This window comes from Rhodanobacter sp. OR87 (assembly GCF_000473345.1).
GTDB lineage: Bacteria > Pseudomonadota > Gammaproteobacteria > Xanthomonadales > Rhodanobacteraceae > Rhodanobacter > Rhodanobacter denitrificans.
The window spans coordinates 112,905-220,721 of record NZ_AXBJ01000003.1 but is presented as its reverse complement, the minus strand read 5'-3'; the positions used below and the strand labels follow the sequence as shown (position 1 = coordinate 220,721).

Annotated in this window: 111 protein-coding genes (2 of these 111 running past the window's edge); 49 read left to right on the top strand and 62 right to left on the bottom strand. The window is 68.5% G+C overall.

Annotation, left to right across the window (positions count from 1 at the left end; genetic code table 11):
* From ispD to RHOOR87_RS0104165, 5 genes are all read right to left on the bottom strand, one after another.
* A protein-coding gene (gene ispD, locus RHOOR87_RS0104185; RefSeq protein ID WP_007511172.1) for a 2-C-methyl-D-erythritol 4-phosphate cytidylyltransferase crosses the window boundary here: on the bottom strand, positions 1–540 show its 5' portion. The gene continues 159 nt to the left of window position 1, outside the view; only the first 540 of its 699 coding nucleotides appear in the window; it begins with the start codon at positions 538–540; its stop codon lies beyond the left edge, outside the window.
* Positions 537–872, bottom strand: coding sequence for a cell division protein FtsB (gene ftsB / locus RHOOR87_RS0104180; protein ID WP_007511170.1), 336 nt, complete (start codon positions 870–872; stop codon positions 537–539). Before ftsB ends, ispD begins: the two co-directional genes overlap by 4 nt.
* Positions 873–882: 10 nt before the next feature.
* The gene (gene eno, locus RHOOR87_RS0104175; protein ID WP_007511168.1) at positions 883–2,181 is read right to left on the bottom strand and encodes a phosphopyruvate hydratase; all 1,299 of its coding nucleotides are present in this window, start codon (positions 2,179–2,181) and stop codon (positions 883–885) included.
* 62 nt (positions 2,182–2,243) lie between these two features.
* Complete coding sequence (gene kdsA, locus RHOOR87_RS0104170; RefSeq protein ID WP_015448017.1) at positions 2,244–3,080, bottom strand: 3-deoxy-8-phosphooctulonate synthase; 837 nt, start codon at positions 3,078–3,080, stop codon at positions 2,244–2,246.
* Positions 3,077–4,747 carry a CTP synthase gene (locus RHOOR87_RS0104165; RefSeq protein ID WP_015448018.1) on the bottom strand — a complete coding sequence of 557 codons (1,671 nt, stop codon included), beginning with the start codon at positions 4,745–4,747 and terminating at the stop codon, positions 3,077–3,079. The genes kdsA and RHOOR87_RS0104165 overlap by 4 nt, the downstream gene beginning before the upstream one ends.
* 144 nt (positions 4,748–4,891) lie before the next feature.
* Here RHOOR87_RS0104165 and RHOOR87_RS0104160 point away from each other — a divergent pair, with 144 nt between their 5' ends.
* Entirely contained in the window at positions 4,892–6,691 is a 1,800-nt protein-coding gene (locus tag RHOOR87_RS0104160) for an aminopeptidase P family protein (RefSeq protein ID WP_027484336.1), read from the top strand.
* Positions 6,692–6,759: 68 nt separating this feature from the next.
* Here RHOOR87_RS0104160 and RHOOR87_RS0104155 read toward each other — a convergent pair whose 3' ends face one another.
* The 6 genes from RHOOR87_RS0104155 to RHOOR87_RS0104130 all read right to left on the bottom strand — a co-directional run bounded on the left by RHOOR87_RS0104155 (position 6,760) and on the right by RHOOR87_RS0104130 (position 13,039).
* Complete coding sequence (locus RHOOR87_RS0104155; RefSeq protein ID WP_027484335.1) at positions 6,760–7,710, bottom strand: cysteine synthase family protein; 951 nt, start codon at positions 7,708–7,710, stop codon at positions 6,760–6,762.
* A 1-nt stretch (position 7,711) separates the two neighbouring features.
* Positions 7,712–8,053, bottom strand: a complete 342-nt coding sequence (locus RHOOR87_RS0104150; RefSeq protein WP_007511159.1) for a carboxymuconolactone decarboxylase family protein — start codon at positions 8,051–8,053, stop codon at positions 7,712–7,714.
* 32 nt (positions 8,054–8,085) lie between these two features.
* Positions 8,086–8,301 (bottom strand): hypothetical protein, encoded by a 216-nt coding sequence (locus RHOOR87_RS0104145; RefSeq protein WP_007511158.1) that lies wholly within the window; start codon positions 8,299–8,301, stop codon positions 8,086–8,088.
* Positions 8,302–8,361: 60 nt separating this feature from the next.
* Positions 8,362–9,339, bottom strand: coding sequence for a lipoyl synthase (gene lipA, locus RHOOR87_RS0104140; RefSeq protein ID WP_027484334.1), 978 nt, complete (start codon positions 9,337–9,339; stop codon positions 8,362–8,364).
* A 105-nt stretch (positions 9,340–9,444) separates the two neighbouring features.
* Entirely contained in the window at positions 9,445–12,183 is a 2,739-nt protein-coding gene (locus tag RHOOR87_RS0104135; RefSeq protein ID WP_027484333.1) for an EAL domain-containing protein, read from the bottom strand.
* Between the two features lie 79 nt (positions 12,184–12,262).
* Positions 12,263–13,039 carry an iron-containing redox enzyme family protein gene (locus RHOOR87_RS0104130; RefSeq protein WP_027484332.1) on the bottom strand — a complete coding sequence of 259 codons (777 nt, stop codon included), beginning with the start codon at positions 13,037–13,039 and terminating at the stop codon, positions 12,263–12,265.
* Between the two features lie 404 nt (positions 13,040–13,443).
* Between RHOOR87_RS0104130 and RHOOR87_RS0104125 the strand changes: the two genes are divergently transcribed.
* Positions 13,444–15,741: a cbb3-type cytochrome c oxidase subunit I gene (locus tag RHOOR87_RS0104125; RefSeq protein WP_027484331.1), complete on the top strand. Its 2,298-nt coding sequence runs from the start codon at positions 13,444–13,446 to the stop codon at positions 15,739–15,741.
* 46 nt (positions 15,742–15,787) lie between these two features.
* On the opposite strand, the gene RHOOR87_RS0104120 is transcribed toward RHOOR87_RS0104125, so the two are convergent.
* The 4 genes from RHOOR87_RS0104120 to RHOOR87_RS0104105 form a co-directional block, all read right to left on the bottom strand.
* Positions 15,788–17,620, bottom strand: coding sequence for an FAD-binding oxidoreductase (locus RHOOR87_RS0104120; protein WP_027484330.1), 1,833 nt, complete (start codon positions 17,618–17,620; stop codon positions 15,788–15,790).
* 153 nt (positions 17,621–17,773) lie between these two features.
* Positions 17,774–18,658 (bottom strand): patatin-like phospholipase family protein, encoded by an 885-nt coding sequence (locus tag RHOOR87_RS0104115; protein WP_043795350.1) that lies wholly within the window; start codon positions 18,656–18,658, stop codon positions 17,774–17,776.
* A 151-nt stretch (positions 18,659–18,809) separates the two neighbouring features.
* Entirely contained in the window at positions 18,810–19,238 is a 429-nt protein-coding gene (locus RHOOR87_RS0104110; RefSeq protein WP_007511151.1) for a VOC family protein, read from the bottom strand.
* Between the two features lie 288 nt (positions 19,239–19,526).
* Entirely contained in the window at positions 19,527–21,035 is a 1,509-nt protein-coding gene (locus tag RHOOR87_RS0104105) for an acetyl-CoA hydrolase/transferase family protein (protein WP_027484328.1), read from the bottom strand.
* Positions 21,036–21,266: 231 nt separating this feature from the next.
* On the opposite strand from RHOOR87_RS0104105, the gene RHOOR87_RS0104100 reads away from it, so the two are divergent.
* A complete protein-coding gene (locus RHOOR87_RS0104100) occupies positions 21,267–23,498 on the top strand; it encodes a penicillin acylase family protein (RefSeq protein WP_027484327.1) in 2,232 nt (743 codons plus the stop codon).
* 9 nt (positions 23,499–23,507) lie between these two features.
* On the opposite strand, the gene RHOOR87_RS0104095 is transcribed toward RHOOR87_RS0104100, so the two are convergent.
* From RHOOR87_RS0104095 to RHOOR87_RS0104070, 6 genes are all read right to left on the bottom strand, one after another.
* Positions 23,508–24,203, bottom strand: a complete 696-nt coding sequence (locus tag RHOOR87_RS0104095; RefSeq protein WP_015448025.1) for a VIT family protein — start codon at positions 24,201–24,203, stop codon at positions 23,508–23,510.
* A gap of 95 nt (positions 24,204–24,298) precedes the next feature.
* Positions 24,299–25,345, bottom strand: a complete 1,047-nt coding sequence (locus RHOOR87_RS0104090) for an aldehyde reductase (protein WP_027484326.1) — start codon at positions 25,343–25,345, stop codon at positions 24,299–24,301.
* A 44-nt stretch (positions 25,346–25,389) separates the two neighbouring features.
* Positions 25,390–26,094: a glutathione S-transferase N-terminal domain-containing protein gene (locus RHOOR87_RS0104085; RefSeq protein ID WP_027484325.1), complete on the bottom strand. Its 705-nt coding sequence runs from the start codon at positions 26,092–26,094 to the stop codon at positions 25,390–25,392.
* A gap of 96 nt (positions 26,095–26,190) precedes the next feature.
* Complete coding sequence (locus RHOOR87_RS20695; protein WP_231381720.1) at positions 26,191–26,814, bottom strand: host attachment family protein; 624 nt, start codon at positions 26,812–26,814, stop codon at positions 26,191–26,193.
* Positions 26,811–27,494, bottom strand: a complete 684-nt coding sequence (locus RHOOR87_RS0104075; RefSeq protein WP_027484323.1) for a GNAT family N-acetyltransferase — start codon at positions 27,492–27,494, stop codon at positions 26,811–26,813. Before RHOOR87_RS0104075 ends, RHOOR87_RS20695 begins: the two co-directional genes overlap by 4 nt.
* A gap of 15 nt (positions 27,495–27,509) precedes the next feature.
* Complete coding sequence (locus RHOOR87_RS0104070) at positions 27,510–29,006, bottom strand: amidohydrolase family protein (RefSeq protein ID WP_043795349.1); 1,497 nt, start codon at positions 29,004–29,006, stop codon at positions 27,510–27,512.
* Positions 29,007–29,151: 145 nt separating this feature from the next.
* Here RHOOR87_RS0104070 and RHOOR87_RS0104065 point away from each other — a divergent pair, with 145 nt between their 5' ends.
* The 3 genes from RHOOR87_RS0104065 to RHOOR87_RS0104055 all read left to right on the top strand — a co-directional run bounded on the left by RHOOR87_RS0104065 (position 29,152) and on the right by RHOOR87_RS0104055 (position 30,917).
* On the top strand, positions 29,152–29,985 hold the full coding sequence (locus RHOOR87_RS0104065) for an NAD-dependent protein deacetylase (protein ID WP_027484321.1): 834 nt from the start codon (positions 29,152–29,154) through the stop codon (positions 29,983–29,985).
* A gap of 121 nt (positions 29,986–30,106) precedes the next feature.
* A complete protein-coding gene (locus tag RHOOR87_RS0104060) occupies positions 30,107–30,580 on the top strand; it encodes an SRPBCC family protein (RefSeq protein ID WP_027484320.1) in 474 nt (157 codons plus the stop codon).
* Positions 30,570–30,917: a metalloregulator ArsR/SmtB family transcription factor gene (locus tag RHOOR87_RS0104055; RefSeq protein ID WP_027484319.1), complete on the top strand. Its 348-nt coding sequence runs from the start codon at positions 30,570–30,572 to the stop codon at positions 30,915–30,917. Before RHOOR87_RS0104060 ends, RHOOR87_RS0104055 begins: the two co-directional genes overlap by 11 nt.
* A gap of 7 nt (positions 30,918–30,924) precedes the next feature.
* On the opposite strand, the gene RHOOR87_RS0104050 is transcribed toward RHOOR87_RS0104055, so the two are convergent.
* Positions 30,925–31,395 (bottom strand): nuclear transport factor 2 family protein, encoded by a 471-nt coding sequence (locus RHOOR87_RS0104050; protein WP_231381719.1) that lies wholly within the window; start codon positions 31,393–31,395, stop codon positions 30,925–30,927.
* Positions 31,396–31,477: 82 nt separating this feature from the next.
* Positions 31,478–31,675, bottom strand: coding sequence for a hypothetical protein (locus RHOOR87_RS0104045; RefSeq protein ID WP_015448034.1), 198 nt, complete (start codon positions 31,673–31,675; stop codon positions 31,478–31,480).
* A 200-nt stretch (positions 31,676–31,875) separates the two neighbouring features.
* On the opposite strand from RHOOR87_RS0104045, the gene RHOOR87_RS0104040 reads away from it, so the two are divergent.
* The 3 genes from RHOOR87_RS0104040 to RHOOR87_RS0104030 all read left to right on the top strand — a co-directional run bounded on the left by RHOOR87_RS0104040 (position 31,876) and on the right by RHOOR87_RS0104030 (position 34,668).
* Positions 31,876–33,681: a DUF885 domain-containing protein gene (locus tag RHOOR87_RS0104040; RefSeq protein WP_027484317.1), complete on the top strand. Its 1,806-nt coding sequence runs from the start codon at positions 31,876–31,878 to the stop codon at positions 33,679–33,681.
* Positions 33,682–33,755: 74 nt separating this feature from the next.
* Positions 33,756–34,202, top strand: a complete 447-nt coding sequence (locus RHOOR87_RS0104035) for an SRPBCC family protein (RefSeq protein ID WP_027484316.1) — start codon at positions 33,756–33,758, stop codon at positions 34,200–34,202.
* Positions 34,203–34,311: 109 nt separating this feature from the next.
* Positions 34,312–34,668, top strand: a complete 357-nt coding sequence (locus RHOOR87_RS0104030; RefSeq protein WP_027484315.1) for a DUF1428 domain-containing protein — start codon at positions 34,312–34,314, stop codon at positions 34,666–34,668.
* Positions 34,669–34,680: 12 nt separating this feature from the next.
* Here RHOOR87_RS0104030 and RHOOR87_RS0104025 read toward each other — a convergent pair whose 3' ends face one another.
* Both RHOOR87_RS0104025 and RHOOR87_RS0104020 read right to left on the bottom strand, forming a co-directional pair.
* Positions 34,681–34,974, bottom strand: coding sequence for a hypothetical protein (locus RHOOR87_RS0104025; RefSeq protein ID WP_007511108.1), 294 nt, complete (start codon positions 34,972–34,974; stop codon positions 34,681–34,683).
* A gap of 99 nt (positions 34,975–35,073) precedes the next feature.
* Positions 35,074–35,496 (bottom strand): helix-turn-helix domain-containing protein, encoded by a 423-nt coding sequence (locus RHOOR87_RS0104020; protein ID WP_043795348.1) that lies wholly within the window; start codon positions 35,494–35,496, stop codon positions 35,074–35,076.
* 44 nt (positions 35,497–35,540) lie between these two features.
* On the opposite strand from RHOOR87_RS0104020, the gene RHOOR87_RS0104015 reads away from it, so the two are divergent.
* Positions 35,541–36,128 (top strand): hypothetical protein, encoded by a 588-nt coding sequence (locus RHOOR87_RS0104015; protein WP_027484313.1) that lies wholly within the window; start codon positions 35,541–35,543, stop codon positions 36,126–36,128.
* 77 nt (positions 36,129–36,205) lie between these two features.
* On the opposite strand, the gene RHOOR87_RS20885 is transcribed toward RHOOR87_RS0104015, so the two are convergent.
* Positions 36,206–36,331, bottom strand: a complete 126-nt coding sequence (locus RHOOR87_RS20885; RefSeq protein ID WP_015448039.1) for a hypothetical protein — start codon at positions 36,329–36,331, stop codon at positions 36,206–36,208.
* Positions 36,324–36,503, bottom strand: a complete 180-nt coding sequence (locus RHOOR87_RS0104005; RefSeq protein ID WP_015448040.1) for a hypothetical protein — start codon at positions 36,501–36,503, stop codon at positions 36,324–36,326. Before RHOOR87_RS0104005 ends, RHOOR87_RS20885 begins: the two co-directional genes overlap by 8 nt.
* Positions 36,504–36,714: 211 nt before the next feature.
* Between RHOOR87_RS0104005 and RHOOR87_RS0104000 the strand changes: the two genes are divergently transcribed.
* The 6 genes from RHOOR87_RS0104000 to RHOOR87_RS0103975 all read left to right on the top strand — a co-directional run bounded on the left by RHOOR87_RS0104000 (position 36,715) and on the right by RHOOR87_RS0103975 (position 41,969).
* Positions 36,715–37,179: a GFA family protein gene (locus tag RHOOR87_RS0104000; protein WP_007511099.1), complete on the top strand. Its 465-nt coding sequence runs from the start codon at positions 36,715–36,717 to the stop codon at positions 37,177–37,179.
* A 60-nt stretch (positions 37,180–37,239) separates the two neighbouring features.
* A complete protein-coding gene (locus tag RHOOR87_RS0103995; RefSeq protein WP_015448041.1) occupies positions 37,240–38,001 on the top strand; it encodes a metallophosphoesterase family protein in 762 nt (253 codons plus the stop codon).
* 184 nt (positions 38,002–38,185) lie between these two features.
* Positions 38,186–39,100, top strand: a complete 915-nt coding sequence (locus RHOOR87_RS0103990) for a hypothetical protein (RefSeq protein ID WP_015448042.1) — start codon at positions 38,186–38,188, stop codon at positions 39,098–39,100.
* 134 nt (positions 39,101–39,234) lie between these two features.
* Complete coding sequence (locus RHOOR87_RS0103985; RefSeq protein ID WP_015448043.1) at positions 39,235–39,714, top strand: VOC family protein; 480 nt, start codon at positions 39,235–39,237, stop codon at positions 39,712–39,714.
* 84 nt (positions 39,715–39,798) lie between these two features.
* Positions 39,799–40,443 carry a glutathione S-transferase family protein gene (locus RHOOR87_RS0103980; protein WP_027484312.1) on the top strand — a complete coding sequence of 215 codons (645 nt, stop codon included), beginning with the start codon at positions 39,799–39,801 and terminating at the stop codon, positions 40,441–40,443.
* Positions 40,444–40,580: 137 nt separating this feature from the next.
* Positions 40,581–41,969 (top strand): chloride channel protein, encoded by a 1,389-nt coding sequence (locus tag RHOOR87_RS0103975; RefSeq protein WP_027484311.1) that lies wholly within the window; start codon positions 40,581–40,583, stop codon positions 41,967–41,969.
* Between the two features lie 47 nt (positions 41,970–42,016).
* Here RHOOR87_RS0103975 and RHOOR87_RS0103970 read toward each other — a convergent pair whose 3' ends face one another.
* Entirely contained in the window at positions 42,017–42,553 is a 537-nt protein-coding gene (locus RHOOR87_RS0103970; RefSeq protein ID WP_027484310.1) for a GNAT family N-acetyltransferase, read from the bottom strand.
* 90 nt (positions 42,554–42,643) lie between these two features.
* Here RHOOR87_RS0103970 and RHOOR87_RS20690 point away from each other — a divergent pair, with 90 nt between their 5' ends.
* Together RHOOR87_RS20690 and RHOOR87_RS0103955 are read left to right on the top strand one after the other, a co-directional pair.
* Positions 42,644–43,882, top strand: a complete 1,239-nt coding sequence (locus tag RHOOR87_RS20690; RefSeq protein ID WP_231381718.1) for a hypothetical protein — start codon at positions 42,644–42,646, stop codon at positions 43,880–43,882.
* Positions 43,883–44,117: 235 nt separating this feature from the next.
* Positions 44,118–45,158, top strand: a complete 1,041-nt coding sequence (locus RHOOR87_RS0103955; protein ID WP_027484308.1) for a cytochrome-c peroxidase — start codon at positions 44,118–44,120, stop codon at positions 45,156–45,158.
* 374 nt (positions 45,159–45,532) lie between these two features.
* Here RHOOR87_RS0103955 and RHOOR87_RS0103945 read toward each other — a convergent pair whose 3' ends face one another.
* The gene (locus RHOOR87_RS0103945) at positions 45,533–47,062 is read right to left on the bottom strand and encodes a hypothetical protein (RefSeq protein WP_155950914.1); all 1,530 of its coding nucleotides are present in this window, start codon (positions 47,060–47,062) and stop codon (positions 45,533–45,535) included.
* Positions 47,063–47,658: 596 nt separating this feature from the next.
* Entirely contained in the window at positions 47,659–48,762 is a 1,104-nt protein-coding gene (locus tag RHOOR87_RS0103935) for a HEAT repeat domain-containing protein (RefSeq protein WP_027484306.1), read from the bottom strand.
* Positions 48,763–48,946: 184 nt separating this feature from the next.
* Here RHOOR87_RS0103935 and RHOOR87_RS0103930 point away from each other — a divergent pair, with 184 nt between their 5' ends.
* Positions 48,947–49,990: a hypothetical protein gene (locus RHOOR87_RS0103930; protein WP_155950913.1), complete on the top strand. Its 1,044-nt coding sequence runs from the start codon at positions 48,947–48,949 to the stop codon at positions 49,988–49,990.
* 200 nt (positions 49,991–50,190) lie between these two features.
* On the opposite strand, the gene RHOOR87_RS0103925 is transcribed toward RHOOR87_RS0103930, so the two are convergent.
* The gene (locus tag RHOOR87_RS0103925) at positions 50,191–51,162 is read right to left on the bottom strand and encodes a cation diffusion facilitator family transporter (RefSeq protein WP_231381717.1); all 972 of its coding nucleotides are present in this window, start codon (positions 51,160–51,162) and stop codon (positions 50,191–50,193) included.
* A gap of 94 nt (positions 51,163–51,256) precedes the next feature.
* Positions 51,257–51,397 carry a hypothetical protein gene (locus tag RHOOR87_RS20250; RefSeq protein ID WP_155950912.1) on the bottom strand — a complete coding sequence of 47 codons (141 nt, stop codon included), beginning with the start codon at positions 51,395–51,397 and terminating at the stop codon, positions 51,257–51,259.
* Positions 51,398–51,554: 157 nt separating this feature from the next.
* Here RHOOR87_RS20250 and RHOOR87_RS0103915 point away from each other — a divergent pair, with 157 nt between their 5' ends.
* Genes RHOOR87_RS0103915 through RHOOR87_RS0103905 form a run of 3 tightly spaced genes read left to right on the top strand, consistent with a single transcriptional unit; the run spans position 51,555 to position 53,226 of the window.
* Positions 51,555–51,974 carry a DUF1924 domain-containing protein gene (locus tag RHOOR87_RS0103915; RefSeq protein ID WP_051357925.1) on the top strand — a complete coding sequence of 140 codons (420 nt, stop codon included), beginning with the start codon at positions 51,555–51,557 and terminating at the stop codon, positions 51,972–51,974.
* Between the two features lie 36 nt (positions 51,975–52,010).
* On the top strand, positions 52,011–52,502 hold the full coding sequence (locus RHOOR87_RS0103910; protein ID WP_043795346.1) for a diheme cytochrome c: 492 nt from the start codon (positions 52,011–52,013) through the stop codon (positions 52,500–52,502).
* 7 nt (positions 52,503–52,509) lie between these two features.
* On the top strand, positions 52,510–53,226 hold the full coding sequence (locus tag RHOOR87_RS0103905; RefSeq protein ID WP_231381716.1) for a cytochrome b/b6 domain-containing protein: 717 nt from the start codon (positions 52,510–52,512) through the stop codon (positions 53,224–53,226).
* Between the two features lie 229 nt (positions 53,227–53,455).
* Here RHOOR87_RS0103905 and RHOOR87_RS0103900 read toward each other — a convergent pair whose 3' ends face one another.
* Positions 53,456–54,127, bottom strand: a complete 672-nt coding sequence (locus RHOOR87_RS0103900; RefSeq protein WP_027484300.1) for a hypothetical protein — start codon at positions 54,125–54,127, stop codon at positions 53,456–53,458.
* Positions 54,128–54,391: 264 nt separating this feature from the next.
* Between RHOOR87_RS0103900 and RHOOR87_RS0103895 the strand changes: the two genes are divergently transcribed.
* Positions 54,392–54,751, top strand: a complete 360-nt coding sequence (locus RHOOR87_RS0103895; protein WP_007511070.1) for a helix-turn-helix domain-containing protein — start codon at positions 54,392–54,394, stop codon at positions 54,749–54,751.
* Between the two features lie 149 nt (positions 54,752–54,900).
* Here the strand turns inward: RHOOR87_RS0103895 and RHOOR87_RS0103890 are convergent, their stop codons facing one another.
* The 4 genes from RHOOR87_RS0103890 to RHOOR87_RS0103875 form a co-directional block, all read right to left on the bottom strand.
* On the bottom strand, positions 54,901–55,218 hold the full coding sequence (locus tag RHOOR87_RS0103890) for a helix-turn-helix domain-containing protein (protein WP_231381715.1): 318 nt from the start codon (positions 55,216–55,218) through the stop codon (positions 54,901–54,903).
* Positions 55,202–55,525: a transcriptional regulator gene (locus RHOOR87_RS0103885; protein ID WP_027484364.1), complete on the bottom strand. Its 324-nt coding sequence runs from the start codon at positions 55,523–55,525 to the stop codon at positions 55,202–55,204. Before RHOOR87_RS0103885 ends, RHOOR87_RS0103890 begins: the two co-directional genes overlap by 17 nt.
* A 70-nt stretch (positions 55,526–55,595) precedes the next feature.
* Positions 55,596–57,266, bottom strand: coding sequence for a urocanate hydratase (gene hutU, locus RHOOR87_RS0103880; protein ID WP_027484298.1), 1,671 nt, complete (start codon positions 57,264–57,266; stop codon positions 55,596–55,598).
* Between the two features lie 67 nt (positions 57,267–57,333).
* The gene (locus tag RHOOR87_RS0103875; RefSeq protein ID WP_027484297.1) at positions 57,334–58,950 is read right to left on the bottom strand and encodes a DUF4034 domain-containing protein; all 1,617 of its coding nucleotides are present in this window, start codon (positions 58,948–58,950) and stop codon (positions 57,334–57,336) included.
* Between the two features lie 162 nt (positions 58,951–59,112).
* Between RHOOR87_RS0103875 and RHOOR87_RS0103870 the strand changes: the two genes are divergently transcribed.
* The 4 genes from RHOOR87_RS0103870 to RHOOR87_RS0103855 all read left to right on the top strand — a co-directional run bounded on the left by RHOOR87_RS0103870 (position 59,113) and on the right by RHOOR87_RS0103855 (position 62,558).
* A complete protein-coding gene (locus RHOOR87_RS0103870; protein WP_027484296.1) occupies positions 59,113–59,661 on the top strand; it encodes a nuclear transport factor 2 family protein in 549 nt (182 codons plus the stop codon).
* 144 nt (positions 59,662–59,805) lie between these two features.
* Positions 59,806–60,384: a hypothetical protein gene (locus RHOOR87_RS0103865; protein ID WP_027484295.1), complete on the top strand. Its 579-nt coding sequence runs from the start codon at positions 59,806–59,808 to the stop codon at positions 60,382–60,384.
* Positions 60,385–60,543: 159 nt separating this feature from the next.
* Positions 60,544–62,049, top strand: a complete 1,506-nt coding sequence (locus RHOOR87_RS0103860; protein ID WP_027484294.1) for a DNA-3-methyladenine glycosylase 2 — start codon at positions 60,544–60,546, stop codon at positions 62,047–62,049.
* Positions 62,046–62,558 carry a methylated-DNA--[protein]-cysteine S-methyltransferase gene (locus RHOOR87_RS0103855; protein WP_027484293.1) on the top strand — a complete coding sequence of 171 codons (513 nt, stop codon included), beginning with the start codon at positions 62,046–62,048 and terminating at the stop codon, positions 62,556–62,558. Before RHOOR87_RS0103860 ends, RHOOR87_RS0103855 begins: the two co-directional genes overlap by 4 nt.
* Positions 62,559–62,584: 26 nt before the next feature.
* Here the strand turns inward: RHOOR87_RS0103855 and RHOOR87_RS0103850 are convergent, their stop codons facing one another.
* A complete protein-coding gene (locus RHOOR87_RS0103850) occupies positions 62,585–63,001 on the bottom strand; it encodes a hypothetical protein (protein WP_027484292.1) in 417 nt (138 codons plus the stop codon).
* A 49-nt stretch (positions 63,002–63,050) separates the two neighbouring features.
* Between RHOOR87_RS0103850 and RHOOR87_RS0103845 the strand changes: the two genes are divergently transcribed.
* On the top strand, positions 63,051–64,337 hold the full coding sequence (locus RHOOR87_RS0103845) for an ectonucleotide pyrophosphatase/phosphodiesterase (RefSeq protein WP_027484291.1): 1,287 nt from the start codon (positions 63,051–63,053) through the stop codon (positions 64,335–64,337).
* A gap of 79 nt (positions 64,338–64,416) precedes the next feature.
* Here RHOOR87_RS0103845 and RHOOR87_RS0103840 read toward each other — a convergent pair whose 3' ends face one another.
* The 8 genes from RHOOR87_RS0103840 to RHOOR87_RS0103805 form a co-directional block, all read right to left on the bottom strand.
* Positions 64,417–65,664 (bottom strand): MFS transporter, encoded by a 1,248-nt coding sequence (locus tag RHOOR87_RS0103840; protein ID WP_027484290.1) that lies wholly within the window; start codon positions 65,662–65,664, stop codon positions 64,417–64,419.
* Positions 65,665–65,755: 91 nt separating this feature from the next.
* Positions 65,756–66,241, bottom strand: a complete 486-nt coding sequence (locus tag RHOOR87_RS0103835; RefSeq protein ID WP_027484289.1) for a hypothetical protein — start codon at positions 66,239–66,241, stop codon at positions 65,756–65,758.
* A gap of 79 nt (positions 66,242–66,320) precedes the next feature.
* Positions 66,321–67,307: a multidrug resistance efflux transporter family protein gene (locus RHOOR87_RS0103830; protein ID WP_027484288.1), complete on the bottom strand. Its 987-nt coding sequence runs from the start codon at positions 67,305–67,307 to the stop codon at positions 66,321–66,323.
* A gap of 143 nt (positions 67,308–67,450) precedes the next feature.
* Complete coding sequence (locus RHOOR87_RS0103825; RefSeq protein WP_007511037.1) at positions 67,451–67,855, bottom strand: DoxX family protein; 405 nt, start codon at positions 67,853–67,855, stop codon at positions 67,451–67,453.
* A 118-nt stretch (positions 67,856–67,973) separates the two neighbouring features.
* A complete protein-coding gene (locus tag RHOOR87_RS0103820; RefSeq protein ID WP_027484287.1) occupies positions 67,974–69,173 on the bottom strand; it encodes an efflux RND transporter periplasmic adaptor subunit in 1,200 nt (399 codons plus the stop codon).
* Between the two features lie 10 nt (positions 69,174–69,183).
* Positions 69,184–71,550 (bottom strand): ABC transporter permease, encoded by a 2,367-nt coding sequence (locus RHOOR87_RS0103815; protein ID WP_027484286.1) that lies wholly within the window; start codon positions 71,548–71,550, stop codon positions 69,184–69,186.
* Positions 71,547–72,278 carry an ABC transporter ATP-binding protein gene (locus RHOOR87_RS0103810; protein WP_043795343.1) on the bottom strand — a complete coding sequence of 244 codons (732 nt, stop codon included), beginning with the start codon at positions 72,276–72,278 and terminating at the stop codon, positions 71,547–71,549. Before RHOOR87_RS0103810 ends, RHOOR87_RS0103815 begins: the two co-directional genes overlap by 4 nt.
* A gap of 79 nt (positions 72,279–72,357) precedes the next feature.
* Positions 72,358–73,728, bottom strand: a complete 1,371-nt coding sequence (locus tag RHOOR87_RS0103805; protein WP_027484284.1) for a formimidoylglutamate deiminase — start codon at positions 73,726–73,728, stop codon at positions 72,358–72,360.
* A 93-nt stretch (positions 73,729–73,821) separates the two neighbouring features.
* On the opposite strand from RHOOR87_RS0103805, the gene RHOOR87_RS0103800 reads away from it, so the two are divergent.
* Positions 73,822–75,381 carry a bifunctional GNAT family N-acetyltransferase/carbon-nitrogen hydrolase family protein gene (locus tag RHOOR87_RS0103800; protein WP_007514892.1) on the top strand — a complete coding sequence of 520 codons (1,560 nt, stop codon included), beginning with the start codon at positions 73,822–73,824 and terminating at the stop codon, positions 75,379–75,381.
* A gap of 315 nt (positions 75,382–75,696) precedes the next feature.
* Entirely contained in the window at positions 75,697–76,959 is a 1,263-nt protein-coding gene (gene hutI, locus RHOOR87_RS0103795; protein WP_027484283.1) for an imidazolonepropionase, read from the top strand.
* Here hutI and lpxK read toward each other — a convergent pair.
* From lpxK to RHOOR87_RS20685, 14 genes are all read right to left on the bottom strand, one after another.
* Positions 76,896–77,897, bottom strand: coding sequence for a tetraacyldisaccharide 4'-kinase (lpxK, locus tag RHOOR87_RS0103790; RefSeq protein ID WP_027484282.1), 1,002 nt, complete (start codon positions 77,895–77,897; stop codon positions 76,896–76,898). The genes hutI and lpxK overlap by 64 nt on opposite strands.
* 8 nt (positions 77,898–77,905) lie before the next feature.
* The gene (msbA, locus tag RHOOR87_RS0103785; protein ID WP_027484281.1) at positions 77,906–79,690 is read right to left on the bottom strand and encodes a lipid A export permease/ATP-binding protein MsbA; all 1,785 of its coding nucleotides are present in this window, start codon (positions 79,688–79,690) and stop codon (positions 77,906–77,908) included.
* Positions 79,687–80,118, bottom strand: a complete 432-nt coding sequence (locus RHOOR87_RS0103780) for a biopolymer transporter ExbD (protein ID WP_007508927.1) — start codon at positions 80,116–80,118, stop codon at positions 79,687–79,689. The genes msbA and RHOOR87_RS0103780 overlap by 4 nt, the downstream gene beginning before the upstream one ends.
* Positions 80,119–80,127: 9 nt before the next feature.
* Positions 80,128–80,778: a MotA/TolQ/ExbB proton channel family protein gene (locus tag RHOOR87_RS0103775; protein ID WP_027484280.1), complete on the bottom strand. Its 651-nt coding sequence runs from the start codon at positions 80,776–80,778 to the stop codon at positions 80,128–80,130.
* A 110-nt stretch (positions 80,779–80,888) separates the two neighbouring features.
* A complete protein-coding gene (locus tag RHOOR87_RS0103770; protein WP_027484279.1) occupies positions 80,889–83,189 on the bottom strand; it encodes a DNA internalization-related competence protein ComEC/Rec2 in 2,301 nt (766 codons plus the stop codon).
* Between the two features lie 140 nt (positions 83,190–83,329).
* Positions 83,330–84,028, bottom strand: coding sequence for a lipoprotein-releasing ABC transporter ATP-binding protein LolD (gene lolD / locus RHOOR87_RS0103765; protein WP_027484278.1), 699 nt, complete (start codon positions 84,026–84,028; stop codon positions 83,330–83,332).
* Positions 84,029–84,035: 7 nt separating this feature from the next.
* A complete protein-coding gene (locus RHOOR87_RS0103760; RefSeq protein ID WP_007508934.1) occupies positions 84,036–85,277 on the bottom strand; it encodes a lipoprotein-releasing ABC transporter permease subunit in 1,242 nt (413 codons plus the stop codon).
* A gap of 98 nt (positions 85,278–85,375) precedes the next feature.
* Positions 85,376–85,813 carry a protein YgfX gene (locus RHOOR87_RS0103755; RefSeq protein ID WP_007508937.1) on the bottom strand — a complete coding sequence of 146 codons (438 nt, stop codon included), beginning with the start codon at positions 85,811–85,813 and terminating at the stop codon, positions 85,376–85,378.
* Positions 85,785–86,033 (bottom strand): succinate dehydrogenase assembly factor 2, encoded by a 249-nt coding sequence (locus RHOOR87_RS0103750; RefSeq protein ID WP_007508938.1) that lies wholly within the window; start codon positions 86,031–86,033, stop codon positions 85,785–85,787. The genes RHOOR87_RS0103755 and RHOOR87_RS0103750 overlap by 29 nt, the downstream gene beginning before the upstream one ends.
* A 103-nt stretch (positions 86,034–86,136) precedes the next feature.
* On the bottom strand, positions 86,137–86,919 hold the full coding sequence (locus RHOOR87_RS0103745; protein ID WP_007508940.1) for a succinate dehydrogenase iron-sulfur subunit: 783 nt from the start codon (positions 86,917–86,919) through the stop codon (positions 86,137–86,139).
* Positions 86,920–87,009: 90 nt separating this feature from the next.
* Positions 87,010–88,797 (bottom strand): succinate dehydrogenase flavoprotein subunit, encoded by a 1,788-nt coding sequence (sdhA, locus tag RHOOR87_RS0103740; protein ID WP_007508942.1) that lies wholly within the window; start codon positions 88,795–88,797, stop codon positions 87,010–87,012.
* Between the two features lie 4 nt (positions 88,798–88,801).
* Positions 88,802–89,215: a succinate dehydrogenase, hydrophobic membrane anchor protein gene (gene sdhD, locus RHOOR87_RS0103735; RefSeq protein ID WP_007508944.1), complete on the bottom strand. Its 414-nt coding sequence runs from the start codon at positions 89,213–89,215 to the stop codon at positions 88,802–88,804.
* Positions 89,212–89,607: a succinate dehydrogenase, cytochrome b556 subunit gene (gene sdhC / locus RHOOR87_RS0103730; protein WP_007508947.1), complete on the bottom strand. Its 396-nt coding sequence runs from the start codon at positions 89,605–89,607 to the stop codon at positions 89,212–89,214. Before sdhC ends, sdhD begins: the two co-directional genes overlap by 4 nt.
* An 87-nt stretch (positions 89,608–89,694) precedes the next feature.
* Positions 89,695–89,781 (bottom strand): DUF1674 domain-containing protein, encoded by an 87-nt coding sequence (locus tag RHOOR87_RS20685; protein ID WP_231378305.1) that lies wholly within the window; start codon positions 89,779–89,781, stop codon positions 89,695–89,697.
* Here RHOOR87_RS20685 and RHOOR87_RS0103725 point away from each other — a divergent pair.
* Entirely contained in the window at positions 89,774–90,796 is a 1,023-nt protein-coding gene (locus RHOOR87_RS0103725) for a folate-binding protein (protein ID WP_231381714.1), read from the top strand. The genes RHOOR87_RS20685 and RHOOR87_RS0103725 overlap by 8 nt on opposite strands.
* Positions 90,797–91,271: 475 nt before the next feature.
* Positions 91,272–91,706, top strand: a complete 435-nt coding sequence (locus RHOOR87_RS0103720; protein WP_015448071.1) for a cell wall hydrolase — start codon at positions 91,272–91,274, stop codon at positions 91,704–91,706.
* A gap of 82 nt (positions 91,707–91,788) precedes the next feature.
* Here RHOOR87_RS0103720 and RHOOR87_RS0103715 read toward each other — a convergent pair whose 3' ends face one another.
* Positions 91,789–92,283 carry a glycine zipper 2TM domain-containing protein gene (locus RHOOR87_RS0103715; protein WP_007508954.1) on the bottom strand — a complete coding sequence of 165 codons (495 nt, stop codon included), beginning with the start codon at positions 92,281–92,283 and terminating at the stop codon, positions 91,789–91,791.
* Positions 92,284–92,309: 26 nt separating this feature from the next.
* Positions 92,310–92,891: a glycine zipper 2TM domain-containing protein gene (locus RHOOR87_RS0103710; protein WP_007508956.1), complete on the bottom strand. Its 582-nt coding sequence runs from the start codon at positions 92,889–92,891 to the stop codon at positions 92,310–92,312.
* A gap of 157 nt (positions 92,892–93,048) precedes the next feature.
* Between RHOOR87_RS0103710 and RHOOR87_RS0103705 the strand changes: the two genes are divergently transcribed.
* The 17 genes from RHOOR87_RS0103705 to RHOOR87_RS0103625 all read left to right on the top strand — a co-directional run.
* A complete protein-coding gene (locus RHOOR87_RS0103705) occupies positions 93,049–93,834 on the top strand; it encodes a TatD family hydrolase (protein WP_015448072.1) in 786 nt (261 codons plus the stop codon).
* 80 nt (positions 93,835–93,914) lie between these two features.
* The gene (locus RHOOR87_RS0103700; protein WP_007508962.1) at positions 93,915–94,439 is read left to right on the top strand and encodes a MarR family transcriptional regulator; all 525 of its coding nucleotides are present in this window, start codon (positions 93,915–93,917) and stop codon (positions 94,437–94,439) included.
* 11 nt (positions 94,440–94,450) lie between these two features.
* Entirely contained in the window at positions 94,451–95,929 is a 1,479-nt protein-coding gene (locus tag RHOOR87_RS0103695; RefSeq protein ID WP_015448073.1) for an efflux transporter outer membrane subunit, read from the top strand.
* Entirely contained in the window at positions 95,916–97,124 is a 1,209-nt protein-coding gene (locus RHOOR87_RS0103690) for an HlyD family efflux transporter periplasmic adaptor subunit (protein WP_007508966.1), read from the top strand. Before RHOOR87_RS0103695 ends, RHOOR87_RS0103690 begins: the two co-directional genes overlap by 14 nt.
* Positions 97,125–97,135: 11 nt before the next feature.
* Positions 97,136–98,698, top strand: coding sequence for a DHA2 family efflux MFS transporter permease subunit (locus tag RHOOR87_RS0103685; RefSeq protein WP_007508967.1), 1,563 nt, complete (start codon positions 97,136–97,138; stop codon positions 98,696–98,698).
* 76 nt (positions 98,699–98,774) lie between these two features.
* The gene (gene phaR, locus RHOOR87_RS0103680; RefSeq protein WP_007508969.1) at positions 98,775–99,272 is read left to right on the top strand and encodes a polyhydroxyalkanoate synthesis repressor PhaR; all 498 of its coding nucleotides are present in this window, start codon (positions 98,775–98,777) and stop codon (positions 99,270–99,272) included.
* 115 nt (positions 99,273–99,387) lie between these two features.
* The gene (gene phbB / locus RHOOR87_RS0103675) at positions 99,388–100,149 is read left to right on the top strand and encodes an acetoacetyl-CoA reductase (RefSeq protein WP_007508971.1); all 762 of its coding nucleotides are present in this window, start codon (positions 99,388–99,390) and stop codon (positions 100,147–100,149) included.
* Positions 100,150–100,227: 78 nt separating this feature from the next.
* Positions 100,228–101,631, top strand: coding sequence for an NAD(P)/FAD-dependent oxidoreductase (locus RHOOR87_RS0103670; protein WP_007508973.1), 1,404 nt, complete (start codon positions 100,228–100,230; stop codon positions 101,629–101,631).
* The gene (locus RHOOR87_RS0103665; RefSeq protein WP_007508975.1) at positions 101,624–102,031 is read left to right on the top strand and encodes a DUF3293 domain-containing protein; all 408 of its coding nucleotides are present in this window, start codon (positions 101,624–101,626) and stop codon (positions 102,029–102,031) included. The genes RHOOR87_RS0103670 and RHOOR87_RS0103665 overlap by 8 nt, the downstream gene beginning before the upstream one ends.
* Positions 102,032–102,092: 61 nt before the next feature.
* Positions 102,093–102,728 (top strand): cytochrome c biogenesis heme-transporting ATPase CcmA, encoded by a 636-nt coding sequence (gene ccmA, locus RHOOR87_RS0103660; protein WP_007508977.1) that lies wholly within the window; start codon positions 102,093–102,095, stop codon positions 102,726–102,728.
* Positions 102,721–103,407: a heme exporter protein CcmB gene (gene ccmB / locus RHOOR87_RS0103655; RefSeq protein WP_015448074.1), complete on the top strand. Its 687-nt coding sequence runs from the start codon at positions 102,721–102,723 to the stop codon at positions 103,405–103,407. The genes ccmA and ccmB overlap by 8 nt, the downstream gene beginning before the upstream one ends.
* Positions 103,408–103,413: 6 nt before the next feature.
* Positions 103,414–104,172, top strand: a complete 759-nt coding sequence (locus RHOOR87_RS0103650; protein WP_007508981.1) for a heme ABC transporter permease — start codon at positions 103,414–103,416, stop codon at positions 104,170–104,172.
* Complete coding sequence (gene ccmD / locus RHOOR87_RS0103645; RefSeq protein ID WP_007508983.1) at positions 104,169–104,405, top strand: heme exporter protein CcmD; 237 nt, start codon at positions 104,169–104,171, stop codon at positions 104,403–104,405. The genes RHOOR87_RS0103650 and ccmD overlap by 4 nt, the downstream gene beginning before the upstream one ends.
* A gap of 24 nt (positions 104,406–104,429) precedes the next feature.
* Positions 104,430–104,879, top strand: coding sequence for a cytochrome c maturation protein CcmE (ccmE, locus tag RHOOR87_RS0103640; RefSeq protein ID WP_007508984.1), 450 nt, complete (start codon positions 104,430–104,432; stop codon positions 104,877–104,879).
* 108 nt (positions 104,880–104,987) lie between these two features.
* Positions 104,988–106,967: a heme lyase CcmF/NrfE family subunit gene (locus tag RHOOR87_RS0103635; RefSeq protein WP_027484276.1), complete on the top strand. Its 1,980-nt coding sequence runs from the start codon at positions 104,988–104,990 to the stop codon at positions 106,965–106,967.
* Positions 106,964–107,506, top strand: coding sequence for a DsbE family thiol:disulfide interchange protein (locus RHOOR87_RS0103630; RefSeq protein ID WP_027484275.1), 543 nt, complete (start codon positions 106,964–106,966; stop codon positions 107,504–107,506). The genes RHOOR87_RS0103635 and RHOOR87_RS0103630 overlap by 4 nt, the downstream gene beginning before the upstream one ends.
* Before the next feature lie 140 nt (positions 107,507–107,646).
* Positions 107,647–107,817, top strand: partial view of a cytochrome c-type biogenesis protein gene (locus RHOOR87_RS0103625; protein ID WP_027484274.1) — the beginning only. It continues 270 nt past the right edge of the window; 171 of the gene's 441 nt are visible here — the first part of the coding sequence; the start codon lies at positions 107,647–107,649; its stop codon lies off the right edge, out of view.

The window sequence follows — 107,817 nt, the reverse complement described above, 5'->3', positions numbered from 1 at the left end:
GTCGCGCAGCGCCGCCGCCAGTTGACCACGCCGGAACATCTGTGGCGTGAAGGCACGCCAACGCAGGTCGCGCGGCTCGGTCTGCACACTGCGGCCGGCCGCATCGGCGCGCTTCAGCGTATCGCGCAGCGGCGCGCCGAGCAGGCCGCCGTCGGCCGCCCCGGCCAGCTCGATCAGCCTGCCGATGTCGGCCAGCCGCACGCAGGGCCGCGCGGCGTCGTGCACCAGCACGAAATCGTCCGCACCCACCGACGCCGGCAAGGCGTCGATTCCGGCCAGCACCGAATCGCTGCGCTCGGCCCCACCGACCGCGGTCAGCACCGGCTTGCCGCTGAGCGTGTCGATCCTGGACCAGTGCGCATCGCCAGCGGCCAGCGTCACCAGCAGGCCGCCGATCCGCGGATGCGCAGCGAGCCGCTCCAGCGTGTGCGCGATCAGCGGCCGCCCGGCCAGCGGCAGGTATTGCTTCGGGCAGTCGCCGCCAACCCGGGTGCCGCGCCCCGCGGCCGGCACCACGCACCACAGCGCCGGCGCGCTCATGGCGACCCGGCGGGCGTGGCGGGTGGCGGCGGCGGCAGGCTGCTGGACGCCGAGGCCGGCGTTTCCACCACCTGGTAGAACACCTCACCTGGCTTGATCAGGCCCAACTCGGTGCGCGCACGCGCCTCGACTGCCTGGTCGCCATGCTTCAAGTCCAGCACATCGGCGCCGACCGCCTGGTTGCGCTGCAGCAGCTTCGCGTTCTCGTCGGCCTGTTTCTTCACCGCCACGCGCAGGCTGTCCACCTCGTGCATGCTGCCGCTGCCGGTCCACAGCTTCAGCTGCAGGCCGATCAGCAGCAGGATCAGAACCAGGGCGATCCAGCGCAGCATGGGCGGCCGTTCAGCCCGGCAGGCGGGTCAGGTTCGGAAACGCCCCGCGGCCGGCATAGCGTGCGGCCGAACCCAGCGCCTCCTCGATGCGCAGCAGCTGGTTGTACTTCGCCACGCGATCGCTGCGGCACAGCGAGCCGGTCTTGATCTGGGTCGCCGTGGTAGCCACCGCGATGTCGGCAATGGTGGTGTCCTCGGTCTCGCCGGAGCGATGCGAGATCACCGCCGAATACTTCGCCGCGTCGGCCATCGCGATCGCTTCCAGGGTCTCGGACAGCGTGCCGATCTGGTTCACCTTGATCAGGATCGAATTGGCGATGTGCTTCTCGATGCCCTCGCGGAAGATCGCCGGATTGGTCACGAACAGGTCGTCGCCGACCACCTGCACGCGCTCGCCGATCGCATCGGTGAGCAGCTTCCAGCCGTCCCAGTCGCCTTCGGCCATGCCGTCCTCGATGGTGACAATCGGGTACTGCCTGGCCCAGCCGGCGAGCAGGTCGACGAACTGCGCCGAGCTGTACTGCTTGCCTTCGCCGGCGAGGTCGTACTTGCCGTTCTTGTAGAACTCGGAACTGGCCGCGTCGAGGCCGAGCAGGATCTCGCTGCCGACCTTGTAGCCGGTCTTGTGGACGGCTTCGAGAATGGTGTCGATCGCCTCGACGTTGGAGCGCAGGTTTGGCGCAAAGCCCCCCTCGTCGCCCACCGCGGTGCTGAGGCCGCGGCCGTGCAGCACGCTCTTCAGCGCATGGAAGATCTCCGCACCGGCGCGCAGCGCCTCAGCGAACGTCGGCAGGCCCACCGGCAGTATCATGAACTCCTGCACGTCCACGTTGTTGTCGGCGTGCGCGCCGCCGTTGATGATGTTCATCATCGGCACCGGCAGCACGCCGGGCTTGCCGTGCGACAGGTACTGCCACAGCGGCTCGCCGCGCGACGCGGCCACCGCGTGCGCCGCCGCCATCGACACGCCGAGCAGCGCATTCGCGCCCAGCTTGCCCTTGTTCGGCGTGCCGTCCAGCGCGATCAGTTTCGCATCCAGGCCTTTCTGGTCAGCCGCATCGAAACCCTTCAGCGCCGCGGCAATCGTGGTGTTGACGTTCGCCACCGCGTTCTTCACGCCCTTGCCGCCGTAGCGTGACTTGTCGCCGTCGCGCAGCTCGACCGCCTCGCGCGAACCGGTGGATGCGCCGCTGGGCACGGCGGCGCGGCCGAAGCCGCCGCCGGCCAGGGTGACTTCGGCTTCCAGCGTGGGGTTGCCGCGCGAGTCGAGGATTTCACGGGCGTGGATGCGGGTGATCTGGGTGCTCATGCGGTGTCCGTCTGCCTGGGTGGTGAATGAGTTGGAACGGGCGCATCGCTGCGCCCGGTGTTTCAGGAAACATCCTGCTCCAGGAAGCGGTGCCGCTTGGTTACGGCATCCAGCTCCAGCAGGGTTTCCAGCAGCGCCTCCATCTTGCCCAGCGGCCACGCGTTGGGGCCATCGCTGAGCGCCTTGCTGGGGTCGGGATGCGTCTCGGCGAACAGGCCGGCCACGCCCACCGCCACCGCGGCGCGCGCCAGCACCGGCACGAACTCGCGCTGGCCGCCCGAGGTGGCGCCCTGGCCGCCCGGCAACTGCACCGAATGGGTGGCGTCGAACACGACCGGGCAGTTCGTATCGCGCATCACGCTCAGCGAGCGCATGTCCGACACCAGGTTGTTGTAGCCGAAGCTGGCGCCGCGCTCGCACACCATGATGGCATCGTTGCCGACGGCTTTCGCCTTGGCCACCACGTGCTTCATGTCCCACGGCGCGAGGAACTGGCCCTTCTTGATGTTCACCGGCTTGCCGGCACGCGCCACCTTCTGGATGAAGTCGGTCTGCCGGCACAGGAAGGCCGGCGTCTGCAGCACGTCGACTACCGCGGCGACCTCGTCCATCGGCGTGTACTCGTGCACGTCGGTGAGCACCGGCACACCGATCTGCCGCCTCACCTCGCCCAGGATGCGCAGGCCTTCCTCCAGCCCCGGCCCGCGGAAGCTCTCGCCGGAGGAACGGTTCGCCTTGTCGAAGCTGGACTTGAAGATGAAGTTCACGCCGAGCCGCGAGGTGATCTCCTTCAGCGTGCCGGCGGTGTCCAGCTGCAGTTGCTCGGACTCCACCACGCACGGACCGGCGATCAGGAACAGCGGCCGGTCCAGGCCGACGTCGAAGCCGCACAACTTCATGCCACGCGCTCCCGGGCCAGCTTCTCGCCGTCGCGCACGGCCTTGAACTCGCGCGCCGCGCGCACGAAGCCGATGAACAGCGGGTGGCCGTCGCGCGGGGTCGAGGTGAACTCCGGGTGCGCCTGGCAGCCGAGGAACCACGGATGCCGCTGTTGCGGCAGCTCCACGATTTCCACCAGCAGGTCGTCCATCGACTTGCCGGAGATCACCAGGCCCAGGTCCTCGAACGGCTGGCGGTAGCGGTTGTTGAACTCGTAGCGGTGGCGATGGCGTTCGCGCACCACGTCCTGGCCGTACAGCTCGCGTGCCAGCGTGCCGGCCTTGAGGCGGCATTCCTGCGCGCCCAGGCGCATGGTGCCGCCGAGGTCGGAGCGGTCGCTGCGCTGCTCGACCTCGCCTGCCGCGGTGGTCCATTCGGTGATCAGCGCGATCACCGGGTTCGGCGTGTTGCGGTCGTTCTCGCTGGAGTCGGCATCGGCGAGGCCGGCCACGTGGCGGGCGAAATCCACCACCGCCGCGTGCATGCCGTAGCAGATGCCGAAGTACGGCACGCCGTGCTCGCGCGCGTACTTCGCGGCCAGCACCTTGCCCTCGAAACCGCGCTTGCCGAAGCCGCCGGGCACCAGGATCGCGTCGGCCTTGCCGAGCACCTTGGCGGCGCCTTCGGCCTCGACCTGCTCGGAGTCGACCCAGTCCAGGTTCACCCGCGTCAGCTGCTTGATGCCGCCGTGGCGCAGCGCCTCGCCCAGCGACTTGTAGGCGTCCTTGTGCTCGACGTACTTGCCGACGATGGCGACGGTGATCTCGTCCTTCGGATGTTCCACCGCATCGACCGTGCGCTGCCATTCGGACAGGTCGGCCGGCTTGGCGTCCAGGCCGAGGCGCTTGACCACGATGTCGTCCAGGCCCTGCTGATGCAGGTACAGCGGCTGCTTGTAGATGATGTCCACGTCAGTAGCGCTGATCACCGCCTGCTCCGGCACGTTGGTGAACAGTGCGATCTTGCGCCGTTCGCTCTCGGGCAGCGGCTGCTCGCAGCGGCACAGCAGGATGTCCGGCTGGATGCCGATCGAGCGCAGTTCCTTCACCGAATGCTGGGTCGGCTTGGTCTTGATCTCGCCGGCGGCCTTGATGTACGGCACCAGGGTGAGGTGCATGAACACCACCTTCTCCGGCCCGTGCTCGATGCGCAGCTGGCGGATCGCCTCCAGGAACGGCAGCGATTCGATGTCGCCCACGGTGCCGCCGATCTCCACCAGCGCCACGTCGAAACCGCGGGTGGCCTCGTGGATGCAGTGCTTGATCTCGTCGGTGATGTGCGGGATCACCTGCACGGTGGCGCCGAGGTAATCGCCGCGGCGCTCCTTGCGGATCACGCTCTCGTAGATCTTGCCGGTGGTGATCGAGTTCTTGCCGGTCAGGCGGGTGCGGACGAAGCGCTCGTAGTGGCCGAGGTCGAGGTCGGTCTCGGCGCCGTCGTCGGTCACGTAGACCTCGCCGTGCTGGAACGGACTCATCGTGCCCGGATCCACGTTGATGTAGGGATCGAGCTTCATCATGGTGACCGAAAGGCCGCGTGCTTCGAGAATGGAAGCGAGCGACGCCGCAGCAATGCCCTTGCCAAGCGAGGACACCACACCGCCGGTGACGAAAATCAGGGGGGTCATGGAAAGCAGCCGTGCTGGAAATTGGCATTTTAGCTGCAGAAGCGTCCCGCTGCGAGATGGAAGCGCAGAATTTGTCGCGATCGGTTCATTTCCAACTGTCCGCCACGGATGAAACGGCCTCGGGCCGCCTGCTAGCATGGCCGGATGAACAACCCCGTCCCCGCCCGTCTCGCCGCCCTGCGTGCGGCCATGCAGCAGCACGGCGTCGCTGCCGTGCTGGTTCCCAGCGCCGATCCGCACCTGTCCGAATACCTGCCCGCCCACTGGGCCGCGCGCGAATGGCTGTCCGGCTTCACCGGTTCGGCCGGCACCCTGATCGTCAGCCGCGAGCAGGCCGGGCTGTGGACCGACTCGCGCTACTTCTCGCAGGCCGAACAGCAGCTCGCCGGCAGCGGCATCGGCCTGATGAAGCTGCGCGTGCCGCACACGCCCGAGCATCTCGAGTGGCTGCAGCAGCATCTGCACGAGGGCGACGTGCTGGCCGTGGCCGGCGACAGCGTGGCCGCGACCACCCAGCGCCAGATCGAGCGCCGGCTTGCCGACAGCGGCGCCACGGTACGCACCGACCTGGACCTGCCCGGTGCGATCTGGGCGGACCGCCCCGCCCTGCCGCAGGCGCCGGTAGTCGAACACGATCCGGTCTACGCCTGCATCCTGCGCGCCGACAAGCTCGCCCGCCTGCGCAAGGCGATGCACAAGCTCGGCGCCAGCCACCACCTGCTGTCCAGCCTCGACGACATCGCCTGGCTGACCAACCTGCGCGGCAGCGACGTGGAGTGCAATCCGGTGTTCCTGGCCCATCTGCTGGTCCAGGCGGACCACCGCGCCACCCTGTTCGTCGGCCGCGCCAAGCTGAGCGATGCGCTGGTCGCGAAACTGGCTGCCGACGGCATCGGCATCGCCGATTACGCCTCGATCACCTCGACCCTGCAGGAACTGGATGCTGCCGACCGCCTGCTGCTGGACAGCGGCCGGGTGGTCAGCGCGATCGCCGCGGCGATCCCGTCAGGCGTGAGCCGGATCGAGGCAGCCAATCCGAGCACCGCGTTCAAGGCGGTCAAGAGCGTCGCCGAACTCGACCACATCCGCGACGTGATGCGCCGCGACGGCGCCGCCCTGGTGCGCGCTTTCCGCCGGCTGGAACAGCGCCTCGCCGCCGGTATGACGGTGACCGAGCTAGACGTCGACACCTTGCTGCACGAAGAGCGCTCGGCCCAGCCCGGCTGGGTCGGCGAGAGCTTCGCCACCATCGCCGGCTACCAGGCGAACGGCGCGCTGCCGCACTACCGCGCCACGCCGGAATCGCACGTCACGCTGCAGGCGAAGGGCCTGCTGCTGATCGATTCGGGCGGCCAGTACCTCGGCGGCACCACCGATATCACCCGCGTGCTGGCGCTCGGCGAGACCACCGCCGAACAGCGCCGCGACGCCACCCTGGTGCTGAAGGGCATGATCGGGCTGTCGCGCGCCCGCTTCCCGAAGGGTGCCAGCGGCCCGCAACTGGATGCGCTGGCGCGCGCGCCACTGTGGGCTTCGGGCATGGATTACGGCCATGGCACCGGCCATGGCGTGGGCTACTTCCTCAACGTGCACGAGGGCCCGCAGTCGATTCGCCCGCCGGTCGCCGGCGGCGCGCTGGTGGCGCTGGAACCGGGCATGATCAGCTCGATCGAGCCGGGCCTGTACAAGCCCGGCCGGCACGGCATCCGCCACGAGAACCTGGCCGTGGTGGTCGAAGCCGACCGCACCGAGTTCGGCGAATTCCTCGCCTTCGAGACCTTGACCATGTGCCCGTTCGACCGCCGCGCGCTGGAACCGGGCCTGCTCAACCCCGAGGAACGTGCCTGGCTGGACGACTACCACGCCAGCGTGCGCGCCGCGCTCAGCCCGCTGCTGGAGGCCGCCGACCTGGAGTGGCTGAGCCGCCACTGCGCGCCGCTGTAGCTCCTCCCCGAACGCGCAGGGCGGACAGTGACCGCCCTGCGTCGCGCAGCCGGCCACGCGTGACCGCCTCAGCGAAAGTGCGTGGCGCCCACGTCGACGGCGGCAGGCTGCATGAAGTACTCGTGCAGGTATTTTTCGCCCTCGTCGCAGAACACGGTGACCACCGTCTTCAGCTTCGGGAAGTTCTGCCGGATGCGCTTGGCGGCGAGCAGGTGCGCGCCGGAGCTCGGTCCGCAGAACAGCCCGTAGCTGCGCGCCAGCCGCTTCATCTCGCTTACGGCATCGGTGCTGGACACGTTCAGCACCTCGTTCACCAGCCCCGCGTGGCGCTGGAAGATGCCCGGCACGAAGCCGTCGGAAATGCCTTCGATGGTGTGCGCGGCAATCTCGCCGCACAGGATCGTGCACGACTCGGACGGCTCCATCGCGAACAGCCGCACATTCGGGTTGACCTCGCGGAATGCCTGGCCCACGCCGATCAGCGTGCCGCCGGTGCCGACGCCCAGCACCAGCGCATCGGGCACGCGGCCCGGCGGCAGCTGGGCCAGGATTTCCGGGCCGAGGATCAGCCGGTTCTCCTCCACGTTCCATTCCGACTCGAACTGGCTGGGGCAGAAGTAGCCGGCCTGCTGGCCAAGCCGCTGCGCGCGCACCAGCGCCTCGTTGACATGGAAATTGCCGCAGAACAGCACGTCCGCGCCGTAGGCCCGCGAGATCGCCACGCGCTCGCTGGACAGGCCCTCGGGCATCACCACCAGCATGCGGTAGCCCTTCACCGCCGCCACCATCGACAGCGCGTTGCCGGTGTTGCCGCTGGTCGCCTCCACGATGGTGTCGCCGGGCTTGAGCAAACCTTCCCGCTCCGCCCGCTCGATCATGTACTTGGCGATACGCGCCTTGATCGAGCCGGAAGGGTTGAGGAACTCGATCTTCGCGTAGACGCCCTCGATCTCCAGCAACGGGGTGTCGCCGACCGCGTCGAGGATGCTGTCCGATACTGTGGTGAAGCGCGTGGCCATCTCAGGCGGCCTCGTGCGCGTGACGCATCGTGTCCAGCGCCAGCGCGGAATGGGCGTAGGCGCCGCCCGCGCGCATCTCGGCGGCGACCCAGATCGCCTCCATGATCTGCTGCTCGCTGGCGCCCTGCTTCAAGGCGCCGGCGGTATGTCCCTTGATGCAGTACGGGCACTGGGTGACGTGCGCCACCGCCACCGCGATCAGCTGCTTGGTGACCGCCGGCAGCGCGCCGTCGGCGAACACCGCGGCGCTGAACGCCTTGAACGCATCCAGCGGCGCAGGCGCCAGTTCGCGGCGCTTGCGCGCCAGTTCCGCCGTCGCCGGCGGGTATATCGTCGTGTCCATGCCATCCTCCTTGGATGAAGCCGGGTGGAAATTCAATGCTGCGCCGACACCGTGCCCTGCACCCAGCTCGGCGGGTCGCTGGCCGGGAAACTCTGGGCGAGCTCGTCGTCGACGCGCTGCTCCTGCGCCAGCACGGACTCGCCGGCCGGTGCAACGAAAAGCTTGCGGCCCGGCGCCAGCACGGCGCCGGCGGCGTCGGGCCCGGTCAGCGAGCGGCGAAGGGAACGTCGTACGAAGAAACGGAACATGGCGGTACCTCCTGATGTCGATGGACATCGAAGTGATGGACCGGCCCGGCGCGCCGCGGGTCACAGCCCCAGATTGTTGTGCTCCAGCACGCGTTCGGCGCGATAACTCGAACGAACCAGCGGTCCTGCGACCGCCTCCAGAAAACCCTTGCCGAGCGCCAGCTTGCGATAATCGCGGAACTCGTCCGGCGTGACGAAGCGCTCCACCGGCAGGTGGTGCGGGCTGGGCCGCATGTACTGGCCCAGGGTGACCACGTCCACGTGGGCGGCGCGCATGTCGTCCAGCGCCTGCTCGACCTCGGCGTCGGTTTCGCCCAGGCCCAGCATCAGGCTGGTCTTGGTGAGCGTCTTGGGCGCGTGGCGCTTGGCGAACGCCAGCACGCCCAGGGTCTGCTCGTAGCCTGCGCGCGGATCGCGCACCGGATGGGTGAGGCGGCGCACGGTTTCCAGGTTTTGCGCGTAGGTGGCCAGGCCGGCGTCGAGCACTGTGGCGACGCTGGCATGGTTGCCGGCGAAATCGGGCGTGAGCGCCTCCACCGCGGTATCGGGCGAGCGCAGGTGGATGGCCTTCACGCAGGCGGCGTAGTGGGCGGCACCGCCGTCCGCCAGGTCGTCGCGATCCACCGAGGTGAGCACCACGTACTTCAGCCCCATCAGCGCCACCGCATCGGCCACCTTGGCCGGTTCCAGCGGGTCGAGCCAGCCGTTCGGGTTGCCGGTGGAGACCGAGCAGAACTTGCACGCGCGCGTGCACACCGAGCCCATCAGCATCAGCGTGGCGGTGCCGCGGCCCCAGCACTCGGCGATGTTGGGGCACTTGGATTCGGCGCACACGGTGTTGAGCTGATGCGTGCGCACGATGTCGGCCACTTCCTCGTAACGCGCGCCGCTGGGCAGCTTCACGCGCAGCCACGGCGGCTTGCGGCTGACGTCGGGCTCATGGCTGTGCGCATTGGGCTTCTGGCCGCCCTTGACCGCGCGGATGCCCTGCGCACTGACGTACTTGCTGCCATCGGGGATGGAGTGACTGCTGGACATGAACGGTCGCGGCTGGCTGGACTGCAGCCAGTGTCCCGCTCCACGCAGCCGCCTGCCCTGATGCACATCAAGGCAGCCGGGCCGGCCCCGTGCACGGGGCGCCGCTCAACTGCGTTTGGGCGGCACCAGCTTCAGCCGCATCGGTACCGACGGCTGGCTCGGGCACAGCAGGCGCTGCACTTCCTCGGGCCGCAACGGGTAGGAGTACAGATAGCCCTGCCCCTCGATGCAACCGCTGCGCAGCAGGAACTCATGCTGCGCCTCGGTCTCGATGCCCTCGGCGATCGTGATCAGACCAAGGCTTTTCGCCATCGCCAGCATCGCCACGGTGATCGCCGCGTCGTTGCCGTCGCCCGGCAGGCCGGTGACGAAGGAGCGGTCGATCTTCAGGCAGGTCACCGCCGGCAGTTTCAGGTAGGCCATCGAGGAATAACCGGTGCCGAAATCGTCGATCGCCACCGCGATGCCGAGCGTATGCAGGGTCTGCATGGTGCGCTCGATGTCGTCGCCCAGCCGCAGCATTGCGCTCTCGGTGATCTCCAGCAGCAATCGTCCGGGTACCAGCCGCCGCGACTGCAGGTTGCGGCTGACCCCGTCGACGAAGGCCGGGTGACCGAACCAGCGCGCCGAGATGTTCACCGCCACGCGGATCGGCGGCACGCCGGCCAAGTCCCAGGCCTGGATCTGGGCGCAGGTGGTCTGCATCACCCACTCGTCGATGCGGCGGATCAGGCCCAGGCTTTCGGCCACCGGGATGAACTCGGCCGGCAGCACCTCGCCGCGTTCCGGATGCTGCCAGCGCAGCAACGCCTCCACCGCCACGATGCGGCCGCTGCGCAGCTCGACGCTGGGCTGGAACACCAGATGGAATTCGTTGCGCGCCAGCGCCTGGCGCAACTCGGCCGCCAGCTGCAGGCGCCGGCGGGTATCGGCGTGCATCATCGGCGTGTAGAAGCGGAACGCATTGCGCTCCTCGGTCTTTGCCGCGTACATCGCCGCGTCGGCGTTCGCGATCAACGCCAGCGCGTTGTCGCCGTCCAGCGGATAACCGGCCACGCCGATGCTGGCGCTCAGCACGATCTCGTAATCGTCCACCAGCAGCGGCTCGGACAGGCTGGCCAGCAGGCGGTTGACGACCGCCCGCGCGTCCTCGCGCAGGATCAGCCGCGGGATCAGCACGGTGAACTCGTCGCCGCCGATGCGCCCGGCCACGTCGCCCTCGGACAGTTGCCGGCGGATGCGTTCGGCAACCTTGACCAGCAGGCGGTCGCCGATCGCATGGCTGTAGCTGTCGTTGACGATCTTGAACGCATCCAGGTCGATGAACAGCACTACCACCGCCAGCCGCTCGCGTTCGGCCACCGCAATCGCCTCGGCACAATGCCGCTCGAACTCCGCCCGGTTGGCCAGGCCGGTCAGCGGGTCGTGCTGCGCCAGGTACTCCAGGCGGTGCTGGTTCGCCTTCGCCTCGTGGATGTCGGTGAGCACGGCGACGTAGTAGACCACCTGGCCGTCGGCATCGCGGATCGTGCTGAGGCTGAGGTGCTCGGGATAGCTGCTGCCGTCGCTGCGCAGACTCACGACCTCGCCCATCCAGTTGTGGCCGGCGGCCACGCTGTCCCAGATCGACCGCGGCAGCGGCTGGCCGCCGGGCAGGCGACGGGTGTCGTCGAGGCGCTTGCCCTGCAGCGCCTGGCTGGTGAAGCCGGTCAGCTCGGCATGCGCCGCATTGGTCGAGATCACCTGCCGCCCAGCATCGGCGATGATCACGCCTTCGGCGATGCTGGCCAGCGCCTCGGCGGCGATCCGGCGCTCGCGCTCCATCGCCACCCGTTCGGAAATGTCGCGGATGATCGCCTGGCGCACCGGCTGGCTGCCCCAGTTGACCAGGCTGGTCTGCGTCTCCACCGGGCGGGTTCGGCCCTTGGCTCCCAGCAACACGTTGGCGGCGGCCCGCCCGGTCTGCTGCCCCGCCATGGACTGCATGAACAGGTGCACGAAGCGGTCGCCGACCAGCTCGCCCGCGCTGCGCCCGGTCCACGCCGAAGCGGTGCGGTTGACGTCCAGGATCCGCCCGCTGGCCTCGTCGACCATCACGATCGCATCGGCGGCGCTGTCGAACAGCAGGCGGTAGCGCTCCTCGCTGCCGCGGATGCTGGCCAGCGTGCGGCGCGCCATGTCCAGCCACAGCAGAACGGCAACGCAGGCGGCACTCAGCACGCCAATGAACAGCATATGCCCCATCCACGTCGTGCCACGGGCGATTTCGAGCGAAAACCGGTTGGCCTTCGGCTCGATCGAATCATTCAGGGCATGAATGCGGCCACGCTGGACGGCTGCCTGTTCAGCCGAAGAGGCTCCGGCGGCATGCGTGTGTTCCAGCTCCTTGGCTATCGAGGCCAGCTGGGCAATCTCCGCGTCGCTGGAGCGCCACGCTGCCAGTGCGTCACGCAAATAAGGTGCTCCGGAGAAGTGCTCCAGCACGAAAATCATGCCGGGCTTCGCCGTCGGCATGACGTTGCCATGGACAAAGGCCCTGTCCACCACTTCCCGGTCGAAATTTCCCGACGCGATCTCGTCGCGCGCCAACCGATCCGAATCGAGGATAGAGTAGTTTTGCCAGAACCCGGCGAGATCGGCGGGGCTGCCGGTGACTGCATAGGCATCCAGGGCGATCACCGCCTGCTTCTGGGCCTTGGACCAGACACTCTCGCTGTTGAGAAATCCAGCGAGAGTGACCTGGGTCTGCAGGGCAAACCATGTCAGCCCGAGGATCGTGGCCAACATCACCACCAGCGCGTAGGCCAGCGGCAACATGCGTCGGGACAAAGGCTGCTGCAACATGGGGGACACCTTGCGCATGCGCAAGTTATCTCATGCCTGACCCGTCAATGGAACGCCCTGCCCGTTGTCTCGACAGCCGTCAGGCAGCCGCTTCCTTCATCCATGTGGACGGCCGATGCGTCTGCATGCAGAGGTCGCCGACGATGCGCATGCTTGTATAGCTTCTGCGGACGCACTCACCCAGATGAGCCACTTCGTCAGCCTTGGGCGTCATGCCCAGCAATGTGCAGACAATTTCCAGTGCCTCCCAGGGGTGGATGTCGTCGTAGGCCGCGTGCAGCTGGAGCCAACGCAGGCTGCCCGTCCTGATCCCGGGGGGGAAGCTCTCGGCATAAGCGGTGCTCTCATAGATGGGCCGCGACCACTCGCCGGTGACGCCCTCGATGGCATAGTTGGTGGCGATCATGCCCGCAGCCAGGGTTCCGTTGGCACTGATTTCCTCGCACCAGTTGGCCAGCGTCTGAGTGCCATGCGGGGGCCGCGCGTTCAGCACGTCGTCACGAGGCACACCGGAGCCCTCGGCCCAGGCAAGCCAGTATTCGGCATGATTCTGTTCGACCCGTATGTTGCGCACCAGCCAGCGGCGCGCCACGTCATCGCCAAGACTGCGCCCGTAGCGGGTTTTCAGCAGATTCAGTGCCATGAAGCTCGGGAATCGCTCGATGAACGGCCAGACCCCCACCATGAAATTGGCGGTGGAAGCGTGATCAAGCCGAACCTCCCGCATCATCGCCCACAGCTCGTGATCCAGCACGCTCTGCTTGGTGCTTTCGCAGTCAACCACCATATCTTGCGCCCACTGCGGATAGCTGCTCAGTTCGGTCAGGGGGCCGGTACGCTCAAAACGAGTATGCATGACGGTTTTCCTCGGTCGTCAATGGGTGCTGCAGTCGGCTGCAGCGTCGTTGGCCGGCACGCAAGGCTGAAGCCTCGATACCGGCCGCCACCGGCATCGCGGTGATGCCGGAATTCTGTGGTGCATGACCCCGGTGGCGGCGCCCTCTCGCCTGCGATGCCGGCATCGTGGCCGCCGCCGATGCGGTGCGGGGCCATGGCGACGCTTCACATCCGGCTCCATCCCCCCCGATGGATGGCCAGTGCGGTACAGCCTTCACACGTCATGCACGGAAAGAAGAAAAAGCTTGCCGCGGCCATCTTGGCTGAATCCGTACAAGACACGATCCGGTTCCGACACGGGCGGGCAACCGCGTTCCCGATACCGCCCGATACTCGCCCACACATCGCGGAAGGGGAAGCGCCATGAGCATCGCCGCCCAGCCATTGACCCCGGAAGATCCCGAACTTTCCTCCTGGTGGCTGCGCACGGTGCTGATCGTGATGGTGCTGGGCTTCGCCGGGCTGCTCGCGATCACCGCATTGGCCTACCGCAATGCCCCGCCGATTCCTGCCCGGGTGGTGGATGCGCAGGGCAGTCCGTTGTTCAGCGGCGACGACATCCGCGACGGCCAGGCGGTGTTCCTGAAATACGGTCTGATGGACAACGGCAGCATATGGGGCCACGGCGCCTACCTGGGGCCGGACTATTCGGCTGCCGCGCTGCACCGGATCGGCGAAGACACCGCCGCGGCGATCGCGCAGCAGCAGCACCAGCAGCCCTTGGTCGCATTGACGCCCGGACAGCAAGCGGCCGTGCGCGCGGAAACCGCGGTCGAGCTGAAGACCAACCGCTACGACGCCGTCAGCGACACCCTGCAGCTGACCGCTGCGGAAGCGGCGGCATACCGCCAGCAGCTGCCGTACTGGACCGACTACTTCCTGCACCCGGAGGGCAACGGCGGGCTGAAAGCCGGGTTGATCACCGACCCGGCCGAGCTGCACCAGTTCACCGCCTTCGTGACCTGGGCCGCCTGGGCTTCGGTGGCGAACCGCCCCGGCGAGAACTACTCGTACACCAACAACTTCCCGTACGACCCCGCCGTCGGCAACATCCCGGTGCCGGACGCGCTGCTGTGGAGCGCGCTGAGCCTGATCGTGCTGCTGGCCGGCATCGCCGTGGTGCTGCTGATGTTCGGCAAGTTCGACTACCTCGGCTGGATCAGCCGCGGCCAGCACATCCATCCGCACCTGCTGCCGGGCGTGGCCAGTCCCGGCCAGCGCGCGCTGGTGAAGTTCTTCGTGGTGGTGGCGCTGCTGTTCCTGGCGCAGACCCTGGTCGGCGGCGCAGTGGCGCACTACCGCGCCGATCCGGGCAGCTTCTACGGCTTCCAGCTCGAAACGATCTTCCCCAGCAACCTGATGCGTACCTGGCACCTGCAGACGGCGATCTTCTGGATCGCCACCGCCTACGTCGCTGCCGCGCTGTTCCTGGGCCGCACGCTGCGCAGCGACGAACCGCGCTGGTTCGCCCCCTGGGTGCACCTGCTGTTCGGTGCGTTCGTGGTGGTGATCGGCGGCAGCCTGCTCGGCGAATGGCTGGGGATTTCGCAGATGCTCGGCAAGTGGTGGTTCTGGCTGGGCAACCAGGGCTGGGAGTTCCTCGAACTTGGCCGGATCTGGCAGCTGCTGCTGGTGGTCGGCCTGTTGGTGTGGTTTGCGTTGCTGTGGCTGCTGGTGCGCCCGCGCTCGCTGGCCAACCCGGAGTCGAAGCCACTGGTGAAGATGTTCCTGTTCGCCGCGGTGGCGATCCCGGTGTTCTACATCCCCGCGCTGTTCTTCGGCGCAAAGACGAACTACACGGTGGTCGATACCTGGCGCTTCTGGATCATCCACCTGTGGGTCGAGGGCTTCTTCGAGTTCTTCGCCACCACGGTGGTGGCGCTGACCTTCTACCAGCTGGGGCTGACCCGCCGCAACGTGGCGCTGCGGGTGATCTATCTGGACGGCATCCTGTACTTCCTCGGCGGCCTGATCGGCACCGGCCACCACTGGTATTTCACCGGCCAGACCAGCGTCAACATGGCGATGTCGGCGATGATCTCGGTGCTGGAGGTGGTGCCGCTGACCCTGCTCACGCTGGACGCGTGGGATTTCGTGCGCACCACCCGCGGCCATTGCGACGTCTGCGGCAAGTCGGTGGCGGTGCCGCACCGCTGGACGTTCTACTTCCTGATCGCAGTGGGCGTGTGGAACTTCGTCGGCGCCGGCATCTTCGGCTTCCTGATCAACCTGCCGATCGTCAGCTACTACGAAGTCGGCACCCAGCTCACGCCGAACCACGGCCACGCCGCGATGATGGGCGTGTTCGGCATGCTGGCGCTGGCACTGATGGTGTTCGTGCTGCGCCAGACCAGCAGCGACGAGCGCTGGGCCGGCATGGAGAAATACGTGCGGACCGGCTTCTGGGGCACCAACATCGGCCTGGCCATGATGGTGGTGTTCAGCCTGTTCCCCAGCGGCGTGCTGCAGGTGTGGGACGTGATCCAGCACGGCTACTGGCACGCCCGCGCGCTCGACTACATCGCCAGCCCGCGCTCGCACCTGATCGAATGGATGCGCCTGCCCGGCGACCTGGTGTTCATCATCTTCGGCGCGATCCCGCTGACCATCGCCGCAGTCAAGGGCTGGCTGGGCGTGCGCGCGACGCCGCCATCCGACTGACCCGGCACTGGCGACCCCGGCGCGGCGCGCCTCGCCGCACCCGGCCTCAGCCCGACGCCACCCGGGTGAAGCCGTCCGCGCTCCATGCCTCGCTACCGACGCCGTGGTGCACGAAGAACAGCCCGGTCGGGTCGTAGCTGCGCTTCACCGCAGCCAGCCGCGGGTAGTTCGCGCCCCAGAACGCGTGCTGCCAGTCGCGCTCGAAGTAGTCGCTCTCCGACACGTACGAACCCGCGTCGGGTGCCGCCTGCCGCAGGGCGGCGATCGCCCGGCCCATGGCGGCGGCGCGCTCGCGGGCACGCGCCAGATCCGGTTTCGGGCCGGGCATGCCGGGAAAAGCCGGCGGGCCGTCGCCGGCGATGATCGCCAGCGCGAACGCATCCAGCACCTGCGGATTCGTCGCGGTGTTCCGCGCCGCGGCCAGCTCGGCCTTCGGCGCACCGGCCAGGCCCTTGTTGAAATGCAGGCCCACGCCCCAGTGGCGCGTGCAGGCGAACAGCGCATCGGCCAGCCGCGCCTGCTGTTTCTTCCGCAGCAGCGACGCCGGCAGCCATGCCGACTTGTAGCCATGGATGAACCAGCCTACCTGGCCCTGATCGCCCGCCCACAGCACATGGTTGCGCGGCGCACCGGGGCGGTCGTCGTCGACCTGGACGCCGGGCGCGTGCTGCCGGAAGAACTCGGCATCCCACATGTACCTGGCCGGCAGCGCGCGCGCCTGGATCGGTTTGACCAGCTCGTATTCCTTGCGCGCGCGAACCCAGTCGAGCAGCGGCGCCCAGGCCTGCTCCGCCTGCGCCTGGCTCAGGCCCTGGAACACCATGTCGACCCGCACGGTGTTGTCCGAGCCGAAGCCGATCTGCTCGCCCCAGTGCGGGTTGAACAGGCTGCTTTGGTAGAAGCCGATCACCCGTGCGATCAGGGCGCGGTACGCCGCATCCGACACGGCCTTGATCGAACCGGACACGCCGCCGAAGAACTCCGGCAGTTCGCGCGTGCGCAAGGTCAGTCGGGTGACCACCCCCAGGCTGCCGCCACCGCCGCCCTTGATCGCCCAGAACAGGTCCGGGTGGGTGCAGGCGTTGGCGATGCGCACTTGGCCGTCGGCAGTAACGACCTCCGCCTCCAGCAGGCCCGCCGCGGCCATGCCGTAATTCTTCGAGAAGCTGCCGAAGCCGCCGCTCTGCACCAGCCCGGCCACGCCCACCGTGGTGCAGCCGCCGCCCTGCACGTAGCGGCCGCCGCGGGTGGTCACCGCGTCGTAGGCGTCGATCCACATCGCGCCGGCGCCTATCGACACCGCCGGCTGTGGTGCCTGCACGCCAGCGCAGCCGTGTGCCGTGAAGGCGTCGTGCAAGCTGACCTCGTTCATGTGCCGCGTCCACACCAGCAACGAATCCGGCGCGTCGGAGGTGCCCTGGTAACTGTGCCCACCGCCCTTCACCACCAGGCGCAGGTGATGCTCGCGCGCGAAATTCACCGCCGCGACCACGTCCGCCGTGCCTTCTGCGGCCACCGCGTACGCGCTCGGCTGCGAGGTCCACGCATCGACCCAGCCGCTGGTCTGGGTCAGCGCCGGCTGGTCGCCCAGGTAGAACGGGTTGTCCAGGTGCTTCAGCGCTTCGTCGCAAGCGGCGCCGGCCGAGGTCGGGCCGCAGCCGGCAAACGGCGACTCCAGCTTGAGCAGGCGCCCGCCCACGTCGTGCTTCAGCCGGCCCCAGTCGGCAGCGGAAGGCCAGTCCGGCTCGCCGGGGCGCACCCGCGAACGCAAGCGCGCAGGCAGCGGGTCAGCCGCCTGCGCCATCGCCGGGATACCGGAAAGAAGGCCCGGCAGGAGGGGAATCGCCAGTGCGGCCTTCAGCAGGTCTCTTCGTTTCATCGCACCGTCCTTCAGGGGGATCGCCGTGGAAGTCGCCACGATGCGACGCAAACGTTCCGCGCGCCAGCCGCCAGTGACGAACCGCACCGCACCGGTGACCGGTGGCAGCCAGCCGGGGCGGGCCGTGCCGGCATGGTTCGCAGGCATGCCCGCTCAGTCGTGGTGCTCGCGCAATTGCGGCGGTGTCCCGGCGCGCTCCAATCCCCCTCGTTCCAGCCAGCGGCTGGTCTGGGTCCTGGCACGGGCGATCAAGCCGGCCGCCGCGGAATAGTCGTACGGCGAGACACCCAGCGGACACAGGCTCGGCACGATGCGCAGTTCCACCGCACTGCCGGCAAAATGATCGGCGTCGTAGACCAGCTGGCGTGCCACCAGCAGGCTGAGCGCATGCATCGCGCGCGCGATCGCGCCCGAGGGTGCCCGCTCGAGCGCGCAGGCAAACCCGGTGGGCAGCACGATCACCCGCGTGGCGCCCAGGCCGACCGCCACCGAGATCGGCGTGTTGTTGGCCACTCCCCCATCGACCAGCCAGCGCCCGTCGATCCACACCGGCGGGTACACCCCCGGAATCGCGGCACTGGCCAGCACGGCGTCGACGACCGGGCCGGCAGACAGCAGTGCCTCCCGCCCGCTCAGCATGTCCGACGCCACCAGGTGAACCGGCAGGGCCGCATCCTCCAGTTGCCGATAAGGCAGGTGGCGCTCAAGCAGACGCCGCAGCCCCGACGAATCTACCAGATGGTCGCGCCGGCGCAGCAGGCCGAACACGCTGCCCAGGTTGAACGGGAACACCTCGCGCCGCTTCAGCGCGCACCAGATCCGTTCCAGTTCGCGCGCGCCGGCGCGGCTCGGGTCGCCGGCGAAGTACGCGGCGTTGATCGCACCGGCCGAGGCGCCGACCAGGAACGCCGGCGCCTCGCCCCACTCGAGCAGCGCCTGCAGCATGCCCACCTCGACCGCGCCGAGGCTGCCGCCGCCGGCCAGCACGAAGGCGGTGCGCTGCTGCGCACCGCCGACGACCGGAATTGCCTCTGCCATCCGAGCCACCTGCCTGCGCCGAGATGGCGGCGCACCCGGTCATCTGATGCACGCCGCAGCCGCGGGTTCCTCGCGCCGGATGGCGGCATGCGGCGACACCGCCGCCGAGGATCGAACAGGCCTGTCCGGTTGCCCCGGCAGGCCGTGACCCTCAGCCGGCCCGCTCGCTCGGCACCAGCACCATCCACGACACGCCGTAGCGGTCCGCAAGCATGCCGAAGCTGGAGGCGAAGAAGGTCGACATCAGCGGCTGCTGCACCTGGCCGCCGTCGGCGAGCGCATCGAACAGGCGCCTCGCCTGGGCATCGTCATCGGCGGTGAGCGCCAGCGAGAAGCCGTCGAACGTCGGCGTGCCGCCGCTGTAGCCGTCCGAGACCAGCACCTGGCTGGCGCCGATCTGCAGGCAGGCGTGCATCACCTTGTCCGCCGGCAACTGCGTGCCGTCGGGGCACTGGGCGGAGCCTTCAGGGCCGTCGGCGTAGCGCATCAGCATGACCACCTCGGCACCGATCGCCTGGCGGTAGAACGCGATGGCCTCTTCGCAATGGCCGTCGAAGAACAGGTAGGGCTGGATTTGCATGGGGGCATCCTCGTCGTGGTCTGGGCACGCCGAGCCGACACATCGGCTCGGAGGGACGACGAATGGCCCGGGCGCCAATCGACAGCGCTCACAGCCTGTGAAGAAAACCGCTTCCTGCGGATTTCTTCGATCGCGAGTCCGGTACAGGCCCGGACTCGCTCAAGCGAATCAGGCACTGGCGTGCCCGATCCGCACCCGGCCATCGGGCAACCGCTTCTGCGTTGCCTCGACTCGGGCATCCATGCCCTCGCCCTGGCCGCACTTCGAGGTTGAAAAATTCGCCACCTCTCAGCGCATGCTGCCGCTGTCCAGGTAACGCTGGTGCCAGGACAACGCCTCGTTCAGCAGGTGCGGCGTGTGCTTGCCGTAGCTGTCACGGCAGGCGCGGTCGAAGTAGTCCTGCAGCATCGGCCGGTAGTCCGGGTGTGCGCACCGCGCGATCACCGCCCGCGCGCGCTGCTTCGGCGACAGCCCGCGCAAGTCGGCCAGGCCCTGCTCGGTGACCACCAGGCCCACGTCATGCTCGGTGTGGTCGACGTGGCTGACCATCGGCACGAGCGCGGAGATCGCTCCATCCTTGGCCGTGCTCGGGCTCATGAAGCAGGACAGGAAACCGTTGCGGGCGAAATCGCCGGAACCGCCGATGCCGTTGATGATGCGGCTGCCCGCAACGTGGGTGGAATTGACGTTGCCGTAGATGTCGGCCTCGACCATGCCGTTCATCGCGATGCAGCCGAGCCGGCGCACCAGTTCGGCGTGGTTGGACATCTCCTGCGGCCGCAGCACGATGTGCTGGCGGTAGAAGTCGATGCGGCGCACGAACTCTTCCACGCCCTCGGGGCTCAGCGACAGCGAGGTGGCCGAGGCCATCTCGATGGTGCCGTCGCCGATCAGTTCCAGCATGCCGTCCTGGATCACCTCGGTGAACGCGGTCAGCCCGCGGAAGCCGCCCTCGCGCAGGCCGCCCAGTACCGCATTGGCGATGTTGCCCACACCGGATTGCAGCGGCAGCAGCTGGTCGCCCAGCCGCCCCGCGGCGATCTCGTGGCGGAAGAACTCCACCAGGTGTCCGGCGATGTGCCGCGACGCCTCGTCCGGCGGCGCGAAGCGGCCCAGCCGGTCGGGCGCATCGCTTTCCACCACCGCGATCACCTTGTCCAGGTCGCAGCGCAGGTACGGCTCGCCGATGCGGTCGCCCGGCTGCAGCAGCGGGATCGGCTTGCGATGCGGCGGCAGCGCGGTGCCGTAGTAGATGTCGTGCATGCCGTCGAGCCCTTCGGGCTGGCGCCGGTTCACCTCCAGGATCACCTTGTCGGCCAGGTCCAGCCATGTCTTGTTGTTGCCCACCGAGGTGGACGGCAGCAGCCGGCCATCCGGCAGGATGCCGGCGACCTCGATCAGCGCCACGTCGATCTTGCCGAGGAAACCGCACCACGCGTACTGCGCCACCTGGCCCAGGTGGATGTCCATGTACTCGATCTGGCCGGCATTGATGCGCGCGCGCAGCTCGGGGTCGGACTGGTAAGGCAGGCGGAAGTCGATGCCGCCCACGCGCGCCAGCGCACCGTCCAGCTCCGGTGCGGTGGAGGCCCCGGTGAGGATGCGCAGCGCGAACTTGTCGCCGCGCTCGTGCGCCGCGGCGATGCGTGCGGCCAGCGCCAGCGGCACGGCCTTGGGGTAGCCGGCGCCGGTGAAGCCGCTCATGCCCACGGTCATGCCCGGCAGGATCAGCCCGGCCGCCTGCTCCGCCGACATGCGGCGTGCGGCCAGGCCGGCATGTGCAATACGTGTCGTCATGGTTGTCCAACTCGGTAAAGGAACCCGGACCCGCCGCAGCTGCGCGCACTGCCGTGTGCCGCGGCCAGATCCGGGAACCATTCTGGGCGTGCCGGCGCGGCCCGCCAAGGCGACCTTCGGCGCATGCGTCAAATCACCGCCACCCTTCGCCCTTTTGCAAGTAGGGTGCAGTAATGGTCAACTCCACGCCACACGGTGGCACCGACAAGCCGCAGGGGAGATGACAGACCGATGCGCATGCACACAGCGAACGAATCGCGCCCTCGGGCGCCCTGGCGACGTCTGCCACGCCCGCTGCTGGCCGTGGCGCTGCTTGCGTACGGGCTGGTTGCCGGCGCGCAGGCTGCGCCGCCTACCGGGCAGGTGCGCTGGCAGCGCCAGGCGCAGGCCGTCACGATCACCCGCGACGACTGGGGCATCGCCCATGTGCACGGCCGCACCGACGCCGACGCGGTGTTCGGCATGGCCTACGCCCAGGCCGAGGACGACTTCAACCGGGTCGAAACGAACTACCTCAACTCACTGGGCCGGCTGGCCGAGGCCGAGGGCGAATCGGCGATCTGGAGCGACCTGCGCCAGCAGCTGTTCATTGACCCGGTCGAACTCAAGGCGCTGTACGCGAAGAGCCCGGCCTGGCTGCAGGCACTGATGAACGGCTGGGCCGACGGGCTCAACTACTACCTCGCCACGCATCCGGACGTGCATCCGCGCGTGATCAAACATTTCGAACCGTGGATGGCGCTCAGCTTCAGCGAGGGCAGCATCGGCGGCGACATCGAGCGCGTCTCGCTGGAGCAGCTCGCCGCCTTCTACGGCACGGACGGCAAGCAGCTCGCCGGTGTGACCACGCCGTCCAGTTGGGTCGAGCCGACCGGCTCCAACGGCTTCGCGATCGCGCCGAAGCTGACCGCCGACGGCCACGCGCTGCTCTGGATCAACCCGCACACCTCGTTCTTCTTCCGCTCCGAACTGCAGATGAGCAGCGACCAAGGGCTGGACGCCTACGGCGCGGTGACCTGGGGCCAGTTCTTCGTCTACCAGGGCTTCAACCACCATATCGGCTGGATGCACACCTCCACCGGCGCCGACGTGGTCGACGAATTCGCCGAAACCATCGTGCACCAGGGCGGCAAGCTGTTCTACCGCTACGGCAAGGAGTTGCGGCCGGTCACCACGCGCACGATCCGCGTGGCGTATCGCGCGAAGGACGGCGCGATGGCCACGCGCAACTTCGACGCCCACTTCACCCACCACGGCCCGATCGTGCGCGCGGCCGACGGCAAGTGGATCGCCACCGCACTGATGAACAAGCCGCTGGAAGCGCTGGAGCAGAGCTGGCTGCGCACCAAGGCCAGCGACTACGCCAGCTACCTGAAAGTGGCCGAGCTCAAGGCCAACTCGTCCAACAACACCATCTTTGCCGACGACAAGGGCGAGATCGCGTACATGCACCCGCAGTTCATCCCGAAACGCGACAACCGCTTCGACTACACCCAACCGGTCGACGGCAGCGATCCGGCCACTGACTGGCAGGGCCTGCACGCGCTCGACGAGGCGCCGCACCTGCTCAACCCGCCGAACGGCTGGATCATGAACACCAACAACTGGCCGTACTCCGCTGCCGGCGCGTTCAGCCCGAAGCAGGCGGACTACCCGCGCTACATGGACACCTTCGGTGAGAACCCGCGCGGCATCCACGCCACCCGCGTGCTGGACCGCGTGCGCGATTTCAGCAAGGCCTCGCTGATCAGCGCCGCGTTCGACTCGTACCTGCCCGCGTTCTCGCGACTGGTGCCGGTGCTGGTGCACGACTACGACATGCTGCCCGACAACGATCCGCTGAAGCCGCGCCTGGCCGGCCAGATCGCCCTGCTGCGCAGCTGGGACTACCGCTGGGGCATCGCCTCGATGCCGACCACACTGGCGGTGTTCTGGGGCGACATGCTGTGGGACAAGGTGCACGCCGCAGCCGAAGCCGAGCACCAGTCGGTGTACGACTACATGGCCGGTGACGCCGGTGCGAAAGCGCGCCTGGGCACGCTGGCCGAAGCGTCCGACCGGCTGGAAAAGGATTTCGGCAGCTGGGGCGTGCCGTGGGGCGAGATCAACCGCTTCCAGCGCAACGATGGTGCCATCGAGCAGACCTTCGACGACGCCAAGCCGAGCATTCCGGTGCCGTTCGTGTCGTCACGCTGGGGCTCGCTGGCCTCGTTCGGCGCGCACCGCTGGCCGGGCACGAAGAAGTACTACGGCACCAGCGGCAACAGCTTCGTGGCGGTGGTCGAATTCGGTCCGAAGGTCAGCGCCCGCGCGATCACCGCCGGCGGCGAGAGCGGCCACCCGGGTTCGAAGCACTTCAACGACGAGGCCGAGCGCTACACCACCGGCAACCTGCGCACGGTGTACTTCTGGCCGGAGCAGCTCAAGGGGCATACCGAGCGGGTCTACCACCCGGGCGAATGAGCCGCCGCGCTACGCGGCGGTGCCGAACAGCATGCCCACGCCGGTGGTGATCGCCATCGCCAGCGCACCCCAGAAGGTGATGCGCATGGCGCCGACGCCCATCTTCGCGCCGCCAGCCCACGCCGCCACCGCGCCGAGCACGGCGAGGAACACCAGCGAGGTGGCGAACACCAGCCACAGCAGGCTCGCCGCCGGCGTCAGCGCCACCACCAGCAGCGGCAGCGCGGAACCCACCGCAAAGCTCAGCGCCGAGGCGCCGGCGGCCTGCAGCGGCCGCGCCTTCAGCACCTCGGTGATGCCCAGCTCGTCGCGGGCGTGCGCATCGAGCGCATCGTGCGCCATCAGCTGCTCGGCCACCTGCCGGGCCAGCTGCGGGTCGAGCCCGCGGCCGACGTAGATCGCCGCCAGTTCGCGGTGCTCGGCTTCCGACTGGGTCTGCAGCTCCAGGTGCTCGCGCGCGAGTTCGGCGCGCTCGCTGTCGGCCTGCGAATGCACCGACACGTACTCGCCGGCAGCCATCGACATCGCGCCGGCGACCAGCCCGGCGACGCCGGCGACCAGGATGTTCTGCCCGCTGGCATGCGCCGCCGCCACGCCCAGCACCAGGCTGGCGGTCGAGACGATGCCGTCGTTCGCGCCCAGCACGGCGGCGCGCAGCCAGCCGATGCGGTCGGTACGGTGGCGTTCGTGATGGTGTCGGGGCATGCCGGTAATCTCGCGGGTCGGGTGGCGCATTGTGCGCAGGTTGGCCGGCGGCCGTGCAAACGCTTCTCGTCCCGCCGGGGCCGGCAACGGCGTAACTAAGCCCGCGCCTTCGCGCCGCCCTTCAGCAGGCCCAGCTGCAACAGGCTCTCGGCGGTGGCGACGACGGCCTCCTGCGGCAAGCGCGGCGACCAGCCCAGCACGCGGCGGGCCTTGGCACTGCTGGCGTTCTTGGGCATGCCCAGCTCGGGCAGGATCTGCCTGACCGCCGGGTCGCGCAGCGCCGCCAGGCGCACCAGCCAGTTGGGCAGTTGCCGCGTGGGCACCTTGCGCGCCGACGCGCCCAGTTGCTGGCGCAACGTCGTGGCGATCTCGCGAATCCACAGGAAGTCGCCGGCAACGGTGAGAAAGCGCTCGCCGGCCGCGGCCGGGTCGGTCATCGCGCGCAGGTGCAGGTCGGCCACGTCGCGCACGTCGACCACGCCGAAACACAGCTGCGGGCAGCCGGGCATGGCGCCATCCATCAGCCGCTGCACCAGCAGGATCGAGGTGGAATAGTCCGGCCCCAGCACCGGCCCGAACACGCCCACCGGATTGACCACCGCCAGCTCCAGCGCGCCGCCTTCGCGCGCGATGAAATCCCACGCGGCGCGCTCGGCCAGCGTCTTGGACTTGACGTAGGGCAACACGCCCTCGCCGTCGAGGTCGGTCCAGCGGGTCTCGTCGAAAGGCGCCGGCTGCGGTGCATGGCCATAGCCGACCGCCGCGAACGAGGAGGTCAACACTACGCGCCGCACGCCCGCGTCGCGCGCGGCACGCAGCACGCGCAGCGCGCCCTCGCGCGCGGGCACGATCAGTTCGTCCTCGTGTTTCGGAAGGTCCGGCGGGAACGGCGAGGCCACGTGCAGCACGTAGTCGCAGCCGGCCACCGCTGCCGGCCAGCCGGCATCGCGCTCCAGATCGGCCTCGACGAAGGACAGCCGCTCGCCCGGCTCGGCGCCGCCCTGCCTGAGCAGGGCGCGCACCACGCCTTCGCGCCCGCGGCTGCGCACGCTGGTGCGCACGCGATGCCCCGCGGCCAGCAGTTGCAGGATGCAGTGGCTGCCGATGAAACCCGACCCGCCGGTGACCAGTACCGTGCCCATGACGATCCTCCCGATGTGTCTGCTTGCCGCGCCGGACCGCGTGTTCAGCCGCGGCCGGGAATCTGCAGCCCGCGCTGCACCGCCGGTCGTGCCAAGCCGCGTTCGAGCCAGCCGCCGACGTGGGTGAAGCGGTCGTAGTCGACCAGCTCGCGCGCCTCGTATAACGTGATCAGGTTGTTCACCCAGCCCAGCGTGGCGATGTCGGCGATGGTGTAGTCCTCGCCCATCAGCCAGCGGCGGCCGGCGAGCCGCCCGTCGAGCACGCCGAGCAGGCGCTTCGATTCGTTGACGTAGCGCTGCAGCGGGCGCTTGTCCTCGTAGGCCTTGCCGGCGAACTTGTTGAAGAAACCGACCTGGCCGAACATCGGGCCGATCGACGCCATCTGGAAAAACAACCACTGGATCGTCTCCCAGCGCCGCGCCGGGTCGGCCGGGATGAACTGCCCGCTCTTGTCCGCCAGGTACAGCAGGATCGCGCCCGACTCGAACAACGCCAGCGGTGCGCCGCCGGGACCGTGCGGGTCGATGATCGCGGGAATCTTGCCGTTCGGGTTGAGCGCGAGGAACTCCGGCGTGTGACTCTCGTCCCGCATGATGTCGACCAGGTGCGGCTCGTACGGCAGGCCGGTCTCCTCCAGCATGATCGACGCCTTCACGCCGTTCGGCGTGTTCAGCGAATACAGCTGGATGCGTTCGGGATGCGCCGCTGGCCAGCGCGTGGTGATGGGGAAGTCGGACAAACGGGTCACGCGGCACTCCTGCGGCGGGGGGAACGGCGCAAGGTAAGGCGTTCCCGCATCCGGTTCAACACGGCGCAGGACGCATCCCGCTCCGCGCCGGCGCTTTCACCAGCTTGCCTTCAACGCGCGCTCGATCTCCTCCAGCGGTGCGCGGAACAGCGACTTGTTCAACTCCTCCACCATCCGCCGGGCGGTTTCCTCGTGCAGCAGCGGGCGCATCTGCCCCAGCGTCTGCGGATCGGCCGCCAGCACCAGATGGGAGAATTCGTTCTTCAGCGCGGCGGCGTTGAGACGGCGCGCCAGCTGCTTGGCGAAGGTGGCGGCATCGGTCTCGGCGGTGCTTCGCTCCGGCGGCTGACGCCCGGCCGGGCCTTCGCTGGCCAGGTCCTTCGGCTCCACCAGCTTCATCTGTTCGAGCGATACGTTGAGGCCCTTGCCGACGTTGCGCAGGAGCCGCGCGCCGCTGCCATCGGCCACCACGACCCAGGCACCAGTGGGAATCTTTTTCATCGGGATCTCCTCGGGCTGGCCGGCGCGGTGGGCGATGGTGCGCGACGTTGCCAAGGCTAGTGCGCGGGAGGTGATGCCGATGGGAACGGGGCGCCGCTCAGCCGGCATCAGCCGCACGACGCCACGCGCACCTGCGCCGGGCTGCGCGGCGGCGACGGCACACGCCGGGAGGCCGGCCAGCAGCGCGACGGCCAGCCAGGCAGCCAGGCAACGGCTCACGCCGGCACCCCGCGCAGCGACCAGAAGCCGATGTCGCGCCGGTGGACATAGCCCATCCGCTGGTACAGCGACTTCGCACGCGGGTTCTGATGGCTCACGTGCAGGAACGGCAGGCGGCCGCGCTCGAGATTGTCGTTCGACAACAATGCCAGCAGGCGGCGCGCGTAGCCGCGGGCGCCGAAGTCGGGGTGTGTGCACACCGCGCTGATCTCCTGCTGCGCCTCCATGCCCAGCCGTTCGCCGATCATCGCCGCCAGCCGGCCGTCCTGGTAGATGCCGAAGTAGCGGCCCAGCTCCATCGTGCGCGGGCGGAAGTAATGCGGATACACCAGCGCGGTCAGCGCCAGCACGTCGGCGCGATGCGCCTGGGTCAGCTCGATCACCGGCGGCCCGTCGATCACCGCGATCGGCGCCGGGCAGATCATCTGCGCCAGCGGGGCGAACGCCTCGATCAGCCACCCCACCGGCGGCTTCGGCGCCACGCCGAGCAGGTAGACCGATTCGCCCGGCTCGACCAACGACGCCAGCGCTTCGGTCACGCTCGCCTCCGCGCTGGCCACGCCGAGAAACGGGGCAAATGCGGCGGGATAACGCGCCACGTCGCCGTGGCGCAGCGCGATGGCCCGGTGCCGGCTGCACAACGACGCCCAGAAAGGATTGTCCAGCTCCGAATCGATCATGTCGCCATGCTTCCGCTAGCGCAGGCCCACCGTGCCGTTCGCCGCCTTCACCAGTCTGGCCGGGTCGTAGCCCACGCCGTCCTTGAACACCAGCGCGACGTGCTCGACGTCCTTGATGTTTGTTGCCGGGTTGCCGTCGAGCAGCACCAGGTCGGCGGCCTTGCCCACTTCGATCGAGCCGATGCGCTGGTCCTCGCCCATGAAGCGCGCGCCGTTGAGGGTGGCGATCCGGATCGCCTGCAGCGGCGTGAAGCCGGCTTCCACCAGCAGTTCCACTTCGCGCTGGTCGCCGTAGCCGGCGATCACGCCGCCATAGCCGGTGGGGTCCAGGCCGGCCAGCAGGGTGCCGCCCTGCTGCACGAACGCGCGCTCGAAGTCCTGCTCCAGCTTGAACACCTTCGGCCACGGCGAATCGTGCATGCCGGCGACGCGCTCGCGGCTGGCCAGGTACTCCACCCGCGTTTCCGGCAGCATTGCGTCCAGCACGCGCGGGCCCACCGGCGCGCGGCCGGGCACGAAGGTCTCGAACACCGGCAGGGTCGAGGTGACCGCCACGCGCTTCGACACCAGGGTCCTGATCAATTGCCGGATGCGCGGATCGTCCACGCTCATCGTCGCCAGCTGGGCCACCGCGAGCTTGGTGTCCGGGCAGACGTCAGGCTGCTTGCCCGCCATGAATTCGGTGTCCACCGGCAAGCCGTGCTCCAGGTCGTCGATGCCAAGCCCGGCCGCCTCGGTGAAACCGATCGCGCACAAGTGGCCGGTCACCTGGATGTGCTTCGCATGCGCCGCCGCGATCGCCGCGGACAGCTCGGCGCGGGTGATGTGCATGTACGCCTTGAACGAGGTGGCGCCCTCGCCGATCCAGTAGTTGACCGTGTCGGTGGCGTCGACCGCATCCGTCAGCTCGTGCATCTGCGGCGTGAAGCTGCCCTTGCCCTCCAGGTACGGCCCGGTGGTGTGCATCTTCGGCCCGGGGATCTGTCCGGCGTCGATCGCCTTCTTCAGCTCCAGGTCGGTATACGGCTCGGTGCTGCCGGTGGTGCGGATGCTGGTGACGCCGCCAGCCAGGTACAGCTTGGGAAAGCTCGACGCCTGCTCGGGGTAGATCGCCTCCTTCGCCTCCGGGTTCACCTTCGGCGCCGGATAGAACATGTGGTCGTGCATGCCGACCAGGCCGGGGATCAGCGTGTGCCCGCTGGCGTCGATCACGGTCGCGTCCTTCGGCAGCTTCACGTGCCTGCCGGCCGCCGCGATGAGGCCGTCGCGCAGCAGCACCGTCTGGTTCTCCCGCGCCGGCGTGCCGGTGCCGTCGATCACCCGCACGTGAGTGATCGCGATCAGCGGCTGCGCGTATTTCACGTACTGCAGCGTCCGCGCCGACAGCTGTGGCGCCTGCGCCCAGGCGGACGAAACGGCGCACAGCCCGGCCAGCGCGGCGGCCAGCAGGGCATTCCGACGGGGGTGTGGCGGCGCCAGGACGGGCGCGGGGCGGCGGGCTTGCACGGGCATGATCGGATTCCCCAGTGGCAGGGCGGGCAGCGGCCCGCGAGCGCGCCAAGTTACTCCGATGAAATCCGCGATGTAACAATGGCGCGACGTCGTTCGGTCTACTCGTGTTCTGTTTTCCGGCCCACCGCGCCCCCATATCCAGCCGATGACTCCGTTGCAGCGATTCCTCGAAGCCCATCCGCGCCTGTTCGTGCTGACCGGCGCCGGCTGCAGCACCGACTCGGGCATTCCCGACTACCGCGACCGCGACGGCCAGTGGAAGCGTCCGCCGCCGGTGAACTACGGCGCGTTCATGCACGAGCCGGCCACACGCCGGCGCTACTGGGCACGCAGCATGGTCGGCTGGCGGCGCTTCGGCAGCGCGCAACCGAACGCCGCCCACCGCGCCTTGTCCGGGCTGGAGCGACGCGGCCAGGTCGAGTTGCTGGTGACGCAGAACGTGGACCGCCTGCACCAGCGCGCCGGCAGCGAACGGGTGCTCGACCTGCACGGTCGCCTCGACCAGGTGCGCTGCATGAGCTGCGACTGGCGAGGCGCCCGCCACGCGTTCCAGCAGGCGCTGGTCGAGCGCAATCCAACGTGGACCCGGCTCGACGCCGTCGACGCGCCGGACGGCGACGCCGAGCTGGACGGCCTCGACTTTGCGTCGTTCGAGGTGCCGCCCTGCCCGCGCTGCGGCGGCATCGTGAAACCCGACGTGGTGTTCTTCGGCGAGGCGGTGCCGCGCGAGCGCGTGGAGACCGCCACGCGCGCCTGGCAGGCCGCCGATGCGGTGCTGGTGGTGGGTTCCTCGCTGATGGTGTATTCCGGCTACCGCTTCGTGGCGGCTGCGGCGCAGGCCGGCAAGCCGGTGGCCGCGGTGACGCTGGGGCGTACCCGCGCCGACGCGCTGCTGACCTTGAAGGTCGACGCGCCCTGCCAGGAAGCGCTGGCGTTCCTGCGCGCGGACGAGCCGGCGGCCAGCGTGCCGCTGCCCTAGCGCGGCGTTCCGCTGTCGCAGCGCGCGTTGCCGCGCTGGCAGCAAAGATCACCTGACGCAACCGTAAAGTTGCATTTCATGCGTTGCCGGCGCAAGCTCATATGCAACCCGGAGGTGGCACATGAGCGATCGCATCGAGAAACGCATCGAGCTGAGGGCGCCGGTGTCGCGCGTGTGGCGCGCGCTGACCGACTACCGCGAGTTCGGCGCATGGTTCCGCGTGGACCTGTCCGGGCCGTTCGAGCCCGGCCGGGAGGCCATCGGCCACATCACCTGGCCGGGCTACGAGCACATCGTCTGGCGCGCCGTGGTGCAGGTGATGGAGCCGCAGCGGCTGTTCAGTTTCAGCTGGCATCCTTACGCCATCGAGCCAGGCGTGGATTACTCCGCCGAACCGCCGACCCTGGTCGAGTTCCACCTCGAAGCGCACGGCGAGGACACCGTGCTGACCCTGGTCGAGTCGGGCTTCGAGCGCATCCCGGCCAGCCGTCGCGCCGAGGCGTTCCGCATGAACGACGACGGCTGGAGCATCCAGCTGGAGAACATCCGCCGTCACGTCGAAGGCAGCGTGATGACGGACGGCCATGCCGGCTAGCGCACGCTCGCGCCTGGCGCGGCGACTGCCGCGGGCCGCCACGGTGTTCGCCGCGCTTGGCGACCCCACGCGGCTGGCGCTGGTGACCCGGCTGTGCGACGGCTCGCGCCGCTCGATCACCCAGCTCTGCGACGACCAGCCGCTGACCCGGCAGGCGATCAGCAAGCACCTGCGCGTGCTCGAGGACGCCCGCGTCGTGCGCAGCGAGCGTACCGGACGCGAAAGCCTGTACACGCTCGATCCGCAGCCGATCGGCGAACTGCGCGAGTACATCGACCTCGTGTCGAGCCAGTGGGACGACGCGCTGGCGCGGCTGAAATCCTTCGTGGAGAAGTGAGCGCCGGTCAGCTGGTGTGATCGAGGATGATCTTCCAGCCGTCGGCGGTCTTTTCCCACAGCAACGAGAACACGCCATCGTCCTGCGCCACCTCGCCGTGCGTCGCGCGGTCGAGGTGGAAACGGCCGGTCACCACGGCGTAGCGTGACTCGCCGCCGGCGCCCGGCAGCAGGCGCACGTCCAGTTCGGAGAAGGTGAGCCGGCCCATCTGCTGCGCCGTCGCATAATGCCTGCGGTAGCTGTCGAGGATGGCGCGGTAGCCCTTGCGCACGCTGCTGCCGATGAAGGTGGTGTCGGGCGCGTCCTTGTAGCCGCGCATGTAGCCTTCCACGTCGCCGCGATTCCACGCCGCCGCCTGCTGCGCCATCACCTGGCGGATCGCGGCACCTTCATCGGTGGCCGCCGCCACCCTTGCCGGTCCCGCCAGCGCCAACGCCAGCAGGACCTGCAGTCCGACCAGGAACATTCTTGTTGCCACGATGTGCTCCCCTGCGATGCGCGCCGGCGACGCGCGCGGCGGCCTGCCCCGGCGCAGAACCGGCTCGGCGCCGGCCGCGCCATCAGATGAAGTGGAAGATCCAGTGCAGCGTTCCCAGCACCAGCACCTCGGCAGCCACGAACACCATGAAGCCGAGACAGAACTTGCCGACCGGCTTTTCGATCCAGAGCTTGTACGAACCCTTTGCGGGGCCGGCGTCGCTTCCCTCGTCGAGGGCAAAACCTGTCGCGTTGCCCGCACCTGCTTTCGTCGAAGCCATCTGCATGCTCCTGCCTGAAGGTGGTCGTTCCGATGCCACGGTTCCGTTGCGGACTGTACCGCGGCCATCGCCATGGCGACCACGTTGCGGCGATCGGAAGAAACTGCAGCCCGACCCGATCGGCAGCAGCGGCGCGCGGCGGGTTGCGCCTGTCCACCGGTCTGCCTACTCTCGACAGACCTTGCCCTGGAGCCGCCTGCATGCGCCCGATCCACATCGCCACGCTATGCGCCGTAATGACCGTGGCGTTCGCCGCCGGTTGCCAGCGGGAAGCGCCCAACGCACCGCCCCACAGCGCTCCCTCCTCCAGGGTCGCGGCGGTCAATGACGACGCCCCACTGGAGCGCGCCGTCGACGACTTCATCGACGGCATGTTCCGCCGCCACCCCACCTTTGCCGCCAGCGCCGGCAGGCACGAGTTCGACGGCAAGCTGCCCGACTACAGTCCGGCCGGGCTGAAGGCGGATACCGACTGGCTGCATGCCGAGCGCGCCCGGTTCGCCGCGTTCACCGACGACCGGCTCGATGCGAGCGGCCGCTTCCACCGCGACTACGTGCTCGCGGTGATCGACGGCCAGCTGTTCTGGCTGGAGGACTCCGGCTTTCCCTACGGCAACCCGGCCTTCTATACCGACGATCTGTCGCCCAGCATGTACCTGACCCGCCCCTACGCGCCGCTGCCGCAACGGATGGCGGCCTTCGTCAGCTACCAGGAAGCGCTGCCCAAGGCGATCGCCCAGATCAAGGCGAACTTCAAACTGCCACTGCCGGCGTCGTACATCGAGCTGGGCGTGAACAGTTTTGGCGGGTACGCGAGCTTCTTCAAGACCGACGTCCCGGCGATCTTCGCCGGGGTCAAGGACGACGCGCTGCAGGCGCGTTTCAAGGCGTCCAACGCCGCCGCGATCAAGGCCACGCAGGACCTCGCCGACTGGCTGAAGGCGCAGCAACCCCATGCCACCCAGGACTACGCGCTGGGCGCGGCGAAGTTCTCCAAAATGCTGCACGCCACCGAGCTGGTCGACCTGCCGCTGGACCGGCTCAAGGCCATCGGCGAAGCGGACCTGCAGCGCAACCTCGACGCGCTCAAGGCGGCCTGCGGCAAGTTCGCGCCGGGCCAATCACTGAGCGCGTGCGTCGCCAAAGAGGGTGCGGACAAGCCGGCCGGCGGTGCCGTGGAAGGCGCGCGTGCGCAACTTGCTGGCCTGCGCCAGTTCATCGTCGAGAAGGACCTGGTGAGCATCCCCGGCCCGGAACAGGCCAAGGTCGAGGAAGCGCCGCCGTTCAACCGCTGGAACTTCGCCTACATCGAGATCCCCGGCCCGTACGAGAACAACCTGCCTTCCGTCTACTACATCGCCCCGCCGGATCCGGCCTGGAGCAAGGCCGACCAGCAGGCCTACATACCGGGCAAGGCCGACCTGTTGTTCACGTCTTCGCACGAAGTGTGGCCGGGGCACTTCCTGCAGTTCCTGCACGCCAACCGCGCGCACTGGAAATTTGGCCAGCTGTTCGTCGGCTACGCCTTCGCCGAAGGCTGGGCGCACTACGCCGAGGAAATGATGTTCGACGCCGGCCTGGACGGCGCCACGCCTGAGGTCCACATCGGCCAGCTCACCAACGCCCTGCTGCGCGACGTGCGCTACCTCTCCGCCATCGGCCTGCACACCGGCGGCACGACCGTCGCCCAGTCCGAACAGATGTTCCGCGACAAGGCCTTCCAGGACCCGGGCAACGCGCGCCAGCAGGCGGCCCGTGGCACCTACGACCCGGCCTACCTGAACTACACGCTGGGCAAGCTGATGATCATGCAGCTGCGCCAGGACTGGATCGCCGCGCACCCGGGCCCGCACGCGCTGAAGGCGTTCCACGACCAGTTCCTCGGCTACGGCGGCCCGCCGATCCCGCTGGTGCGCGCGCAGATGCTGGGCGGCAAGCCGGCGGCCAGCCTGTGGACGGCGCCGGCGGCGGCCGCGGCGGAAACGGCCGCGGCCACGTCCAGGTAAGGCCAGACGCCGGTCGATTTCCGCCGCGCCCGTTCGTCAGGGAGAGAGCCCCTCCTCCGCCACGGAAAACCGCCATGACCACCAACACGCTTCGCCTCCACCGCGTGCTGCGCGCCCCGCCCGAGCGGATCTACCGCGCCTTCCTCGACGCCGAGGCGATCGCCAAGTGGCTGCCGCCGCACGGCTTCACCTGCAAGGTGCACGAGCTGGACGCACGGGTCGGCGGCCAGCACCGGATGACCTTCACCCACTTCTCCAGCGGCCACGGACACGGCTTCGGCGGCACCTACCGCGAACTGGTGCCGGGCGAACGCATCCGCTACAGCGACCGCTTCGACGACCCCAACCTGCCCGGCGAGATGACCACCACCGTCACCCTGCGCGCGGTGTCCTGCGGCACCGACGTGCAGGTGGTGCAGGAAGGCGTGCCCACAGTCATCCCGGTCGAGCAGTGCTACCTGGGCTGGCAGGAATCGCTGCTGCTGTTGGCGCAACTGGTGGAGCCGGACATTCCGGGCTGACCGGCGCCGCATGCGGAATCGACGCCGACCCGTGTCGATTCCGCACGCGCCCGTTCGTCGTCAGCAAAGAAGGCGGCCCCGTCGGCCGCCGTTTGCGCAGGAGTCCGCCATGTCCTATGTCGATGGTTTCGTGATCGCCGTGCCCGACGCCAACCGCGAGCAGTTCATCGCGCATGCCCGCCACTTCGACGCCATGTTCCTGGAGTTCGGCGCCACGCGGGTGGTGGAGTGCTGGGGCGACGACGTGCCCGACGGCAAGCTCACCGACTTCCGCCGCGCCGTGCAGGCCGAGCCGGGCGAATCGGTGGTGTTCTCCTGGATCGAATGGCCCGACCAGGCCAGCCGCGACGCCGGCATGGAGCGGATCATGCAGGACCCGCGCATGCCGGGCGCCGGCGACATGCCGTTCGACGGCAAGCGCATGATCTTCGGCGGCTTCGCGCCGGTGGTCAGCCTGCCCGCCTAGCGTGCGGCGCGCTCACTCCTCTTCTTCCTCGAACTCCACCAGCGCGTCCAGCTCGAACGCCAGCGCCTCGACCGCCTCGCGCACCTTGCGCGCGGTGGAGGCGTTCGGCGCCTCGATCTCCAGCTCGTGCGCGTCGGGTCCGTGGGTGTCGCTCAGGCCGGCGGAGCTGGAATCCGCGTCGTCCATGCGATCCATCATGTCCGCGACCTCCTCCACGCGTTCGATGCCGTCCAGGCTCTGCAACAGATTCATCACGGCCCGGACGTCATCGTCGCTTCCGGTCAGGCGCAGGCGTAGTGTCGGCATGGCGGCATCTCGTGGCGGGATGCAAATCAGCCTAGGCACGCCCGGGCCAAGGCGGCGTGACGATGGCCACCCAAGCCGTCCGCGAAGAAGCTGGCCCCGCTAGTGGCCCAGGGCGTCGCCGCAACCCAGTGCCGCCGTCGACGGCAGCGCAGCCGGGCCGCGCGTCCGCTGCAGGTGCGCCAGCCCCCAGACCCTCGCCTCCTCCACCAGCGGCAAGACCGTTGCTCCGTAATCGCTCAGGCGGTACTGCACCGGCGCCGGTACCGGCCCGGCCACCAGGCGCTCGACCAGGCCATCGCTTTCGAGCTCGCGCAGCTGCTCGGTCAACACCTTGTGCGAGATCGGCGCGACGCGGCGCAGCAGGGCGGAAAAGTGATGGGGCTCGCGCGCCAGCCAATACAGGATGGTGAGCTTCCATTTGCCGCCGACCGCGACGAAGGCCGCGTGCAGCGGGCAATCCGCCAGCGGGTGGGCCGTGGCCGGCGGATACGCACCTAGACGTGCCTTCTTGTCGCTGGACATGGCTGCCTCTAGCTTCAGTCGATCGAACCACGTCGGAGCATGCCATGCCGAGCCGTTACCGCGCCTTGCTGCCGTGGCTGGCCATCGCCTGGCTGCCGTGGCTGCCGGCTGCGTCCGCCTGCGCACAAGCGGCGCAGGCCACCAGGGCTGGCGCGGAAATTCCGCGCGACGGCCAGCACGATTTCGACTTCGAGATCGGCACCTGGCGCACGCACCTGAAACGGCTGGCGCATCCGCTGTCGGGGTCCGGCGAATGGGCGGAGTACGAGGGCGTCACCACCGTACGCAAGGTGTGGAACGGCCGCGCCAACCTGGTCGAGCTGACGGCCGATGGCCCGGGCGGCCATTTCGAGGGTCTGAACCTGCGGCTCTACAACCCGCGCTCGCGCCAATGGAGCCTGAACTTCGCCAACAGCAGCAGCGGAACGCTGGGGCAGCCGACGATCGGTCAATTCGTCGACGGCCGCGGCGAGTTCTACGACCAGGAAGACTTCAACGGGCGCGCCATTCTCGTCCGCTTCGTAATCACGCCGCTCGACGCCGACACGATCCGCTTCGAGCAGGCCTTCTCGGACGACGGCGGCAAGACCTGGGAGGTCAACTGGGTGGCCACCGATACGCGGATGAAGTAGCGAGCCGAAGCGAAGGGCCAGGTTTCCCGGCGCCAAAAACGAACCCGGCGCCGTTTCCGCCTTCGGCGGCCGAACGGCTAGAACAGCGTGCAGCCCCGGCGGCCCGAAAGCACCCTGGCCTCGTGGATGTCCTTGTTGACCCGGCCGGAGTGCCGCAACGGCTCCTTCTTCATGGCGTCGTCGCCCGGGCCTTCTTCAAGCATGGCCCAGAGGCTGCTCGCGCGGTCGTCCCCCCACGTACTTCTCGAGCGTGGCGCCGTTGTGCAGCCGGCTGAGTTCGGCCGTCCATTCGCCGTCGCTTCCGACGAAGATCGACGGCTTTCCGTCGTCCTGCCCGGCCCTGCAGAACTGGCCGACGGTGGAATCCACGATCACCGGATGTGCCTCAGCTGATACAGCGCGTCGCCCAGGCACGCAGCTTCTCGTCGCTCGATCGAGGCATGCCGCTCTCCCGCCGCCAGGGAGACGGCATCGTATTCCCGGGCCTGGGGAGGGCGACAAGTGACCTGCCGCGGCCCGTGTGACTAAATAAGCCGTCCGCGAAACCGGAATTGCCCGGCACCTTTCCCAAGCGAGGAACCCGCCCATGCCTTATCCGCGCCAGCTTCCCGCCACCGGCACCTGCCGCTGCGGCCGCGTGCGCCTGCGCGTCACCAAGCCGGCCATGCTCAGCATGGCCTGCCACTGCCACGGCTGCCAGAAGATGACCGGCAGCGCGTTTTCGCTGTCGCTGGCGATGCCGGCCGATGGCGTGGAAGTACTCGAGGGCGAACTGGTCCGCGGCGGCCTGCAGGGCGAGCACAGCCATCTGTACTGCGCGTTCTGCAAGTCGTGGGTGATGACCCGCCCGGCCGGGCTCGACTGGCTGGTCAACCTGCGCGCCTCGGTGCTCGACCCGCACGCCGACTTCGTGCCGTTCATCGAAACCTGCACCGACGCCCGGCTGCCCTGGGCATCGACCCCGGCGAAGCACAGCTACACCGGTTTCCCGGCGATGGAGGATTACCAGCCGCTGGTCGAGGCCTACGCCGCCGAGACCGCGGATGCCTGATCGATGCGCCCGAGCCAGCCGGCTCCGGGCGCGCCGCGATGGCCGTGAACGGAGTACCGCATGCGACTGCATATCCTGTCCGACCTGCACCTGAGCACGCACGGCATGCCGTCGCCGGAAGTGGCGGCGGACCTGACGATCCTCGCCGGCGACATCCGGCGCCCCGCCGCCGAGGCGATGCAGTGGGCGGCCGGGCTGGGGCGCCCGGTGCTGTACGTGCCCGGCAACCACGAGTTCTACGGCGGCGCGATCCCGCAAGTGCGCCAGGCGCTGGCCCGCAGCGCTCGCGAGTACGGCATCGGTCTGCTGGACCAGAGCACATGCACGATCGGCGGCGTGCGCTTCGTGGGCACTACCCTATGGACGGATTTCGAGCTGTTCGGCGCCGGGGGCAAGGACCTTGCGATGACGGCGTCGGCGCAGTTCATGCGCGACTTCGCCGCCATCCGCAACGCCGACGGCAGCGTGTTCACCCCCGCCGCCGCCGCCGCGCTGTTCGCCGAACAGTACGCATGGCTTGCGGCCGTGCTGGAAGAGCCGTTCGCCGGGTCGACCGTGGTCATCACCCACCATGCGCCAACCCCGCGCAGCGTCCACCCGCGCTTTGCCGCTTCGCCGGTCAGCGCCGCCTTCGTGTCCGACTGCAGCGCGTTGATGGGCCGCGCCGTGTTGTGGGTCCACGGCCACACCCACGACAGTTTCGACTACACGGCGAACGGCACCCGGGTGGTGTGCAACCCGCGCGGCTACCGTGCCGGCGGGGTGAACGAGAACCCGCAGTTCGATCCATGCCTGTGCATCGAGGTGGCGACCGGCGCGTAAAAACGCGCCCCGGGGGGGGCGCCGTTTTTCGCGACGGACAAACGCCTCTTCCGGGCCTCGGCCGCGCAGCCCTACCTTGGGTGACCATGGACCCGACCGGCAACCGCCCCTGGCCTTCCGGCCTATCGACACTGCGGACAGGGGTCGGCACCATGCCTGCCGATCCTCGAGGAGACGCGCGAAGATGGCTGTCGGACCGACCTGGATACTCGCCACCGCCGCGCTGACGATCGTCGCCGGCCCGCTGGCGCTCGGGCTGGCCGGGTTCATCTCCGCCCGCGCCCCACATGCCGCACCCGCGGCACCCGCCCCGGGCTGGCGCCTCACGGCAGCCTCGACCCTGCTCTACGTGCTGGCCTTCAACCTGACGTTCTTCCTGCAGGAACTGGCCCTGGTGCTGCCGAAGGCGCTCACGCCTGGCCTGCAGCCGACCCTGTACCACAATAACCACAGCTGGGAAGGCACGAACCCGCTCGCCGCCCTGTTCCAGGGCACCGGTGCGCTGGCGACGCTGGCGGTCGGCCTGTTCTGCCTGTGGCTGCTGCGGCGCCCGCGGCTATGGTCGAACAGCACCCGGCTGGTGCTGTTCTGGATGGCCTATTGCGGCTGCTTCATGGCGCTGCCGCAGGTCGTCGTCGGGGCGCTCAGCCCGGGCAGCGACGTCGGCATGGCGATGGGCTATCTGCAGCTCGACGCCGGCGCCCGCCTCGGCGCGGGCCTGCTCGCGCTCGGCCTGATGCCGCTGGTTGCCCTGCTGCTGCGCCAGCCTGCGCTCGCGATCGCGGATTCGCCGGCAGCCATCGCCAGCCCCGGCGCCCGCACGCGATTCGTGTTCCGGGCCGTGACGCTGCCGGCCCTTCTCGCGAGCGCGCTGGTCATCCCGTTCCGCATCCCGCGCGAGCTGCTGGAGGTGGTCCTCGTGCCGTTGCTGGTGATCCTGCCCGGCATACCCTGGATCCAGGCGGCAGCCTGGCGCCTGCCCGGGGTCGCGGCCAGCGGTGCCGCAACCGCCCGGCCGCTCGCCTACCCGTTCGCCGCCGTCGTGGCGTTGCTGCTGTTTTTCCAGCTCGTGCTCCGGTCGGGCATCCGGTTCTACTGACCGGACAGCGGGGCCTTCCCGCGCCTCGCACCACCGGAACCCGCCCCGGTCCTGCGGTGCCGTGTCGATCGGCGCGCCCGTCGTTCGTCGCAGGCATGAAGGGCACCTCGCCGCCCCGCATCAGGAGAAACGACATGCTCAGCAAGAACACGATCTGCCTTTGGTATGACGGCACCGCCGTGGACGCCGCCACGTTCTATGCCAGGACGTTTCCGGGCAGCGCCGTGGGCGCCGTCCACCGCGCGCCGGGCGACTATCCGGCGGGCCAGCAGGGCGATGTGCTGATGGTGGAGTTCACGGTGATGGGCATCCCCTGCCTTGGCATGAACGGCGGCCCCGGCGTCCCGCACACCGATGCGTTCTCGTTCCAGGTAGCCACCGACGACCAGGCCGAAACCGACCGCCTGTGGCACGCGATCATCGACCACGGCGGCCAGGCCAGCGCCTGCGGCTGGTGCAAGGACAAGTGGGGCCTGTCGTGGCAGATCACCCCGCGCGCGCTGATCGCCGCGGTCACCGACCCGGACCCCGCCGTCGCCAAGCGCGCGTTCAACGCCATGATGGAGATGACGAAGATCGACATCGCGGCGATCGAGGCGGCACGGCGCGGCTGACGACGGCCGCGGTCGGCCTCGCCCTCGGGGAGAGCGCACAAGCCAGCCGGGCGTCGTTGCCCATCAAGCCACCAGGAGCCGCCCATGGTCCCCACCATCACCGCCTTTGAAAGCTCGCCCGATCGCGGCCGCGGCCTCGCGCGCGACATGCGCGTGCGCTGGGCGCTGGAAGAAGCGGGTCAGCCTTACGAGGTTCGCCTCGTCTCGTTCGAGGCGATGAAGAACTCCGCGCACCGCGCGCTGCACCCGTTCGGGCAGATTCCCACCTACGAGGAAGGCGAGCTGGCGCTGTTCGAGTCCGGTGCCATCGTGTTCCATATCGCCGAGCGCCATGCGGGCCTGCTGCCGGACCAGGCGAATGCGCGGGCGCGCGCCATCATGTGGATGTTCGCCGCGCTCAACACGGTGGAGCCGCCGATCCTCGAACTGCAGACCGCCAAGTTTGCCGAAGCCGACCAGCCATGGACCACCGAACGCCTGCCGCTCATCAAGGAGCGCATCCGCACCCGGCTGGGCGAGCTTGCCGTTCGCCTGGACGAGGCCGACTGGCTCGACGGCGGGTTCAGCGCAGGCGATCTCATGATGGTGCACACGCTGCAGCGGCTGAAGCCCTCGGGTCTGCTGGACGGCTACCCGAAGCTCGCCGCCTACGTCGCCCGCGGCGAAGCGCGGCCGGCCTACCAACGCGCCTTCGCCGCGCAGCTGGCGGTGTTCACCGGGAAGAACTAGGGCCTGCGTTCGGTCACCAGAGAAAATCGACGCTGCTTCCCCGCATTGTCTGACCCCGGCCTGCCCCGCTTCTGATCAAGCCGGGGGCGCCTCTCTATACTTGCAGCCCCGCCATCGCCCGGTCCGGTGCCACGCCCATGCCACGCCTACGCCTTGCCGAACCGCTCGTGATGCTGGCGACCGTGGTGCAGTGGCTGGTGCTGTCGATGCTGACCGGCGCCGTGGTCGGGGTGGGCTGCAGCGTCTTTCTCCACCTGCTGTTCGCCACCGAAGGCCACGTTTACGCCGTGCCGCTGGGGGTGCAGATGAGCCTGCTGGTCGTGGGTGGCTTCGCCAACGGGCTGTTGCTGCATTACGGCTATCGGCTGAGCCGCAGCGGCTACAGTGATTCGCCGATCGTTGCGGTGAACGAGCAACGCGGCAGGATGCCGTTCCGGACCCTGTGGGTGAAGCCGGTCGCCGCGCTGATCACCCTGGGCTGCGGCGGCTCGGCCGGCAAGGAAGGGCCGTGCTCGCACATCGGCGCCAGTCTGGCCGCCGGCATCGGCCGGTTGCTGCACCTGAACCCCGAGCTGCGCAAACGGCTGCTGGCGTGCGGGGTGAGCGCCGGCTTCGCCAGCGTGTTCGGCACCCCGATCGCCGGCGCCATCTACGGCGTGGAGATGCTGGCGATCGGCCGCATCCGCCACGACTTCCTGTTCCCCGGCATCGTGGCCGGCGTCACCGCGTTCCAGGTCAGCAAATACCTGGGCGTGCCCTACCCCCACTACCACATCGCCTTCATCAGCGACTTCACCGAGCTGCTGTTCCTGAAAACCGTGCTGATCGGCATCCTGTGCGGCGCGGCCGCGTGGGTGTTCGTCGAGCTGCTGCAGCAGGCGAGGCGGCTGTTCGGGCGTCTGCGCGATCGCTACGCGCTGTGGCCGCCGCTGGTGCCGCTGCTGGGTGGCGTGGTGCTGGCCCTGCTGGTCATGGCCGTGCCGTCCGATTACCTCGGGCTGAGCCTGCCGATCATGGAACGCGCCCTGCACGGCGAGACGATGCCGTACCTGGGTTTCCTGTGGAAAGCCCTGCTGGTGGCGATCACGCTGGGCTCGGGCTTCTATGGCGGCATCGTGACCCCGCAGTTCGTGATCGGCGCCGTGCTGGGCGGCGCGTTCGCGCATCTGCTGGGGCTGGCACCGGCGCTGGGTGCGGCGGTGGGACTGGTGGCCGTGGTCGCCTCGGCATCCAACGCGCCGATCGCCGCCATCCTGATGGGCATCGAGCTGTTCGGCGCCGATTCGACGCTGTACGTCGCCGGTGCCTGCGTCGCCGCCTATCTCATCATCGGCCACCGCAGCGTCTACCCCGCCCAGCAGATCGCGTTCAGCAAATCGTCGTGGATCTTCGCCCACACCGATCTGCCGGTCGGCCAGGAGAAGACCCGCCTGTCGTACGGCTTGCTGCGCTGGTGGAGCAAGCGCCGCCGCGCCCTGCAAGGCCCAGCGCGGCCGGGAGCGGCGAAAGGGGAGCGTGACCGATGACGCCGCGGACCACAGGCAATCAGCCGCGTCCTTTCTGATCGCCTTTTCTATTCCAGGCTCAGGTCGTAGATCACCGTGGCCGGATCCCGCGGATCCAGGCGGCGCTGGAATCCGATGTTCGCCGCAAGGCGATCGCCGCCGCCGGATCGGCTCGGGGCATAGGCGCGCATGTGCCGCATGCCGCGTGCCCTTGCCGCGGCGATCAGATGGCGCATCAGGAAGGAACCGACACCGCGCTTTCGCCATTCGTCACTCACCGTGAGCGAAGCATCGCAGCTGTCGCCGGCGGCATTGACATGAAACTGCGCGGCGCCGATCTGATGCTCGCGTCCCCGCTGCGAGACTAGGGCGATGAAACCCACGGCGCAGGCCGGATCGAGACGGGTGAGCTCGCGCGCCACCTCCGGCGTCGGGTCGCGGACCAGGCCGAGAAAGCGCGAACTGCGGAACGCGGGCGACAGATGGGTGAGAAATTCAAGCTCGAGCTCGGCGTCCTGCTCGCCGATCGACCGTATCTGCACGGTCGTGCCGTCCTGCAGCTTCTCGTTCCAGCCCTCGCCCGGGGGTGCGTCGGTCTGTGCCATGACATGCTCCGTCATCAAGCAATCAAGCAGGTGCTTCACACCTAGCAGCTGCCTCTTGCGGTCAATTGACCAGCATCAATGGAACGGGCGTTGCCGCGCCGCTGGCGGAACCGGGGGGGCCAAGTCGAGCTGGCTCCGCTGGTTGCCCTGCACCTGCCGGAAAAAAAACGCCGCCCCGGCGTCGGCCGTCGCCACCGACCAGATGGCGGCGACATGGCTCTTCCCGGCCACAGGCACCAAGGTCCTGTCGGCCGAGCCGGCCGCAGCAAAATCGGCACGCGCTTCCTCGATGGGAATCGCCTCGACCCGCCTTCCCGCGCACCATCAACCATGGTCCGTGGTAGCGCCGCAGTTCCTCGGCGTCGCCCCACGCCGTCCTTCACGCTGACCGCAACCTTCGCGCTGCCCGCCTCCACGAAGCGCAACCATCGCCATGACAGACATTCCCTCAACGCCCCACGTAGCGGCCACGACAAGCTCGCCACTCGTCGGGAAGTCGAACCTGACTATTGTTTCGCCAGCGATACCGGTGACCATCTTTTCATGACTTCGCGCCCCTCAATGACGCGGCCGGCTTCGTTCAGGAAAATCGCCAACACCTGTTGCGGGCCGGTGAATGCGCACCGCAAGTGCCGACAGGCCGCAGGCCGGATGCCGACCTTCGTTTTCGCTATCGCTTTTGTTGATCCCAGTCAACAGCCATCCATGCCGATGAACCGAACATCCGGGTGTTGCCACACTCCCGGCGACATCCCTGCAACTCGAGGCGAGGCTACTTCCATGCGAATCAGATACGTTTTCATGTCCGGTATCTCTGCGCTTTGCCTGCTCGCCACCCTGCCGGCGTTTGCCTACCAGGGCGGCGGCGGCCAGCGAGTTGGCCAATCCGCACCTGTCGGACAGCCGGCAGGCGGCATGATGCAGCGGGATCAGCTGCGCACACAGGACCGAACCACGCTGAAGGATCGCAGCCAGATCTATGGTTCCCAGCTGATGACTCCGGCCGAGCGCAGGGCGTATCGCGACCAGATGCGCAGCCTGAAGACGGCGCAGGAGCGCGAGGCGCTGCGAAAGCAGCACCATGAGCAGATGCAGAAGCGTGCTGCCGAGCGTGGCATGAGGCTGCCCGACATGCCGCCCGGGCAGGGTGCGGGCATGGGGCCCGGTGGCGGCATGGGTCCGGGCATGGGACCAGGTGCCCGCATGCGGCAAGGCACGCAACAGCAGACTATGCAGCAACAGCAAAACCAGGGCACGGAAAAGCAGGTCGAGCAGAAGCAGAGTACCGAGCAGCAGACCCGGCAGCAGAAGGATGACGGCAGTCGCTGACCGCAAGATGTCTCGCACCGTGCCCGGCGCCGATGGTTGCACCGGCCCGCGCGCCTTGGCATCGACAGCCGCGGCCGACGGCTGCGCTTGAATCAGGACGACGGATGGGGCGACGACCCCGACGACATCGCCAGGGCGTCCGTTCCACGCCGCGTTCCCCGCATCTCCATGGTTTCCCCGATACGCCACAGACATTGATGATCTCGATTACCACCCAACTGCGGAGGGTCAGCTCATGTCGTCGATCAAGCTGGTTTCACTGATGGTTCTCGCCTCCCTGGCAACAGGCCAGGCATGGTCGCAAACCGCATTGATGAAGCAGGCCCAGGGCCTGTTCAAACCGATACCCGCCAACGCGCCGCCATTGCCGGGCAATGCGGCGACCGCGGCCAGGGTGGAGCTCGGCAAGATGCTGTACTTCGAGCCCCGGCTGTCCGAAAGCCACGCCATCAGCTGCAATTCTTGCCACATGGTCGGCATGGGCGGGGTCGACCTGCAGGAGACTTCGCTGGGTCATCGCTGGCAGCATGGCGGTCGCAATGCGCCAACCGTCTACAACGCGGTGTTCGACGTCGCCCAATTCTGGGATGGGCGTGCCAAGGACCTTGAACAGCAGGCCGGCGGCCCGCTGGTCAACCCGGTCGAGATGGACACCACCGAGGCACATGTCGTCGAACAGCTCAAGGGGATTCCCGGCTACGCCGCCGTGTTCGCCAGGGCCTATCCGGCCGTGCCCGATCCGATCACGTTCGACAACGTGCGCAAGGCCATCGCCTTGTTCGAGGCCACCCTGACCACGCCGAACGCGCCGTTCGATCGCTACCTCCAGGGCGACGAGAAAGCACTCGACGCGAACCAGAAGGAAGGCCTGGCGCTGTTCATCAACAAGGGCTGTGCGGCATGCCACAACGGCATCAACGTGGGCGGCGGCATGTACGCCCCGTTCGGCGTGGTCGAGCGGCCCGGTGCCGACATTCTCCCGCCGGGGGACAAGGGGCGCTTCGCGGTGACCAAGACGGTCAGCGACGAATACGTGTTCCGGGTGCCCTCGCTGCGCAACATCGCGCTGACCGCGCCCTATTTCCACACGGGCAAGGTGTGGGATCTTCGCCAGGCCGTCGCGATCATGGGCAGCAGCCAGCTCGGCGCGAAGCTAAGCGACGAGGAGGTCGGCAAGATCGAGGGCTTCCTCGGAGCTCTGACCGGCGACCAGCCGAAGGTCGCGCTGCCGATCCTGCCACCCAGCGTGGCAACCACCCCGCAGCCCAAGCCGTAACCTGCACGAAGAGGATGCCCGCATGGTCGAAATCCAGCCGCTGCCACCGGGTGGTCCGCTGCGCGCACTGGCTGACCGTGCTGGCCATCGTGCTGGCCTACGTGTTGGCGGGCCTTGTCGATGACGAGGGCACCGAAGGGAACTCCCGCCCTCGCTGATGCTGCAGGGCCATTACCTGGCCGGGCTGGCGGTACTGGTAGTGCTGGTGCAGCCGATCCTCGGCGTCTTGCCGGTGAACTACGCCGGGCAGCAGTTCGCACCGCGTCGCGGACGTGTAGAGCCCGTTGCGCGAGGCGGGTTGCCTCATGCACCGGGCTTGGACGCAACAGGCGCTGGCCCGCTCATTTGCCAGCTCTGCACGGTTAGCTCGGCGCTCAATACGCCAGCGCGACGACGTCGAAACGCTCGACCCGACCGACTTTCGCCAGAGCGGCCTGGACATCGGGACGTGCGGTCACGGCATTCCAGCGCTGGTCCATCGTCTTCATGATCGGCGTCTGTTCGATGTGGACGTAGTGCTGCTGCATCTCGACCAATGCACCGCTACGCCAGTCTGGGGCGTTCAAGCGCTGGATCAGTAGCGCTGCAGCCGCATCGAGATCGCCGTGCCTCAGCAGGGCGCGCTCCCATGTGGCGATGTCATCGGTGCGGTGTTGCTGCAGATAAGCCATGTGCCTGGCAATGGCGCCGGTGTCGTTCTTCTCGATGGCGATCTGCAACTTGACGTACTGCAGCTGCATGTTGCCGTACGGCGACATCTCCCCCGGCTCGACGACGGCGGCAGCAGCCTTGTCGGGCTGGTCCAGGTCGGTAAACAAGCCGGCGAGGTTGATCGACTGGCTGACGTTCACACCGCCACCCTCTGGACGTTTCGCGGCGCGCGTCATTTCCCGCACGGCGTCGTCCCAGCGACCGTCATGCGCGAGCGCGAGCGAACGCTGGTTCAATACCCAGTTGTAGGCCTCGCTGAAGTCGGTATAGGTCTTGTTGCCGTCGCCGCGTTCGGCGTGCGCCACGGCTGCGTCACTGACAGCAAGGACCTCGGCATTCCGTCCCTTCTCGATCAACAGATCCCGCAAACGCACCACGGGCCTGAGCTGGTCAGGATGAGCCCTGATCTGCGCCCGTGCCGCCTGGATCTGCGCTTCGAGCAGGTGGTCGACATCAAAAGCCTGCGGCTGGCCGCGGGTAATCGGGTCGAAGCGCTTGTCGATGCGCATGCTCAAGGCCGCGTCGGCGCTGCGGATTCGCTGGGCGACCATGGCGGCATGCTTGTTTTCGTTGTGCTCGATCTCCAGCAATGCCAGGTCGCGCCAAAGGGTATCGTAGTCGCTGTATTCGGCCTGCCAGTTCGCATCGAACAGTGCATTGAGCATGGCGCGATCGACGTCATCTTCATGCGCAATGCGGAGCGCATAGTGGCTCTGTGCTATGCCCTGTGGGCGTATGTCATCGAGCTGCTGCGGCCATTGCCTGGCGAGGGCCTCCACGCAACGCCCGGCATCAGGGTTGTCGCCGGCATACAACGCAGCGAACAGACGTGCCGTCCATGCCGCACCGGTGGCCTGGTCGAAGCCGGTGGCCCTGATCGCAAGCCGATGCGCCTTGGCGTACTGCTTGTCCTGGAACGCGATGACAGCCGCCACGTTCAACGTCTGGAAGCGGAGCTCGGCCGGCAACTGGTCGAAGCTCGGGGCGGCGATGACCCTATCCAGCTCGGGCGCGGCCTTTTTGTCGTCGCCGTTGCCCACGTCGGTGAAGGCCTGCTTGAGTTGAAGCGTGGCCTCGCTGACCTCGGCGGACGGTTGCGCGCGCCCCGCCCCTGCCGGCGCGATCGACCCGCGCGCCATTCCAGCAGCCAGCAGCAACCCCAACGCCGCAGCTATCGTGATCGTCCTGTTCATTTGTCTCCCCTGTAATGTCGGACGCGGTGCTTACGCCACGCGCTTCCCTTCGATGCTATAGCGTCCATGCGACAGGTAGCAAAAGCCACGCTGGGTCCGTTTGAAAGGGGATCGAACAAAGGGGTCGGGAATCCGGCAGAGACTGGGTGGTGTCGGTGTCAGGGACAATTTGAGCGCACTGTAACCGCCTAAAAATTGTCCCTGGCCTGGTCGAGCGCAGCCAAGCATTGCGGCCGGCGCCGGGAAGCGTGGCTCATGCCTCACCCAACTTATACGTCACTGGGCCTCACGCCCGAGACGCGCGCGGCAACCTACTGGCAACTGCTGCGCGAAATGCTCTGCGACGACGACCTCGCGGCGATCCGAAGCTGCCTCCAGCAACAGCGCGCGCTCGGGCGACAACTTCCACACCACGGTCGAAGCCGGGACCCAACGCTTCGCTGGCATCCGACCCGCTCATCGACCGCCACGCAACAAGTAGGCCTCGGGAAGTGAACCTGACTCCACTTTTGTTTGACAGGTCCATGGCTATCGACTGTCGTCAAATGGCGCCGAATGGCTCCCCGAAATTGTCCCTGACACCTTTTCTACCTTTTCTACTTACTTGCTCGCGTGGTCCAGTCCAGCTTGGCGAGGGCAGTATCGACCCCGCTTCGCACCCAGTTGTTCGAGTCGTGCAGGTGCGTGCGCAGCGGGGGAATTGCTGCAGCCAGTCCGATTTCTCCAAGCGCAGCGGCCGCTTCCGCCCGCAGCTGGGGGTCGGGGTTGTCGAGGAAAGAAACGATGCGCGCCAACGCGGGCTGGGCGAGCGTCTGCATTCGCCCCAGCGCGGCCAGGCCGTTGCTTTGCTCAGCGACGCTGACAGAGTCCAGTTGACGACACGCTGCGCGAACGATGCCAGGTTGGCGTCGTGCGACTGCGGCGCGCGAACGCGGCGTGTCGATCTGCTTCAGCGCCAGCAGTATGTCAATGCGCGCGTCGGCGTTCGCCTTGGGGAATATCCGTTCGAGAGGAGCGACGCCAGCTTCGCGGCTTTCCACCAATGCCTCGTACGCGTCGACGGTGCAAAACCCGCCACACGAAAGCGCTGCGTCCGCAACGACGGCCAGTGCTTTCGGATCGCGCGTGCGCGCCAATGCATGGAGAAGACGAATGCGCACGTCCGTCTGCGTTCCACCGTCGTCGGCAGGCGTTTTTTCGAGCACTTCCAGCAGCGGGGCGGCCATCCAGCGTGGCAGCGCTGGCGCCTCCTTCAAGTACTCGATGGCAGAAAATTCGAGGTCCTTGCCATGGTGAAGCGCATGAAGCGCTGCGAGCAGCGCCTCATGCGGATAGGCCTGCAGAAACCCGAGCGAGTCAAATGCGGCCCCTCGTACATCGGCATCGGAGTCATGCAATGCGCGCAGCAGCAGGGGCTGCACCGCCTTTCGACGTGGCGGCAAGCGATCACCGCCAAGTGCCTTGGCAATTTCCAGGCGCGTCTCAACCGTGCCGCTGCGAAACAATTTCGTGAGCAGCGGAATGGCCTTGCCCGCATGCCAGTCCAGTATCGCTTGCGCGGCACAGCGCGCGTCCAATCCGCTGCCGGTCTGCACATCCCTGCTCAACTCGGCAATGGGCAGGTTCAGTCGGGTGTCCCTGGCCAGGCAATGCGGAGCCATGATGCGGGTGGCGCTGCCGTGTTGCGCGGCGAACGCCATGACAAACGCGATGAAAAGTACCGCAAACCCTCGACCGTGCATTGCCAGTTCCCCTTCTTGTTGTCGCCCTCGGAGAGTGAACTCGCCCCCGCCTGGCCGTGGTTCGGCAACCCCTTCAACCGGGAATGGGGTCAGGTTCACTTGCGAACGAAGGATAAGTGAACCTGGCCCCGTTCCCTCCGATATGTCCGAGAAAGCCGGGCCACCTCACCCCGACACTTTTTCCTTCACCCCTTTTTTCTCCCTGTTTGGAAAAAGTGCACTCTGCCCCCTGTTTCGGCCCGCGAGTAAACTGGCGGCACAGGTTCAGGGCATCCATGTCGGGTCGAGGCGGCTTGCAATCCCGTGCCACACAGCCATGTTCAGAACGAAATCCTATCCGCGGTCCATCCTGGGCAGCGCTGCCTTGCTGGTCGGGACGGCTGGACTGATCAGCCTTCCCGCGCACGCTGACGACGACAGCTGGCACGTGGCGGTCCGCGCCGAACAAGCGACGCCCGGGGGCTGGGTCCGCGTGCGGGAAAACGCCATCGAGGGCACGCAGCTGCCCATCCACGACGGGCTTGGCGTCGACCATATGCAGACCCTCAGGCTGGACGCCTGGAAGCCGCTTTCCGACGCCAGCGAGCTGCACTTCGGGTTTTCCACCAGCCGGCTGAGCGGCCACGCGCTGATCGGCACGCCGGCGTATTACAACGGCACCACCATCGCTCCCGGGCGCCTGGACACCGTCACCCGTTTCCAGGATTTCGTCGCGTTCGACGCGTCGTACTGGCACCGGCTGGCCGGCTTCGGCCATGGCGGCCGCTTGTGGGGCAGCGTGGGCGCGACCTACGTGATGCTCAACTTCCGGCTCGACGGCAGCATCGCCGCCGACAGCGCCGGTCACGAGTTGAAGGAGGACTTCTATGTGCAGGAGCTTCCCGTGCCCACGCTGGGCCTGCACTTGCGCTATCCGTTGACCGACGCGCTGAAGCTCACGGCAGACGTCGCGCTGGGACGGCTGCCCTGGGTCAACAGCCTGCGCACCGAAGGAGGCGAGGTGCGGCTCGCTCAGACCCATGAGGAAGAGGAACTGGGCCTGGAGTACAAGTTCGCACCGCACTGGCAGGCGGTCGCCTACGTCGTCCATCGCTATCTCGGGCAGGACGAACGCAGCCGGGAAGACGGCAACGTCATCCATCTCAGCGCGAACGGCATCGGCCTCGGCGTTGGCTACCAGTTCTGAGCCTTCGGAAGGGGCAAGCGGCAATGCGATAGAGGCGCTCGCCAAACCCTCGCCCTTGCACCCAGTTCGCGCGACGTCCCCCCGCTACTCAAGGCGGGGGGACGTCGGCTGAAGAAAAGGGATCGGGCAGTTCTCCGGATTTGATTGCCTCCGTCCCCTTATCCCCGAGCGGCGCTACGCGCAACGAAGGTCCTGAGTGTCTACGGAACCCTGGGCGGTTCAGGGCGCTTCCACGGGTCCACGTGGGTCATCAGGTTGAGAACCCGGTGGCGCTGCAGCACCCGCTGGCGGGCCGCCACCGCAATGTCGTGCCCCGCTTCCACGCTGATGGACGCCTCCACCTCCAGGTGCGCATCCACCACGATCATGTCTCCCATCTTGCGGGTACGCACGTCGTGCACGCCGCTGATACCGGGGGTTTCCAGCAGCGTCTGGCGAATGGCCTGCACTTCCTGCTCGTCCACTGCCCGATCCATCAGGTCATGCAGGGCATCCCGGGCAAACTCCCAGCCCATTCTGGTCACCATGAGACCCACGATCAGCGCGGCAATGGGGTCCAGAATGGGGTAGCCCGCCAGGTTGCCGGCAATGCCCACGCCCACCACCAGTGACGATGCCGCGTCGGAACGGGCGTGCCAAGCATTGGCCACCAGCATGCTGGACTTCACCCGCTTGGCCACGGACAGCATGTAGCGAAACAGCGTTTCCTTCGCCACCAGGGCACCCCCGGCCACCCACAGGGCGACCACATGCACCTGCTGCACGGTTTCCGGCGCCTCCAGCTTGCGAAAGGCCGACCACAGCATGCCCAGACCCACGGCCAGCAGCAGGCTGCCCAGCACGAGCGACGCCGCCGTCTCAAAACGCTGGTGGCCGTAAGGGTAGTCCTCGTCAGCGTCCTTCTTGCTGTAGTGGCCAGCGAACAGCACGACGAAGTCCGCCACCAGGTCGGACAGCGAATGGATACCGTCGGCGATCAGGCCCTGCGACTTGGCGAACACGCCCACCACGATCTGCGTGGCGGTCAGCGCCAGATTTACGCCGACGCTGACCCAGGTGCTGCGCGACGCCGCCGCCGCGCGCTCCTCGGGGCAGTGTTGCGTGTCTTCGGGGTCATCAGGAAGTTCAATGAAATTCATGGCAACAAGGCAGTGGGGTAGGCAAACGCGCATTCGGCGTTCACGCCGATTTGCGCCCCGGATTAAGGACAAATGGACACACGACCCAGCCGTGCGGACTCCACGGCGCTACGAGACGCGGCGCCGATCAGCTCATGTGGCGATCACTCTGTGCGGCAACTGCCGGGAACTCGCCCGGATGGCCGCCCAGGCTGACCGGAACCGACAGAAAGGTCGTCAGGACAACGGGCACCAACGCGGCGCGAACCACGTCGAAATACTGGCGCATGAAGCGATAGGGGGTAGGTGTGCACAGAGAGTTCCCTGGGGTTGCTGGTGAATGCCTGGATATTGGCCCTCCCGGCTTAAGCGAGACTGAGGGTGTCCATGGCCGCTTAAGAAAACCCTAAGAACCCGGCGGCACCCTTGTCAAAAAAGGAGTTGCCATGAACCTGTTCTCTCTGTCCGCCACTTTTCCGCGCGCGCTCGCAGCCCTGACGCTGGCCTGTGCCGCCCTCGCGCCCGCCGCCCGGGCCGTCACGCCCGCCGAGCAATTGGCCGGTTATACGGCCCAGGCCGGGGCTCCCGCCTCGCCCGCCCGCGGGCAGCAACTGTTCACCAACAAGCACGGTGGCGAGTGGAGCTGCTCCTCCTGCCACGGCGCCGTCCCCATCCAGGCCGGCAAGCACGCCTCCACCGGAAAGACCATAGGCGCCATGGCGCCGGCCTTCAATCCCGAGCGCTTTACCGATCCGGCCAAAACCGAGAAATGGTTTCGCCGCAACTGCAAAGACGTGCTGAGCCGTGAATGCACCGCCGGCGAAAAAGCCGATGTGCTGAGCTGGCTGATGACGCTCAAGCCCTGAAGACCTGCATTTCCATTCACTCTCACGGAGGATTCCATGCCATACCCACTACACACCCGGATCGGCCGACTTGCCTTGGCGCTGCTCGCCGCCAGTGGCTTTGCCCTGCCGGCCCTGCCGGTCCTGGCGGACGGCAACGGTCGCATGGTGCCCCTGACACCCAAATACAAGGAAGAATGCTCCGCCTGCCACGTGGCCTACCCTCCCAGCCTCATGCCGGCGGCGTCGTGGAACCGGATCATGAACAACCTGCCCAACCACTTCGGCACGGACGCCTCGCTGGATCCGGCTACGGTTAAGGAACTGTCGGGCTGGATCAACGCGCATGCCGGCACCTACAAGCGCGTTCGCGAAGAGCCGCCACAGGATCGCATCACGCGCACCGCCTGGTTCATCCACAAGCATGACGAGGTATCTGCCGCCACCTGGAAACGCGCCTCGATCAAGAGCGCATCGAACTGCATCGCCTGCCACACCACGGCCGACAAGGGAGACTTCAATGAAGACAATGTCCGCATCCCCCGTTGAGGAAGCCGTGCCCGCCGTCACGCACACGCCGGCTGCCGCCCCGATCCTGGTCTGGGACGCACCGGTTCGCGTCTTCCACTGGCTCATGGTGCTGAGTTTTGCCGGCGCCTACTTGTCGGCCGAGAGCGAACACTGGCGCCTGCTGCACGTCACCCTGGGCTACACCATGGCCGGCCTGGTGGCCTTTCGCATCGTTTGGGGCCTGCTGGGCACGCGCTACGCGCGCTTTTCCACCTTCGTGCGCGGCCCCCGGGCCGTTGCCCGCTACGTGCGCGTCCTGCTGCAAGGTCGGCCGGAACACCACACCGGACACAACCCGGCCGGTGCGCTGGCCATCCTGGCCCTGCTGGGCCTGACCGTGGTCATCGCGGCGTCGGGCTGGACCACGTACAACGACCTGGCCGGCGAATGGGTGGCAGAAGCCCATGAGGCGGCTGCCAACCTGATGCTGCTGATGGTGGGCGTGCACATTGCCGGCGTGGTGGTGGCCAGCTGGCTGCATCGCGAAAACCTGGTGCGCGCCATGATCACCGGGCGCAAGTCCGGCCAGCCCGCGGACGGCGTGCGCAGCCCATGGCGGACGGTGGCCGTCCTGCTGCTGGCGGGCGTGCTGGGATTCTGGTGGCTGCAATGGCAAGGCGCCCCCACGGGCAGCGGCGCTGCCAGCCCCTCCACGGCAGCCGTGCAGAAACACGGCGGCGACGGCGACGGCGACGCCGATTGAGCGCCAATTCGTACGACCGAAAACCGGAGTCCGAAAACCTGGGTCAGCGAAAACCGGAAAACCGGGGTGAGGTAGTCAGTTCACCTTAACTTTCTCCGTCCCGGTTTCTGCTCCACGATATAGATCCGCCCCGCCCTACCCCCACGGCCAGCTCGGCGCCCCAGGTGGCGACGTCCAGTGTCGCCCTGGCGTAAAGCACGATCTGGCAAGCGATCGCCGCGACTCCCGGCTACTGCCAGGTTGGATGCTGCCGCACGACGTGCGACGCGCTGCCCAGGGGCAAACGCGCGGGCAGCGCAAGGTAGGTGGCCCACTCTTCACGCACACCGGGTTTCGTCCGGTGCGAGGGCTCCAGCTCCTGCGCATTCACGTCTCTGTTGATGTCTCGCAGCTTCTCCACGTCGCGGACGATGGCATCGCCCATGATCGACAGCGTGACGTCGGACAACTCGGCGTGATCGCTGCAGGTCACCACATTGCCAAGGGCCCGGAGGCTAGCGAGCAGCAGGTTGATCTCGTCGACCTGATCCAGGGTGACGCCGAAGAGGAAGCGATTGCCGGCTTCATCCTTCACCGGCTCGGCGGCATCCGGTGCTGCGGCTTGCGTGCAAGTCTCCGCGTCCGCATCGACCTCGCCTGCTGCCGCCCTCTCGCCAAGTTCTGCCGGCCACGAGAGTTCGTCCAGCACCTGAGCGATCTGCTCCTCCAGCAGTTCCAGGCAGATCGCCACCTCGCCCGGGCGAATCTCCGAGAACCATTCCCGGTCCTCGTCCGGCCTGCGCGGTCGCGCCAAATTGGTCAGAAACCCCACGTACTCGCGTAGCTGCTTCAGCCGCAGCTGGCTGTCCTCCGGCAGGAAATAGCCCGTCGTTCCCAGATCATCCGAATCGAACGTCGACATGGTCGCCTCCTCGTTCCATGAAATGCCGTCGGAAGCAGGAGTCAGGGAAACAGGGGCAGAGTCGGCTCTACGCCCCTTCCTTCAACAAATGCATTCCGACGCCCGTTATCACCCCCGCCATCCATGGCCATAATCCAACTATAAATTGCTCATGTCAACAACCATAAATGGCATATCCGCAAATGCGCGTGCGCAACAATGGACCGCACTTGCCAAGCCTCGCCGCGCGCAAGCGCGGGGACGATGCGACAACCAGGAATTGGAATGGCAGCACCCTACGAGCACTTCGCGAACCGCCTGCGCAAGGCGCTGGACCGGACCGATTTTGTTCCTGGGCGCGGAAGGACAAGTGCCCTGGCCGCCCGCTACGCGGTATCGCGGGAAACCGCCCGCAAGTGGCTCACCGGCCTCGCCCTGCCCGAGCTCCCGCGCATCATCGAACTGGCCAAGGATTTCGACGTCAACCTGGAATGGCTCGCCACCGGACGAGGCCCCATCGCGCCGGGCGTGGGTGAAGCCAGCGCCCTCTATCGTCGCCTGAGCGACAACGAGAACCATCTGCTCGATGCATTCCGCAAGCTGCCTGAATCGAAGCGGCAGTTGCTGGTGAAGTTCCTTTCCTGAAGACGAGACAAAACAGTGTCGAGGACAATCAACGAATAGGGAAGAATGGTGTCAGGGACGATTTGTAGTGATGCTTCCTCGCTTCGGTCATGGATAGCCCCTGAAATGCAACGAAGACGGCGCAACAAGAACGGGGTCAGGTTCACTTATCAAGCCGCCGCAAGCACCTTGCGCACCGTCTTCGGCGCGGCCACGGTGACTTTCAGCAGCGCCTTCGCCGCACCGCTCGGTTCGCGCCTGCCCTGCTCCCAATCCTGCAATGTACGTACCGATACGCCAAGCATGGCCGCGAAATCTGCTTGCGACAGGCCTAGCTTGAGACGGGCTTCGGTGGCCTGGGTCACTTCGACGCGGAATACGCGACCGGTACGGCCAGCCTTGATGTCGCGCACCGCCTGCAGCAGTTCTTCGCCGAGGTTGCGCTTGCTGTCACGCTCCGCCAATTGAGCTTCAGTCATTTTCGCCATGAACAAATTCCTCTTTCAGAGCCTTGAGGACATGCGCGGGGACATTCTCCTGCATGCTCTTGCCGTAAACAGCCAGTAACCAGATGCGTCCATCGCGCAACTTGACGTAGTAAACGACGCGAAGGCCGCCGCGTTTGCCCTTGCCCGGCAGATGCCAGCGCAACTTCCGGCATCCGCCCGAACCCGGGATCAGATCGCCCGCTTCCGGCCATTGCGACAATGCGGCTTGCAACGCGCCATAGCCTTCATCGTCAAGATAGTCATAGATCAATCGCTCGAAGACCGGCGACCCGATGAACTCGAACATGGACAGACTCCTTTCCGCCTCGCTCCATCATACGGCATTGCCGTATATACGGCAATGCCGTAGTTGGCACTCAAACCATCGGCAACTTCAACCCCTGCTCCCTCGCACACTCCACCGCAATCTCATATCCCGCATCCGCATGCCGCATCACGCCGGTGCCCGGATCGTTCCATAACACCCGCGCGATCCGCTTGTCCGCCTCGGCCGTGCCGTCGCACACGATCACGATGCCGGAGTGCTGCGAGTAACCCATCCCCACCCCGCCACCATGATGCAGCGACACCCACGTCGCGCCGCCGGCCACGTTCAACATCGCATTGAGCAACGGCCAGTCGCTGACGGCGTCGCTGCCGTCCTTCATGGATTCGGTTTCGCGGTTTGGTGAGGCGACGCTGCCGGAATCCAGGTGGTCGCGGCCGATCACCACCGGCGCCTTCAGCTCGCCGTTGCGCACCATTTCGTTGAAGGCGAGGCCGAGCTTGTCGCGCAGGCCCAGGCCGACCCAGCAGATGCGCGCGGGCAGGCCCTGGAAGCTGATGCGCTCTTTCGCCATGTCGAGCCAGTGGTGCAGGTGGGCGTCGTCGGGGATCAGCTCCTTCACTTTCTGGTCGGTCTTGTAGATGTCTTCCGGGTCGCCGGACAGCGCGACCCAGCGGAACGGTCCGATGCCGCGGCAGAACAGCGGGCGCACGTAGGCGGGTACGAAGCCGGGGAACGCGAACGCGTTTTCGCAGCCGACGTCCTGCGCCATCTGGCGGATGTTGTTGCCGTAGTCGAAGGTGGGGATGCCCTGCGCGTGGAACGCGAGCATCGCTTCCACGTGGATCTTCATCGACAGCTTGGCGGCGCGCGCGGTGCCGACCGGGTCGGCCTTGCGGCGCTCGAACCATTGCTCCAGCGTCCAGCCCTGCGGCAGGTAGCCGTTGACCGGGTCGTGCGCGCTGGTCTGGTCGGTGACGGCGTCGGGGTGCACGCCGCGGCGCACGAGTTCCGGCAGCACGTCGGCGGCGTTGCCGAGCAGCGCGATGGATTTCGCCTCGCCCGCCTTCGCGTATTTCTCGATGCGCGCCAGCGCGTCGTCGAGGTTGCTGGCCTGCTCGTCGACGTAGCGGGTCTTGAGGCGGAAGTCGATGCGGCTCTGCTGGCATTCGACGTTGAGGCTGCACATGCCGGCCAGCGAGGCGGCCAGCGGCTGGGCGGCGCCCATGCCGCCGAGGCCGGCGGTGAGCAGCCATTTCCCTTTCAGGTCGCCGTCGTAATGCTGGCGACCCATCTCGACGAAGGTTTCGTAGGTGCCCTGGATGATGCCCTGCGAGCCGATGTAGATCCACGAGCCGGCGGTCATCTGGCCGTACATCATCAGGCCCTTCTTATCGAGCTCGTTGAAGTGCTCCCAGGTGGCCCAGTGCGGCACCAGGTTGGAGTTCGCGATCAGCACGCGCGGCGCGTCGGCATGCGTGCGGAACACGCCGACCGGCTTGCCGGACTGCACCAGCAGGGTCTCGTCGTCGTTCAGTTCGCGCAGCGCTTTCAGGATCGCGTCGAAGCACTCCCAGTTGCGCGCCGCCCGCCCGATGCCGCCGTACACCACCAGCTCGGCCGGGTTCTCCGCCACCTCCGGATCGAGGTTGTTCTGCAGCATGCGGAACGGCGCCTCGCTGAGCCAGCTCTTGCAGGAAAGCTCGCTGCCGCGCGGCGCGCGGATGGTGCGGGTGGTGTCGATGCGGGTGGGTGCGGTCATGGACGAAGGCTCCGGTAAGACAGACCCCGAAGTATAGGCCAGCTGCCACGGCGACCCGGAGCCATGCTCATGGCGCGCTTGTCCGCGCATCGATGCCGGCATGCTTGCGCAGGGCCACCGCCGCGCGCATGCGCACGATGATTTTCGCGATCTGCGGGTCCTTGCCGAACTGCGCCTGCAGATGGTTGGCGGTGGCGTCCAGTCCCGGCCGTGGTTGTTGTTTCTGGATGGTCGCGCGCAGGATCCAGCCGTACGGGTTCTGCGGCTGCTCGCGGATCAGCTGGTCGGCCACGGCCCAGCCCTTGGCCCAGTCATGCGCCAGGTTCACGAACATGTCGCCGAGCTGGGGCAGCACATGCATGTCGTCCGGATCGATCGCCAGCAGCGCGCGGAAATCCTGTTCCGCATGCGCATAGTCGGCCTGCATTTCGTAGGCGTAGGCCCGTGCCCTGAGCGCGTCCGCATGGCGTGGCGACGCGGCCAGCAGGCGGCTCATGTCGGCGACAGCCCAGGCGGCCTCGTCGAAATCCACCAGCGCGGAGACGCGGTGGGTGCGCACGTCATCTTTTTCCGAGCCGAAACGCAGCGCCTCGGACAGGTAGATTCCCGGCACGGCCATGTTCCGGTTGCCGTCCGCCGCGAGGCCGGCCCGTTCGAGGTAAGTGATGCTGGCCAGCTGGTCCAGCGCGGCCGGATACGCCGCCAGCTCGGCGTCCTGCGTGCAATCGCAGTTGTCCACCTGGTAGTACGGTCGCTCCGACAACATCAGCCGCATCAGCGGATTCGTGCGCGTATACGCCTGCGCTTGTGCGGCGAACCGGTCCATCGCGCCCAGCGAGCCGCCCCACTTCGGCTCCAGCGTCCACATCGCCATGCTGCGGATCGCGTAATCGTCCGGCGCCACGGCAAGCGCGCTGCGGATCGCCGCGTCGGTGTACGCACGACCGAAGCCGAGGCCACCGGCGTTGATCAGGGCGATATAGGCCGGTGTGAGCCTGGGGTTCAGCGCAATCGCCTGGCGCAGGTCGCTGTCGGCCTGGGCCAGCAGCTTGTGCATGGCGTCGACGCTGTCCTGCGGCGTGTCCTTCATGTATTGGGCTCCCCGCGCCTCGCCGGCCATGGCCACGTAGGCCATGCCGCTGGCGGCGAGCGCGAAGGCGCTGTGCGGCGAGTCGCGTTTCCAGGCATCGAGGGTCGGGCGAATGTCGAACGAGCCGTTTCGGAACGCTTCCTGGTAGATGCGGTCGAGCAGGCCGTGCGAATCCGGTTGGGTCTGCTGCGCCTGCAAGGCGGCGGCGAGACGGCGATCGAGCTCGGCGGCATGGCCCTGCTGGATCAGCGACTGCGCCTCGGCAAACGTGAGCAACGGTTGCATGCGGTAATGGCAGTACGCGGCCACCGCATCGTGCGACCAGTGACTGTCCGGTGGATCGGGGTAGGCCAGGCAGCGCTGCAGCGGATCGGCGATCGCCTCGGCTTTCTTCGCGGCAGCGAGGAACGCGTAGCCCTCGTCGCGGGTGAACTCGCGGGCGGCCGGCAGCGACGGAGGTGTGGGCTGTCGCGCCATCAGGAGTTGCTCCTGATGGCCGATCTGCGCATACACCGAATGGGCGATCCACACGCCTTCGCCGACGCCCAGCAGGACGATGGCCGCGATCAGCACACCGCGTTGCTTCGAGTTCATGCGCGCCTCCCCCAGGCCACCCGAACATTGCCGATCATACTGCGCCGCCGGCGATTGTCGGGCAGCGCCGGCGTTCGCCTTGAGTAACGCCACGCTGCGGCACTGGCGACCCGGCGACGTTCGCAGGATGCTGCGACATCGCCACGAACGAGGAGCACGCCGATGCCACGCCGAACCGGGTTGCTGCTGTTGCCGTGGTCGATCGCCTGCACGTCCGCCGCGTTCGCGGCCACGCCGCCACCGGCCATGGACCAGCCGGCGTGCCAGGTCTGGCAGCGCGAGTTGTCGTTCGCGCAGAGCGTGCAGCGGCATGACGCGGCGGCATTCGCCGAGCACGTCATGGCGGACGCGGTGTTCGACGCTAACACGCCGCAGCCGACGCGTGGACTGGCCGCGGTGCGCCGGCACTGGGCCGCGTTCATCGCGGGCAGGACGCAGCGGGTGGACTGGTACCCGCAGCAGGTCGTGGCGTCCGGCGATGGCATGCTCGCGTATTCCAGCGGCGCGTACCTGTTCGAGAACCCGGCACCGGGCGCGCAGCCGCGTTACGTGACCGGCCGGTTCGCGACGGTATGGCGCCGCGCCGGCGACGGCGCCTGGCGCGTCGCGTTCGACGGCGGCGACGCCGGCAAGCCGGCGGGCGACGCGGATGTCGCCGCGTTCCACGCCGGCCGCCAGCCCCGTTGCCCGGCCGCCGCCGGCACGAACTGATCCGCGCCGACCGGCCGCTGCGGACGCGTTCCGACAGCCGCCGCCCAGCCCGCCATCGCGCCGATTGACCGCGCCATGGCGGCGGCACAGACTTCTCGCGGGAACCCCGGAGTGACCGTCACCAGTCACCGTGAGGAGGTTGTCATGCGTACCACAGGCTGGAAAAGACCGAGCTGGAAAAACGGAGCCATCGTCGCCGCTGCGCTGTTCGCCGGCGGCGGCGTGCTGGCGGCGGAACACCCGGCAATGAGCGATGCGCAAATGACCGCGAGCGCGATGCACGCGGCACCGGCACGCGTCGCGAAGGGTGCCACGATCGTGGCGATGGGCGCGGATGGCACGCTGCGCACGCTGCGCAAGGGCACGAACGGGTTCACCTGCATGCCGGACAACCCGTCGACGCCGGGGCCGGACCCGATGTGCATGGACCAGAACGCGATGGAATGGATCAGCGCGTACATGGCGAAGAAAACGCCGCCGGCCGGCAAGCTCGGCATGATGTACATGCTGGCCGGCGGCACGGACGCGAGCAACACGGACCCGTACGCGCAGAAACCGGCCAGCGGCAACCACTGGATCAAGACCGGACCGCACGTGATGATCGTCGGTGCGGATCCGGCGTTCTATGCGAACTATCCGAAGAGCGCAGACCCGGATACGGCCGCACCGTACGTGATGTGGGCCGACACGCCGTACGAGCACCTGATGGCGCCGATCAAGTGAAGTACTGGAGCGAAGCATGCGCGATGCTGGCGTGGATCGCTCCCGCGCCCTGATCGTCTGGCCGGTTGAATCTGCCGCCCCGACCGGCCCGTTTTTCCCCGTGCCATTGATGTCCGAAAACGGCGAGTCAGGCCATCGTGACGGTGCTAGCCTGCACCCATGGACGAACTGCCCACCCTGCCCGCACCGCATGTCTGCGAACAGGCCCGACTCAGTCGCGACGCGCGCTTCGACGGGCTGTTCTTCACCGCGGTCAGCAGCACCGGCATCTACTGCCGGCCGGTATGCCCGGCACCGGCGCCGAAACGCGAGAACGTGCGCTACTACGCGAATGCGGCCGCCGCGGAAGCGGCCGGGTTCCGCCCGTGCCTGCGTTGCCGGCCGGAGCTGGCACCGGGCAACGAGCAGTGGCAGCGCGGCGATCACGTCGTCGCGCGCGCGCTGAAGCTGATCGAGGCCGGCGCGCTGGCGGAGCAGTCGCTGGACGAACTGGCGCTGCGCGTCGGCATCGGTGCGCGGCAGTTGCGCCGCCTGTTCGTCGAGCGCCTCGGCGCGCCGCCGGTCAGCGTGCACACGACGCGCCGGCTGCTGTTCGCGAAGCAGCTGCTGACCGAGACCGCGCTGCCGGTGACGGAAGTCGCGCTCGCATCCGGCTTCCGCAGCCTGCGCCGGTTCAACGCGGCGTTTGCGCAGGCGAACCGCATCGCGCCGCGCGAACTGCGCCGGCACCCGCGCGCGGCAGCCGGCGCGGCGCTGGTGCTGCGGCTCGGCTACCGGCCGCCGTATGCGTTCGACGCGCTGCTCGCATTCCTGCGCACGCGTGCGCTGCCGGGCGTGGAACAGGTCGACGCGCACAGCTACGCGCGCGTGTTCGGCCCGGCGAACGCGCCGGGCTGGCTGCGCCTGAGCGCGTGGCCGGGCGACGAGCATGCGTTGCAGCTGCAACTGCACTGCCCGCAACCGACGCAGCTGCTCGGCGTGGTGACGACGCTGCGGCGGATGTTCGACCTGGATGCGAACCCGCAGGCGATCGCTGACACGTTCCGCCGCGACGCCGTGCTCGGTCCGCTGGTCGCGCGCCATCCCGGCCTGCGCCTGCCCGGCGGCTGGGACGGTTTCGAGATCGCGGTGCGCGCGATCCTCGGCCAGCAGATCAGCGTGGCCGCGGCGCGCACGCTGGCGACGCGCATCGTGCAGCGCTGGGGCGAACCGCTGCCGGCGGCGCCGCTGCCGGAGCTGGAGCGGCTGTTCCCGACGCCGGCCGCGCTAGCCCAGGCGGACCTGCGCGAGATCGGCGTGACCACGACGCGCGCCGCGACGATCAGCGGCATGGCGCAGGCGCTGCTGGACGGCCGCGTGGATTTCAGCGCGGAGCAATCGCTGGATGCGTTCGTGGCGCGCTGGGTCGCGCTGCCCGGCATCGGCGAGTGGACGGCGCATTACATCGCGATGCGCGCGCTGAGCGACCCGGACGCGTTCCCGGCGGCGGACCTGATCCTGCGCCGCGAGGCGGCGCCGGATGCCGCGCCGCTGAGTACGAAGGCACTGACCGGACGCGCGGACGCGTGGCGGCCGTGGCGCGCGTACGCCGTCATCCACTTGTGGCGCGGCGCATCGGAAGCACCGTCGCCGGCACGCCGGAAAAAACCTGAGGCGACCGCATGACGAACGAACCCGACACCGTTTACTACGACGAGATGGACAGCCCGGTCGGCACGCTGCGCCTGGTCGCGGACGGCCGCGGCCTGCGCGAGGTCTGGTTCGAGCGCGAACGCCATCCGAAGAAGGCGCACCCGGGCTGGGTCCGCGCGGCAGCGCCGCTGAAGTTCGCGCGCGTGCAGCTGGAGGAATACTTCGCCGGCGGGCGCCAGCACTTCGAGCTGCCGTTGCACCCCGTCGGCACGCCGTTCCAGCTGGAGGTGTGGCACGCGCTGGGGCGGATTCCGTACGGCGTCACGATCAGCTACGGCGAACTGGCCCGGCGCATCGACAAGCCGCTGGCGGTGCGCGCGGTCGGCGCCGCGAACGGGCGCAACCCGCTGCCGATCGTGCTGCCGTGCCACCGGGTGATCGGCGCGGACGGCAGCCTCACCGGCTTCGGCGGCGGGCTGCCGACGAAGCGCTACCTGCTGGACCTGGAACAGCGCACCGCGCACGGCGACCTGTTCGGCTGAAACTGAAGCCCCGTGAGAGCGCCCGATCAGCCGCCGCTGCGTCCGGATGCCGGCAACGGCTGCGGCAGCACCCGCGGCAGCTCGCTCGCATCACGCGCGCGGTCGAGCAGATCCTGTTCCCGGGCACGCTCGCGATCGCGTTGCGCCTGCTCGGCCTGGTCGAGCTGCCGCTGGGCGCGTGCATCCTTCGCCGCCGGAAGCTTCGCATTGTCCGACACGCTCTGGCGGAGCTGCTGCTGCAGCTGGCTCTTCTGCAACTCGTCGCGTACCTGCTGCTGTTGGGCGTCCTGCTGGAAGCGCACGCTCGGCGGCACCGGACGGATCACTGGCTGCGCGCCGGACTGCTGCCAGGCGCAGGCGGCGCCGAACGGGGCCAGCGCCAGCGCGCCGACGAGCAACGTGCGCCGCAGCGGGAAATGTCCAACGATACGTGTAATGGTCATGGCGGTGCGCGATCATGCGATGGCTGGAATCCATCGTAAGGTCCCCTGCATGAAAATCCTGTTTCGCCTGCTGCTGTGTTCGCTGGCAGCATTCAGCTTCGGCTGCGCCACGCAGCGCCCGGCCCTGCCCGCCACTGCCTACGCGACGCCGACCGGCCAACCCGTCCCGCTGCTGCTGATCTCGATCGATGGCTACCGCCCCGACTACCTGCAGCGCGGGCTCAGCCCGACCCTGGCGATGCTGGCGCAAGGCGGCGTGCAGGCCACCTCGATGCAGCCGGCGTTTCCGTCGCTGACGTTCCCGAACCACTACACCCTGGTCACCGGCCTCACCCCGGACCATCACGGCGTGGTCAACAACACGATGTTCGACCCGCAGCTGGGCAAGTTCTCGCTGAGCAGCCGCAACGCAATCAGCGACGGCCGCTGGTGGGCCGGTGGCACGCCGATCTGGGAGACCGCGGACCAGCACGGTCTGCGCACCGGCATCATGTTCTGGCCCGGCTCGGAGGCGGACATCCACGGCCATCGGCCGGACTACTGGAAGCCGTTCGACGGCAACGTCACACCCGACCAGCGGGTGGACCAGGTGCTGGCCTGGCTGGACCTTCCGGCCGCCGAGCGCCCCGGCTTCCTCACCCTGTACTTCGACGCGGTCGATCACGCCGGCCATCTCTACGGACCGGACACGGCCCAGGTGAACGCGGCGCTGCGCGAGACCGACACCGCGCTGGCGCGGCTGATCGCGGGACTGCAACAGCGCGGCCTGTTCGACCGGATCAACCTGATCGTGCTGTCCGACCACGGCATGGCCGGCGTGCCGGAGGCGAACAGCGTGCTGATCGACCAGCTGGTCCCGCTCGACCGGGTGCACACGGTCAGCCTGGGCATCCTGGCCGGTTTCAACCCGGCGTCGGACAGCGCCGCAGCGCGCGCCGATTTCGCGCAGGTCGAACGGACCCTGGAGCAGCCACAGCCGCACATGCAGTGCTGGGACAAGACCCGCGTGCCGGCACGGCTGGCCTACGGCAGCAACCCGCGCGTGCCGCAGCTGCTGTGCCTGGCGAACGTGCACTGGCGCATCACCACCAGCGAGCACGCGGCGAAACGCAAGGGCCGGCTGAGCCTGGGCGAGCACGGCTACGACAATGCCGAGCCGCTGATGCAGGCGCTGTTCGTGGCGCACGGCCCGGCGTTCCGCGTCGGCGCGCAGCTGCCGGCGTTCCCGAACGTGGACGTCTACCCGCTGATGACCCACCTGCTCGGCCTGCCCGCCGCCGCGAACGACGGCGACTACGACGCGGTGAAAGGCATGCTGAGGCCCGCGGCGCAATAAATCCCTGCAGGAACGCACCCTGTGCGCGATGGCTCGGGGGCTTGGTCAAAGCCAGCAGCATTCGCGCACAGGGGCGCGCTTACCCCATCGCACCCTTGCTCATCGGCGTCGGCGGCGTGGCCACGTCGGTCAGCGGCGGCAGGCGGAACAGCGCCAGCGCGATCGCGAGGCCGGCCAGCACCAGCAGGCCGACGAACAGCGCCACCCCGCTCCAGCCGAACGACGCGTAGAACAGCCCGCCGCTGGCGCCGGCGATGCTCGAACCCATGTAGTAGCAGAACAGGTACACCGACGCGGCCTGCGCCTTCGCCGCACCGGCGCGGCGGCCGACCCAGCTGCTGACGATGGAGTGGCCGCCGAAGAAGCCGAACGTGATCGCCACGATGCCGAGCATGACCAGCGGCAGCGGCCGCGCCATGCTCAACGCCACGCCGGCCAGCATCAGCGCGAACGCCGTCCACAACACCTTGCGCCGGCCGCGCTTGCCGGCCAGGTGGCCCATCCACGCCGAGCTGAACGTGCCGATCAGGTAGATCGCGAAGATCGACCCGACCACCGCCTGGCTCAGCTTGTACGGCGGCGCCATCAGCCGGTAGCCGAGGTAGTTGTAGACGGTGACGAATGCGCCGAGCAGCAGGAAGCCCTCGACGAACAGCCACGGCAGGCCGCGGTCGCGGAACATGCCGGCGAAGCGCCCCGCCAGCGTGCGCCAGCGCAGCGGCTGCGCCATGAAATGCCGCGACGGCGGCAGCGCGCGCCAGAACACCAGCCCGGCCAGCACGCCGATCACGCCGACCACCGCCACGCCGATGCGCCAGCCGAAGAAGTCCGCCAGCACGCCGGAAATCAGCCGCCCGCCCATGCCGCCGACCGCGCTGCCGCTGATGTACAGGCCCATGCCCAGGCCGATCGAGTCGGCGTCCATCTCCTCGCCGAGATAGGTCATCGCCACTGCCGGCAGCCCGCTCAGGGTCAGCCCGAGCAGCGTGCGCACCACCAGCAGCGCGGTCCAGTCCGGCATCGCCGCGGTCACCAGCACCAGCAGCGCCGAAGCCAGCAGCGAGGCCACCATCACCGGCTTGCGCCCCCACGCGTCGGAGACGCCGCCGGCGAACAGCATCGCGAACGCGAGCACGCCGGTGGTCAGCGACAACGACAAGGCCGCCGCCGCCTCGCTCACCGCGTAGTGGCGACTGAACTCCGGCATCAGCGGCTGCACGCAGTACAGTAGCCCGAAGGTGGCGAAGCCGGCGGCGAACAGCGCGAGGTTGGTGCGCCGGAACGCGGGCGTGCCGTGGTGGACAAGCCCGTCTGCAGAATCGGTCATCGGCTCGCATCAATCCGGGGGAGCAGAGGCGCTCCCGTCCGCGGCGAGTGTAGCTCGCGCCGAAATGCCCGCCATCCGTGACCGGCGCCGCTCAGAGCCTGCCCCGGACTTGATCCGGGGGCGAGCGGGGCCGGATGCCGCGGGCGAAGAACGCCACAATCAGGCCGAACAGCAGCATCGCCAGCAGGTTCTCGACGAGGGAGAGTGCGCTGAAATGCGGCTTCGCCGCCGCGGACAGCGGCACCACCACGTACTCCATCACCACGAACACCACCACACCATAAAGCAGGCCGGCCGCGATCCAGCGCCGGCCCAGCCAGGCCATCCGCCCGGCGGCGAACACGAAGATCGCCGCAATCAGCAGCGACATCGCCCACTGCAGCAGCAAGCCCAGCGCCGCGACCGGCAAGCCGCCCTGGAACGCGGCGCGACCGAGCAGGCCGCTGGCGATCGCGCGCAGGATGATGGGCGGATCGACCCGGTTGATCAGCGCCGCGGCAAGAATGTCGAGCGAGCCGGCGACGAAACCGCCGTAAAGGACGGCAAGCCTTGGCGAAGGACGGATGTCTGTCGGCATGGGTTTCTCTGCAGGCGGTCCGGAACGTTCCGGGATACGCCGTCGCCACGATGCCTGCACGTGCCGGCAGTCATGTCCTTCAGGCACTGCGGTCGCCGCGCAACGCGCGCACTTCCTCGTCATGCCCGGCCGCACCGCGCCCGCTGACCCAGCCGAACAGCGCGATGCCGACGATGATCGCCAGCGCGCCGAACGCGGCGTAGCCGTGCGGCCACGCCTCGCCGAGGAACAGCACGCCGAGCAGCGTGGCGAACAGCAGCTCGGCCGCCTGCATCGCCTCCACCGCGGCCAGCGCGGTCGGCTCGCGGCGCACCATGTCGGTGGCGCGGAAGAACAGGATGGTGGCGATGGTGCCCGACGACAGTGCCACGCCGCCGGCCAGCAGCGCCTCGCGCAGCGTCGGCGGGCCGACCGCGAACCACGCGACCAGCGCGAACGCCAGCCACAGCGGCCAGCTGCACAGCGTCATGCCGACCACCCGCTGCACCGCGTTGAGCCGGCTGTCGCAATGCTCCAGGTGCAGCAGCAGCTGGCGGTTGCCCAGCGGATAGGCAAAGGCGGACAGCACCACCGCGCCGATCGCCAGCCAGTCGCCGGCGTGCAATTGCCCCTGCGCATGGCCCCATTGCAGCGCGAACACGCCGGCCACGATCAGCGCGCCGAGCGCCAGCGTGTGCCACGCCAGCCGGCGCCGTTCGTCGCGATAGATCAGCGGCGCCAGCAGCGGCCCGGCCAGCACGGTGGTCTGGAAACTGCCGGCGACCAGCCACGACGGCCCGCTGCTGGCCGCCCAGGTCAGCGGCACGCCGAACAGCACGAAGCCCACGCTGCTCCACAGCAGCCACGGCCGCGCATGCCGGCGCAGTTCGCGCGGCAATTCGCCCAGCCCGCCTTGCAGCGGCAGCACCACGGCCAGCAGCGGCAACGTGATCAGGTAGCGCAGGATCACCGCCCACGCCCAATGCCCGCCGCCAGCGACCAGGCTGCGGTTGAGCACGTAGGTGAGCGTGAAGAACAGCGCCGAGCACAGCGCCAGTCCCACCGCGGCAAGGGCATTCGTACGCATGCGGTGCCATCGGGCCAAACGTCGAGTGTGGCAAATCGCGCCGCGCCTGCGAAGCACCCGGGCACGGCAACGGTGGAGTGCATGCGAAACGCCCGCCGTTACAGGCGGGCGTTCCGGTCAACCGATGGCGGACGAAAGGCCGCTCAGTTCCAGCGGCCGTTGCTGCCGCCGAGGCTGTAGCGGCCGGCGCCGAGCAGCATGATCGCCAATGCGGTGCCGAGGAACATGCCCTGCAGTTCCAGCGCCCAGCCGCCGGTGTCGGCCAGCGTGGCGAGCTGGCCCATGTGCACCAGCCCGATCGCCACCAGCATGTTGATCACGATGATCAGCCCGCCGACCCGGCTCCACCACCCGGCCAGCAGCAGCAGCGGCGCCAGCACCTCGCCGACATACACGCCGTAGGCCAGCATCGACGGCAGGCCGGCGCCGGTGACCACGCCGATGATGTAGCCCGGCCCGTGGATCAGCTTGGACACGCCATGGAACAGGATCAACCCACCCAACACGACACGAAGCACCAACTTGCCCAGATCCGCAGAACTTTGCATGGGACTCTCCCCCGGTGGTTTTCGGAAAACCGTCGTCGACGGCACGCAACGCGCACACAGGCTAAACCGATTGCCCGACCGCCGCACGGGCCGCTCCCCGCGAACGGCGCCCGCGCCTTCACGGCGAGGCGGCCAGCGGGCGCACGCGCAAGCCGTCGGCGATGCGGTCGTCCGGATAGGCGACCACCCGTTCGCCCTGGCGCAGACCCGCCACGATCTCCGTCGCGCCATCGCCCTGCATCCCCGGGGTGACCGCCGTCAGCCGCGCGCGGCCGCCGGCCACGCGGTACACCGCCCAGCGCCGGCCGTCGCGGAACAGCGCGCTGGACGGCACCTGCAGCACGTCGGGGCGACGCCCCACCTCGAACTCCACCTCGACCCGGTAGCCGTCGCCCAGCGGCTCCCACTGCGCGCGCGGCGCGGTGATGTCCAGCCACACCAGGGTGCGCTGTTCCTCCACGCCCAGCGCCGAGACCTTGGTGAAACCGCCCGGCTCGATCCGCGTCACCCGCGCCGGCAGCGCACCTTCGCCGCCCCAGCGCAGGATTCGCGCCGGGGAACCCGGCCGCAGCGCGATCGCCTGCTGCGACAGCGCCTGCACCATCACCTCGAGCTGGCGCAAGTCGCCCAGTTCCAGCAGCGACTGCCCGGCCTGCACCGGCGCCGCGCTTTCCTGGAAACGATGCAGGACCACGCCGTCGATCGGCGCGCGCAGCTCGACCACCTGCCCGCCGCTGCGGCCCTGGCCGAGCAGCAGCGCCGCCAGTGCCGCGCGCTGCTGCCCGGCGGCGCGGCGCTCGGCCTGCGCCGCCGCGGCCGCCGCGCGCGCGCGGGCCAGCCGTGCCTCGACTTCGTCGACCGCGGCCACGCTCACCACGCCGGACGCGCCGAGCGCGCGCATGCGGCCAGCGTCGCGCGCGGCCAGGTCGGCATCGGCCTGGGCGGCCGCCAACCGCTGCTGCGCGGCCTGCATCGAGGCCTGCGCGGCCTGCTCCTCGGCCAGCAGGCGGGTGCGGTTGGCCGGGTCCAGCAGGGCGCCCTGCAGCGGCTCGATCACCGCCACCAGCTGCCCGGCCTTCACCGCGTCGCCTTGCAGCAGGTCGATCCGCCGCAGCGTGCCGGCGATCGGCGCCGTCAGCACCCAGCGCCGCGGCAACTGCGTGCGGCCCTCTTCCTCGAACCGCTGCACCAGCGGGCCGCGCGTGACCGCCACCACGTCGAGTGGCCGCGGCGCGGACTGCAGTGCCCACCACGCCGCGGCAACGACGGCGGCGACCGCGACGGCGGCAACGATCCAGCGGCGGCGCTTCACACTCATCAGGCAGTCCTCACTCGCGGGTCTTCAATACGGCGATCAGATCCAGCCGCGCGATGCGCCGGTGCACCAGCAGCGCGGAAACCACGCTGGCGCCGAGCACCATCAGCCCGGCGAACGCGTAAGTGGCGGTGGTCAGTCGGATCGGGATGCGGAACAGCTCGGACTGGAAGCCCTGCACCATCACCCAGCACAGGCCCCAGCCCGCGGCGAAGCCGAACGGCAGCGAGATCGCCACCAGCAGGCCGAGCTGTCCCAGCAGCAGCGCGCTCACCTCGCCCTCGGTCATGCCCAGCACGCGCAGGCTGGCCAGCTCGCGGCCCCGTTCGGACAGGCTGATCCGCGCGGCGTTGTAGACCAGCCCGAAATTGATCACCCCGCCGAGCAGCGCCGCCACCCAGGTGAACACCAGCAGGCTCTCGCCCATGGTGGCGTAGAAGCTGCGCACCGCGGCCAGCCGCGAGCTGATGCCGGCCACCCACGGGCGGCGGTCCAGGCGCGCATAGACGTCCGCTTCGGCACCGGGCAGCACGCCGAGCAGCACGCCGGACACCACGTCGCCGTCGCCGAGCAGCCGGTTCAGCGCGTCCAGATCCATGTAGCCCTGCGCCCCGATCGTCTCGTGCACGAAGCCGGCCACGCGCACCTCGCGCACGTGGCGGTGCCCCTGCAGGGCCTGCACCTCGATCGTGTCGCCGGGCTCGAGCGCCAGCATGCGCTGCAGGTAGTCGGTCAGCAGCACGCCATCGGCCGGCGGCGTGACCACGCCCAGCCGGGTATCCAGCGGCCGGCGCAGGCGCGCCGCCGGCGGCAGCCCCTCGATCACCGTGCGATAGCTGCGCAGGCCATGGACCAGCCGCACCGGCGCCGTCCGGATCGGCTCGGCCTCGCGCACGCCGGGCAGCGCGGCCAGCTCGAACAGCACCCGCCGCGGCGCCGCTTCGATGAAGGTCACCGCCAGGTCATGGTGCTGCGCGAGGCTGAGCTGGGTGTCGACCATGTAGCCGACCGCATCGCCCTGGAAGCGGCCGACCATGATCACCGCACAGGCCAGCGCCAGCCCGAGCACGGTGAACGCGGCGCGGCCGGGGCGGCGCTCCAGGTCACGCAGGATCATCCGCGCCGGCTGCGACAGCCAGCGCTGCAGGCCCAGCCGCTCGACCAGCGTGGGGCCGAAGCGCGGCGGCGCCGGGGCGCGCATCGCCTCGGCCGGCGGCAGGCTGGCAGCCGCGCGCAGCGCCATCAGCGCACCGGCCGCGGCGGCGGCCAGGCTGACCGCGGCACCGGTGGCGATCGCCCCGGCGCTGAGCCGATAGGCGAGGAACGGAAACCGGTAGATGCCCTGGTAGACGTGCGCCAGCCAGCTGCCCAGGGCGGCGCCCAGCGCGATGCCCAGGCCCGCGCCCAGCAGCGCGATCGCCGCGGCCATGCCCAGGTAGTGCGCCGCCAGCGCGCGATGCCCGTAGCCGAACGCCTTGAGCACGCCGATCTGCTCGCGCTGCGTGCCGATCAGGCGCATCAGCACCACGTGCAGCAGGAACGCGGCCACGCCCAGGAAGATCGCCGGGAACAGCCGCGCCATGGTCCGCAGCTGGCGCATTTCCTCTTCCAGGTAGCGCGCCGAGGTCTGTTCGTGGCGGCCGTAGGCGCCGACGCCGCCGTAGCGCGCCAGCGCGGCGTCCAGCCCGGCGACCACCGCGGCGGGCCGTGCCGCCGGCAGCAGGCGCAGCACCACGTTGTTGAACGCGCCATCCATGTCCAGCGCCCTTTCCATCGCGTGGCGGTTCATCCACAGCACGGCATAGCGCTTGAAGTCGGGAAAGACCGCACCCGGTGGACTCTGGTAGACGTACTCCGGCGAGGTGCCCACGCCGACCACGCGCAGCCAGCGCTGGCGACCGCGCAGGGTCAGCCGCAGGCTGTCGCCGACACGCAAGGCGTGCGCCGCGGCGAACGCCTCGCCCACCACCACCTCGTTGTCGAGCTCCGGGGCCGGCAGGCGGCCGCTGCGCAGCTGCACCCGGTTGAGCAGCGGCTGGCCGCCCTCCAGCGGCAACGAGACCGCCTCGGCGCGCACCGGCTCGTCGAAACCGGGCACACCCAGCGTGCCCAGTGCCAGCAGCCGCGCCTGCACGGTCTGCACGCCGGGCAGCGCCGCCAGGTGCGCCAGCAGGGTGTCCGGCGCACGCGCCAGCGGCGCCCACAGGTCGGCCAGCGCGCCTTGCCGGTAGAACTGCTCGCGCGTCGCGGTGAGCGATTCGTAGGTGGACTGCGACATCACCAGCGTGGCGACGCCGCTGGCGATCACCAGCGCGATCGCCAGCGCCTGCCCGCGCAGGTGCCACAGGTCGCGCCGTGCCTTGCGCGTCAGCGCGCTCACCAGCGCAGCTCCTTCGCCGGCGTGCGCTGCGCCGGGCGCTCCTCGCGCACGATGCGGCCGTCGCCCAGGTACAGCACGCGATGCGCCATGCGCGCGATGTCCGCGTTGTGGGTGATCACCACCGTCGTGGTGCCCAGTTCCGCATTGACCCGTTCCAGCGCCTCCAGCACCCGCACGCCGGTGGCCGAGTCGAGCGCGCCGGTGGGCTCGTCGCACAGCAGCACCGCCGGCCGCTTGGCGATCGCGCGGGCGATCGCCACCCGCTGCTGCTGGCCGCCGGACAGCTGCGCCGGGAAGTGGTCCATGCGGTCGGCCAGGTCCACCCGCGCCAGCGCCTCCTCCGGCGTCATCGGCTGCTCGGCGATCTCGGTGACGATCGCCACGTTCTCGCGTGCGGTGAGGCTGGGAATCAGGTTGTAGAACTGGAACACGAAGCCGACGTGTTCGCGGCGAAAGCGGGTGAGCTCGCGCTCCGTGGCGCCGGTAAGGTGATGCCCCTCGTACCAGACCTCGCCAGCGGTGGGCGCGTCGAGCCCGCCCAGGATGTTCAGCAGGGTCGACTTGCCGCTGCCCGAGGGCCCCAGCAGCACCACGAACTCGCCGCGGAACAGGTCCAGGTCGATCCCGCGCAGGGCATGCACCTCGACCTCGCCCATGCGATAGGTCTTGGTCAGGCCGCGGGCACGGAACACCGCCTCCCCGACCGGCAACGGCGCGACCACAGCCATGCATGCACTCCGCCCGGCAACCGCCCGAAGGCGGCGATGGCGTTCAGGCTAACCGCGGCGCGCGGGCCGGTTCATGACTTCAGGCAACTTCGAGCGAGTCGACCACGCGCCGATAACGCTGCGCGATGCGTTCCTCGTCGCGATGGCGGAAGTCGCGCACCTGCCAGCGCCCGCCGACCATCACGTCGCGCACCAGCGGCGTGTTGCCGGCGAACAGGAAGCTGTCCAGCAGCGAGCGGGCGTCGCGCGCGGCGAGCAGCGGCGAGGCGTCGTCCAGCACGATCAGGTCGGCGCGCGCGCCGTCGCGCAGTTCACCCACCGGCCGACCCGCGGCCTGGGCACCACCACGCAGCGCGGCGCGCCACAGCGTCTCGCCCACGCTGTCGCCCGGCTGCCGCGCGCCGATGTTGCGGTGGCGGGTGGCCAGGCGCTGGCCGTATTCCAGCCAGCGCAGTTCCTCCACCGGCGAGATCGAGATGTGCGAGTCCGAACCGACGCCGAGCGTGCCGCCGGCATCCAGGTAATCGGCCAGCGGAAACAGGCCGTCGCCGAGGTTCGCCTCGGTGGTCGGACACAGCCCGGCCACTGCACCGCTACCCGCGATACGCACGGTTTCCGCCGCGGTGAGGTGGGTGGCGTGGACCAGGCACCAGCGTGCATCGACGTCAGCGTGATCGAACAGCCATTCCACCGGTCGCGCGCCGCGGGTGGCCAGGCAGTCCTGTACCTCGCCGACCTGTTCGGCGATGTGGATATGGATCGGCCCGGTCGCCGCCAACCCGCTGGCCAGCACCTCGCGCAGTGCCGGCTCCGGCACTGCGCGCAGCGAATGCAGCGCGATGCCCACGCACATCTCGTCGTTCTGCTGCCGGCGCAGCGTGTCCAGCAGGCGCAGATAATCGTGGACCGCATGGCCGAAGCGGCGCTGGCGTGCGCTCAGCGCGCGGCCGTCGAAACCACCGCTCATGTACAGCACCGGCAGCAGGGTCAGGCCGATGCCGGCCTCGCGCGCCGCCTCGATCAGCGCCAGCGATATCGCCTCCGGCTGCGCATACGGCGTGCCGTCCGGCTGATGATGCAGGTAGTGGAACTCGCAGACGCTGGTGTAGCCGGCCTTGAGCATCTCGACGTAGAGCTGGGCGGCGATCGCCTTGAGTTCGTCCGGACCGATCGTGGCGGCGAACGCATACATCGTTTCGCGCCAGCTCCAGAAGCTGTCCTCGGCCTTGCCGCGCCGCTCGGCCAACCCCGCCATCGCGCGCTGGAACGCGTGCGAATGCAGGTTCGGCATGCCCGGCAGCACCCAGCGGCCGAGCGCTTCGGCGGCCGCGCCGGTCGGTGCCAGCAGGCGTCCATCGGCGGACACGCCCAGCGCCGCATCGGCCTGCCAGCCATGCGCGCGCCATAGCTGGCCGGCCTTGAAGTGGGCAACGGCAGTGCTGTCATTCATGGATCGGCTCCGGTACGCGATGCTGCGCAGTGTAACCGCCTCCGTGAAATCCCCTTCACCCGCGTTTGCCGCCGGCCTGGGCATGATCGGGCGATGATCCGCAAGACCAGCGAGAACGCCCCAAAACTGCAGCTGCGCCTGGCCACCCCGGCCGACGTGCCGGCCCTGGTCCTGCTGACCGCGCGCATCTACACGCCCGAGTGGGGCCACTCCGCCGAGATGCTGCGCTCGCAGCAGACGCACTTCCCGGAAGGCCAGTTCGTGGTCGAGTACGAAGGCGTGATCGTGGGCTACTGCGCGACCTTCCGCATCGACGAGGCCACCGCGCTCAGCACCCACACCTGGATGCAGATCACCGGCGGCGGCATGGGCTCGCGCCACAAGCCGGACGGCAACTGGCTGTACGGCATGGAAGTGGTGGTGCACCCGGACTACCGCGGCATGCGCATCGGCCAGCGGCTGTACCAGGCGCGCAAGCGCCTGTGCATGGACCTCAAGCTGCGCGGCATCGTGTTCGGCGGGCGCATCCCCGGGCTGGCGCGGAACATCCAGCGCTACGGCAGCGCCGAGGCCTACGTGCAGGCCGTGGTGGAAGGCAGGCGCCGCGACCAGACGCTGAGCTTCCAGCTGTCCAACGATTTCGAAGTAATCGGCGTGTTGCGCGCCTACGTGCCATCCGACCACGAGTCGCTGGGCTACGCCGTGCATCTGGTCTGGCGCAACCCGCAACTGCTCGACCAGCCCGACATCCCGCCGATCACCTCGGCCCGGCTGCTGCCCGATTCGGTGCGGGTGGCCTCGGTGCAATACCAGCAGCGGCGAATCGCTTCGTTCGAGGAGTTCGCCACCCAGGTCGAATACTTCACCGACATCGCCGCCGACTACAGCGCCGACTTCGTCACTTTCCCCGAGCTGATCACGCTGCAGCTGCTGTCGATCGAGAACACCGAGCTGTCGCCGGTGGAATCGATCCGCAAGCTCAGCCACTACACGCCACAGGTGAAGGAACTGTTCGGCCGGCTGGCGGTGCACTACAACATCAACATCATCGCCGGCACCCACCCCACCGAGCAGGCCAACGGCGACATCCACAACGTCTGCTACGTGTGCCTGCGCGACGGCTCGCTGCATGAGCGCGAGAAGCTGCACCCCACGCCGAGCGAGCGCAACGTGTGGAACATCACTGGCGGCGACAGCGCGGCCACCGTGCAGACCGACTGCGGCCCGATCGGCGTGATGATCTGCTACGACGCGGAGTTCCCCGAGGTGGCGCGCTACCTGGTCGACCAAGGTGCGCTGATCCTGTTCGTGCCGTTCTGCACCGACGTGCGCGAAGGCTACCTGCGCGTGCGCTACTGCGCGCAGGCGCGGGCGATCGAGAACCAGTGCTATGTGGTGCTGTCCGGCAACGTGGGCAACCTGCCGGGGGTGAACAACTTCGACATCCAGTATGGCCAGAGCTGCATCCTCACGCCGAGCGACTTCCCGTTCGCGCGCGACGGCATCGCCGCCGATTCCACCCCGAACATCGAGACCGTGCTGTTCGCCGACCTGCGCCTGGAAAGCCTGGCTCGCGCGCGCAACGCCGGCGCGGTGACCAACCTCAAGGACCGCCGCTTCGACCTGTATGAGACGCGCTGGCGGCCGCGCTGACGCGGCCGTGGTGGCTGCAGGGACATACCCTGCGCGCGATGCTCTTGCTCTTGTCGCATTCAAAGCGACGAGCTTTCGTTCACGAGCACCTGTAGGAGCGCACTTGTGCGCGATGCTTTTGCTGCATTCATGGCGATGAGTTTTAGAGCGAAGAGCTTTCGGCTGCCGCAGGCGCACGAAAGCTCCTCGCTCTGAATGCAGCAAGAGCATCGCCCGCGAGCGGGCTCCTACAGGTGGATACGCGGTCTGCGATAATTGCGCCACGGCCGCAGGCCTCTTGCGATCATCCCACCACCCACGCGGAACCGGCACCCCATGAACGACCCACGCTGGGATCGACTGCTGCTCAACGCCACCCTCGCCACGTTCACGGGCGACGCGCCCTACGGCCTGATCGAGCGCGGCGCGATCGCGCTGCATCACGGCCGCATCGCCTGGGTCGGTCGGCAGGACGAGCTGCCGGATGCACCGGATGCCCTCGCCGCCACGGTGGAATCGCTGGACGGCGCGCTGGTCACGCCGGGATTGATCGACTGCCACACCCATCTGGTGTTCGGCGGCAACCGTGCGCACGAGTTCGAGCTGCGCCTGAACGGCGCCAGCTACGAGGACATCGCCCGCGCCGGCGGCGGCATCGCCTCCAGCGTCGAGGCCACTCGCGCCGCCAGCGAGCAGCAGCTGTTCGAGCAATCGCTGCCGCGCGCCCGTGCGCTGCTGGCCGATGGCGTGACCACGCTGGAGATCAAGTCCGGCTACGGGCTGGAGCTGGACAGCGAACGCCGCATGCTGCGCGTGGCGCGCCGTCTCGGCCGCGAACTGAGCATCACGGTCCGCACCAGCTTCCTGGGCCTGCACGCGCTGCCGCCGGAATACAAGGACCGGCGGGACGAATACGTGGCGCTGGTCTGCGACGACATGCTGCCCACGCTCGCCGCCGAGGGCCTGGTCGACGCGGTCGACGCGTTCTGCGAAGGCATCGGCTTCAGCCGCGAGGAGACCCGCCGCGTGTTCGAGCGCGCAAGGCAGCTTGGCCTGCCGGTGAAGCTGCACGCGGAGCAGTTGTCCGATCTGGGCGGCGCCGCACTGGTCGCCGAGTACGGCGGCTTGTCGGCCGATCACCTGGAGCACCTGAGCGAGGCCGGCATCGCGGCGATGGCGCAGGCCGGCACCGTCGCGGTGCTGCTGCCCGGCGCGTTCTACGCGCTGCGCGAAACGCAACTGCCGCCGGTCGCGGCACTGCGCGAACAGCGCGTGCCGATCGCGATCGCCACCGACTGCAACCCCGGCACCTCGCCGCTGCTGTCGCTGCGGCTGGCCGCCGGCATGGCCTGCACGCTGTTCCGGCTCAGCCCGGAAGAAGCGCTGCGCGGGGTCACCGTCAACGCGGCCCGCGCGCTGGGACAGCGCGATCGCGGCACGCTCGCCGCGGGCCAGCGCGCCGATCTGGTGGTGTGGAACGCGCGCAAGCCCGCCGAACTGTGCTACTGGATCGGCGGCGGCCTGGCGCGTCGGGTCTACGTGGCCGGCGAACCCGTTTCGCGGCGCAAACCGCCCAACCGTTCGACCAGCGCCGCGTAGAACGCGTCCGGCAGCTGCGCCTGCACCGGCACCCGCCACCAGTTCGGCCGGGCGAAGCGGCGGCACTTGACCGCATCCTTGTCGGTCATCAGCAGCGGCAAGCCGTCGCCGAATTCCAGCTCGGTCGCGACGAAATCGTGATGGTCGGCGAACGCATGCTCGATCGGTTCGATGCCGTACCCGCGCAGGCTGTCGAAGAAGCGCCGCGGGTTGCCGATCGCGGCCACCGCGTGCACGCGCTGGCCGGCAAAGTTCGCCAGCGCCTGCATGCGGCCGCCATCCAGCGCCACCGCCTCGCCGCCGCGCAGCTGCATCGGATACTCGCCGGCTTCGGCCGCACCGCCGTTGCACACGCGCAGGTCGACGCGGCGCAGCCGATCCAGCGGTTCGCGCAACGGCCCGGCCGGCAGCAGCCGCTGATTGCCGAAACGGCGCACGCCATCGATCACGCAGACCTCCACGTCACGCGCCAAGCGGTAGTGCTGCAAGCCGTCGTCGGCGATCAGCACGTCGCAGCCGGCATCCAGCAGCAGCCGCGCCGCCGCCGGGCGGTCGCGCCCGACCGCCGCCGGCACGCCGCCGGCACGGATCAGGCAGGGCTCGTCGCCGACCTGCGCCGGCTCAGGCGCGTCGCCGAGCAGCAGCGGTTCGCGCTGGCGGCCGCCGTAGCCGCGGCTGACCACGCCGGGCCGGTAGCCGCGCTCACGCAAGGCCTCGGCCAGCGCGATGGTCAGCGGCGTCTTGCCGGTGCCGCCCGCCGTGATATTGCCGACCACCACCACTGGCACCGGCAGGCGCACGCTGCGCAACCAGCCGCGCCGGTAAAGCGCGCCGCGCAGGCTAACCGCGCCGCCGTACAGCGCCGCCAGCGGCGCCGTCCACCACGGTGCGTGACCGCTGCCGTACCAAGCCGATTCGAGCGTGTCGATCAGCGCCACGGGCGTCCTCAATCGCTGCCGAGGTTCACGGCATGGTCGTGGAACTGCATCCGGTGCAGCGCGGCGTACTGGCCGTTCAGCGCAATCAGCTCGGCGTGGGTGCCGCGCTCGATGATGCGGCCCTGCTCCATCACCGCGATCTGGTCGGCACCCTCGATGGTGGACAGGCGATGCGCGATCACCAGCGTGGTGCGGTCGCGCATCAGGCGCTGCAGCGCCTGCTGGATCAGCTGCTCGGACTCGGTGTCGAGCGCGCTGGTGGCCTCGTCCAGCACCAGGATCGGCGCGTTCTTCAGGATCGCGCGGGCAATCGCGATGCGCTGGCGCTGGCCGCCGGAAAGCGTGTTGCCGCTCTGCCCGATCGGCGTGTGGATACCCTGCGGCAGGCGCGCGATGAACTCCATCGCGTTGGCCGCCTCGGCGGCGGCGACGATGTCCGCCTCGCCGGCGCCGGCCAGTTCGCCGTAGGCGATGTTGTTGGCCACGGTGTCGTCGAACAGCACCACGCTTTGCCCGACCCAGGCGATCTGCCGGCGCAGCGAGGTCAGCGTGTAGTTCCGGTAGTCCTCGCTGTCCAGCACGATGCGCCCGCCACTGGGCTCGTAGAAGCGCGGCAGCAGGCTGGCCAGGCTGCTCTTGCCGCTGCCGGAACGGCCGACCAGGGCGGTCACCGTGCCGGGCGAGCAATGCAGGTCGACGCCGCGCAGGGCCTCGAAGTCGTTGCGCGGGTAGGTCAGCCGCACGTCCTCGAAGCGCAGGTCGCCACGCGTGCGCGCCAGCTCGCGGGTGCCCTGGTCGATCTCCGGCGGCATGTCGATCACTTCGAACAGGTCGGTGGCCGCGGACAGGCCGCGCTGGATGTTCGCCTGCACCGTGGTGAGCCGTTTCAGCGACGGCATCATGGTGCCCATTGCAGTCAGCACCGCCACGAACACGCCCGGCGAGATGTTGTCGATCACCCCCGGCCGCGTGCCCAGGTAGACCAGCGCGGCGAGCGCACATGCCGCCACCGTCTGGATCGCCGTGCTGGAGAGAGCGTTGGTGGCCGCGATCTTCAGGTTGAACCGCTTGGTGCGCTGCGTGACCACGTCGAAGCGATCCGACTCGTGCCGCTGGCCGCCGTAGATGCGCACCTCGCGATGCGCGCCCACCGATTCCTCCACGGTGCCGGTGACCGAGCCCATGCTGCCCTGGATGCGCCAGCTGATCTGCCGGTAGCGCCGGCTGACCACGGTGGCGATCAGCGCGATCGCCGGCACCATCACCAGCAGGGCCAGGGTCAGGTAGGCGCTGTAGTACAGCATCACGTACAGGCAGCCGATCACGGTGACGCCTTCGGTCACCACGATCTTCACCGCATCGGTGGAGGCCGAGGCCACCTGTTCGCTGGTGTAGGTGATGCGCGACACCTGGTGGCCCGAGGCCTCGGCGCCGAAGAACGTCGCCGGCAGGCGCAGGTAGGCGCCGAACACGTCATGCTGCATCACCTGCACCACGTTGCGCCCGATGTAGGACACGCCGTAGCTGCTGACGAAGGTGCCGACGCCGCGCACCGCGAAGATCGCGATGATCCAGATCGGCATCCAGAAGATCAGGTACGGATCCTTCTGGGCGAACAGCTTGTCGATCAGCGGCTGCAGCAGCTTGGTGAACACCACCAGGCCGCCGCCGTCCACCGCCATGCCGGCCAGGGTGACCAGCCCGATCAACCAGTAGCGACCGGTATAGCCCAGCAGGCGCCGGTAGATGCGCAGGCTTTCGGCATCCCATACACCGGTCCCGCCGGTGCTCACTGGCTGCTACCCGGCTTGGTTGGCGTGGTGGCGATCGACAGCCGGGTGAAGCCGAGCTGGCCCAGCGCATCCATCGCGGTGACCACATTCTGGTTCGGCGTCAGCGCGTCGGCGCGGATCGTCACCTGGCGTGCGCGATCGTCACCTGCATTGCGGGCGATGGTCTGCTTCAACGCCTCGATGCCTTCGCCCATCACCTCGTCGCTGCCGACGTAGAAACGGCCGTCGCGGTCGATCATGATGGTCAGCGCCGGCGTATCCATGTCGCGGTCCTGCGTGCTCGCCTGCGGCAAGGTCACCTGCAGGCGGGAGTGCTGGATGAACGTGCTGGTCAGCACGAAGAACATCAGCAGGGTCAGCAGCACGTCGATCAACGGGATCACGTTGATCTCGAAGTCGTCGCCGCGGCGGTCGTTGCCGATACGCATCGGTGCGCCTCAGCCCGCGCTCGGCGCGGTCGGCGCCGGCGCGCGCCGCGGCCGCACCGGTACCCCTGCGGCGGGCGTCAGGGTCAGGTCATCGAGCAGCGCCGTCGCCTGCTTCTCCATCTCCATGCGGTAGCCGGCTATGCGCGAGCGGAAATAGCGGTGCAGCACGTAGGCAGGAATCGCCACGGTCAGGCCCGAGGCAGTGCAGATCAGCGCCTCACCGATGCCGCCGGCCATCCTGGCCGGATCGCCGATGCCGCCGGCCATCACCTCCATGAACATGCGGATCAGGCCGATCACGGTGCCGAACAGACCCAGCAGCGGGCCGATCAGCGCGATCGTGCCGAGCGTGTTGAGGTAGCGCTCCATGCGGTGGACGACGTGGCGGCCGGTATCCTCGATGCGCTCCTTGATCAGCTCGCGCGGCTGCCGGCGCACCACCAGCGCCGAGGCCAGCAGTTCGCCAAGCGGCGAGCCGTTGGCCAGTGCCTCCAGATGGCCCGGATCGAGCTGACCGGAGCGCGCCCACTGGCGCACTTCCTCGCCCAGCCCGGGCGGCAGCACCGACCTGCGACGCAACGTCCAGCAACGCTCCAGCACGATCGCCAGGGCAATCGCCGAGCAGATCAGGATGGGCACCATCGCCCAGCCGCCAGCCATCAGAATTTCCAGCACTTTTCGACCCCGACGCATGACCTGACAGGAAGCGCGCATGATAGCAGTCTCGCCCCGATGTACTGCGGCATGCGTGGCATTCCCCGCCGGCCCGCTCACTCGCGCCAGTAACGCGCCTGCCGCTGGCGCCAGCCCGGTTCGCGCCGCGGCGGCGCGTCGGCGGGGAAATCCAGCGCCATCGCACCCTGCCCGGCGGTATCGAACACCGGCACGCGGGCCGCGGCGTAGCGCGCCAGCACCTCTGGCCGGGGGTGGCCGAAACGGTTGCGCCAGCCCGCCGACACCAGCGCCAGCCGTGGCCGCACGGCGGCGATGAAGGCGGCGCCGGACGAGGTCCGGCTGCCGTGGTGCGGCACCAGCAGCACCGGCGCCGGGCCGGGGCCGAGTGCCGCCGCCACCAGCGGTTCCGCCGTGGAGCTGATGTCGCCGGGCAGCAGCAGGCGCCCGCCGCGGCCCTCGACCAGCAGCACGCAGGAGCTGTCGTTGTCGCGGTCGCCCGCGCCGCGGGGTGGGTTCAGCACGCGAAAACGCACGCCATCCCATTGCCATGCCTGACCCGCCACGCACTGCCGCATCGGCACCCGCACCCGCGACGGCTCGCCGGCGTAGCGCTGCGCCTGCGGAAACGCGTTCGCCACCGCTTCGGCGCCGCCGGCATGATCATTGTCGCCATGGCTGATCACCAGCATGTCCAGGTGGTCGATGCCCAGTGCATGCATCGACGGCAACACCACCGCTTCGCCCACATCGAAACCGGACGGATAGCGCGCGCCGGCGTCATACACCAGCGCGTGGTCGCGGGTGCGCAGCAGCACCGACAAGCCCTGCCCCACGTCGAGCACCCATACCTGGAAGGCACCCTCCAGCGGCCGCGGCAACGGCGGCCACAGCAGCGGCAGGAACAGCAGCAGGCCGAGCCCGCGCAGCGGCACGCCGCGCGGCAGGAACAGCCACAGTGCGCCGAGCACGGCCAGCAGCAGCGCAGGCGCCTGCACCGCGGGCAGGTACCAGTGCGCGCCGGGCCACGTCGCCATCTGTTCCAGCAGCCACCATTGCGCATGTGCGATCCGCGCGGCCAGCCACAGCACCGGCGCGGCCAGCGGCGGGCACAGGCCCAGCAGCAGCATGCCGAGCAAGGCGCATGGCACGATCACGAAGCTGACCACGGGCACCGCGATCAGGTTCGACAACGCGCCCACCAGCGAAGCCTGGCCGAAGAACCACAAGGTCAGCGGCAGCAACGCCACCGTCATCAGCAGCTGCCCGGCCGACAGCTCGTGCAGGAACGCGCGCACGCCGCGGCCACGCGACTGCAGGCACAGCATCAGGAACGCCACGCCGACGAACGACAGCCAGAACCCCGCCGCCAGCACCGCCAGCGGATCGGCCAGCAGGATCGCGATCAGCGCCAGCGCCAGCGATTGCGCACCACTGCTGCCGCGACGGCTGCAGCGCGCCAGCGCCACCACCGCGATCATCAGCAGGGTGCGCACCGTGGGCAGGCCGAAACCGGCCAGCGCGCTGTACATCGCGGCCACCAGCAGTGCCGCCGCGGCCTGCGCCTGCGGCCGCGGCAACCACAGGCCCAGCCGCGGCCACAGCGCGTAAACCAGCCATGCCAGCCACACGCCGAACACCGCTGCCACGCCGACGTGGAAGCCGGAGATCGCGATCAGGTGCGAGACCCCGTTCGCACGCGCCACCGCCCAGTCGCGCTGCTGCAGCCCGCGCGTGTCGCCGACCGTGAACGCCTGCAGCAAGGCCGCGTCATGTCGGTCGTGCACGCGTACCGCGATGCCGCGGGCCACTGCATCGCGCACCCCGTCGACGCACCAGGGCGTGCCGGCCAGTGGCGCGTTGTCGGCAACGTCGCGCACGTAACCGGTGGCGACGATACCCCGCTGCAGCGCCGAGCGTTCGCTGTCGGCGCCGCCGGGATCGAGCAGCCCGCGCGGCCGCCTCAGGCGCAGCGACAGCCGCCAGCGTGAACACGGCCGCAGCGGCGGCGCATCCTCGTACCAGGCCACCGTGATGCGCCCGTGCAACGCGATCGGCTGGCCGTCCAGCGTGACCTGTTCCGCCTGCAGCGTGAAGCGGCTGGCATCCGGCTGCGCCAGCGGCAGGTCGGCGATCGTGCCGACGACGACGAAATCGCGCCCTTCCAGCACCCGCGGCAGCCGCGCGTCCATCGCCACGCCGCCGCGCCACGCCGCCCACGCGATGCCGAACAGCAACCAGGCCAGCCAGCGCCAGCGCGGGCAACGCCAGGCCAGCCACGCGGCCGCCAGCAGCACCAGGACCAGGCTCCAGTAAGGCGGCAACTGCGGCAGCCACTGCACCAGCAGCACGCCGCCGAGCAAGGCCGACGCCGCCGTGATCGCCCCGAGTCGCGCCATGTCGCGTGCCTCATTCCATCCTGGAAGAGTCCGAGCCTAGCGCGGTGGCGGCAGCGACGAAGATGAAAAGCGTGTAGGCGCCCGCCTGAAAGCACGAAGTCGGCCCTCTTCCCGGTGCCACGGAGAAACAAGCCAGAGCGTCAGGCTTTCGGGCTTTCCTGCAGCACGCCGTTGTGCAGCACCAGGGTGCGGTCCATCTTCGCCGCCAGCTGCGGATCGTGGGTGACCAGCACGAAGCTGGTGCCGATCTCGCGGTTGAGCTCCAGCATCAGCGCGTAGACCTGCGCAGCATTGCCTTCGTCGAGGTTGCCGGTGGGCTCGTCGCCGAGCACGCAAGCCGGACGGGTCACCAGCGCGCGCGCCACCGCGCAGCGCTGGCGTTCGCCGCCGGACAGCTCGGACGGCTTGTGCTGCGTGCGCCCGCCCAGGCCGACCCGTTCCAGCAAGGCCATGGCCTGCTTCTGCGCCTCGGCGATCGCGGTGCCGCGGATCAGCAGCGGCATGCACACATTCTCCAGCGCGGTGAACTCGGGCAGCAGGTGGTGGAACTGGTAGATGAAGCCGAGCGAGCGGTTGCGCACGCGGCCGCGCTCGGCGTCGGACAGCTTCGACAGCACGCGGCCGTCCACTTCCACCTCGCCGGCGGTCAGCGTGTCGAGTCCGCCGATGATGTGCAGCAGGGTGCTCTTGCCCGAGCCGGAGGCGCCGACGATCGCCATCGTCTCGCCGCGCTTCAGGGTGAAGCTGACGTCGCTCAGCACCTCGGTGCGCAGGCCGCCCTCGTCGTAGGTCTTGGCGACGTGGCTGGCACGCAGCACGTTTTCGGTCGTGGAATTCATGGCGGCCTTATTCATAGCGCAACGCCTGCGCCGGCTGCGTGCGCGAGGCGCGCCACGCGGGGTAGAGGGTGGCCAGCAGCGAGAACGCGAAGGTGAGCAGCGCGGTCCAGCCCACGTCCTGCCAGTCGAGCCGGCTCGGCACCTCGCTGATGTAGTAGACGTCCGGCGACAGGAAGGTGACGTGGAAGGTGTGCTCGATCCACTTGATGATGCCCGGCAGCTTCCACGACAGCAGCGAGCCGAAGCCCACGCCGAAGCCGATGCCGACGAAGCCCACCAGCACGCCCTGCACCATGAACATGCCCATGATGCTGCGCGGGGTGGCGCCGAGCGTGCGCAGGATCGCGATGTCGGCCTGCTTGTCGGTGACCAGCATCATCAGCATCGAGATCAGGTTGATCACCGCGACCAGGATGATCAGCGACAGGATGATGAACATCACCATCTTTTCCATCGACAGCGCGGCGAACAGGTTCGCGTTGGTGTCCATCCAGGTCTGCACCCGGTAGACCTGGCCCAACTGGTCGGCCAGCTCGCGCGCGACCGGACGGGCGTTGAACAGGTCGTCGAGCTTCAGGCGGATGCCGGTCGGGCCGCTGAGGTCGTTGAGCTTCTCGGCGTCGCTCATGTTGACCAGGGCCAGGCCGGAGTCGAACTGCTCCATGCCCAGCTCGAACGTGCCCACCACGTGGAAGCTGCGCATCCGCGGCACGCTGCCCATCGGCGTGGCGCGCAGCTGCTGCACGACCATGGTGATGCGGTCGCCGACGGTAACGCCGAGCGTCATCGCCAGCTCGCGGCCCAGCACGATGTTCCAGCTGCCCGGGGTCAGCTCGGCGAGCTTTCCCTCCAGCATGTGCTTGTCGATGTCGACGACCCTCGGTTCCTGCGCCGGCTCGACGCCGCGCACCAGCGCGCCGCTGGAGCGACGGGCATTCAGATAGGCCTCGGTCTCCACGTACGGCGCGGCGCCCAGCACGTGCGGGTTGGCCTCGGCGATCTGCAATGCACGCGGCCAGTCCTGCACGCTCTCGCCGATGCCGGACACGGTGGCGTGCGAGATCGCGCCGAGGATGCGCGAGCGCATCTGGTAGTCGAAGCCGTTCATCACCGACATCACCGTGATCAGCGCGACCACGCTGATCGCGATGCACACGATCGACACGGTGGAGATGAAGGAGATGAACTGGTTGCGCCGCTTGGCGCGGGTGTAGCGCAGGCCGATGAAGAGTTCGAGCGGTCGGAACATGGGCGGGTCGCTTGTGGGAATCGCAGGGCGGGCCGCCCGGTCGCCCATTATCGGGCATTCGCTCGGACCGCGCTGCAGCGTCGAAGTTGCCGCCACGCTCAAAGGTGCGGCACGGCCTCGTCGGGCTGCATGGCCGCCAGCCGCATGCGCAGGCGCCGGCGGATGTCCGCATCGCTGTTGTCCGGCGCCAGCAGCAGCATCTGCACGCCCTGCTCCGCCGTATGCAGGCGCAGCAGCACGAACACGCCGAGCACGCGGAACGAGGCCAGCGTGGCTGGCATGTCCTGGTGATCGGCCAGGTGCAGCGTCCAGGCATCGTCGGCGCTCCAGCCGGCCGCCGTGACCGGGGCGGCGGCCAGGCGTCGAAGCGTGTGCCAGGTCGCCATTGCCACGGCTGCCGCCAGCAGCAGCTTCAGCCATGCGGGCAGCGCGCTCAACGCCACGGCGAGCCACGCCAGGGCGGCAACCAGTACCAGGGCTTGCCGCAGCCGTCGCGACGGCCGGTACTCAAAGCCGATGGCGGGCGCGGATGTCATCGACGATCGCCTGCCAGTCTGCCCGCTCGGGGCGCGCGTGACCCATCACCCAGTCCCACAGGTCCGGGTCCTGCACGTCGAGCAGTTGGTCGAAGGCCTGGCGTCGCGCCTCGTCCGCATCGGCGAAACATTCGTCCAGCCAGCCGCCGAACAGCGCGTCCAGTTCGCGCGTGCCGCGGCGGGTGCGCCAGCGCAGACGCTTGATGCGTGCTTCATCCATCACGAGGCTCGGTCGTTGTCCATGAAGGCGGAGTGTAGCCGTTGCACCGGAACGCTACAGGCCGCGCATGGCGGCCTGTAGCGTACGAAACCCGGTAGCGCGCTCAGGCCGAGCGCCGCTCCACCATCAGCTTCTTGATCTCCGCGATCGCCTTGGCCGGGTTCAGGCCTTTCGGGCAGGTGCGCGTGCAGTTCATGATGGTGTGGCAGCGGTACAGCTTGAACGGGTCTTCCAGATCATCCAGGCGCTCGCCGGTGGTTTCATCGCGCGAGTCGACGATCCAGCGGTAGGCCTGCAGCAGGATCGCCGGGCCGAGGTACTTGTCGCCGTTCCACCAGTAGCTGGGGCAGCTGGTGGAGCAGCAGGCGCACAGGATGCATTCGTACAGGCCGTCGAGCTTCTTGCGGTCTTCCGGCGACTGCAGGCGCTCCTTGTCGGGCACCGCGCTCTGCGTGCGGACCCACGGCTTGATCGATGCGTACTGGGCGTAGAAATGGGTGAGGTCGGGCACCAGGTCCTTCACCACCGGCATGTGCGGCAACGGGTAGATCTTCACGTCGCCGGCGGCGACGCTGTCGATCGCGCAGATGCAGGCCAACGTGTTGGTGCCGTCGATGTTCATGGCGCACGAGCCGCAGATGCCTTCGCGGCAGGAGCGACGCAGCGTGAGCGTGGGGTCGATCTCGTTCTTGATCTTCAGCAGCGCGTCCAGAACCATCGGGCCGCAGGCGGCCAGGTCGACCTCGTAGGTGTCGATGCGCGGGTTCTGGTCGTCGTCCGGACTCCAGCGATAGATCCGGAAGGTACGCGGCTTCTTCGCGTTCTTCGCCGGGTAGTGCTTGCCCGGCTGGATCTTGGAGTTTTTCGGCAGTGAGAATTCAGCCATTGGTATGCATCCGCAGTAGACAGAAAGGACCGGGACGGATCAGGTTCGCACGCAACACGATGCCCTGTTCCCCATTCCCCACTCCCGCACTCAATACACGCGCTTCTTCGGCGGCACCACTTCGACCTCGTCGGAGAGGGTGAACATGTGCACCGGGCGATAGTCGAAGCTGGTCTTGCCGTTCTCGTCCACCTTGACCAGGGTGTGCTTCATCCATTCGGCGTCGTTGCGCTCGGGGAAGTCCTCGCGCGCATGGGCGCCGCGGCTCTCCGGGCGCTGCTCGGCCGAGTGCATGGTGCCCACCGCCTGGTCGAGCAGGTTGGCCAGCTCCAGCGTCTCGATCAGGTCGGAGTTCCACACCAGCGAGCGGTCGGTGACCTTCACCTGCTTGAACGAGTCGCGCACCTTGTCGATCTTGGTGCAGCCTTCCTTCAGCGTCTCGCCGGTGCGGAACACCGCGGCGTCGGCCTGCATGGTGCGCTGCATGTCGAGGCGGATCTGCGCCGTCGGCAATTCGCCGCCGGCGTGGCGCAGGCCGTCGAAACGGGCCAGCGCCTTGTCCAGTGCGCTGGCCGGCAGATCCTTGTGCGCGGCGCCGGGCTGGATGAGCTCGGCGCAGCGGTGCGCCACCGCGCGACCGAATACCACCAGATCGAGCAGCGAGTTGGAGCCCAGGCGGTTGCCGCCGTGCACCGACACGCAGGCCGCTTCGCCGATGGCGAACAGGCCCGGTACCACGGCGTCGACGTCGTCGCCCTTCTTCTGCACCACTTCGCCGTGGTAGTTGGTGGGGATGCCGCCCATGTTGTAGTGCACGGTGGGCAGGATCGGGATCGGCTCCTTGGTCACGTCCACGCCGGCGAAGATGCGCGCCGACTCGGCGATGCCCGGCAGGCGCTCGTGGATAACTTCCGGACCGAGATGCATGAGGTTGAGGAAGGCATGGTCCTGGTGCTCGCCCACGCCGCGGCCTTCGCGGATCTCGATGGTGATGGCGCGGCTGACCACGTCGCGCGAGGCCAGGTCCTTCGCGCTGGGCGCATAGCGCTCCATGAAGCGCTCGCCCTTGGAATTGGTGAGGTAGCCGCCCTCGCCGCGCACGCCCTCGGTGATCAGGCAGCCGGCGCCGTAGATGCCGGTGGGGTGGAACTGCACGAACTCCAGATCCTGCAGCGCCAAGCCCGCGCGCAACACCATGCCGCCGCCGTCGCCGGTGCAGGTATGTGCGGAAGTGGCGCTGAAGTAGGCACGGCCGTAACCCCCGGTAGCCAGCACCACCGCCTGGCCGCGGAAGACGTGCAGCGTGCCCTCGTTCATGTCCAGCGCCAGCACGCCGCGGCAGACGCCTTCCTCGTCGAAGATCAGGTCGGTGGCGAAATACTCGACGAAGAAGGTGGCGTCGTGCGCCAGCGCCTGCTGGTACAGCGTGTGCAGGATCGCGTGGCCGGTGCGGTCGGCGGCGGCGCAGGTGCGCTGCGCGGTGCCCTTGCCGTAGTGCGTGGTCATGCCGCCGAACGGGCGCTGATAGATGTGGCCGTCCTCGGTACGCGAGAACGGCACGCCGTAGTGCTCCAGCTCGATCACCGACTGCGGCGCGTTCTTGCACATGTACTCGATCGCGTCCTGATCGCCCAGCCAGTCGCCACCCTTCACCGTGTCATAGAAGTGGAAGCGCCAGTCGTCCTCGCCCATGTTGCCGAGCGCGGCGGCGATGCCGCCTTGCGCCGCCACGGTATGCGAACGGGTGGGAAACACCTTGGTGACGCAGGCCGCCTTGAGGCCCTTCTCGGCGAGGCCGAAGGTGGCACGCAGGCCGGCGCCGCCGGCGCCGACCACCACCACGTCGTACTTGTGCTGCTGGATCTTGTAGCTTTCCACGGTCTCAGACTCCCAATGCGATGCGCAGCACGGCCAGCACGCCCGCGAGCGCGCCCAGCACCGCGAGGAACTTGATCGCCACCAGCAGCACCACTTCCTTCCAGCGGGTGTGCACGTAATCCTCGATCACCACCTGCAAGCCAAGCACGGCGTGCCAGAACGCGGTGACCACGAACAGCATCAGCAGCAGCGCATTCCACGGCCTGGCCACCATGGCCTTTGCCGTGGCGTAGTCGGCGTGTAGCAGGGAGAGCACGGTGACCACGAACCACAGACCGAGCGCGATCAGTGCAGCGGCGGTGACGCGCTGCACCCACCAGTGGTCCACGCCATGCTGCGCCGAGCCCAGGCCACGCGCATGTTTCATCGGGTGGCGCAGCTGGCTGCGCACATCATCGGTACCCACGCGCAGGTTCATGCCGCACCTCCTTGAGCGAGCACGCAGGCCCAGATAAGTACCGTGAGCACGAAGCTGCCGATCACCGACAGCCAGCTTGAACGCACGAACTGGGGAATCTTGTAACCCGCGCCGGTGTCCTGCACCAGGTGGCGGATGCCGTTGCACAGGTGATAGCCGAGCGCCCAAGTCCAGCCCACCAGCAGGATGAGGCCGATCGGGCTGCCGGTGCAGGTCTTGAATTGCTCGAAGGCCGCCTCGCCGGAGGCCAGCGCCAGAATCCCCCACACCACCAGCAGCGTGCCAACGGCCAGGGCGATGCCGGTGGCACGATGCAGGATGGAAGTCACCATCTGTATCTGCCACCTGTAAACCTGCAGGTGCGGGGAGAGCGGTCGTTGCTTGTCTGCCATGGCGGCTATCCTGTGTGGAATCGCTGGTGCCCATGCCGCACCTTCCCCTGTCCTGATGCGCGACGACGACGAGCGCCGCGCGGTCGTTCAGAAGTCGATACAGCGTCCGTTCTTTTCCCAATCGCCATAACGCGTGGGATCGGGAGCCGGCTTCTCCCCCGATACCTTGTCCACCGCCGGCCTGACAGGCACGACAGTCGTTTCCGCCGGAACGGAAACGGGTGTGGATTCGGCTGGAGAGGAGGTAGTGGACATGGTTTTTTGTAAGCCGCCAAAGGTTAATACTTGCGGCAATGCAGTACAACCATGCATCACGCACCGGTGCACTCGCATCGCGCGTCGTCACTTGTGTCTCGCGCCATGCACCCCCAACTCCAGCAGCCTCATGCCGACACACCACTCCGCCGAAACCCTGCTGATCGAAGGCCCCGACGCGAGAGCTTTCGCGCACGCGCAGTTCAGCAGCCCCGTCAGCTCGCTCGCCATCGGCCAGTGGCAATTCAGCGCATGGCTCGATCCGCAGGGACGCGTGCGCGCACTGTTCCAGCTGGCCCGACTCGCCGACGAGCGCTACCTGCTGCTGCTGCGCGGAGGCGACGCCGCGGCGATGGCCGATGCACTGCACCGCTTCGTGTTCCGTTCGAAACTCAGCGTGACGGCATGTCCGCCGCGCCGCCTCGCCACCGGCGCGGTGCTGCCGCTGCACGCGGTCGCCGACGACGGCGAGAACGTGTCGCTCGGCTGCGGCACGCACAGCCTTCGCCTCATCGCCACCGGCGCGGGCGACGACGCGTGGCGCCTGCCGCAGTTGCGCGCAGGCTGGCCGTGGCTGCCGGCATGCTTGCTGGGCGAATTGCTGCCGCCGGCCTTGTCGCTGCAGCGCCTGCATGCCGTCGCCATCGACAAGGGCTGCTACCCCGGCCAGGAAATCGTCGCACGGCTGCATTTCCGCGGCGGGCACAAGCGACATCTGCATCGCGTCACTTTGTCGCAAGCAGCGGTCGCCGGCGACACGCTGCGGCGAGATGGGCGCGAGGCTGGTTGCGTGCTCGATGTCGTCGGCACGGATGACGGCATCGAGGCACTCGTCGTGTTGAGCGATGACATCGCCGCAACGGTTGGCGCCGGGCATCCGCATGCATTCGACGACAACCTCGCGCTCGACATCATCGCGTCGTGGCCGGCGTGAGCGACGACCGGCGACGCAGATGAATTTCGCGTGCAATGCGCATCAAGGGATCGTGAGCGTCAACTGAACTTCGGCATCCCGGCACTTGCCAGCTACGAAATCCGCCACTAGGCTCCGCCGATCGAATATCGCGGCAGCCGGAACACGGGGTGCCGATACACGCGACGAACCGGAAGAATCCGAATCGGCGCGACCCGGCAGCAACAACGCCGGATGGAACACCGCCTCGCAGCCAACGAGTGCGTAGTAGTCGAAGGCAACACGGCCGACGCGGCCGCGCAACGCCCGACAACAGCCAAATCCCCCGACCGGCCTGAACCGCCGTTCGACCCGCCACAATCCCGTGGCAAAGCGTCTTGGCCACAAGTTTCGGCCACGACGATTGATCCAGGTGGAACGGCCTGCCCGCCCGTCCACCGCAACGGCGCTCGAAGCTGCAACTGCTTCGCGCGTACAGCACGTTGGAGGCAGAACCATGAAACTTTCCATGCTGTTGTGGCTGACGACCCTGATGCCGCAGCCCGTCGCTGACCAGGCTTGCCTGGCCACCACCGTCTACCTCGAAGCACGCAGTGAACCGACCAATGGTCAGCTCGCCGTGGCGGAAGTGGCGCTGCGTCGCCGCGACCGCGGGCGCTGGGGCGACACCGTCTGCAAGGTGGTGACCTCGCCCCACCAGTTCGCCACCACGACCACGCCCGGCTCGTTCGAAATCACCAACCTCGAAGCCTTCAACAAGGCATGGCAGATCGCCGGCATGTCGATCCGGAACTGGCAGCTGCCGGTGGCGCAGCGTCGCATGCTGGTGCCGCGCGCCGACCACTTCGCCACCACCGCGATCTCGCCCGCATGGTCGCGCAACCGCCCAAGCGTGACGATCGGCGAGCACGCGTTCTACGCAGTGAACTGACCGCTCATCGGCGACCAAACAAAAAGGCCCTCTTTCGAGGGCCTTTTCTTTTTTGGACGTCCAGACGTCCATATGTCATTACTCAACGCGCATAGACGTGATCGCCACGAACCTCGACGTAGTCGCCGCTGCGGACACCGGGGTTCTCGCGCTGGGTCACCGTGGCGTACTGGCCATTGTCCAGTCGAACCACGATGCGCCAGGCGACGTCGCTGCCGCTGTTGCGCTTGCCGATCTGGTTGCCGACGACGCCGCCGGCGACCGCGCCGGCCACGGTGGCGGCCTTGCGGCCGTCACCCTTGCCAACCTGGTTACCGAGCACGCCACCGGCCACAGCGCCGATGATCGCGCCCAGCGTACCGCCGTTGCCGCTGCTGCCATCGATGTAGACCTGCTGCACCTCCTGCACCACGCCGCACGTCTGGCAGCGCACGCTGCGGTCGCCGTAACCGTTCTGTCCCTGATAACCGCGGTTGTAGGTGCCGTCGTTGCCGTACGGCGAGGTCGCGCAGCCGGCGAGGGCCAGTCCGGCGCTCATCGCGGCGGCCATGGCGAATTTGCTGGTCAGTGCATTCATGGGCTCGTTCCTTTTCCGGGGTTGCTTCAGTGGGCGTCGGACACCGCCGTCACGCCTTCCTGCACCTGCACCCGGTCGCCCGGGTCATGATCCATCCGCACCGTGCGGGTGACGCCGTTGTATTCGTAACGAACGTCGTAACCGACGATCTTGCTGCTGGTGTTGTTGACGGTTTCGCACTTGCGCTCCACCGTCGAGCTCACCTGGGCATGCTGCCGGCTGGCCTGGATGCGGTTGCCGGCATAGCCGCCACCGACCGCACCGGCCACCGTGGCCAGCGTCTTGCCCTTGCCGCCGCCGACCTGATTGCCGACCAGGCCGCCGACCACCGCGCCGATCGCGGTACCGGCGATGCGGTGCTCATCCTTCGGCGGCTCGGTATGCGTGACCGTCTCGTCATGGCAAACCTGCTTCGGATTGTTCACCGTCGAACGCACCGGGTCGACGCTGACCACCTTGGCGTACTTGACCCCGGCGTCCGCGCTGGTGCCCGCGTCGGCGGAGGCATTGGAAGCGCCGGCGTCCGCATTGCGGTTGCAGGCCGAGAGGCCAGTCGCGAGTACCGCCGCAATGGCGACATTGAGTACATTGGCTGTCAATCTGTTCATTACGATCCTCTCCTCTGTTTTTTGTTTGGCGGCATGGCGGGATGCCCCCGGCATCGCGCAATTACCTGCGTGGCCATTGAACCGTTGTTCAACTGAATCGCAGCTAGCTCACGCTCGTTACATTATCTTCACGCCACCGACGCAGGACTCTCTGCCAGTGCACGAAAAACGAACCCGGGTACCGCTCGTCGACAGCCACGTGCATCTCGACGACCAGGCGTTCGCTGGTGATCTCGAGGCGGTCATCGAACGCGCCCGCCAGAGCGGCGTCGACACGCTGGTCGTTCCTGCCGTCGATGCCCGGAGCTGGCCGGAAATCCGCCAGCTCTGCGCCCGTCATGCCGGGGTGCACCCCGCCTATGGGCTGCACCCGCTGTTCCTGTTGCAACATGCGCCGGAGCATGTCGACGCCCTGTCTTCCTGGCTGAACGAGAACCGTCCAGTGGCGGTCGGCGAGATCGGGCTGGACTTCCACCGGGACGACCTCGACCGGGAACTGCAGCGGCACTGCTTCTGGCGTCAGCTGCAGCTGGCCGGCGAGCACGACCTGCCGGTGATCGTGCATGCGCGCGGCGCGCTGGAGGAAGTCACCCTGACCTTGCGCCGCAACGGCAGGTTGCGCGGCGTGGTGCACAGCTTCTCCGGTAGCGAGCAGCAGGCGCGCCAGCTGTGGGATCTGGGTTTCCACCTCGGCATCGGCGGCCCGGTGACCTACGAACGCGCGCAGCGCCTGCGCCGGATCGTGGCGCAGATGCCGATCGAGTTCCTGTTGCTGGAAAGCGACGCGCCGGACCAGCCCGGCGCCGCCCATCGCGGCGAGCGCAACGAGCCGGCCCATGTCGTCGAAGTCCTGCGCTGCATCGCTGCGCTGCGCAACGCGCCGGAAGCGGACATCGCCGCCGCCACCAGCGCCAACGCCCGCCGCCTGTTCAGGCTCAACTGACGCCCAGGCCATCCGTCACTTGCCAACGGTGACCCCGGTTTGCTATTTTTTATTTCACTGGTGAAATATGAGTCAGTGAAATGGCACGCCTGGCAAACTGCATCACGATGATGGACGAAGGCGTCGGCCGGGTCAGCCAGATCATCCCGCAGGTACCTGCGCTCGAAGCGCGGCTGTGCCGGTTGATGCTGATGCTCGGCGACGACATCGAGGAAGAGCTCGAATTCAAGCTGAAGGCGCACAAACTCAACCACAGCGAATTCCTGACCCTGATGATCCTGTACAGCCGCCCGGACGGCAGCTCGACCCCGGGCGAGCTGTGCGAGTACACCTCGCAGGGCGCCACCAACATGACCCGCATCGCCAACGCGCTGGTCAAGCGTGGGCTGATCACCCGCGGCGGCAGCGAAGCGGACCGCCGCCGCGTGCTGATCCGCATCACCGCAGCCGGGCGGCGCTTCGTGCAGAAGATGCTGCCGCCGATGTTCCCCCGCGTCGCCACCATGTTTGCCGGCTTCAGCGACACCGACAAACGCCATTTCGATCGCCTGCTGCGCAAGCTGGCGGGCAACCTCGACCAGTTGGGCGAAAGCCGCCTCCCATGAAGGACACCCCGATGAAACATGCCCCGCTCCGCGGTCGCACGGTGCTGGTCGCCGCGATGGTGCTGGCGCTGGCCGGCTGTGCCGCTGCACCGGCCAGGCTCGGCACACCGGCGCTGCGCGACGATGTGCCGCTGGCCGGCCTGCAGGCCCCGGTCCGTGCCGGCTGGCCAACCGCCCAATGGTGGCGCCAGTACGACGACCCGCAACTGGACGGCCTGATGGATCGTGCCATGCAGCAATCACCGGACCTGGCGCTGGCGCAGAGCCGCGTGCGCAACGCCGAGCAGTCGGCGAAGCTGGCCGCGGCGCAGCTCGGGTTGTCGGTCAACGGCAGCGCCCAGGTGACGCGCGAGCGGCTGAGCGACCACGGCCTGATCCCCAGCCAGTTCCTCGGCTTCAGCTGGTACAACCAGGCCGACCTCGGCGTGCAGTTGCAGTACGACTTCGACTGGTGGGGCAAGAAACGCGCGACGATGGAAGCCGCACTGGACCAGGCGCACGCGGCCGAGGCGCAGCGCAGCGCCGCCGCGCTGGCAATCCAGTACGCCGTCGCCGACACCTACTTCGGCTGGCAGGCCGACCAGGCGCGGCTGCAGCTGGCCGACCGCTTGCTGGCCACGCAACAACAGTTCGCCGATATCGCCGAGTTGCGCGTGCGCCAGGGCGTGGACCTGCCCGACGAGGCGCAGAAGGCCCGGGCCCAGCTGGCTGCGGTGCGCGAGATGCGCGTGGCGCTCGACGGCTCGGCGCAGATCCGCCGCGCCGCGCTGGCCTCGCTGCTCGGCGTCGCACCGACCGAGCTGCCCGAGCTTCGGGCGCGGCCGCTGCCGGCGATCGAACGCGGCGTGCCGGCGAACGGCGGGCTGGACCTGATTGCGCGCCGCCCCGACATCGCCGCCAGCCGCTGGCAGGTCGAGGCCGCGCTGAAGCAGACCGACGCTGCGCGCGCCGAGTTCTTCCCCGACATCAGCCTCACCGCCCTGGCCGGCCTGTCCAGCATCGACATGGGCAAGCTGCTCACTGCCGGCAGCCGCACGTTCGCGCTGACCCCGGCGCTGCACCTGCCGATCTTCAACGGCGGCGCGCTCGAGGCGAATTACGGCGTCAGCAAGGCCCAGCTCGACGCGGCCGTGGCGCAGTACGATAGCGCCGTGCTGGCCGCCGCGCGTGAAGTGGCCACGCAGGCCCTGAGCGCCGAGCAGGTCGCCGCCCGCCGGCACGAGCAGCAGGCCCAGCTCGACGCCGACCAGCGCCTGCTGGCGAACGCGCAGGCGCGGGCCCGCCAGGGCGTGCGCGACCTGCGCGAAAGCCTGGGCGCGCAAGCCGCGTTGCTGCAGCAACGCGACGCCGCCACCCAGCTGCAGGCGCAGGCGGTAAGCACCGACCTGGCCCTGATCAAGGCCCTCGGCGGCGGCTACCGCGCCACCGACGCCGCCACCTCCCCTTCCTCTTCCGTTACCGCCGGAGCCGCCCCGCATGAGCGCCATTGAATCCGCCAAGACCTCCGCCGACGCCAACGACAGCGGCATGGCCGCGAAGGATCCGGCCAAGCGCCGGCGCACGCTGCTGATCGTGGCCAGCGTGTTCATCCTCGCCGCGCTGCTGTGGTTCCTGCTGTGGTTCTTCGTGCTGTCGACCCGGGTGAAGACCGACAACGCCTACGTCGGCGGCAACCAGGTGGCGATCTCGGCACAGGTACCGGGTACCGTGGTGGCGATCCTCGCCGACGACACCCAGCACGTCGAGGCCGGCCAGGTGCTGGTGAAACTGGACAGCACCGACGCCGACACCCGCCTGGCGCAGGCGCGCAGCGCGCTGGCCCAGGCCGTGCGCGGCGTGCGCCAGCAGACCAGTTCGGCGACCAGCGCCGATGCGCAGGTGGTCGCCGCGAAGCTGGACCTGAAGAAGGCCGAGGCGGACCTCAAGCGGCGCCTGCCGCTGATCGCCGCCCAGGCCGAATCGCCGGAGATCGTGCAGCACCTGCGCGACGGCGTGGAGCAGGCGCGTGCCGCGGTGAATGCCGCCGAGGCGCAGGCCGCCGCCGCGCATGCCGCGATCGAAGGCACCGACGTGGCGCAGAACCCGGTGGTGCTGCAGGCCCGCGCGAACTTCCGCGCCGCCTGGGTCGCCGCGCAGCGCAACGCGATCTACGCGCCGGTGTCCGGCTACGTGGCCGAGCGCAGCGTGCAGTTGGGCAACAGCGTGCAGCCGGGCCAGCAGCTGATGACCGTGGTGCCGCTGCACGACCTGTGGATCGACGCGAACTTCAAGGAGAGCCAGCTGCGCCACATCCGCATCGGCCAGCCGGCGAAGATCGTCTCCGACCTCTATGGCAGCGATGCCGTCTACCACGGCAAGGTGGTCGGCCTGGGCGCCGGCACCGGCAGCGTGTTCTCGCTGCTGCCGGCGCAGAACGCCACCGGCAACTGGATCAAGGTGGTGCAGCGCGTGCCGGTGCGCATCGCGCTGGACAACCAGGAGCTGGACCGGCATCCGCTGCGCATCGGCCTGTCCACCGACGTCACCGTCGACATCCGCCATGACCAGGGCAGCGTGCTGGCCAACGCGCCGACGCAACAGCCGGTGGCGCAGACTGGCGTCTACGACCAGATGGCCAGCCAAGCCGACGCGGAGGCCGACCGCATCATCCGCGCCAACCTGTCCCACGCCACCGCCGCGAACTGAGCCGGACCATCATGGCCGCCACGCCGAACGACGCCACACCCGACGCTCCGTTGAAGCCGCTGCACGGCGGCCCGCTGGCGTTGCTCACCATCGCCGTCGCGTTCAGCACCTTCATGGAGGTGCTGGACATGACGATCGTCAACGTCGCGGTGCCGCACATCGCCGGCAGCCTCGGCGTGAGCCCCAGCGAAGGCACCTGGACGATCAGCTCCTACGCGCTGGCCAGCGCGATCATGCAGCCGCTCACCGGCTGGCTGGCGCGCCGCTTCGGCGAGGTGAAGACCTTCGTCGGCTCGGTGCTGCTGTTCGTGATCTTCTCGATGCTGTGCGGCCTGGCCACCAGCATGCCGATGCTGGTGATCGGCCGCCTGCTGCAGGGCGCCGGTTCCGGCCCGATGGTGGCGCTGTCGCTGACCCTGCTGCTGTCCAACTACCCGAAGGAGAAGCAAGGCATCGCGCTGGCGCTGTGGGCGATGACCGTGGTGGTGGCGCCGATCTTCGGGCCGATCCTGGGCGGCTGGCTGACCGACAACTTCTCCTGGCCGTGGATCTTCTACATCAACCTGCCGGTCGGGCTGGCTGCGGCGGCCGTCACCTGGGGCTTGCTGCGCAAGCGCGAGACGAAGACCTTCAAGGCGCCGATCGACATGATCGGCCTGGCCTTGCTGGTGGTCGGCGTAGGCGCGCTGCAGTTCATGCTGGACAACGGCAACGACCACGACTGGTTCGCCTCGCCGATGATCCTCACCCTGGGCCTGGTCGCGCTGGTCTGCCTCACCTTCCTGATCGTGTGGGAACTGCACGCGAAGCATCCGGTGGTGGATCTGTCGCTGTTCAAGCAACGCAACTTCACTGTGGGCGTGGTCAGCCTCTCGCTGGGTATGTTCGCGTTCTTCGGCATCAACGTGGTGTTCCCGCTGTGGCTGCAGATCACCCTGGGCTACACCGCCACCTGGGCCGGGCTGGCCACCGCGCCGGTCGGCGTGCTGGCGTTCCTGATCGCGCCGGTGCTGGGCAAAAACATGCATCGGCTGGACCTGCGCGCGGTGGTGACGTTCGCGTTCCTGGTGTTCGCCGGCACCGCGTACTGGTTCTCCACTTTCGACAGCTCCGCCTCGTTCTCCGCCCTGGTGATTCCGCGCTTCGTGATGGGCCTGGCGATCCCGTGCTTCTTCATCCCGTTGAACCAGGTCTACCTGTCCGGCCTGCCGGTGGACCAGATCGCCAGCGCCTCGGGGCTGTCCAACTTCTGCCGCACGATCGGTTCGAGCGTATCTACCGCGGTCATGGTGACGTTGTGGCAGCACCGCGGCGAATCCCACCACGCCACGCTGACCGAGTACGTCAGCCCCGGCCACCCGGCCACCACCGGGTTCGTCGGCCAGCTGACGCATGGCGGGCTGTCGCACACGCAGAGCCTGGGCCTGATCGACCAGCTGCTGACGCGCGAGGCGCTGACACTGGCAGTGAACGACGTGTTCTGGGCCTGCGCGATCCTGTTCGTGCTGCTGATCCCGGTGCTGTGGTTTGCCAAACCGCCATTCGGCAGCGCCGGCGGCGCAGTGGGTCATTGAGCATGCGGACATGCTGCACCGGCGGGTGCAGCATATTGGCTGGTGCGGCGCAATATCTTCTGCTAGCGTTCGCCGCATGGCACAAACAAAGCGCACCATCAAGAAGTATCCGAACCGGCGTCTCTACGACACGGAGATCTCCAGCTACATCACGCTGGAGGAAGTCCGCCAGCTGGTGCTGGACAACGAGGACTTCGAAGTCCGCGACGCCAAGAGCGGCGAGGACCTGACCCGTTCGGTCCTGCTGCAGATCATCTCCGAGCACGAGGACAAGGGGCAGCCGATGCTGTCGCCGCAGTTGCTCAGCCAGATCATCCGCTTCTACGGCGATTCGCTGCAGGGCTTCATGGGGCCTTACCTGGAGCGCAGCCTGCAGGTCTTCCTCGACCAGCAGACGCAGTTCCGCAGCCAGCTCAACAGCCTGATGGGGCAAACCCCCTGGAACACGCTGAACGACCTGACCGAGCGCAACCTCGCGGCGTTCCAGGCGCTGCAGCGCGGGTTGATGGACACCGCCGCGCAAGTGATGCCGCCCTCCGGCGCCGGCAGCCGCAGCAGCAAGAAATCCGGCTGATCCCAGCCCGGCCGACGGCGCGCATCGACGCGCCGTCCGTTTTTTCTCCCGATCCGATCGCTGCAGCACAACACGTGCTGCCTTGCGGCATGATCGAACCATCGGATGCACAAGCATGAGCCGTTCCGCCCTCCCCACGCGCGTCGCCCTGGTCACCGGCGGCATCGGCGGCATCGGCACGGAGATCTGCCGCCAGTTGGCCCGTGCCGGCCGCCAGGTGATCGCACTGGACCTGGCTTCGCGCGAAGAACGCGTGGCCGCCTTCCGCGATGAAGTGGCCGGTTTCGGCGGTGCCATCGTGTTCGAGCCGATCGACGTCAGCGACTTCGACAGCTGCCGGCAGGCGGTCGAGCGCATCGGACAACGCCACGGCAGCGTCGACATCCTGATCAACGCCGCCGGCATCACCCGCGACGCCAGCTTGCGCAAGATGACGCCGCAGCAATGGCACGAACTGATGCGGGTGAACCTGGACGGCGTGTTCAACATGTGCCGCCACGTGGTCGAAGGGATGACTGCGCGCGGCTTCGGCCGCATCGTCAACATCAGCTCGGTCAACGGCCAGACCGGCCAGTTCGGGCAGACCAACTACTCCGCCGCCAAGGCCGGCGTGCACGGCTTCAGCATGGCACTGGCGCGCGAGACCGCGCGCAAGGGCGTTACCGTCAACACCGTCTCGCCCGGCTACTGCGACACTCCGATGGTCGCGGCGGTGCCTGTCGACATCCGCGCGCAGATCATCGCCGGCATCCCGGTCGGCCGGCTCGGCGCGCCCGCCGACATCGCCCGCGCCGTCGCCTTCCTCGCCGCCGACGACGCCGGCTACATCACCGGCGCCAACCTGCCGGTGAACGGCGGCTACTTCATGAGCTTCTGAGGAACGTTCCGGCCGTGCGGGATTGCAGTCGCGCGGCGCTTGCGGAACAGTGGGCGGGTTCCCCTGCCGGATCGCAGCATGGCGCAGCAACCCATCACCCTCATCGGCGGCGGCCTGGTCGGCGCGCTGCTGGCGCAGCAGCTGGCCGGACGCGGCTTTACCGTCGACGTCTACGAGAAGCGGCCTGATCCGCGGCTGGCCGGCTTCATCGGCGGCCGCTCGATCAACCTGGCGCTGGCCGAGCGCGGCTTGCAGGCGTTGCGCACGGCCGGCCTGGCCGAGGACGTGCTGCAGCGCGCGGTGATGATGCGCGGGCGCATGGTGCACGACCGCGACGGCCACAGCGGCCTGCAGCGCTACGGCGTGGACGACAGCGAGGTGATCTGGTCGGTCTCGCGCGGCGCGCTGAACATGCTGCTGCTGGATGCGGCCGAGGCGGCCGGCGCGCGCTTTCACTTCGGCCAGTCGCTGGTCGGCGCCGACTTCGGGCGGCAGCGCATCCGGCTCGCCGACGAAGCGGGCGTGCAGCACGAACGGGATGCCGGGCTGTTGATCGGTGCCGACGGCGCCGGCTCCACGGTGCGTGCGGCGATGAACGCGCATGCGCCGCTGGGCGAGCGCATCGAGTCGCTCGGCCACGGCTACAAGGAGCTGGAGATCCCGCCGGCCGGCGAGTTGCCGGCCGCGGTGCTGTCGCACAGCGGCGGCCGCGACCAGTTCGCGCTGGAGCCGCACGCGCTGCACATCTGGCCGCGCGGCGGCTACATGTGCATCGCCTTGCCGAATACCGAAGGCAGCTTCACGGTGACCTTGTTCCTGCCGGCACAGAGTGCCGCGCCGAGCTTCGCCAGCCTGCCCGACGCCGCGGCCGCGGCCGCGTTCTTCCGCGAACAGTTCCCGGGCCTGCTGCCGCTGATTCCGCGCTTCAATGAAGATTTCGACAGCCACCCGGTCGGCACGCTGTCCACGCTGTACCTCGAGCGCTGGCACCTGGACGGCCGCGCGCTGCTGCTCGGCGATGCAGCACACGCGATCGTGCCGTTCCACGGCCAGGGCATGAACTGCGGTTTCGAGGACACCGTGGTGCTGGCGAACCTGCTGGCCGAGGCGCCGGGCGACAGCGCCGACGTGTTCGCCGAATTCCAGCGCGTGCGCCAGCCGAACGCCGACGCGATCGCCGCGATGGCGCTGGAGAATTACGTGGAGATGCGCGACTCGGTGGCCGACCCGCACTACCTGGCCAAGCGCGAACTGGGCACGAAGCTGGCCGAACGCATTCCCGGCCACTACATGGCACGCTATCGCATGGTGACGTTCACCCACGTGCCCTACGCCTACGCGCTCGAACGCGGCCGGGCGCAGGATCACTTGCTGGAACAGCTGCTGCGCGACACGCCGCGCGTGGCGGACATCGACATCGAGGCCGCCGCGCGGCTGTTCCAGTCGACACTGGAGCCGCTGCCGCGGCTGCGCCATGGATGAGGCCCTGCTGGAGGCGTTCCGCGCCACCGCCTACCACGTCTGCCTGGACAGCGTGACATGGGCCACGATACGCGTGGACCTGCCGCTGCCGGCCGTGCTCGCCGAGGCGGTCGGTGCACGCCCCTGGGCCTTCGTCACCGCATGGAATCCGCAGGCACGCCGGCGCCCGCCGGCGGAAAACCTGGCCGCACAGCACGAACTGCTGGCCGCATTGCAGGCCCAGTCCGGCGTCGCCATCCACCCTGCCCTCGGCGTAGGCACCTCCGGCTGGAGCGAACCCAGCCTGTTCGTCGCGGGGTTGGGCGTCGATGTGCTGGACCGGCTGGCCAGAACCCACGGGCAACTGGCCTACGTGCATGGTGAGGCCGGCGGCGTCGCCCTGCTGCGGGTGCTGGATTGACCTGCGCAGCGGCAGCGCGCCGCATGGACAAGCGCCCTCGGCATTGCGGACAATCAAGGCAATGACTGCCGCCAGCACCGCCGTGCCCCTACTCGAAGCGCGGGCCCTGAGTTTCCATCGCCAGGACGAACCGGTGTTCGCACCGCTGGATTTCCAGCTGCGCGCGGGCGAACTGGCCCTGGTCGAAGGCGACAACGGCAGCGGCAAGACCACCTTGCTGCGCATGCTGGCCGGCTTGCTGCACACCAGCGCCGGGGAACTGCGCTGGCGCGGCGAGCCGCTGCAGCGCGAGCGCTGCGCCGGCGAAATCCTGTTCCTGGGCCATCAGCTCGGCCTCAAGGCCGACCTCAGCCCCCGCGAGAACCTGCGCATCGCCGTCGGCCTGCACGGTGCTCGCGAGGGAGCCAGCGTGACCACGGTACTGGCCCGGATCGGCCTGCGTGGCTACGAGGACGAGCCGGTGCGCCGGCTGTCCGCCGGCCAGAAGAAGCGCGCCGCGCTGGCCCGACTGCTGTTGCTGCCGGCCAGCCTGTGGTTGCTCGACGAACCGTACGCGAACCTCGACCGCATCGGCATCGCGCTGGTCAACGACCTGTTGGAGAGCCACACCGATGCCGGCGGCGCAGCCATGGTCACCAGCCATGGTGCGGTGAGCTTCCACGGCGGCGAGCCGCGACGGATCCGCATGCATGACTAGACCGGGCCTCACCCCCGCCTGCGCCGCGATGCTGCGGCGCGACCTCACCCTCGCCTGGCGCCGGCGCGGCGACATCGCGATGCCGGTGCTGTACGCGCTGATCGTGACCATGCTGTTCCCGTTCGCGCTGGGGCCGGAAGATACCCTGCTGCAGCGGATCGCCGGCGGCGTGGTGCTGGTCACCGTGCTGCTGGCGATGCTGCTGGCGCTGGACGCGATGTTCGCCAGCGACATCGAGGACGGTTCGCTGGAACAGCTGGTGCTTTCGCCGCAGCCGCTGGCGCTGCTGCTGGGCATGAAGATCCTCGCCCACTGGATCACCACCGCGCTGCCGCTGATCGTGATCGCGCCGCTGATGGCCGCGATGCTGCACCTGCCCGGCGCGGTGATTCCGGTGCTGCTGCTGGCGCTGGCGCTGGCCACGCCGCTGCTCAGCCTGCTCGGCGCAGTGCTGGTGGCGCTGACGGCCGGTACCCGGCGCTCTGGTATGCTGCTCGCCTTGATGTTGCTGCCGCTTTGCGTGCCAGCCGTGATCTTCGCCGCCGGCGCGGTGGCGGCTGCCCAGCAGGGCCTGCCGTGGTTGGCGCCGGTCGCCTGGCTCGCGGCCGCGTTGGTGCTGGCGGTGGTGCTGGCGCCACTGGCCTGCGCGGCGGCCCTTCGCATTGCCCTGGACGCATGACCGTTTATGTCTGACTGGATTCCGCTCTGGTTGCACAAGCTCAGCTCGCCGCCGACGTTCTACCGCTTCGCAGGCGCGCTGCAGCCGTGGGCAATGGGCCTGGCCCTGCTGCTCGGTGCAGTCGCGCTGTACGGCGGCCTGGTGCTGGCGCCGGCCGACTACCAGCAGGGCGACGCCTACCGCATCATCTTCATCCACGTGCCCAGCGCGTGGATGAGCATGTTCATCTACGCGGTGATGGGCGCGGCCTCGTTCGTCGCACTGGTGTGGCGGATCAAGCTGGCCGAGGTGGTGGCGATGGAGTCGGCGCCGATCGGTGCCGCATTCACCTTCATCACCCTGGTCACCGGCTCCTTGTGGGGCAAGCCGATGTGGGGCACCTGGTGGACCTGGGACGCACGGCTCACCTCCGAGCTGGTGCTGCTGTTCCTGTTCCTCGGCGTGATCGGGCTGTACCACGCGTTCGAGGACCGCCGCCAGGGCGCGCGCGCCGCGGCCTTCCTCGCCATCATCGGCATCATCAACGTGCCGATCGTGCATTTCTCGGTGAACTGGTGGAACACCCTGCACCAGGGCAGCACGGTCAACCTGTTTGGCCAGTCGAAGATCTCCGCCGCCATGCTGTGGCCGCTGCTGACGATGACCCTGGCGACCAAGTTCTACTATGCCGCCAGCCTGTTCCGCCGCGCTCGCACTGATCTGCTGGCGCTGGAAGGCGGCAAGGACTGGGTGCGCAAGATCGCCGAAGACGAGGCCGACCGATGAGCGCCCTGCAGCACTTTTTCGCCACAGGCGACGGTGTCGCCGCTTTCTTCAGGATGGGCGGCTACGCCGCCTACGTGTGGCCGGCCTATGCGCTGTTCTTCATCGTGCTGATCGCCGACACCCTCGCGCCGCGCCTGCGCCGTCGCCGCGTGCTGGCGGAACTTCGCGCCCGCCTGGCGCGTCAGAGCGCGCGACAGGAACGCAAACCCCTTTCCACGCCAGCATCCCCCTGACCGGGGCGGTCGACCACCATGCCCATGAATCCCACCCGCAAGCGCCGGCTCACCATCGTGCTGGCCATCCTCGCCGCGGCGGCTATTGCGGCCGTGCTGGTCGTGCTCGCGCTGCAGAACAACATGAACTACCTGCTCACCCCGAGCCAGGTGCAGTCGGGCGAGGCGGCCAGCTACCACACGTTCCGCCTCGGCGGCATGGTCAAGGCCGGCTCGATCCAGCGCTCCGGCGATTCGCTCAAGGTCACCTTCACCGTGGTCGATGCCGGCGGCGCGATGCCGGTGGAGTACACCGGCATCCTGCCCGACCTGTTCCGCGACAACCAGTCAGTGATCGCCACCGGCCACATGGACGGCGCCCGCTTCGTCGCTACCGAAGTGCTGGCCAAGCATGACGAAACCTACATGCCGAAGGAACTCAAGGACGCCATGGCGAAGGCGCACGAGCATAAGGGCATCGAGAATCGGGAGTAGGAAAACGGAAAAGCTTCGCAAACCGTCCCCTGCCCACCGCGCCATCGCACATAACGCCATGCTTCCGACACATCCCGAATTCCGTATCCCGAACCCCGGCACCCAATCATGACCCCCGAACTCGGCCAGCTCGCGTTGATCCTCGCCATGCTGCTGGCGCTGGCGCAAAGCATCCTGCCGCTTATCGGCGCCTGGCGCGGCAATCGCGCGCTGATGGCGGTCGCGCGCCCGGCGGCGGCCGGCCAGGCGGTGTTCGTCGCCATGGCGTTCGTCATTCTGGCGTGGGCGTTCCTGCGCTTCGACTTCTCGGTGCAGTACGTGGCCGACAACTCGAATCTGGCGCTGCCGTGGTACTACCGCATCGCCGCGGTGTGGGGCGCGCACGAGGGCTCGCTGCTGCTGTGGATCCTGATCCTCAATGTGTGGACGATGGCATTGGTCACGTTCAGCCAGAAGCTGCCCGAGGTGTTCGCCTCGCGCGTGATCGCGGTGATGGGGCTGATCGCGGTGGGCTTCCTCGCCTTCATCATCTTCACTTCCAACCCGTTCGGGCGGCTGCTGCCGATGCCGGGCGACGGCGCGGATCTGAATCCGGTGCTGCAGGATCCGGGCATGACCATGCACCCGCCGATGCTGTACATGGGCTACGTCGGCTTCTCGGTGGCGTTCGCGTTCTCGATCGCCGCCCTGCTCGGCGGCGAGCTGGAGCAGGCATGGGTGCGCTGGGCGCGGCCCTGGACGAACCTGGCCTGGGCCTTCCTCACCTGCGGCATCGTCGCCGGCAGCTGGTGGGCCTATGCCGAACTGGGTTGGGGCGGCTGGTGGTTCTGGGACCCGGTGGAGAACGCCAGCTTCATGCCCTGGCTGGTCGGTGTGGCGCTGATCCATGCGCAGGCCGTGACCGAAAAACGCGGCTCGCTGCGCGCCTGGACCATCCTGCTGTCGATCTTCGCGTTCTCGTTGTCCCTGCTAGGCACCTTCCTGGTGCGCTCGGGCGTGCTCACCTCGGTGCATGCGTTCGCCTCCGACCCGCGCCGCGGCGTGTTCATCCTGGCCTTCCTGACCATCGTGGTCGGCGGCTCGCTGCTGCTGTATGCGCTCCGGGCACCGAAGGTGCTAGGCGGCAAGCCGTTCCAGGTGGTGTCGCGCGAAACCGCGCTGCTGATCAGCAACCTGATGTTCGCGGTGGCCGCGGCGATGGTGCTGCTGGGCACGCTGTTCCCGCTGATCGGCGACGCGCTGAACCTGGGCCGGATCTCGGTCGGCCCGCCCTACTTCGGCTTCCTGTTCCCGTTGCTGATGCTGCCGGTGGTGCTGCTGCTGCCGTTCGGCCCGTTCCTGCGCTGGGGCAAAGGCGACATGCCGGTGCTGAAGCAGTTGCTGTTGCGTGCCGGCATTGCTGCCGCGGCCTGCGCGATCGTGGCGGCGTTCCTGGTCGACGGCCAGCCGAAGGCGATCGCCGGCGTGGCGGCGCTGGTCTGGCTCACCGTCGGCGTGCTGCTGTACGCGCTCAAGCGCTGGCGCGAGATGCCGCGCGGGCGCCGTTACCCGGCCGAGATGGCCGGCATGCTGCTGGCGCACCTGGGAGTGGGCGTGTTCGTGGCCGGCGTGCTGCTGTCCGAGTCGCTCAGCGTGACCCGCGACGTGCGCATGGCACCAGGCGAGAGCCAGCGCATCGGCAGCTACGACTTCCGCTTCGACGGCGTGCACCACACCACCGGGCCGAACTGGACCGCCGACCAGGGTACGGTCACGGTCATCCGCAACGACAAGACGCTCGCCGTGATGCACCCGCAGAAGCGCACCTACCCGCGCGGCCAGGTGCAGACCGAATCGGCGGTGGATGCCGGCGTCACCCGCGACCTGTACGTGGCGCTGGGCGAGCCGATGGACGCGAACGACATCGAGGGCGCCTGGGCGCTGCGGCTGTACTACAAGCCGTTCGTGCGCTGGATCTGGGCCGGCGGCCTGCTGATGATGCTGGGCGGCCTGGTCTGCGCCACCGACAAGCGCTTCCGCCTCAAGCGCAGCGCCGCCGCCAAGGCCCCCACGGCCGACGGCCTGCTGGTACGGGAAACGCGCGCATGAGCCGGCTGCTACCCTTCATCGGTTTCATGCTGCTGGTCGGGCTGTTCGGCTTCGGCATCTGGTGGAACACCCAGCACGACCCGAACGCGATTCCGACGCCGCTGCTGAACAAGCCGGCGCCCGCGTTCAACCTGCCCAAGCTGTACGAGCCCGCGCAGACGGTCAGCAAGGCCGACCTGCTGGGCAAGCCCTACCTGCTCAACGTGTTCGCCAGCTGGTGCATCGAATGCGGCGTGGAGCACCCGGTGCTGACCGCCGAAGGCCCGACCCTGGGCGTGCAGCTGGTCGGCTACAACTACAAGGACGCCCCGGACGACGCCAAGGGCTGGCTGGCCAAGCACGGCAACCCGTACGACCTGCTGATCGCCGACGAACCCGGCCACACCGCGATCGACTTCGGCGTGTACGGCGCGCCGGAGAGTTTCCTGATCGATGCCAAGGGCGTGATCCGCTACAAGCACATCGGCCCGCTGACCCAGGACGTGGTGGCGAAGGAACTCAAGCCGGCGATCGCGGCGATGCTGAAGGAGGCGCCGTGATGCGCCACCGCCCTTGTAGGAGCCCGCTTGCGGGCGATGCTCCTGCTTTTGCAGAGCCCGGCTCTCAACAGACTAACGTCTGGCCATCCCAAATCCCGAATCCCGTGAAGAGGGCATCGCCCGCAAGCGGGCTCCTACGGATGATCTTCGTGGTGTTGCTGGCGTTCATCGGTGTCGCGCACGCGCAGGCGATCGAGCCGATGCCGTTCCGGGACCACGCGCAGGAGCTGCGCTTCCAGCACCTCACCCACCAGCTGCGCTGCCCGATGTGCCAGAACGAGACGCTGGCCGATTCCAACGCGCCGATCGCG

What these genes read in the sequence shown, in the direction of transcription:
- ccmB (WP_015448074.1), top strand. Translation starts at nt 102,721, where the DNA reads ATGACTAGACCGGGCCTCACCCCCGCCTGCGCCGCGATGCTGCGGCGC.
- RHOOR87_RS0103945 (WP_155950914.1), bottom strand. Translation starts at nt 47,062, where the DNA reads ATGAACAGGACGATCACGATAGCTGCGGCGTTGGGGTTGCTGCTGGCT.
- phbB (WP_007508971.1), top strand. Translation starts at nt 99,388, where the DNA reads ATGAGCCGTTCCGCCCTCCCCACGCGCGTCGCCCTGGTCACCGGCGGC.
- RHOOR87_RS0103915 (WP_051357925.1), top strand. Translation starts at nt 51,555, where the DNA reads ATGAACCTGTTCTCTCTGTCCGCCACTTTTCCGCGCGCGCTCGCAGCC.
- RHOOR87_RS0104115 (WP_043795350.1), bottom strand. Translation starts at nt 18,658, where the DNA reads ATGGCAGAGGCAATTCCGGTCGTCGGCGGTGCGCAGCAGCGCACCGCC.
- eno (WP_007511168.1), bottom strand. Translation starts at nt 2,181, where the DNA reads ATGAGCACCCAGATCACCCGCATCCACGCCCGTGAAATCCTCGACTCG.
- RHOOR87_RS0103840 (WP_027484290.1), bottom strand. Translation starts at nt 65,664, where the DNA reads ATGACCGATTCTGCAGACGGGCTTGTCCACCACGGCACGCCCGCGTTC.
- RHOOR87_RS0104015 (WP_027484313.1), top strand. Translation starts at nt 35,541, where the DNA reads ATGCCGAGCCGTTACCGCGCCTTGCTGCCGTGGCTGGCCATCGCCTGG.
- RHOOR87_RS0103775 (WP_027484280.1), bottom strand. Translation starts at nt 80,778, where the DNA reads ATGGCTGGCGGCTGGGCGATGGTGCCCATCCTGATCTGCTCGGCGATT.
- RHOOR87_RS0103800 (WP_007514892.1), top strand. Translation starts at nt 73,822, where the DNA reads ATGATCCGCAAGACCAGCGAGAACGCCCCAAAACTGCAGCTGCGCCTG.
- RHOOR87_RS0103855 (WP_027484293.1), top strand. Translation starts at nt 62,046, where the DNA reads ATGACGAACGAACCCGACACCGTTTACTACGACGAGATGGACAGCCCG.
- RHOOR87_RS0103825 (WP_007511037.1), bottom strand. Translation starts at nt 67,855, where the DNA reads ATGCAAAGTTCTGCGGATCTGGGCAAGTTGGTGCTTCGTGTCGTGTTG.
- RHOOR87_RS0103770 (WP_027484279.1), bottom strand. Translation starts at nt 83,189, where the DNA reads ATGGCGCGACTCGGGGCGATCACGGCGGCGTCGGCCTTGCTCGGCGGC.
- RHOOR87_RS0103745 (WP_007508940.1), bottom strand. Translation starts at nt 86,919, where the DNA reads ATGGCTGAATTCTCACTGCCGAAAAACTCCAAGATCCAGCCGGGCAAG.
- ccmD (WP_007508983.1), top strand. Translation starts at nt 104,169, where the DNA reads ATGAGCGCCCTGCAGCACTTTTTCGCCACAGGCGACGGTGTCGCCGCT.
- RHOOR87_RS0103685 (WP_007508967.1), top strand. Translation starts at nt 97,136, where the DNA reads ATGGCCGCCACGCCGAACGACGCCACACCCGACGCTCCGTTGAAGCCG.
- RHOOR87_RS0103955 (WP_027484308.1), top strand. Translation starts at nt 44,118, where the DNA reads ATGTCGTCGATCAAGCTGGTTTCACTGATGGTTCTCGCCTCCCTGGCA.
- RHOOR87_RS0103780 (WP_007508927.1), bottom strand. Translation starts at nt 80,118, where the DNA reads ATGCGTATCGGCAACGACCGCCGCGGCGACGACTTCGAGATCAACGTG.
- ccmE (WP_007508984.1), top strand. Translation starts at nt 104,430, where the DNA reads ATGAATCCCACCCGCAAGCGCCGGCTCACCATCGTGCTGGCCATCCTC.
- RHOOR87_RS0103910 (WP_043795346.1), top strand. Translation starts at nt 52,011, where the DNA reads ATGCCATACCCACTACACACCCGGATCGGCCGACTTGCCTTGGCGCTG.
- RHOOR87_RS0104100 (WP_027484327.1), top strand. Translation starts at nt 21,267, where the DNA reads ATGCGCATGCACACAGCGAACGAATCGCGCCCTCGGGCGCCCTGGCGA.
- RHOOR87_RS0104125 (WP_027484331.1), top strand. Translation starts at nt 13,444, where the DNA reads ATGAGCATCGCCGCCCAGCCATTGACCCCGGAAGATCCCGAACTTTCC.
- RHOOR87_RS0103935 (WP_027484306.1), bottom strand. Translation starts at nt 48,762, where the DNA reads ATGGCGTTCGCCGCGCAACACGGCAGCGCCACCCGCATCATGGCTCCG.
- RHOOR87_RS0103750 (WP_007508938.1), bottom strand. Translation starts at nt 86,033, where the DNA reads ATGGATGAAGCACGCATCAAGCGTCTGCGCTGGCGCACCCGCCGCGGC.
- RHOOR87_RS0103760 (WP_007508934.1), bottom strand. Translation starts at nt 85,277, where the DNA reads ATGTTCCGACCGCTCGAACTCTTCATCGGCCTGCGCTACACCCGCGCC.
- lolD (WP_027484278.1), bottom strand. Translation starts at nt 84,028, where the DNA reads ATGAATTCCACGACCGAAAACGTGCTGCGTGCCAGCCACGTCGCCAAG.
- ftsB (WP_007511170.1), bottom strand. Translation starts at nt 872, where the DNA reads ATGCTGCGCTGGATCGCCCTGGTTCTGATCCTGCTGCTGATCGGCCTG.
- RHOOR87_RS0103870 (WP_027484296.1), top strand. Translation starts at nt 59,113, where the DNA reads ATGCCACGCCGAACCGGGTTGCTGCTGTTGCCGTGGTCGATCGCCTGC.
- RHOOR87_RS0103895 (WP_007511070.1), top strand. Translation starts at nt 54,392, where the DNA reads ATGGCAGCACCCTACGAGCACTTCGCGAACCGCCTGCGCAAGGCGCTG.
- RHOOR87_RS0104105 (WP_027484328.1), bottom strand. Translation starts at nt 21,035, where the DNA reads ATGACGACACGTATTGCACATGCCGGCCTGGCCGCACGCCGCATGTCG.
- RHOOR87_RS0104020 (WP_043795348.1), bottom strand. Translation starts at nt 35,496, where the DNA reads ATGTCCAGCGACAAGAAGGCACGTCTAGGTGCGTATCCGCCGGCCACG.
- RHOOR87_RS0103890 (WP_231381715.1), bottom strand. Translation starts at nt 55,218, where the DNA reads ATGGCGAAAATGACTGAAGCTCAATTGGCGGAGCGTGACAGCAAGCGC.
- RHOOR87_RS0103830 (WP_027484288.1), bottom strand. Translation starts at nt 67,307, where the DNA reads ATGCGTACGAATGCCCTTGCCGCGGTGGGACTGGCGCTGTGCTCGGCG.
- RHOOR87_RS0104055 (WP_027484319.1), top strand. Translation starts at nt 30,570, where the DNA reads ATGCCGGCTAGCGCACGCTCGCGCCTGGCGCGGCGACTGCCGCGGGCC.
- RHOOR87_RS0103690 (WP_007508966.1), top strand. Translation starts at nt 95,916, where the DNA reads ATGAGCGCCATTGAATCCGCCAAGACCTCCGCCGACGCCAACGACAGC.
- RHOOR87_RS0103710 (WP_007508956.1), bottom strand. Translation starts at nt 92,891, where the DNA reads ATGAACAGATTGACAGCCAATGTACTCAATGTCGCCATTGCGGCGGTA.
- RHOOR87_RS0103700 (WP_007508962.1), top strand. Translation starts at nt 93,915, where the DNA reads ATGGCACGCCTGGCAAACTGCATCACGATGATGGACGAAGGCGTCGGC.
- RHOOR87_RS0104060 (WP_027484320.1), top strand. Translation starts at nt 30,107, where the DNA reads ATGAGCGATCGCATCGAGAAACGCATCGAGCTGAGGGCGCCGGTGTCG.
- RHOOR87_RS0103900 (WP_027484300.1), bottom strand. Translation starts at nt 54,127, where the DNA reads ATGTCGACGTTCGATTCGGATGATCTGGGAACGACGGGCTATTTCCTG.
- RHOOR87_RS0103845 (WP_027484291.1), top strand. Translation starts at nt 63,051, where the DNA reads ATGAAAATCCTGTTTCGCCTGCTGCTGTGTTCGCTGGCAGCATTCAGC.
- RHOOR87_RS0104110 (WP_007511151.1), bottom strand. Translation starts at nt 19,238, where the DNA reads ATGCAAATCCAGCCCTACCTGTTCTTCGACGGCCATTGCGAAGAGGCC.
- RHOOR87_RS0103635 (WP_027484276.1), top strand. Translation starts at nt 104,988, where the DNA reads ATGACCCCCGAACTCGGCCAGCTCGCGTTGATCCTCGCCATGCTGCTG.
- RHOOR87_RS0103925 (WP_231381717.1), bottom strand. Translation starts at nt 51,162, where the DNA reads ATGCGCGTTTGCCTACCCCACTGCCTTGTTGCCATGAATTTCATTGAA.
- RHOOR87_RS0103820 (WP_027484287.1), bottom strand. Translation starts at nt 69,173, where the DNA reads ATGAGTGTGAAGCGCCGCCGCTGGATCGTTGCCGCCGTCGCGGTCGCC.
- RHOOR87_RS0103930 (WP_155950913.1), top strand. Translation starts at nt 48,947, where the DNA reads ATGTCCGAGAAAGCCGGGCCACCTCACCCCGACACTTTTTCCTTCACC.
- RHOOR87_RS0104130 (WP_027484332.1), bottom strand. Translation starts at nt 13,039, where the DNA reads ATGCATACTCGTTTTGAGCGTACCGGCCCCCTGACCGAACTGAGCAGC.
- kdsA (WP_015448017.1), bottom strand. Translation starts at nt 3,080, where the DNA reads ATGAAGTTGTGCGGCTTCGACGTCGGCCTGGACCGGCCGCTGTTCCTG.
- RHOOR87_RS0103875 (WP_027484297.1), bottom strand. Translation starts at nt 58,950, where the DNA reads ATGAACTCGAAGCAACGCGGTGTGCTGATCGCGGCCATCGTCCTGCTG.
- RHOOR87_RS0104135 (WP_027484333.1), bottom strand. Translation starts at nt 12,183, where the DNA reads ATGTTGCAGCAGCCTTTGTCCCGACGCATGTTGCCGCTGGCCTACGCG.
- RHOOR87_RS0104090 (WP_027484326.1), bottom strand. Translation starts at nt 25,345, where the DNA reads ATGGGCACGGTACTGGTCACCGGCGGGTCGGGTTTCATCGGCAGCCAC.
- sdhC (WP_007508947.1), bottom strand. Translation starts at nt 89,607, where the DNA reads ATGGCAGACAAGCAACGACCGCTCTCCCCGCACCTGCAGGTTTACAGG.
- RHOOR87_RS0103670 (WP_007508973.1), top strand. Translation starts at nt 100,228, where the DNA reads ATGGCGCAGCAACCCATCACCCTCATCGGCGGCGGCCTGGTCGGCGCG.
- RHOOR87_RS0103810 (WP_043795343.1), bottom strand. Translation starts at nt 72,278, where the DNA reads ATGGCTGTGGTCGCGCCGTTGCCGGTCGGGGAGGCGGTGTTCCGTGCC.
- RHOOR87_RS0103665 (WP_007508975.1), top strand. Translation starts at nt 101,624, where the DNA reads ATGGATGAGGCCCTGCTGGAGGCGTTCCGCGCCACCGCCTACCACGTC.
- RHOOR87_RS0103970 (WP_027484310.1), bottom strand. Translation starts at nt 42,553, where the DNA reads ATGGCACAGACCGACGCACCCCCGGGCGAGGGCTGGAACGAGAAGCTG.
- RHOOR87_RS0103850 (WP_027484292.1), bottom strand. Translation starts at nt 63,001, where the DNA reads ATGACCATTACACGTATCGTTGGACATTTCCCGCTGCGGCGCACGTTG.
- RHOOR87_RS0103865 (WP_027484295.1), top strand. Translation starts at nt 59,806, where the DNA reads ATGCGTACCACAGGCTGGAAAAGACCGAGCTGGAAAAACGGAGCCATC.
- RHOOR87_RS0104120 (WP_027484330.1), bottom strand. Translation starts at nt 17,620, where the DNA reads ATGAAACGAAGAGACCTGCTGAAGGCCGCACTGGCGATTCCCCTCCTG.
- RHOOR87_RS0103630 (WP_027484275.1), top strand. Translation starts at nt 106,964, where the DNA reads ATGAGCCGGCTGCTACCCTTCATCGGTTTCATGCTGCTGGTCGGGCTG.
- RHOOR87_RS0103995 (WP_015448041.1), top strand. Translation starts at nt 37,240, where the DNA reads ATGCGACTGCATATCCTGTCCGACCTGCACCTGAGCACGCACGGCATG.
- sdhD (WP_007508944.1), bottom strand. Translation starts at nt 89,215, where the DNA reads ATGAACCTGCGCGTGGGTACCGATGATGTGCGCAGCCAGCTGCGCCAC.
- RHOOR87_RS0104045 (WP_015448034.1), bottom strand. Translation starts at nt 31,675, where the DNA reads ATGGCTTCGACGAAAGCAGGTGCGGGCAACGCGACAGGTTTTGCCCTC.
- RHOOR87_RS0103755 (WP_007508937.1), bottom strand. Translation starts at nt 85,813, where the DNA reads ATGACATCCGCGCCCGCCATCGGCTTTGAGTACCGGCCGTCGCGACGG.
- RHOOR87_RS0103860 (WP_027484294.1), top strand. Translation starts at nt 60,544, where the DNA reads ATGGACGAACTGCCCACCCTGCCCGCACCGCATGTCTGCGAACAGGCC.
- RHOOR87_RS0104165 (WP_015448018.1), bottom strand. Translation starts at nt 4,747, where the DNA reads ATGACCCCCCTGATTTTCGTCACCGGCGGTGTGGTGTCCTCGCTTGGC.
- RHOOR87_RS0104160 (WP_027484336.1), top strand. Translation starts at nt 4,892, where the DNA reads ATGAACAACCCCGTCCCCGCCCGTCTCGCCGCCCTGCGTGCGGCCATG.
- RHOOR87_RS0104065 (WP_027484321.1), top strand. Translation starts at nt 29,152, where the DNA reads ATGACTCCGTTGCAGCGATTCCTCGAAGCCCATCCGCGCCTGTTCGTG.
- RHOOR87_RS0103650 (WP_007508981.1), top strand. Translation starts at nt 103,414, where the DNA reads ATGTCTGACTGGATTCCGCTCTGGTTGCACAAGCTCAGCTCGCCGCCG.
- RHOOR87_RS0104150 (WP_007511159.1), bottom strand. Translation starts at nt 8,053, where the DNA reads ATGGACACGACGATATACCCGCCGGCGACGGCGGAACTGGCGCGCAAG.
- RHOOR87_RS20250 (WP_155950912.1), bottom strand. Translation starts at nt 51,397, where the DNA reads ATGCGCCAGTATTTCGACGTGGTTCGCGCCGCGTTGGTGCCCGTTGTC.
- hutI (WP_027484283.1), top strand. Translation starts at nt 75,697, where the DNA reads ATGAACGACCCACGCTGGGATCGACTGCTGCTCAACGCCACCCTCGCC.
- ccmA (WP_007508977.1), top strand. Translation starts at nt 102,093, where the DNA reads ATGACTGCCGCCAGCACCGCCGTGCCCCTACTCGAAGCGCGGGCCCTG.
- RHOOR87_RS0103715 (WP_007508954.1), bottom strand. Translation starts at nt 92,283, where the DNA reads ATGAATGCACTGACCAGCAAATTCGCCATGGCCGCCGCGATGAGCGCC.
- RHOOR87_RS0103885 (WP_027484364.1), bottom strand. Translation starts at nt 55,525, where the DNA reads ATGTTCGAGTTCATCGGGTCGCCGGTCTTCGAGCGATTGATCTATGAC.
- RHOOR87_RS0103720 (WP_015448071.1), top strand. Translation starts at nt 91,272, where the DNA reads ATGAAACTTTCCATGCTGTTGTGGCTGACGACCCTGATGCCGCAGCCC.
- RHOOR87_RS0104025 (WP_007511108.1), bottom strand. Translation starts at nt 34,974, where the DNA reads ATGCCGACACTACGCCTGCGCCTGACCGGAAGCGACGATGACGTCCGG.
- lipA (WP_027484334.1), bottom strand. Translation starts at nt 9,339, where the DNA reads ATGTCCAGCAGTCACTCCATCCCCGATGGCAGCAAGTACGTCAGTGCG.
- RHOOR87_RS0103985 (WP_015448043.1), top strand. Translation starts at nt 39,235, where the DNA reads ATGCTCAGCAAGAACACGATCTGCCTTTGGTATGACGGCACCGCCGTG.
- RHOOR87_RS0104155 (WP_027484335.1), bottom strand. Translation starts at nt 7,710, where the DNA reads ATGGCCACGCGCTTCACCACAGTATCGGACAGCATCCTCGACGCGGTC.
- RHOOR87_RS0103980 (WP_027484312.1), top strand. Translation starts at nt 39,799, where the DNA reads ATGGTCCCCACCATCACCGCCTTTGAAAGCTCGCCCGATCGCGGCCGC.
- RHOOR87_RS20885 (WP_015448039.1), bottom strand. Translation starts at nt 36,331, where the DNA reads ATGCTTGAAGAAGGCCCGGGCGACGACGCCATGAAGAAGGAGCCGTTG.
- RHOOR87_RS0103805 (WP_027484284.1), bottom strand. Translation starts at nt 73,728, where the DNA reads ATGAATGACAGCACTGCCGTTGCCCACTTCAAGGCCGGCCAGCTATGG.
- RHOOR87_RS0103990 (WP_015448042.1), top strand. Translation starts at nt 38,186, where the DNA reads ATGGCTGTCGGACCGACCTGGATACTCGCCACCGCCGCGCTGACGATC.
- RHOOR87_RS0104070 (WP_043795349.1), bottom strand. Translation starts at nt 29,006, where the DNA reads ATGCCCGTGCAAGCCCGCCGCCCCGCGCCCGTCCTGGCGCCGCCACAC.
- RHOOR87_RS0104075 (WP_027484323.1), bottom strand. Translation starts at nt 27,494, where the DNA reads ATGATCGATTCGGAGCTGGACAATCCTTTCTGGGCGTCGTTGTGCAGC.
- RHOOR87_RS0104145 (WP_007511158.1), bottom strand. Translation starts at nt 8,301, where the DNA reads ATGTTCCGTTTCTTCGTACGACGTTCCCTTCGCCGCTCGCTGACCGGG.
- RHOOR87_RS0103835 (WP_027484289.1), bottom strand. Translation starts at nt 66,241, where the DNA reads ATGCCGACAGACATCCGTCCTTCGCCAAGGCTTGCCGTCCTTTACGGC.
- RHOOR87_RS0104095 (WP_015448025.1), bottom strand. Translation starts at nt 24,203, where the DNA reads ATGCCCCGACACCATCACGAACGCCACCGTACCGACCGCATCGGCTGG.
- RHOOR87_RS0103975 (WP_027484311.1), top strand. Translation starts at nt 40,581, where the DNA reads ATGCCACGCCTACGCCTTGCCGAACCGCTCGTGATGCTGGCGACCGTG.
- RHOOR87_RS0104035 (WP_027484316.1), top strand. Translation starts at nt 33,756, where the DNA reads ATGACCACCAACACGCTTCGCCTCCACCGCGTGCTGCGCGCCCCGCCC.
- RHOOR87_RS0103695 (WP_015448073.1), top strand. Translation starts at nt 94,451, where the DNA reads ATGAAACATGCCCCGCTCCGCGGTCGCACGGTGCTGGTCGCCGCGATG.
- RHOOR87_RS0104000 (WP_007511099.1), top strand. Translation starts at nt 36,715, where the DNA reads ATGCCTTATCCGCGCCAGCTTCCCGCCACCGGCACCTGCCGCTGCGGC.
- phaR (WP_007508969.1), top strand. Translation starts at nt 98,775, where the DNA reads ATGGCACAAACAAAGCGCACCATCAAGAAGTATCCGAACCGGCGTCTC.
- RHOOR87_RS0104040 (WP_027484317.1), top strand. Translation starts at nt 31,876, where the DNA reads ATGCGCCCGATCCACATCGCCACGCTATGCGCCGTAATGACCGTGGCG.
- hutU (WP_027484298.1), bottom strand. Translation starts at nt 57,266, where the DNA reads ATGACCGCACCCACCCGCATCGACACCACCCGCACCATCCGCGCGCCG.
- RHOOR87_RS0104030 (WP_027484315.1), top strand. Translation starts at nt 34,312, where the DNA reads ATGTCCTATGTCGATGGTTTCGTGATCGCCGTGCCCGACGCCAACCGC.